Source organism: Leucobacter manosquensis (assembly GCF_018304845.1).
In the GTDB taxonomy this organism is placed as follows: Bacteria; Actinomycetota; Actinomycetes; order Actinomycetales; family Microbacteriaceae; genus Leucobacter; species Leucobacter alluvii.
The window spans coordinates 2,220,103-2,331,970 of sequence record NZ_JAFEVO010000001.1 but is presented as its reverse complement, the minus strand read 5'-3'; the positions used below and the strand labels follow the sequence as shown (position 1 = coordinate 2,331,970).

The following is a 111,868-nucleotide window of genomic DNA, read 5'->3' as shown; positions in this document are numbered from 1 at the left end:
GTGACGCCTTCGCGCTCGAGCACCGGTATGAGACGCTCCATCGCTCGGTAGAACGCGACCTCCGAGTCCTCCTCGCGCTCGGGCCGACCCGAGAACTCGGTGTTGACGATCGGCGCCTCGAGCTCGGCGGCGATCTCGATGTAGCGCGTCGTGTTGAAGACTGCGGCGTCGACCTGGTGCGGCTCTGGGCCTCCGAAGCGCTGCACCGGCAGCAGGGAGGTGATCGTCACCCCGGCGTCCCTTGCCCGCTTCTTCAGCTGTGCGATGAGGGCGCTGTCCATCTTGGGGTGGTGGAAGTGCCGCCCGAAATCTGGGCTGGGCGTCAGCTGCAGGTACTCGTATCCCAGCCGCGCGACGAGGTCGGGGAAGTCGAGCAGGTGCACCGAATCGTTGTACGGCGTGGGGTCGAGTGCGATGCGCACCATGGGGCCTCCTCAGTACTCAGTGTGTTGCTGCGCGCGGGCAGCGCGGGCTTCGGTCAGTGATTCGACATCGGTGAGCGGTATTCGTGCACATCGCTCCCACCGAAGCCGAATATCTCACGGCGGCAGTGGATCAGGCGTAGAACGCCGGGCGTTCCGGCGCCTCGACCGGCACCACACCGCCGTCGTGCATCGCGGTGACGCCCGCCTCGCACGAGAGCGCGACGAGGTAGCCGTCCCACGCGTTCGGTCCGTCGACGAGGTCGCCGCGGTGCACCGCATCGACCCAGCGCTGGATCTGCTCGTCGTACGCCGCGGCGAAACGCGTGGTGAACGACTCGTGCTCCTGCATGCTGAAGCGCCCGGCGCTCCAGCGCTGCAATCCTGCGGGCTGGCCGATGCGGGCGACGCCCTGCTCGAAGACGGCCTCGGTGGCGACCTGGTAGCCGAACTGCACGCTGACGCTCATCTCCACGTCGACGAGCACGCCGTTCTCGAGCTCCATGAGTACGAGGATCGGCTCGTGCAGGCGCTCCGGCGCGAGCGAGTTGCGGCGCGGGTGCTTCACCTCGACGCTCACGACGCGCGACCCCGCGAGCCACGGCACGACGTCGAACTCGTGCACGACCGAGTCGGTGATGAGCATGTCGTTCGTGTAGGTGTCGGGCACCGAGGGGTTGCGGTGCACGCCGCGCACCATCAGCAGTTCACCGCTCTCGCCCGAGGCGACCAGGTCGCGCAGCGCCTGGTACTCGGCATCGAAGCGGCGCATGAAGCCGACCTGGATGTGCGGCCGGTCGAGCTGCTGTTCGAGCTGCAGCACCTCCCAGGAGCTCGCGGAATCCTGGGTGAGCGGCTTCTCGCAGAGGATCGGCAGCTGCGCTGCCAGCGCCGGAGCGAGCACCGGCGCGTGGAACTGTCCGGGAACGGCGATGAGCACTGCGTCGAGCGCGTCGGCCGCGATAGCCTCCTCGACGCTCGCGAACACCTGCGCGCCGGGCGCGTGCTCAGCGGCCGCGGCCGCTCGGCCGGCGTCGGGCTCGACGACAGCCGAGACGCGAGCGCCGCTGATGCGGGCGGTGATGCGGGCGATGTGGTCGGCGCCCATCTTGCCGGCGCCGACGACGGCGACGCGGAGATCTTCAGTCATGGTCGATGGTTCCTTTCGATTCGAATCCGGGCCCGAGGGCGATCCCTGGACCGGCAGCGCGCGCCGCGATGCGACGCTCGAGCGCTACCTCCTGGCGAGGTGCGTGCAGGAGAAGATGTGCTCGCGCGTGCGCGTCGCGATGGGCAGCGGGCGGTCGACGTCGCAGCCGTACATGTCCTGCTCGACGATCGCGAAGATGTCGGCGTCGATCTTCGCGACGGCTTCGATCACCGGCGCGAGGTCGGGAATGCCGTTGGGGGGTTCGATCATGATGCCCTGGGTCACCGCTTCGGCGAAGGGGACGTCGTTCTTCAGCACATCGAAGAGCAGCGAGGGGTCGACCTGCTTGAGGTGCAGGTAGCCGATGCGCTCCGGCCGCTCCTCGATGAGCTTCACGTTGTCACCGCCGTAGTAGGCGAAGTGGCCGGTGTCGAGGCACAGGTTGGTGTACCGCTCGTCGGTCTCGTCGAGGAAGCGCAGCACCTCCCGCGTGGTGCCGATGTGGCTGTCGGCGTGGGAGTGGAACTGCTGCTTGACGCCGAACTCCTCGAGCAGGGCCTTGCCGAGTCGATCGTGTCCGGCGCCGAGCTTCGCCCACTGCTCGTCGGTGAGGGTGCGCGGCTCGAGCACTTGACTCGTGGCGTCGCTGCGCCAGAGGTCCGGGATCACGACGAGGTGCTCCGCGCCGAGCTTCGATGCGAGGCCAGCGACGTTCAGCGCCTGGTCCCAGGCCCGCTGCCACTCGTCGTCGCCCTTGTGGAAGCCGGTGAACACCGTGCCGGCCGAGAGCTTCAGCCCGCGCTTGCCGAGCTCGTCCTCGAGCTGGTGCGGGTCGGTGGGGAGGTAGCCGTACGGTCCGAGTTCGATCCACTCGTAGCCGGAGGCGACGACCTCGTCGAGGAAGCGCTCCCAGGGCACCTGACCGGGATCGTCGGGAAACCACACGCCCCAGGAGTCGGGGGCGGTGCCGATGCGCAGCCCGGCTTCGTTCGCTGCAGTCATGACCTGTCCTTCGTATTTCGCGGTGAGATTCGGGAGGGATCGGCGCTCAGCCGAGCAGCGGCTTCTGCGCGGCTGCCTGCTCCTCATAGGCGGCTCGCGCGCGCTGCGTCGACTCGAGCGTCGACACCTGCTGCACCGGCACGTCCCACCAGCCGGCGCCGTCGGGGGCGTAGACCAGCGGGTCGCTGTTGATGTGAATGAACGTCGCGCGATCCGACGCCTTCGCCTGAGCGATCGCCCGCTCCAGGTCGGAGATCGCGTCGCTCGTCGGTTCGACCTCGATGACGTCCATGCCGTAACTGCGGGCGTTCATCGCGAGGTCGACCGGCAGCACTCGCTCGCCCTGGAAGTTCTTCGCGGCGTCGTCGTACTCGCGGTACCAGGTGCCGAAGCGCTCGGAGCCGACCGTTTCGGAGAGGTGGCCGATCGAGGCGTAGCCGTGGTTCTGGATGAGGATCACGATGACCTTGATGCCCTCGGCGACCGCGGTCACGAGTTCGCTGTTCAGCATCAGATACGAGCCGTCGCCGACCATGATGATCACGTCGCGGTCGTCACCTGCAGCGGTCAACCCGCGCTTCGCGCCGATACCGCCCGCGATCTCGTAGCCCATGCACGAGTAGGCGTACTCGACGTGGTACCCGAGCGCGTCGCGCACGCGCCACAGCTTGTGCAGGTCGCCCGGCAGCGATCCCGCCGCCTGCACGACCACGTCCTCCGCAGCACTCGAGCGCTGCACCGCTCCGATGATCTCCGGCTGGCCGGGCAGCTCCCTGCCGGAGGGGGCGAACGCCTCGTCCACGAGGCCGTCCCACGCCGCCTTCTCCGCGGCGATGCGCTCGGCGTAGGCGGCGTCGACGCCGAGCTGCGCGGCAGAGCCCCCCTCGAGCGCTGCGAGCAGCTCGACGAGCGCCTCTCTGGCGTCGGCGATCACCGGGATCTGCGTGCCGTGCTTGTACGCGTCGAACGACGCCACGTTGATGTTGACGAAGCGCACGCCGGGGTGCTGGAACGCGGTGCGCGACGACGTTGTGAAATCGCTGTAGCGCGTGCCGATCCCGATGATGACATCGGCATCCGCAGCGAGGCGATTGGCCGCGAGGGTGCCGGTCGCCCCGACACCGCCCAGGTACTGCGGATGATCCCAGTCGAGCACGCCGCCGCCGGCCTGCGAGGAGCCGACGGGAATGCCGGTCGCCTCGACGAACGCGCGCAGCTGCTGCTCGGCGTCCGAGTACAGCACGCCTCCGCCCGCGACGATGAACGGGCGCTTCGCCCCGCGGATCGCCTCGAGCGCGACGGCGAACGCATCGCGCTCGGGGCGCGGACGGCGAATGCGCCACTCGCGCGGTTGCAGGAACTCCTCCGGAACATCGACGGCCTCCGCCTGCACGTCTTCGGGGAGCGCGATCGTCACGGCTCCGGTCTCGGCAGGATCGGTGAGCACGCGCATGGCGGCGAGCGCGATCGAGAACAGCTGCTCGGGGCGCTGCACGCGGTCGAAGAACTTGGAGACCGGGCGGAACGCGTCATTCACCGTCAGCCCGATGTCGTGCGGCTGCTCCAGCTGCTGCAGCACGGGGTCGGCCACGCGCGTCGCGAACGTGTCGCTCGGCAGCAGCAGCGCTGGGAGGCGGTTCGTCGTGGCGAGCGCCGCGCCCGTGAGCAGGTTCGTGGCGCCGGGGCCGACCGATGCAGCAGCGGCGTAGGTGCCGCGCCGACGGTGTATGCGGGCGTAGCCGACCGACTGGTGCACCATCGCCTGCTCGTTGCGAGCCTGGTAATAGGGCATGAGGTCGGGCTGCTCGACGTTGACCTGCTTGAGGGCCTGGCCGATCCCGGCGACATTGCCGTGCCCGAAGATGCCGAACGTTCCGGGAATGGTGCGCTCGCGGATCTCGGTTCCGTCGGCCGCGCGATCGACGGTCCACTGGTTCGCGAGGAACTCGATCAGTGCTTGACTCACGGTCATCCGTCGGGTCGTCATCGTGCCTGCTCCGTTTCGGTCACTGGGGTCTGCGGGGTGAAGGGAAGGCGCGCGTCGAGTTCCTGCCCCTCCCAGGTGTCGCGCACCCAGCCGTGCGCCGGGTCGTCGCTGATGAGCCAGGTGCGCTCTGGATCGGGGCCGGCCATCACGTTGAGGTAGTACATGTCGTACCCGGGGGCGGCGACGGCGGGCCCGTGGTAGCCGTGCGGCACGAGCGCGATGTCGCCGGTGCGCACCTGCGAGTCGATCTCGATGGGCCCGGCCGGTGAGGCGTACGTGCTGAACAGGCCGAACGCGCGCTCGGGATCGACGCCGGCGGGGGCGTCCTTCGTCGGCGCGACCTCGAAGTAGTAGATCTCCTCGAGCTCCGACTCGTGCCCCGGGATGTGCTCGTCGTGCTTGTGCGGCGGGTACGACGACCAGTTCTCGGCCGGAGTGATGACTTCGACGACGATGAACCGTGCCGCGTCGAGCGACTCCTTGCGGCCGAAGTTGTGCACCTGGCGGCTCGAAGCACCGGCGCCGCGCAGCTCGACCGGCACGTCCTCGACCGCCATGTAGCGGGAGGGGCGCACGAGGGCCGGGTCGTCCGCCGGCACCGGAGAGGTGGCGACGAGGAAGCGCGCTTCGCCCGATGGTGCCGAGGTCGCAGTGACCTCGGCCGTGGCGACCGCCGACAGGTAGAGCACGTCGGTCGGCCCGTCGAAGACGGAGGCGCGTCCGGCGAGATCGACCGTCGTCTCGGTGTCGGCATCGGCCCCGGCAGCAGTCGCGGCCGGCGCGCGGCCGTCTTCGCGGTATCGCACGGAGAACGCGCCGGAGAGGGGAACGATCAATCGTTCGACGCCGCTCCCCTCGAGGGCGATGGACGCACCCTCGGCGAGCCGGGCGACCCGCACACCCGTGTGCTCCCAGCCGGGGATGCGCTCGTCGACGACGGACTCCCACCCTCCTTCGGCGAGCTCGCCGCGCCGATGGAACCATCGGCCGGCCGGTGCCGTCTGCTGCGCGTCGTGCGTCATGTCGCCCCTCCTCCGGTGCGTTCGATCAGTCGTTCTGGGGGAACCCGAGGTTGATGCCGCCGTGCGTCGCGGGATCGAGCCAGCGACTGGTGATGGCCTTCTCACGGGTGAAGAACTCGAAGCCCTGCACGCCGTACGCCTTCGAGTCGCCGAAGAGCGACGCCTTCCACCCGCCGAAGGAGTGGTATGCGACCGGCACGGGGATCGGGACGTTGATGCCGATCATGCCGACCTGGATCTCGTGCTGGAAGCGGCGGGCCGCACCGCCGTCGTTCGTGAAGATCGCAGTGCCGTTGCCGAACGCGCCCGAGTTGATGAGCTCGACGCCCTCTTCGAACGTCTTGACGCGCACGATCTCGAGCACGGGCCCGAAGATCTCCTCGGTGTAGGCGCGCGACGTCGTCGGCAGGTGATCGATGAGCGTCGGCCCCACGAAGAACCCGTTCTCGTGCCCGTCGACCGAGAAGCCCCGGCCGTCGACGACGATGGTCGCCCCGTCCTGCTCGGCGATGTCGATGTAGCCGGTCACCTTGTCGCGATGCGCATCGGTGATGAGCGGCCCCATGTCGGGTTCGGGCGTCGATGCGCCGTTGCCGATCGAGAGGTTCGCGATGCGCTCGGTGATCTTCTCGATGAGCGCGTCGGCGACGGGCTCGACCGCGAGCACGACCGAGATCGCCATGCAGCGCTCGCCTGCGGCGCCGTATCCGGCGTTGATCGCCTGGTCGGCGACGAGGTCGAGGTCGGCATCGGGCAGCACCAGCATGTGGTTCTTCGCTCCGCCCAGAGCCTGTACGCGCTTGCCGTGCTTCGAGGCGGTCTCGTAGATGTACTGCGCGATCGGCGTCGATCCCACGAAGGAGATCGAGTGCACGCCCGGGTCGGTGAGCAGGCCGTCGACGGCGAGCTTGTCGCCGTTGAGCACGGTGAAGACGCCGTCGGGCAGGCCGGCCTCCTGCCAGAGCTCGGCGAGCCACAGGGCCGCAGAGGGATCCTTCTCGGAGGGCTTCACGATGACGGCGTTGCCCGCGGCGATCGCGACGGGGAAGAACCACATCGGCACCATGGCCGGGAAGTTGAAGGGCGCGATGATGCCCGCCACGCCGATCGGCTGCTTGATCGAATAGACGTCGATGCCGGTCGAGGCGTTCTCGGAGAACGCGCCCTTGATGAGGTGCGGGAATCCTGTGGCGAGTTCCACGACCTCCTGGCCGCGCAGGATCTCGCCCATGGCGTCCGAGACGACTTTGCCGTGCTCGCGCGTGATGATCTCGGCGAGCTCGCCCTTGCGGGCGTTCAGCAGCTCGCGGAACTTGAAGATGACGGTCTGGCGCTTCGCCATGGAGAATGCGCTCCAGGCTTCGAAGCCGCGGGTGGCCGAGGCGATCGCCGCGGCGATCTCCGCCTCGTCGGCGAGGGCGACGTGCGCCTGCACCTCGCCGGTCGCCGGGTTGAAGACGGGGGCGGTGCGGCCGCTCGTCGAGGCGCGACGTGCGCCGTCGATCCAGTGCGGGATCACGGGGAGGGAATCAGTGCTCATTGCGGGTGTCCTTCGTGTCGTTCGTGTGCGAGATCGATGCGAGACCGCGTATCGGCTGCGCCTCGCGAGGAGTTTCGGGGAGATCGCGGTGCACCAGCCGCGCGGCCGTGTCGACCGCGGCGGCGACGTCGCCGTCGTGCGGGTAGAGCAGCGTGCGGCCGACCGTGAGGCCGCGCACGCCGGGCAGGGCGAGGGCGCTCTCCCACGAGGCGAACGTCTCGTCGGGATCGCCGCCGTTGTCGCCGCCGAGCAGCAGCGTCGGCATCGTGGTGGCCTCCATGACGCGCTCCATCTCGGGGACCACCGGCAGCTTCATCCACGTGTAGGCGCTCGAATTGCCGAGCCCGGAGGCGACGGCCGTCGAGAGGATCACCGCGTCCGCCGAGAGATCGTTGATCACCTTTCCGCCGACGCGGCTGCTCATGAACGGCTCGAGCATGATCGGCAGCCCCGCGGCCGCGGCAGCGTCGACTGCGCGAGCGGTCGCCTGGAGCGTCGACGCGGTGCCGGCGTCGTTCAGGTCGACGCGGATGAGAGTCTTCGCGAAATCGAGGCCGTGCCTGACCATCGCGTCGATGTCGTAGGCCGTATACCGGTCGTCGAGCTCGAACGAGGCGCCGCGCAGCCCGCCCCGATTCATCGACCCGACGACGATCTTGTCGTCGAGCAGGCCGAGGGCTGCCAGATCGTCGATGATGTCGGGGGTCCCGAGCACGCCGTCGACGCCGGGGCGCGAGAGCGCCAGCGCCATCCGCTCGAGCAGATCGTAACGATTGGCCATGGCGGTGGCGTGACCGCCAACGGCGATCGCTCCGCGGGCCGGGTGATCCGCGGCCACGATGAAGAGCCTGCCATCACCGGCGATGACGTCGCGCCGGCGCCGTTCGGCGAGCGCGCGAGTGATGCCGGACGGGTCTGCGGCGCGCAGCTGGCGCAGACGGTCGAAGTCGAGTGCCACGATCAGGCCCCCTTCGCGAGCAGAGTTTCGACCTCTGCGGCGTCGGGCATCGCGGTCGAGCACTCGCGGCGCGTGGCCACGATCGCTCCTGCGACGTTGGCGAAGCGGAAGATACGCTCGAGGTCCCAGCCCTCGAGCAGCCCGTGGCAGAGCGCTCCGCCGAAGGCGTCGCCCGAGCCGAGGCCGTTGATCACGTCGACGAAGTGCGGGGGCACCTCCACGCGCTCCTCCCGGGTCTTCGCGAGTACGCCCTTGGGGCCCTGCTTCACGATCGCGAGTTGCAGACCGCGATCGAGCAGCGCGTCTGCGGCTCGGTCCGGCTCGGTCTCCCCCACCGCGACCTCGCACTCCTCGCGGTTTCCGACCGCGATCGTCGCGCGGCCGATCGCCGCCGCGACCTGCTCCGTGGCTTCGGCCGCGTCGCCCCAGAACATGGGGCGGTAGTCGAGGTCGAAGATCGTGTGCGCGGCGCCGTCTCGTGCTTCGAGGGCGGCGTGGTGCGTCGACCGGCTCGGCTCCTCGCTCAGTCCGGTGAGCGTGAACCACAGGATGCGCGCCTCGCGGACGGCCTCGAGGTCGAGATCCTCGACCGCGATCTGCAGATCGGGCGCCTTCGGCTTGCGATAGAAGTAGAGCGGGAAGTCGTCCGGCGGGAAGATCTCGCAGAAGGTGACCGGCGTGGGGTACTCGGGGTCGACGCGGACCTCGCGATTGTCGACCCCGAGTCGTTCGAGTTCGCGCAGCAGGTACGTGCCGAAGGGGTCGTCGCCGACGCGTGAGATCAGGGCACTCGCCCGGCCGTACTTCGCTGCGGCCACTGCGACATTCGCCGCGCTCCCGCCGAGGTACTTGCCGAAGCTGGTGACATCTTCGAGGCCGATCCCGTCTTGCAATGGGTAGATATCGACTCCGAGCCGACCCAGTGCCAGAACGTCATCCCGACGCCGCAGTTCCGACATTCGCTACTCGCCTTCTCGTAGTGACGCAGACGGGCCCCGTGCACCGCTGCATTTGTCCTAACAATAGCACGAAGCGGCGGGGCGCCACGTGCACACTCCGCTCGGGGGTAATGTTGTCATCACAAAGGGGTCGCTCGCGGCCCACCGCATTCGATCCGCGTGCCACCCCAGCGCCGAGGAGCACCGCACATGAGCATTGAACCCGTCTGGCCGAGCGAGCTCTTCACCGATCTCGACCGCAGCGGCCCCATCCCCCTGTACTTCCAGATCTCGAGCCGGCTCGAGCGCGCGATCCGCGACGGCATCATCCCAGCCGGCGCTCGCCTCGAGAACGAGATCGCGATCGGGCAGCATCTCGGCCTCTCACGCCCGACCGTGCGACGCGCGATCCAGGAGCTCGTCGACAAGGGCCTGCTCGTACGGCGCCGGGGCATCGGCACCCAGGTCGTGCAGGCCAGGGTGAGCCGACCGGTCGAGCTCACGAGCCTGCAGGAGGATCTCACCCGCGCGGGCCACCACCCGAGCACGCGGGTGCTCTCACTCGAGAAGATCCCCGCGGACGAGGAAGCGGCGGTGCGACTCCGCGTCGACGTCGGCACCGAGATCACGCGCATCCGCCGGCTGCGCAGCGCCGACGGCACCCCGATGGCGATCCTCGAGAACCTCCTGCCGCCCGAGTACGCCGACATCACGTTCGCAGACCTCGAGACGCACGGGCTCTACGAGATGCTGCGAGCGCGCGGCATCGCCATCAAGATCGCGAACCAGACGATCGGAGCGCGGCGCACCCACAGCGACGAGCACGAACTGCTCGACGTCGCGAAGGGCAGCCCCGTGCTCACGATGGATCGCGTCGCCTTCGACCAGGGCGGCAGTGTCATCGAGGCCGGGCACCACTGCTACCGGCCGGATCTGTACTCGTTCGAGACCACACTCGTCTCCCGGTAGCGCGCAGACGGTCCGGAGCCCGGCGCCAGACCCCGCTCGGCTCGCTCCTACCGAGCGATCACCTCGCGGTACACCTCGACGAGACGGTCGGCCGACGCCTGCCAGCTGCGCTGCAGCGCGTGCGCGCGTGCCGCATCCCCCATGCGCTTCAACCCGGGGCCGTCGGCGAGCATCTCGCGGATGGTCGACGCCCAGACCTCGGGGTCGTCGCCGGCGATCAGGACGCCCGTCGTCCCGGCGACGACGGCTTCGCGCAACCCGCCGGCGTCACGGGCGATCACGGGCACGCCCGATGCTGCCGCCTCGAGCGCGACGAGGCCGAATGTCTCGGTGTGCGACGGCACGAGCATGAGACTGGCCGACCGAATGCGCTCAGCCAGTTCGCGCCGTCGAAGCGCCCCCTCGAACGCCGTCGTACTGAGCATGCCGTGCGCGACGACCGACTCGTGCAGCGCGCGAGCGTAGTCATCACCGTCGGGAGGGGGCGCGCCGACGATGCGGAGCGTCGGACGCTCGGCGTGAGGGAGCTGCGCGATCGCCTCGATCGCGAGATCGAATCCCTTGAGGGGGTGCAGGCGGCCGACGAGGATCACCTCGGGCCTCCCCCCTCCGCGCAACCAGTCGCGCTGCTCCTCGCACTCCGCGGTGTCGCACGGTCGGAACAGGTCGGTGTCGACGCCGAGCGGCACCACGCGCACGCGATCCGGATCGCCTTCGAGCCTCGCGAGCACCGTGGCCCGTTCAGCCTCGCTCACCGCGATGATGAGGTCGGCCTCAGCGGCCAGCCTCGCTTCGCCGGCCAGGCGTCCGGGCGACTCCGGGCGCTCCCCATCACCGAACGGCGACTCGGGCGGCGCGGCGATCGAATGATAGCTCTGGAGCAGCGGAATGCCGCAGTCACGGGCGACCGGCAGTGCGGCGATGCCCGAGAACCAGTGCTCCGCATGCAGCACCTCGACCGGGTCAGCGGTGAGTTCGGTGTGCAGCAGGCGGCTGAAGTCTTCCATCACCTGCTCGTGCTCGCCCTTCGCCAGCAGGCGAGGCGCACCGGCGTCGAGCAGCAGCACGGTCAGGTTCGGCATGAGCTCGACGCGCGCCGGAGTTTCGGTGTCGCTGCGCCTCGTGAAGATGCGCACGCGGTGGCCGGCACGGGCGAGCGCCTCCGCCTGCGCGCGCACGACGACGTTCATTCCGCCGGCGTCCTTCGTGCCCGGCACATCGAGCGGCGAGGTGTGCAGCATGACGAAGCCGATCGAAAGTGCTGCGGGAGTCATGCTTCGAGCGTAGTGGCAGGATCGGTGCCTTCCGTCGCACGACCCCGTCGTCATCGGCCGCCCCTCGACGAAAGATACCCCAGGTGGGTATGCTCGAAGTATCCGATCGTGAAGGAGACCTGATGACCGAGCCGCACGAGAGCAGCGACGCCTGCGAGCCCGAGTTCAGCGCCGGGCACCCCGCACGTCCAGGAGAACACGCCGGCGCGCGCGGATCGCACGCGCACGATCACGGCCTGCAGGGCGCGACCTCCGGCACGGCGAAGCACCGGCGCAAGCTGGTGCTGGTGCTCGTGATCACGCTGACGGTCTTCGTCGTGCAGCTCATCGGCGCCTTCGTCTCGAACTCGCTCTCCCTCCTCGCCGACGCCGGCCACATGCTCACCGACGCCACCGGAGTCGCGATCGCGCTCATCGCGAGCCTCATCGCGGGCGTCGCGGCGACGTCGAAACGCACCTTCGGGTATCTGCGGATCGAGATCCTCGCCGCGCTCATCAACGGCATCGTGCTCGGAGTCATCGCGATCGTCATCCTCGTCCAAGCCATCGCTCGCTTCGGCACCGAGGTCGAGGTGCACTCCGTTCCGATGCTGGTCGCCGCCGTCATCGGAGCCATCGCCAACCTGATCTCCCTGCTCATTCTGCAATCGGGGCAGCGCGAAAGCCTCAATGTGCGCGGGGCGTACCTCGAAGTGCTCGGCGACCTGCTCGGCTCCGTCGCCGTCATCGTGGCCGGCACCATCATCCTGTTCACCGGCTGGAACGCGGTCGATCAGATCGCCTCGATCCTCATCGCCCTCCTCATCTTCCCCCGGGCGATCAGCCTGCTGCGCGACGTCGTCGATGTGCTGCTCGAGGCGTCGCCGAAGAACGTCGACGTCGACGCCGCCCGCGCCCACATGGAAGCGGTGCCCGGCGTCGAAGAGGTGCACGACGTGCACGCCTGGACCATCACCTCAGGCGTGCCCGCCTTCTCAGCCCACGTGACCGTAGCCGACGCCGCGTGGAGCGAACGCGGGTACCACGCGATCCTCGACGAGGTGCGCGCCTGTCTGCACGAGCATTTCGACACCGAGCACGTCACGCTCCAGTTGGAGCCGCGCAGCCACAAGACCGCGGGCGAGCGCGTGCACGCCTAGGGTCGGCCTCAGGACGTACTCCACCCGTGACGGGGCGCCTCCCGTTCGGCATAATGAGCGTGAGCTGTGTATCTGCACAGAATGCCTGAGAAAGTGAGTCGAAGATGACCGGTACCGTTCGCAACGCTGGGGCCGAGGCCCTCGCAACACTGCTGTTCGTCTTCTCGATCGTCGCCGCGATCAACAACGCGGGCGACTTCGCGCCCCTCGCCATCGGGTTCACTCTGATGGTGCTGATCTACGCCACCGGCCACCTCTCGGGCGCCCACCTGAACCCGGCGGTCTCGCTCGGCGCGCTCATCCGCGGTGCGCTGAGCGCAGGCGACTTCGTGGCCTACGTCATCGCTCAGCTCGTCGGCGGCGTGCTCGGCGCGCTGCTCGCCGGACTCATCTTCCCGGCAGCCGCAGCGGCGAAGGAGATCGAGGTCGGGCCGGCCTTCCTGGTCGAGGCGCTCTTCACCTTCATCCTCGTCTACGTCGTGCTCAACGTCGCGACGTCGAAGGACACCGAGGGCAACTCGTTCTACGGCCTCGCCATCGGTTCCGTCGTCGTCGTCGGAGCGTTCGCAGTCGGCCCGGTCTCGGGCGGCGGGTTCAATCCGGCGGTCGCTCTCGGCCTGGCCGTGCACGGCGACTTCGCATGGTCGAATCTGTGGCTCTACTTCGTCGCCCCGCTCGTCGGCGGCGCACTCGCCGCATTCGCCTTCCGCGCCTTCAACCGCCACGACCTCGCCGAGGTCGAGGCCTGAGCGGGGCCCGCTCCGCGGGCTCGCATCGCTGAGTTCCCGCATCGGTGAGAGATTCGGCGCCGCGCACCTGACCAGCGCCGCAGAGCTCATCCACTCAGTCGAGCAGCAGTGCGGGCTCCTCGAGCACCGAGGCGACGTCGGCAACGAATCGTGAGATCACATCGCCGTCGACGATGCGGTGATCGAACGATCCGCCGACGGTGGTCACCATGCGGGGGCGCACCTCTCCGTCGACCACCCACGGCTTCTGACGGATCGTGCCCATCGCCATGATGCCGCACTCACCGGGGTTGAGGATCGGCGTGCCGAAGTCCATGCCGAAGACGCCGATGTTGGTGATGGTGATGGTGCCTCGTGCCATGTCGCTCGGCTGCGTCCGCCCGTCGCGAGCGGTGATGGTCAGCTGCTCGATCGCACGCGCGAGGTCGAGCAGGCTGAGGTCTTGCGCGTCCTTGATGTTCGGCACGACGAGCCCGCGCGGCGTGGCCGCGGCGATCCCGAGGTTCACGAAGTTGTGACGAATGATCTCGGTGTCGGTGAAGGTGGCGTTCACCTCTGGGCTCCGGCGCACAGCCCAGAGCATCGCCTTCGCGAAGATCAGCAGCGGCGACACCTTGACGCCAGCGAAATCGGTCGAGCTCTTGAGCCGCTTCACGAACTCCATCGTGCGAGTGGCGTCGACGTCGGTGAACACGCTCACGTGCGGCGCCTCGAACGCGCTCGTCACCATCGCCTGCGCGGTCATCTTGCGAATGCCCTTGAGCGGGATGCGCTCCTCGCGCGCTTCCGCGACCTCCGGGGTCGACAGATTGCGGAAGAGACTGGCCTGCGACGCCTGACGAACCACATCGTCGCGCAGCACCTCCCCGGCGATCCCCGAACCGATGATCTGCGTCATATCGACGCCCAGGTCTTTCGCGAGTTTGCGGATCGGCGGTTTCGCGATCACCGGCGACGAGTCGGCGACGGGGATCACGGCGTGCGAGCCCTGCTGGGGCGTGCGCGTCGCACCCGCCTGCGCGGCGGCGGCGTCCGCCGATCCCTCGCTCACAGCTGCGCTCCGCACCAGCGGTTCTCCCCCGCGACGACGGCGCGACTTCACTGCGCCGCCGGTGCCGTAGCCGACGAGTACCGCTCCGGCCTCGCCGTTCTCGTGCGCCACACTCGCCGCGGTGTCGGCGACCACGTCGCGCGTCTCCTCGGTATCGACGGGGGCGGCAGTGGCCTGGGGATCCGCGGCGACGTAGTGCTGCCCACCGGCGGCCGGCGCGCCGTCGGCGTCCGCAGCATCGACGGTCACGCGCAGGATCGGCTGCCCGACCGGCACCGTGACGCCGACCTCGACGAGCACCTCAGACACGACCCCCGTGAACGGGGACGGCAGCTCGACGAGCGACTTCGCGGTCTCGATCTCGCAGATCACCTGGTTCAGCGCGACCGTATCGCCGGCCGCGACGTGCCACGTGACGATCTCGGCCTCGGTGAGCCCCTCGCCGACGTCGGGGAGTGGGAACGTCATCTCGCTCATGGAATCTCCTGCTGTCAGTTCGGGGGTCAGTAGTGCATCGTGCGGTCGACGGCTTCGAGCACCCGGTCCGCATCGGGGAGGAAGAGCGGTTCGATCGCCGCCGCGGGGAACGGGACGTCGTAGCCCGAGACGCGCAGCACTGGCGCCTGCAGCGAGTAGAAGGCGCGCTCGGCGACCGTCGCCGCGATTTCGCTGCCAACGCTCGCGTTGCCCGAGGCCTCCTGCGCCACGACGAGGCGACCCGTCTTGCGCACGGAGGCGAGCACGGGCTCGTAGTCGATGGGCGAAACGGTGCGCAGATCGATCACCTCGAGACTCGTGCCCTCCGACTGGGCGATCTCCGCGGCCTGCAGCAACGTCCTCACCATCGCGCCGAACCCGACGACCGTGCAGTCGGTGCCGGTGCGGGCCACGCGACTCTGGTGCAGACCGGAGGCGGGCGCACCGGGATCGACCTCGCCCTTGTGCCAGTACTTGGCCTTCGGCTCGAAGAAGAGCACCGGGTCATCGGAGGCGATCGCCTGCTGAATCATCCAGTAGGCGTCGTTCGCGGTCGACGGGGCCACGACGCGCAGGCCGGCGGTGTGCGCGAAGTACGCCTCCGGGCTCTCCTCGTGATGCTCGATCGAGTTGATGTGCCCGCCGTATGGCACACGGATCACGATGGGCATGTTGACGGTGCCGTCGTGCCGGGCGCGGATCTTCGCGAGCTGCGTGGTGATCTGGTTGAACGCGGGGAAGATGAATCCGTCGAACTGGATCTCGACCACGGGGCGGTACCCGCGCAGTGCCAGACCGATCGCGCTGCCGACGATGCCCGCTTCGGCGAGCGGCGTATCGAGCACGCGCGCTGAGCCGAAGTCGGCCTGCAGTCTGTCGGTGACGCGGAACACGCCCCCGAGCGGGCCGATGTCTTCGCCCATCAGCAGCACACGGTCGTTCTCGACCATCGCGGCGCGCAGCCCCTCGTTGATCGCCTTCGCGATCGGCAGGGTGGTGCGCTCCGTCAGCGTCTGCACCTCGGTCATTCGGCGCCCCCCTCGAACGACGATTCGTATTCGGCGAACCACGCGCGCTGCTCGTCGATGCGCGGATGCGGCTCGGCGTACACGTGGGCGAACATCGACTCCGGGTGCGGCGCGGGCAGGGTCAGAATCTGGTCGCGAACGGCCTTCGCCTGCTGGTCCGCGGTCTCGGCGACCTCGGCGAAGAACGCGTCATCCACTCCGAGCCCCCGCAGGTACGCCTCGAGGCGTGCGATCGGGTCGCGCAACTGCCACGACTCGAGCTCGCCCTCGGGGCGGTAGCGCGTGGGGTCGTCGGCGGTCGTGTGCGCGCCGATGCGGTACGTGAGCGCTTCAATGTACCCGGGTCCCGCGCCCTCGCGCGCGAGGCGCATGAAGCGCCGACCCACCGCGTAGGCTGCGAGCGGATCGTTCCCGTCGATCTGCACCGCGCGCAGACCGAAGCCGAGTGCGCGACGGTAGAGCGGCGTGCGCGACTGACGCGCCACCGGTACCGAGATCGCCCAGCCGTTGTTCTGCACGACGAACACCTCCGGCGTCTGGTAGCTCGCCGCGAAGATCATCGCCTCGTTGGGATCGCCCTGGCTGGAGGTGCCGTCGCCGTAGAAGACCATGGTCGCCTCGCCCGTTGGGGTGCCCGCCTCGCCCGCGTCGAGCGTCGTGCTGCCCGAGCGGCGCTTCGCGTCGAGCACCTGCGCGAGGGCGTGCCCGGTCGCGTGCTGCGTCTGCGAGCCGAGCACCAGGGTGTAGAGGTGCACGTTGCCGTTGGCCGGATCCGTGATGTCCCATCCGCCGTGCGTCACCCCGCGGAACTGCGCGGCGATGGAGAGTAGGTCGACGCCGCGCACCTGCGCGACGAGGTGCTCGCGGTAGGCGGGGAACACGTGATCCTGGGGCTCGGTGGCGCGCACGAGGCCGACCTGGCAGCCCTCCTGGCCGACGCTCGGCACCCAGAGTGCGAGCTGGCCCTGCCGTTGCAGGTGCGTGCACTCAGTGTCGAAGGCACGGGTGGACACCATGTCCCGGTACCACTGCTTGAAGTCGTCCACGCCGATGCCCTCGAGCTCGGCGGCGTACTCGGCTGCGGTGCCGGACGGCGCGTACCCGCCCTCCGCGTCCAAGAAGCGGATCGGCTCGGGATCGTCGCTGCGCAGCAGGCGCTCTGTGATCTGTTCGCTCATCTCGATTCAGTGTAATGAGTGCTGCTGCACCGGGCGGGATATACCGTCGATGTCATGCCGGGGCGCCTACCGCTGCGCGAGATGCTGCCGCACGATGTCGATGACGACCGGAACGCTCTCCGGTTCTCCGACCGAGACTCGCACGCCGACTCCCGCGAACGGGCGCACGAGCGTCCCGGCCTCTGAGAAGTCTGCGGCGAGCGCGAGCGCATCGGCGACTCCCCCGGGCACCTGACCCGTCTCGGGAATCCAGACGAAGTTCGCCTGCGCCTGCGGAATCGCGAGGCCCAGCTCGCGCAGCGCAGCGGCGAGCGCATCGCGTCGCTCGGCGAGTGCCGCCACGCGCTCGGCGTGCGCGGCTCGTGCCGCGGGGGTGAGCGAGGCTCGCGCAGCGCTTTCCGCGATTCCGGTGACCGAGAGCGGAATCGCCACGCTGGCCGCCGCAGCGAAGATCGCGGGATCGCCCACGCCGTACCCGATCCGGAGGCCGGCGAGGCCGTAGGCCTTCGAGAAGGTGCGCAGGACGACGAGGTTCGGGTGCTGCCGCAGCACCTCCTCGCCGCGCACCGCCTCGGGGTCGGTGACGAATTCGCGGTACGCCTCGTCGAGCACGACGAGGGTGTCGGCCGGCACTCGCGTCATGAACCGGTCGAAGTCGGCGCGGCGGATCGCGGGCCCGGTCGGGTTGTTCGGCGAGCACAGCAGCACGACTCGGGTGCGCTCGGTGATCGCGTCGGCCATCGCGTCGAGGTCGTGCTCGGCGGTGGGGGTCAGCGGCACACGGCTCGCAACGGCGCCCGAGGCGAGGCCGAGCGACGGGTACGCCTCGAAGCTCGGCCACGCGTGCAGGTACTCGTCGCCCGCGGCGGCGGCGGCGTGCACGAGCTGGAAGAGGATCGCGACAGAGCCCGCAGCCAGGTGCACGTGCGTTCCGTCGACGCCGAACTCCGCGCCGATCGTCTCTCGGAGCTCTGGCATCGCCACGGCGGCGTACCGGTTGATGTCGGAGCGCTGCGCGATCGCATCGAGCACACCGGGGAGCGGCTCGAACGGGTTCTCGTTGCTCGAGAGCTTGTAGCCCGGCTTCGTGGGCGTTGCGCCCTGGCGGTACGCCGGGACGGCGAGCACGTCCGCACGGAAACGGACGGGGGGCACGACGTTGTCACTCATGACAAGTGAGTCTAGTGACCAGGCCAGCATGTACTCGTTGAGCGCCCCCGGCGGTGCTCGATCGCTCTCTCGCGATGCACGCATCGGGTGAGAGAATGAAGCATGCGCACGATCCTCCGAGTCCTCGTCAACGCCTTCGCCCTCTGGCTCACCACGCTCATCGTCGGCGGCAGCGGCGACCACGGCGTCTGGATCGTGCCGATCAACACCGAGAGCTCGGGGTATCTCCTCACGCTCGTACTGGTCGCGCTCGTCTTCGGCCTCGTCAACGCGACGCTCGGCAAGGTCGTGCGTTTCGTCTCGATCCCCCTCTACATCCTCACGCTCGGCCTGTTCGGCCTGATCGTGAACGGCGTGCTCCTCGCCGTCGTCGCCTGGCTCTCCGATCTCGCCGGGTTCGGCCTGCGACTCGACGGGTTCTGGTGGGGCGTGCTCGCTGCACTGGTGCTGTCGATCCTCTCCGGAATCCTGAACGGACTGCTCGGGACCTCCCGCAAGAAGGATCGCTGAGCCCCGCCCCCGCGGGCGGCAACGGACCGGTGCGGCGCCCGGCGTGGGAGAATGGACGACGGACCGCGATCCCGAACTCCGAGAGGCTCACATGACCCCGCTCCCCACGCAGCCCATCAGCCCCCTCGACGGACGCTACCGCGCTGCGGTCGCCGAACTCGGCAACACCCTCTCCGAGGCGGGCCTCAACAAGGCGCGCGTGCACGTGGAGGTCGAGTGGCTCGTGTACCTCACGGAGCACTCGTTGCTCGGAGGCACCCCGATCGATCCCGAGCAGGTCGTCGCACTGCGCGCCTGGGCCGCCGAGTTCGGCCAGGCCGAGATCGACGAGCTCGCCGAGACCGAGCGCGTCACGCAGCACGACGTGAAGGCCGTCGAGTACCTCGTCCGCGCCCGGCTCGAGTCGCAGGGGCTCGGCCGCCTCGCCGAGCTGACGCACGTGTGCTGCACGAGCGAGGACATCAACAACCTCTCCTATGCGCTCACCGTGAAGCAGGCGATCGCCGATGTGTGGCGGCCGCGCTTCGAGACGGTCATCGCGGAGATCGCGCGCCAGGCCGAGCTGTACCGCGAGCTCCCCATGATGAGCCGCACCCATGGTCAGCCCGCCACCCCGACGACGCTCGGCAAGGAGCTCGCGGTCTTCGTGCACCGTCTGGAGCGTCAGCTCAACCAGATCGACGATGTCGAGTACCTCGGCAAGTTCTCGGGCGCGACCGGCACCTTCGCCGCTCACCTCGCCGCGGATCCCGAGACCGACTGGGCGCAGGTATCGCAGGAGTTCGTCGAGGGGCTCGGGCTCGATTGGAACCCGCTCACGACGCAGATCGAGTCGCACGACTGGCAGGCCGAGCTGTACACGCGCATCGCCCACGCCAACCGCATTCTGCACAATCTCGCGACGGATATCTGGAGCTACATCTCCATCGGCTACTTCCGCCAGATTCCGGTCGCCGGGGCGACGGGCTCGTCGACCATGCCGCACAAGGTGAACCCGATCCGCTTCGAGAACGCCGAGGCGAACCTCGAGCTCTCCAATGCGATCCTCGATTCGCTCGCCGCGACGCTCGTGACGAGCCGCTGGCAGCGCGACCTCACCGATTCTTCGGCGCAGCGCAACATCGGCGTCGGGCTCGGCCACTCGGTGCTCGCCCTCGACAACATCGTCAAGGGGCTCGGTCAGATCGACGCGGCGCCCGAGGTGCTCGCCGCCGATCTCGACGCCAACTGGGAGGTGCTCGGAGAAGCGATTCAGACCGTGATCCGCGCAGAGGTGACCGCTGGTCGGTCGACGATCAGCGATCCGTACGCGGCACTCAAGGAGCTCACGCGCGGCCGTCGCATCGGGCAGGCCGACCTCATCGGGTTCGTGGAAGGGCTCGAGATCGGCGATGCCGCGAAGCAGCGGTTGCTCGCGCTCACCCCGTCGACCTACATCGGCGACGCGGTGCGGCTCGTCGACTTCCTGCAGCGCTGAATCGGGGCCGCCGGAGCGCAGGATCGGCGGACGGCCCGGGAACGCACGGCCGCCCGCCGCGATCCCTCTGCACGGCCCGCCTCCCGCTGATTACGATGTGACTATGAGTTCAGAGCAGAACGTCGCACCGCCGGCGCACGGTGGAGCACCGACTCGCCGGCGCTTCTCGGTGACGACAGCGCTCGATCACTTCTTCTTCGTCTATGCGGGGGTCGCAGCGGTCTGGCTCGCCTGGCTCATCTTCACCGAGAGCTTCCACATCGGCTGGTTCGGCATCTTGTTCGGGGTGATCTTCTGGGCGACGCTGGCGTACCTCGCGCTGCCCCGCCTCCACCGCATTCTCACGACGATCTATGTGCCCGACTACTTCATCGGACGCACGAGAACGAGTGACGGCCTGCTCGGCGATCCCGTCAACCTCGCGGTTCGAGGCGGGGAGGCGGAGCTGCGCCGCGCACTCGAACGGGCCGGCTGGATCCCCGCCGACGCCGTCACCCTCTCCTCCTCGTGGCGGATCATCACGTCGACCGTCACGCGGCGCAGCTACGACCGCGCGCCCGTGAGCCCGCTCATGCTCTTCTCGCGCGTGCAGGACTTCGCGTACCAGCAGGAGGTCGCCGGGAATCCCGCCAAGCGGCATCACGTGCGGTTCTGGCGCACCCCCGACGGTTGGCTGCTCCCGGGCGGGGCGCGCGTGGACTGGCTCGCCGCGGGGACCTTCGATCGCGCCGTCGGGCTCTCACTGTTCACGCTGCAGGTCACGCACAAGATCGACGCCGATACGGACGTGGAGCGAGATCACATCATCGCTTCCGTTCGTGCATCGAACCCGGCGGTGGGGCTCGAGACCCTGCGCGACTTCGCCACCGGCTACCACTCGAGGAATGGGGGCGGCGACAGCATCCGCACCGATGGCGACCTGCCGATCCTCGAAGTCGGGTACCCCGAGCAGTACTCGGCGACCTCGTGATGCGCGATCCCGGCAAGCGCGCCGCCTCTGAGACGGTGAGCGCGCTCGCGAGCCCGTCCGCTCCGGCCCCGGTCTCCGCTCCCCGTCCGGCGTCGCTCACCGGCGGCGCCCTGCTGGTGCTGCTGCGCTGCGTCGGCGGCATCGTCTGGGTCGTCAGCGTCTTCGCCCAGTGGCCGTCGATCCAGCAGGACCTCGAACTCGACGGCGTCGCGCCCGCTGTTGCGCTCGGCGTGCTCGCCGCGTTCGAGGCGGTCTGGCTCGGCGCCCTCGCCCTCTTCGCGTGGCTGCTCTGGCGCGGCAGCAATCGTGCGCGAATGCTCGCGATGGGGTGGGCGGCCGTGAGCGTCACGGCTTCCGCAGTGAGCTACTTCGCCGCGGGCGCGGAGATCACCGTGCGGACGACGCTGCTGACGGTGTCGCTCGACATCCTGCTCATGCTCGCGCTCTCCAGCCGAGATGCGCGTGCCTGGACGCTCGGGCGACGCGACGCTCGCAGGGAGCGGCGTCGCTCCCGACACCGCACGAGCCCCTCGGCGTGAACCGGCGGATCAGTGCCAGTTGGGCTTGTCGTCCGGCCGCTGCAGGTCTTTCCGAGCGTCGATGTCTTCCTGACTCGGCTTGCCGCCCAGCCCGACGAGTGCCACCATCATGATCGAGACGATGAAGCCGATGCCCAGGAATACAGCTGCAAGGATCAGATCCCGTGTCGCCATCAGCACCACCAGTCCGGCGAACAGCCCGAGCACCACGGAGAAACCGATGAGCTCGAGCGGCTTCAGGCGGTCACGGCGCGACGGCGTCACGGGTTCCTGATTGGCGGGCTCGGGGGGCTGAGTCATGTCTGCTTTCCGGAGAATCGTGGTCGGTTATCGGTCGCCGGCGATGGCATCTCGAGACGCGCGCTCCTGGCGCGTGTCGAACGCGGAAATGCCGAGGAACACTCCAGCGAGCACGGCGTAAGCGCCGAGGAACCCGAGTACTGCGACCTGATCGTTGCGTACCAGCACGACGAGTAGGGCGAGGAGCATGCCGGTCGCGCCGAGGAAGATGGCGTCCTGCCGGCTTCCGGGGCGCACGGTGGTCCCGAGGAATTCGAGGATCGCGCTGACGACGGCCCACCCTGCGACGACCATCGCGAACGCGATGGCGGAGCCGGTGAACGCGAGGCCGACCGCGAGCGCGCACGAGGCGATGCCGAGCAGGAGCGGCAACGGATCGCCGCCGGCGGGCCGTCGTGACCACCACTCCACCAGGTGCGCGATGCCGATGGCGCCGATGGTGAGTGCGGCCATGCCACGGTCGAACGCGAGCTGCTCGTGCAGGGGCGCGGAGAAGGCGATTGCGATGCCTGAGATCAGGAGCACTGCGACTCGCACCAGCTTCACTGTGCGCGAGACGGGGGTTTCGGGAGTCGTCGATCCCGCAGTCGTCGAAACTACAGCAGGCATGACACCCCTTTCTCGGTCACGGTCCAGTCTACCCCGGCCTCGCTGGAGAGAATCCCGGCACCGCACGGCGCCGGATCGGTGCCGAGGCGCACGGCAGCGGTCGAGACCGAGGACTCGGCCGTCAGGAGTATCAGACCTGCGGCATGTCCTGGAAGCGGGAGTAGTGGCCCTGGAACGCGACGGTGACGGTGCCGGTCGGCCCGTTGCGCTGCTTGGCGAGGATGAAGTCGGCCTCGCCCGCGCGCGGGCTGTCGCGGTCTCCGACGGCCTCGCGGTGGAGGAGGATCACCATGTCGGCGTCCTGCTCCAGCGAACCCGACTCACGAAGGTCGCTGATGGCCGGCATCTTGTCGGCGCGCTGCTCTGAGGCACGGTTCAGCTGCGAGAGCGCGATCACGGGCACGTCGAGCTCCTTCGACAGGAGCTTGAGCGCCCGCGAGAACTCGGACACCTCCTGCTGACGGCTCTCCGATTTCTTCCCGCTGGAGAGCAGCTGCAGGTAGTCGATGACGACCATTCGCAGTCCGTGCTGCTGCTTCAACCGCCGACACTTCGCGCGGATCTCGACCAGGGTCAGGTTCGGGCTGTCGTCGATGTACAGGGGCGCCTCCGCCACCCGCGCCTGGGTCGCAGCGAGCTTCTGGAAATCGCGGTTGTCGAGCGCCCCTTTGCGCAGCGTCTGCATCGGAATGCTCGCCTCCGCGGCGAGCAGTCGCATGGCGATCTCGGCCCGCCCCATCTCGAGCGAGAAGAAGACTGTCGGCGCGTTGGCGTGCACCGATGCGTTCCGGGCGACGTCCATCGCGAGCGTCGACTTGCCCATCGCCGGTCGCGCGGCGATGATGATCATCTGCCCGCCGGCGAACCCGTTGGTCATGGCGTCCAGTTCGCTGAAGCCCGTCGGCACGCCGAGCATGCCGCCGGTGGCGCTGTTCGCCTTGTTGATCTCCTCGAGCGCCGCGTCGACGGCGAGGTGCAGCGGAACGTAGTCCTCTCCCTGACTCTCCCCCGTGACGCCGTAGATCTCCGACTGCGCCACGTTGACGAGATCGATCGCCTCGCCCTCGCCCGCATATCCCATCTGGACGATGCGGGTGCCGGCCTCCACCAGGCGCCTGAGCAGCGCCTTCTCCGCCACGATCTCGGCGTAGAAGCTCGCATTCGCGGCTGTCGGCACGATGCTCGTGAGCGTGTGCAGGTACTCCGCGCCGCCCGCGCGCTGGAGCTCGCCGCTCTTCGTCAACTCGTCGGTGACGGTGATCACATCGGTCGGCTCACCGCGCGAGTAGAGCGACAGCACCGCCTCGTAGATCACCTCGTGCTTCGGCACGTAGAGGTCGGGGCCCTTCAGCAGCCCCGTCACGTCCGCGACGGCGTCCTTGGAGAGCAGCATGCCGCCGAGCGCGCTCTGCTCTGCCAGCAGGTCGTACGGGGGCGTCCGCTCATGCCCCCGGGAATCGTCGTTGACGAACGGATCCGAAATGCCCAGGTGTGCGATTGACACGTGCAGACTTCCTCTCACAGCGATGGACTCGGTTACTGATCGATCAGACACCAGACCCCGGACATTCACGGTATGGCCCGCGCGGCTCCGATCAAAACAGCAGGATCAACAGGTGCACCAACCCTGTGGATAACTCGGTGAATAACTCACCGCGTCGCCCCACATCTTGTCCACACGCCTGGGGAGAACCTGTGGAGAGCTTGTGGAGCGAAAGAAGTTTGTAGCCTTTGATCGGGTGTTTTAGATATCCACAGGCAGAAAGTTATTCAAGTTTCAGGTACACGTTGAGGCTTCGTGAAACGCCCGACATGTGGAGAACTTGCGGTCGCGAGCCCCGGATTGATAGCGGTTCCGTGGCCCGAATCCCGTCGGGCGTTCACGACCTGTTCAACGAGCCGCCTCCCGGCGGACGGCGGCGCATTCGCGGCCGCCGTCGCCCGTCCGACGCCGCATACGGGAGCGCACACACGAACGGCGGGACGCCGACCCGGAGACCCGGGTCGGCGTCCCGCCGTCGCAAGTGCGCGGTGCTTATCGCTGCGCGATGACCTGCAGCGTCACCTTGGCGTCGACACCCTCGTGGAGGTGCACGATCGCCTGGTACTCACCCGTGGTCTTGATCGCGGGGAGCGTGATCTTGCGCTTGTCGATCTCGCCGATGCCGGCCTCGGAGACCGCAGCCGCCACAGCGGCCGGCTTCACGGAGCCGAAGAGACGTCCACCGTTGCCGGTCTTCGTCAGGAGGCGGATCTTGCCCTCCTGCAGCTTGGCCTTGAGTGCCTGAGCGTCTTCCACCGATGCGAGTGCGCGAGCCTCGCGTGCGGCGCGGAGCTGCGCAACCTGAGCCTCGCCACCGCGAGTCCAGTGCACCGCGTAGCCCTGGGGCACGAGGTAGTTGCGAGCGAAACCGGTCTTGACGTCGACGACGTCACCGGCTGAACCGAGGCCCTGGACCTCGTTCGTGAGGATTACCTTTGACATTTGCTCTACTCCTTACCGGCCGGAACCGGCGTAGGGGAGGAGAGCCATCTCGCGGGCGTTCTTCACGGCCTTCGCGATGAGTCGCTGCTCCTGAACGGACACACCGGTGATACGACGGGCGCGGATCTTTCCGCGCTCGGAGATGAACTTGCGGAGCGTTGCGACATCCTTGTAGTCGATGACGCCGACGGTCTGCTTCTTCGCGGGTGCGAGGGTCTTGGCGTTCTTACCGCGACCCGGCTTGCGGGCTGTGCCGCTGGACTTGCCTGCCATAATTGGTCTCTTTTCGTGATGCGTTCCGGCTGAGCCGGATCAAGAAGTTTAGAAGGGTTGCTCGTCGTCGAAACCGCCGCCGAAGCCGCCGCCCGACTCGCCCTGACCCGAATTGGTCCAGGGGTTGTCCTGCTGCTGCTGCTGCGGAGCTGCGGCTTGACCCCAGCTGCTCTGCCCTGCCGGCTGATTTCCACCGGCACTGCCGCCGCCGAAGCCGCCGACCTGACCACGTGCCTGGCCGCGCGCGACCTGAGCCGTGGCGAACCGGAGCGAGGGCCCGACCTCTTCGACCTCGAGGTCGAGAGAGGTGCGCTGCTGCCCCTGGTTGTCGGTGTAGCTGCGCTGGGTGAGACGGCCCTGCACGATGACGCGCATGCCCTTGGTGAGCGATGCCGCGATATTATCGGCGTACTCGCCGTATGCGCGGCATCCGAGCCACAACGGTTCGCCGTCCGACCAGTCGCCCGACTGGCGGTCGCGCACGCGAGGGGTCGAGGCGATCCGGAAGGTCACCCACGACTTTCCCGCCTGGCTGACGCGCGGCTCCGGGTCGGCAACGAGGTTACCGACGACTGTGATCAGCGGCTCACCGGCCATGAGCTACGCGCCGACCTTCGCGGCTGCGCGAGCGGCCTTGGCCTGGTCGCGCTTCGTCTGAGCTGCGCGCTGGGCGATGAGCTCGTCGGAGCGCAGCACCTTGGTGCGGAGCACGGCCTCGGAGAGACCCAGCTGACGATCGAGCTCAGCGGTGGCTTCGTGCGTCGCGGTGAAGTTCACCACGACGTAGATGCCTTCGGACTGCTTCTTGATCTCGTAGGCCAGACGACGCTTGCCCCAGATATCGGTGTTCTCGATTTCGCCGCCCGCATTGCGGATGACGCCGAGGAACTTCTCGATGCTGGGGGCCACGGTGCGCTCGTCGATACCCGGATCGAGGATCACCATCAGTTCGTACGGATGCATTATTGACCCACCTCCTTCGGACTTCACGGCCACAGGATTTCTGTGACAGGAGGGTGTTGATACATCGTGCCTCCGCGCAGCACAGAGTGCACTGAACGCAGACAACTTCAGAAGCTTAGCACCTTCGGCTCTCAGCGTCACGCCGCGGTCGACGTCGGCGCGATCCCGAAGTACTGCATCGTGTAGTCGTACCACGGGCCGACCATGACGACCGGCCTCCACCCGGTGTCGGTTCCACGACGGCGAGCCGCGTGCGAACCGATGCAGACGTACGCCACGCGGTCGACTCGCGACTCGTAGACGTGCACGTAGAGGTCGCCGAGGTTGTGCCACTGCGGCATCCCGAGCTGCTGCAGTGCGGCGAGTCGGCCTGAACGGAACTGCTGATAGACCCACTCGTTCCCGGCATCGTTCGAGTTCCACGTGCGCTCGAACACGCGTCTCACGGGGGCGCCCGTGAGACGTCGGAGCGAATCGGCGCTGCGATTGAACCACAGGCGGTGCCGGATCATGTAGGCACCCCCGATGCTCAGTGCGAGCACGAAGAGCAATCCGAAGGGGAGGAGGGCCAGCGTGAGCGCGCGGCTCGCGCCGACCATCGTCGAGCAGTCGGCACCGGGCGCGCACGTCACCTCTGACGCGGAAGCGGCGCGGAGGACGACGCCGACGACGATCGTCCCGAGCACGACGAAGCCGATGGACCAGGAGAGGTGGAACGCCGTTCTGCTCTGCCTGACATCGGGCAGCGTCAGCATCTGCTCGACCGGATCGAGATACCGGCTCATCACGGGCTCCGGGAGTCAGCGCGCGGCGGACGACGATCCGTGCGCCTCCGGCGCCGGTGTCAACCGCCGGAATGCTTCGACCGTGCCGATGGGCTCGCGCTGACCGCCGACGTGCACGATCTCGTCGCCGTCGACGGTGAGCTGCGTGGCGTACCCCCGCAGCGCGGCGACCTTGCGGGGGAGCCAGGGGGAGACGTCGTGCACTTCCACCGCCTCGCTCGCAGGCGCCGCCGGGTCGGTCTCGCTCGCGAACACATCGGAGACGATCGCCCAGAAGGGCACGTCGAGCGCGTGCGCGACGGCGCGCGCGAGTCGATGGGCCAGCACGTGATCGGGGTGGCCGTACCCGCCGCCGTCGTCATAGCTCACCACTGCCTGCGCATTCGACTGGTAGGCGGCGGCGAGCAGATCGTTCAGCGCCTCGACCGCAGGAGCCGACGTCAGCGCATCCGGACTCGCGTCGCGCGCGGCGGTCGCCCGGCCATCGGCACCCCACTCCATGCCGGAATCCTCGTAGATGACGGGGGGATAGCCGTCGGCGCGGGCGGGCTCGACTCCGAGAAACGCATGGCGATCCACGCCGAGCATGCCGAGCGCCGTTCTGAGTTCGTTCTGCCGCGCCACCGCCAGTCCGTGCGCTGCCACGAGTGCCTCCAGCGGACCGGCGACGACCTCGCCCTGCTCTCCGCGGGTGAGCGTCACGAGGAGCGGCTCCCGCCCCGCCTCGGCGAGCGCGGCGAGGGTTCCTCCGGTCGCGATGGTCTCGTCGTCGGGATGCGCGTGCACGAACAGCACGCGCGCTCGCCCGTCGAACCAGCTCGTCGGTGCACCCTCACTCACGTCACGGTCTCCCATTCACTCGCCACCCTGTTCTGCATACCATGCCCTGAGGCGCGCTTCAGCCGCCTCCGGGCCGATCGGTCCCTCATCGAGACGCAACTCGAGGAGATAGCGGTACGCCCGCCCGACGACAGGCCCCGGCGGGACGTCGAGGATCGCCATGATCTCCTCTCCGTCGAGTTCCGGCCGCACCGCCGCCAGCTCCTCCGCCTCCGCGAGCTCGGCGATCCGACGCTCGATGTCGTCGTACGCGTGGTCCAGCCGCTCCGCCTTGCGGCGGTTGCGCGTCGTCACATCGGCTCTGGTGAGGATGTGGAGCCGCTCGAGCTCATCTCCGGCATCGCGCACGTAGCGCCGCACCGCCGAATCCGTCCACGGCTGATCGCTGTATCCGAAGAAGCGCAGATGCAGCTCGACGAGTCTCGCCACGCGCTTCACGGTGTCGTTGTCGAATCGCAGCTCGCGCAATCGCTTCTTCACGAGCTTGGCCCCGACGACATCGTGGTGGTGGAAGGTCACACCCCCGCGTTCGAAGCGGCGCGTAGCCGGTTTGCCGACATCGTGCAGCAGCGAGGCGATGCGCAGCACGAGGTCTGGCGCCGCGGCCGCGTCGTCTTCTCCATCGCTCGCGCGCCGCTCGTGCTCGAGCTCGATCGCCTGCCGCAGCACCGTGAGACTGTGCTCGTAGACGTCCTTGTGCCGCCCGTGGTCGTCCTGCGTCGCGATGAGCGCCGTGAGCTCCGGCAGGAATCGCTCTGCAAGCCCCGTCTCGACCAGCAACCGAATGCCCGGAATCGGGTCGCGCGCGGAGAGGAGTTTCACGAATTCGTCGCGGATCCGCTCGGCGGAGATGATGTCGAGGCGTTCGGCGAGCTCCTCCATCGAATCCCGTGTCTCCGACGTGACCTCGAATCCCAGTTGCGCAGAGAAGCGCGCCGCGCGCAGCATGCGCAGCGGGTCGTCGGTGAACGACTCCTCAGGGGCGCCCGGCGTGCGGATCTTCCTCGCGAGCAGATCCTCGAGCCCGCCCGAGACGTCGACGAGCCGCAGGTCGGGGAGCATCAGTGCCAGGGCGTTGATCGTGAAATCGCGGCGCACGAGATCGCCCTCGATGGTCTTGCCGAAGCGCACCTCGGGCTTCCGCGAGTCATCGCGGTAGGTCTCGGCGCGGTAGGTGGTGATCTCGACGGTCTCACCGTGCACGCGCGCAGCGATCGTCCCGAAATCGCGACCGACGTCCCAGACGTTCGTCGAAACGGCGTCGAGCACCGCGCGCGTCTCATCGGGATGCGCCGACGTGGTGAAATCGAGGTCTGTCACGGCGCGGCCGAGCAGCGCGTCTCGCACCGGACCCCCCACGAGGGCGAATTCGTGGCCCCGATCGGCGAACGCCGTGGCGAGAACCGCGACCGGCGCTGAGTCGGCGATCGCGCGCAGAGCGTCCATGGATGCAGCGAGGGAGGGCATCCCTCTAGGGTACCCGGGTCGTCGTGAGGGATCCGGTCCCTAGACTTGACGCCATGCTCTCCGTACTCCGCCTGCACGTGCGCGCGTTCGGGCCGCGGACGCTCGCCGTCGCCGCACTGGTCGGCGCGCTGCTCGGGACGTCCGGCACGGCGACCGCAGCGACGACGGCGAGCGGTCCCGGTTCGCCGCGCACCGCAGTCGAGCACGTGTCGGGCACCCGCGCCGAGGCGACCTCGGACAAAGGCGCCGACCGTGCTGCAGGGGTCGACCTCGTCGTCTCGCCGCGAGAGCCGGTGATCGCAGCCGGCGACGGCGAGGTGCAGTTCGGGCTGCTGATCCGGAATTCGACCACCGCCGAACTCCCGGCCGGTACCGTCACGCTCGTCCTCGACGCTGATCGCCTGACCGACCTCGGAGACCTCGACGAGCCGATGCCCGCTTCGGCGACCCGCTTCGCAGAGGCGACAGTGGAGGCGACCGCGCCCGGTTCCGAGCAGACCGCGACAGTCACGGTCTCCCGCAGCGACCTGCCGATCGGCGCCGCGGCAGAGGCAGGGGCGTACCGCGTGGGGGCGACGTTGCAGTTCGCCGAAGACTCCGACCAGGGCTTCGCGGCGTTCGGCGCAGAGCCCGGCGAGGACGACTCGGCGGTCAGTCCCACCGTGTCGACCGCGACGCCGGTGATCTGGAGGGGAGCCGGGACGGACACCGTGCCGATGAGCGTCATCGTGCCGTTCGTGCTGCCCTCCGACATTCGCACGCTGCCCACGCGCGGTCAGCTCGAGGAGCTCGCGCCCATCTGGGACCGGCTGCTGACGGCGGCGCGCGCCCACGACGCGACGCTCGCAATCGACCCCCGACTCATCGCAGGCATTCGCGCCTACGGCGACGAGGCGCCGCGGAATGCTCAGTTGCTGCTCAGCCGCCTCGAGACGACTCCGCTCCCGTCGTTCCTCCTCCAGTTCGCCGACGCCGACCCCTCGGTGCAGGCGGCGCTCGGCTTCACGACGCTGCTGGAGCCCACGAACCTCGATTTCGTGAGCCGATTCGGCAGCTTCTCGGATACCCCCGACGCGACGGGTCCGGGCGCCGAGGAGAACGGTACCGCTGGGAGTGACGAAGGCGCCGACGCTCCCGACGCTCCCGACACCGACGGGGAAGCCGGATCAGCAGAACTGCCCCTTCCCACGCTCAGCGAGCTGCTCGACTGGCCGCAGCAGGAGACCGCTCACGTTTGGCCGGCCGAGGGCCGCGCCGATCCCGCTCTGCTCCCGCTGCTCGACCAGGAGGGAGTCGACTCCCTCGTGCTGAGCTCGGACGGAGCGGATCTCGACGGCGGGCCTCGCGCTCGCCTCGGGAGCGACAGCGTCACGGTCACGGATGCGGCACTCGACCGGGCGGCGCGCACGGCGCTGCACGCCGAGACCGAGACGGAGCGATCCGGGGGAGTGGCCCGCCTGGCGGCCGAGCTCGTCGTCGACGCCCAGGGCGGATCGGACGGGGTCGTACTGGCCCTCGATCGCGGAGCGACCGGTGACGCCTCCGAACCCGCCGCGCTGCTCGAACAACTCGAGGCGTTCGCGTGGACGACTCCGACGGCGATCGCCGACCAGCGCACGGGGACGGTCGAACTCCGCCCATCCGGCCCCTCTCAAGACCGACTCGAACTCCTGCGCTCGGCTTCGAATCGAGAGGGATCGGTGAACGAACTCGGTGCGGTGCTCACCCACCCCGAGTACCTCAGCGGGTACCAGCGCACGCGATTGCTGCAGCTCTTCTCGACGCCCTACGCCGCCGATGCCGACGGCTTCGCCCAGGTCGCCGCCGACTTCCGCAAACGCGACGCCGAATTGCTCAGCGGAGTGCAGGCGATCAGCACCGAGCACATCCAGCTCGTCGGCAGCTCTTCGCGGGTGCCGGTGCAGCTGCGGAACGCGCTTCCCTTCGATGCGGTGGTGACCGTCGACGTCGACCCCGCGTCCGCCGCGCTCTCGGTCCCGGAGCGCCGCTTCCGCGAGGTGGTCGTGCCCGCGGAGACCAGCGAACGTGTACTCGTACCGGTGAGCAGCCGTGTCTCCTCCGGCGAATCAGGCCTCGTCGTCAGCGTCTCGGCGGCCGACGGCAGCCCGACGGTGTTCACGGGTACGCTGCCGATCACGATCCGCAGCAGTATCGAGACGATCATCTTCTGGGCGCTGGGCGGGCTCGCGGTCATGCTGCTCGTCTTCGGCATCGTGCGCAGCGTGCGTCGCCGCCGGGGCCGGAGCGCACCGGCAACCGGGCCGGACGGCGACGGCGACGACATCGTCCCCGCGATGTAGGCGCCCTCAGGAGCCCAGGAATACTGCGCGCCTAGGATGGGTTGTATCACCCGAGCGGTCATCGCCGCGACTCAATCCCCAGGTGTGCAAGGAGCGTCATGCACCAGATCATCATCATCGGATCCGGCCCCGCCGGTTTCACTGCGGCAATCTACGCTGCGCGCGCCGGTCTCAAGCCTGTGCTGTTCGCGAGCGCCGTAGGCATCGGCGGTGAACTGATGAACACGACGGAAGTCGAGAACTTCCCCGGTTTCCCCGAGGGCGTGCAGGGCCCCGACCTCATGCAGAAGATGCAAGAGCAGGCTGAGCGCTTCGGCACCGAGGTCATCTACGACGACATCACCGAGGTGGACTTCTCCGGCGAGATGAAGCGAGTGACCGCCGGAGACGGATCGGTCCACGAGGCCCACACGGTGATCTACGCCACAGGTTCGGCGTACCGCAAGCTCGGTATCGCCGACGAGGACCGACTGTCCGGGCACGGCGTCTCCTGGTGCGCGACCTGCGACGGCTTCTTCTTCCGCGAGAAGACGATCGCGGTGGTCGGCGGCGGCGACTCGGCGATGGAGGAGGCGACCTTCCTCACCCGCTTCGCGGACAAGGTCTTCGTCATTCACCGCCGCGAGGAGCTCAAGGCGTCCAAGATCATGCAGCAGCGCGCGTTCGACAATCCGAAGATCGAGTTCGTCTGGAATTCCGAGGTCGCCGCGATCCAAGGCGAATCCGAGCTCACCGGCATCACGCTGCGCGACACGGTCGACGGCTCGGAGCGCGATCTCGCCCTCGACGGCCTGTTCATCGCAATCGGCAACGACCCGCGCACGCACCTCGTGCACGGCAAGCTCGACCTGACCGCTGACGGGACCATCGCCGTGGAAGGGCGCAGTTCTCGCACCTCTTCGCCTGGCGTGTTCGCGGCTGGAGACGTCATCGACCCGTCATACCGGCAGGCGATCACTGCAGCAGCCTCGGGCACCGTGGCCGCACTCGACGCCGAGCACTACCTCGCGGCTCGCGAGCAAGCCGAGCAGATCGCACTCGCGACTGTCTAACCGCAAGAAATCGTCAGAAGGAGTCACCATGTCACAAGCAATCACCGTCGACGAGCAGAGCTTCGAGCAGGCCGTTCTCCAGAGCGACGTCCCCGTACTCGTCGATTTCTGGGCAGAATGGTGCGGCCCGTGCCGCGCGGTCGCCCCCGTGCTCGATCAGATCGCCGCTGAGAACGAGGGCAAGATCATCATCGCGAAGCTGAACGTCGATGAGAACCCGAACCTGGCTGCGCAGTACCGCATCACGTCCATCCCGGCCATGAAGGTCTTCAAGGGCGGAGCCGAGGTTCGCGAAATCATCGGCGCGATGCCGAAGCCGATGATCGAGAAGCACCTCGACGGCATCATCTAAGCCGTGCAACCGGAGGTTCGCCTCCGTCACGCAGCACAGCGGCCGGCGATCGTCACTCGATCGCCGGCCGCTGTGCTGTCTGCAGGCGACACGCCTCACGCCGCCGGTGCCGCGCCCGGCGACACCGGCGACGTCGAGCAGGCGCGCTCAGGCCACTCCACGCAGGTGCGAGGTCAGGCGCCGAAGCCGGGGTCTCCGAGATCGGAGAGGATGCGCTTGAGGTCTGCGATCGTGGCGAAGTCGATGACGATCTGCCCCTTCTTCGCCCCGAGCTTGACGGCGACACGCGTGTCGAAGCGGTCGCCGAGTCGCTCGGCGATCTCGCCGAGCTGCGCCTGCACGCCTCCGGCTCGCGGTTTCGGTTTGTTCCGCTTCGGCAGCTCCGAGGCGGCAGCCTCAGCGGCACGCACCGACAGGCCCTCGTTCACCACCTTGTCGGCGAGGCGCTGCATGGCATCGACATCGCCGTCGAGCGAGAGGATCGCACGAGCGTGCCCCGCCGTGAGCACCCCGGCGGCTACTCGTGCCTGCACGGGCTCGGGGAGGCGCAGGAGACGAATCGTATTCGACACCTGCGGTCGTGATCGGCCGATGCGCTCCGCGAGCTGCTCCTGCGTGATCCCGAAATCGGCGAGCAGTTGCTGATACGCGGACGCTTCCTCCAGCGGATTGAGCTGGGCCCGGTGCAGGTTCTCGAGCAGCGCGTCGCGCAGCATGTGCTCATCGGCGGTACTCCGCACGATCGCGGGAATCGTCTCCAGCCCCGCGCGCTTCGACGCTCGCAAGCGACGCTCGCCCATGATCAACTCGTAGCGGGCGCCATCGGCCGGTTCGGGTTCGATCGCGCGCACCACGATGGGCTGGAACACGCCGAACTCCCGCACGCTGTGCGTCAATTCGTCGAGCGCCTGCTCGTCGAACTCGGTGCGCGGCTGCGCGCGGTTCGGAACGACGTCAGCGACATCGAGACGGGTCAGGCGAGCTCCCGGCACTTCCTGCAGCGGCGCCGTTTCCGCGGCAGGCGCTCCGTCCTCCTCCGTGGTGACGTTCGCATCGGCACCGGCTGCGCTCAGCCCGGCGCTCGACGGGAAGAAGACGTCGACGGGACGCTCTTCGCCCGACGACGACTGCGGAATGAGCGCGCCGATTCCGCGACCGAGACCGCCTCGTTTCTTGGTCGCCATGCGTTACGCCTTTCCTTCATGCTGTGTGCCGGCTGTCGCCGGGAGACTGCCACGGTCGCCGCGCTCGGCGATCTCAGCCGCGGCCTCGAGATATGCGAGCGCTCCGATCGAAGCTCCGTCATACGCGTGCACCGTTTGCCCGTAGCTGGGAGCCTCAGAGATGCGCACGGATCGCGGGACGATCGCGCTGAGCACCTGTTCGGGGAAGTGCGCACGCACTTCTCCGGCCACTTCCTGTGCGAGGTTCGTTCGGGCGTCGTACATCGTCAACAGAATCGTGGAGATGCGCAGGCCCGGATTCAAGTGCTTCTGGATGAGCTGGATGTTCCCGAGCAGCTGGCTCAAGCCCTCCAGCGCGTAGTACTCGGTCTGGATCGGGATGAGCACCTCGTCGGCTGCGACAAAGGCGTTGACCGTCAGAAGCCCGAGCGACGGCGGGCAATCGATGAAGACGTAGTGATACTTGCGCTCTGATTCCGCGAGGAAGGTCTGCAGCGCCGTGCGCAGCCGCTGCTCTCGCGCGACCAGCGACACGAGTTCGATCTCCGCGCCGGCGAGGTTGATGGTGGAGGGAACGCACCACAGATTCTCGTGATCTGAGGTCGGCTGCAGCGCGTCGGGGATCGTGTCATCGCCGAGGAGCACGTCGTAGATGCTCGTGATCTCGGGGCGATGGGGGACGCCGAGTGCCGTCGAAGCGTTTCCCTGCGGGTCCATATCGATGACCAGCACCGTCGCGCCGCGGCGGGCCAGGGCCGCGGCAAGATTGACGGTGGTCGTCGTCTTTCCGACGCCGCCCTTCTGGTTCGAGACCGTGATGATGCGCGTCTCAGCGGGGAGCGGTGACACCGTCTCCGCGAGTTTGCGCCGTCGCCGAATCTTGTCGACGAGATGGTCGCCGACCAGCGACTTCTCCGCTTCAGCCATGTCTCACGATTTTAGCCCGAAAGACGCGGGTCGTCTCCGCAAGCAGCTCCTGCGCGAACAAGTCCGCACCGAGCTCGACTACAGCCACGTCACGCACCCGGAACTTGCGGAGCACCTTCGCCGCGGCTTCGATCTCTGCATCGACAGCAGCGCCCTTCAGGAACAGCATCTCGCCCCCGTCGCGGAGCAACGGGACCGTCAGTGGGACGAGCTTGCGGAGCGCGGTCACAGCTCGAGCCGTGATCTGGTCGACCTCCCACGCATCGTGGAACTCCTCGGCGCGCCCTCGGCGCACTTCGGCGTTCTCCAATCCGAGTACCTCGATCTGCTCCTGCAGCCACGCGCATCGCCGCTCCATCGGCTCCACGAACAGGAAGTGAGCGTCCGGGCGCACGATCGCGAGAACCAGGCCGGGCATCCCGCCGCCGGTACCGATGTCGGCGACCTGAGCACCACTGCCGATGAGTGGGGCGAGCAGTGCGCTGTTGAGCACATGGCGTGTCCAGAGACGCGGCGCCTCAAGGGGACCGATGAGCCCGAGCTGCTCGCCGCGCGTGCCGAGGTCCGCGGTGAACGCGCGCAGCATCTCGATGCGGTCGCCGGCGAGCAGCGGTGCGGCGCCTGGTTCCTGCTCGATCACCTGCTCAGCGGGCATGGCGGTCCTTCCGGAGTTTCACGTGAAACAAGGGGGTGAGTTCATCCCCGGCTGATGACGAGACGGCGATCACGGCCTTCACCGCGGGACTCCGAGAAGTAACCGCGATCCGCGACATCGTCGTGCACCAGTTTGCGTTCGTAGGACGACATGGGCTCGAGCTCGACCTGCTCGCGGCCCGCGGCGATCTGCGCCACCGCCGAATCGACCATGCGCTTGAGTTCGGTGGCTCGCGCGTCCCGCGATCCCCCCACATCGACGATCAGGCGCGAGAAGCGCCCGGTCTTCGCCTGCACGGCGAGACGAGTGAGATCTTGCAGCGCCTGCACGGTATCAACCCCCGCGAGACGGTCGAGATCGACGTCCCCTCCGGTCACCGAGACGTACGCCCGGCCGTTCGCGACGTCGATATCGATGTCGCCGTCGAGATCCGCGATATCGAGAAGCCCCTCGATGTAGTCGGCAGCGAGGTCGCCGTCGGCCTCGAGTTCTTCGAGGCTGAGTTCAGCAGTCGAGGTGTCAGGTGCGGTGCGATCGTCGGTCGTCATCACTTGCCCTTCTTCTTCGAACGCTTGGCGCTGACCGGCTGCTGGCGCTGACCGGCCTTCGGGGGAGCGATCTCCTCGCCGCGAGCCTGCGCGCGCTTCTCGTCGTCGGTCAGCTTGCCCTTCGCCTTGAGGCGCTCCTGCCGCGCACGCCACGCATCACTGCCCGGGGTCGGCATGTTGCGGATCACGATGAACTGCTGAGCCATCGTCCAGAGGTTGGAGGTGAACCAGTACACGTTCAGCGCGAGCGGGAATGCAACGCCTGAGAAGAGGAACGCGAAGGGGATGATGTAGAGCAGGATGCGCTGCTGACGGTACATCGGCGAGTTCTTCGTCTCATCAGAGACGTTCTTCGACATGATCTGCAACTGCGTGAAGAACTGCGACCCGATCATCAGGATAACGTTGATGCCCAGGAGCACCACGACCGTCCAGTTGCCGGACTCCCAACCCTGCGTGAAGGTCATCTTCAGCGGAGCACCGAAGAGCTCAGCGGCATTGAAGTTCTTCGTCAGCTCCGCCGTCATGAAGCCGATGCCGGTGGTGTTATCGGATGCGTGACGGAGTACGTAGAAGAGCGAGAAGAAGACCGGCATCTGGATGAGGATCGGCAGGCACGAGGAGAACGGGTTGGTCCCGTGCTTCTTGTAGAGCGCCATCGTCTCCCGGCTCATCGCCTCTCGGGAGTACTGATCCTTCTTGCCCTTGTACTTGTCCTGGATCTTCTTCATCTCGGGCGCGAGATCCATCATGCGGCGCTGCGACTTGATCTGCCGCACCGTCACGGGGATCAGCGCCGAGCGGACCACGACCACGAGGCCGATGATCGAGAGCACCCACGTGAGGCCCGACTCGGGGTCCATGCCGATCCACGTGAAGGCCTGATGCCAGACCGCGAGCACGAGCTCGACGAGCCAGCGGAGCGGCCACAGGATTGTTTCGAAGAAGTCCACCGGGTTAAGCCTTTCGCTCGATGGGGCGGACGAAGCCGCGGGTGTTGGTCACGAAGTGGGAGTGCGCACGCGGCGGGACGTCATCGATGCCGCCGGCAGTGAAGGGATTGCAGCGCAGCAACCGCCACGCAGTGAGAACGGTTCCGACAATGAATCCGCGGATTTGATACGCCTCAACAGCGTATCTGGAACACGATGGATAATACCTGCACACTTCGCCATAGAGCGGTGAGACGACGCGGCGGTAGGCGTGCATGCAAGCGAGAGCGGCATTACGGGGTGCCAACCAGATTTCGGCTGCGACCCGGATCATGAGCGCGTCTCCGTCGACGCCTGCCGGCGCTCCACCCGATCGAGCGCGCGGTTGATCTCCCGCTCGAGCTCCGCGAACGGAGCATCCGCCGCGGCGGGGAGCGCACGAAAGACCACGTCGACACCCGTCGCCCCGTTCCGCAGGCGTTGCTCCACGATCGACTTCATTCGCCGACGCACCAGGTTCCTGGTCACCGCATTGCCCACAGCCTTGGAGATGATGAACCCGAATCGAGCGGCATCCTCCGGTGAACGCAAAACCGCGTGGGTGATGCAGAGTGCACCACCCACGCGGCGTCCGGCACGTACGGTCTGCCGGTAGTCCTCTCCCCGGGTGACTCGATTGCGCCGTGCAGGCATGATCGATCCCGGGGGAGTACGACGATTACGCGGTGAGCTTCGAGCGGCCCTTGCCGCGACGAGCTGCGACGATGGCGCGGCCCGCACGGGTGCGCATCCGGGCGCGGAAGCCGTGCACCTTGGCGCGGCGGCGGTTGTTGGGCTGGAAGGTACGCTTGCTCATAGTGAAAACTCCGTGACTTATGGAATAGATCCCCGCGCCTCTCGGGCGGCGAGGAAGTCGGATGTCGGCCACTCGTGTGCGTGCGGTTCCTCATGTGCTCGACACGTTCCGAGCGCACGGTAGCGCACTCGTCTCACACGAGCCACCCATACAAGGTCTTCACTCTACGCCTTCCGCACCATTCCGTCAAAGTTGGGGAGGCAGGATGGCCGCTGGGCACGTGGATCGAGATCGAGAAATGGCGCGTTCCCACATCGACTTGCCTGTGGACAAATCTGTGACTAACGTGGGCGCAAGCGTTTCCACACGGCTGCACTCCGCTGATTTCCCGCGAGATTGTGCCCGTCCCTCTGTGGATAAGCCTGGGTATAACAGGCATTCTTCATGATGAACAGCGAGCCGGGAGCGACGTGACTGAGGACGAACTGCAAGAAGTCTGGGATCGCGTCACCCAGGCGGTGATGAGCGATCCGGCCGTCGGCCCCGCCGTCGGCGCACAGCTCGCACTCGCTTTGCCGCGAGGCATCGCAGCCGGAACGCTCTATCTCGCCGTGCAACTCGACTTCACGCTCAAGCTGCTCGAGAACCGACTCCGTCCCGCGATCATGGCGGCGATCTCCCGCATTCCGGAGGCGCGGGAGATCGACAACTTCATCGTCATCGTCGACGAAGACGCCCACCCTGACATCGACCCCGAGCCCGCTGCCGAGACGCCGTCCTCATCCGAGCACGTGCGCGATTTCGACGGCGGCGGATTCGGCGGCTCACGATTCGACTCGCCCCGTCACGACACCCAGCGCCCCGTTGCAGAACCACGGCGTCGACACGGAGTCGACGATGCCCTCGACAGTCGGCTCAACGAGAAGTATCGATTCGACAGCTTCGTGATCGGGCAGTCCAACCGTTTCGCACATGCCGCTGCCGTCGCGGTCGCCGAAGCGCCGGCCCGCGCCTACAATCCATTGTTCATCTACGGCGATTCGGGTCTGGGCAAGACCCACCTGCTTCACGCCATCGGGCACTACGCGCGCGAGCTCTTCCCGGACGTACGCGTTCGCTATGTCAGTTCCGAGGATTTCACCAACGATTTCATCAACTCCATCGCGAACAATCAAGGAGCGGCGTTTCACGCGCGCTATCGAAGCGTCGACATCCTTCTCGTCGACGACATTCAATTCCTTGAAGACAAAGTGGAGACGCAGGAAGCCTTCTTCCACACGTTCAACACGCTGCACGACCACAACAAGCAAGTCGTCATCACGAGCGATGTGCAGCCGAAGCAGCTTCGGGGGTTCGAAGAGCGCATGCTCTCGCGATTCGAGTGGGGCCTGCTCACCGACATTCAGGTGCCCGATCTCGAGACGCGTATCGCGATCCTGCGCAAGAAGGCGGAGCGGGAGAATCTCGAGGTTGACTACAGCATCCTCGAATTCATCGCGAGCAAGTTCTCGTCGAACATCCGCGAACTCGAAGGCACCCTGATTCGGGTGACTGCATACGCGAGCCTGAATCAGCAGCGGATCGACATGCAGCTCGTGCACACGGTGCTCAAGGACCTCATCACGCTGGACGCCGATAACGAGGTACAGCCCTCCGACATCATCAGCAAGACGGCCGAGTACTTCGACCTCTCGGTCGACGACCTGTACGGTCCGACACGCGCGCAGCAGATCGCGACGTCGCGTCAGATCGCGATGTATCTCTGCCGCGAACTCACACCGCTCTCCCTTCCGAAGATCGGTCAGTTGTTCGGCGGCCGTGACCACACCACCGTCATGTACGCGCACAAGAAGATCTCCCAGCTCATCGCCGAACGGCGATCGATCTACAACCAGGTCACCGAACTGACCACGCGCATCAAACAGGGCAGTCGATAAAGAAGTTATCCACAGGCCGCTCGCCGAGTGTGGATAGTTGGGGAGAACTCGCCCGCGCCTGTGCATGGATCCGGGAAGCCTGTGAGGGAGACTCCTGTCACCGGGTTCCGCATGATTCCGCGGATCGCAATCCATCCACCGCGATTGCACAAGTCACAGACGTGTAGTTCCGTTACAAGAATTGATGTGCCGGGACTTATCCACAGAATCCACAGACGTTAACACTGTTAACACTTCTCATTCTTTTCAACGGGCACTCGATCACACACACGTGATCGGCGAAGAGACCCGTGAACGATGACACGAAGGTCGACCGGATGCTGAGGCTCGACGAGTGTGCAAAGATTGTCAGGCCGAGGAGAACGACGCGACCCAGAACGCGTGCGAAGGGAAGCCCGATGCGATTTACCGTCAATCGTGACGTATTCAGCGACGCTGTATCGTTCGCAGTGAAGTTGCTCCCTCCCCGCCCGACGCAGCCCCTCCTCAGCGGGGCGCTCATCGAAGCCGATGGCGATCAGCTCACGGTCTCGTCGTTCGATTACGAAGTCTCCGCGAGGACCTCGATCACAGCGGTTGTCGCGGAAGCAGGGCGCGCGCTGGTCTCGGGTCGATTGCTCGGCGAGATCGCCCAGCGCCTGCCGCACTCCGACGTTGAAGTCTCTCTGCTCGAGAGCCGCGTCGAGGTTCGCTGCGGCTCTGCGTCGTTCAGCCTTCCGGCGATGCCGGTCGAGGAGTACCCGCAGGTGCCGAGGGTTGATTCCGTCTCCGGGTCGATGCCGGCGGATGTCTTCTCGGAAGCCGTCTCGCAGGTGTCGCTCGCGGCATCGAAGGATGATGTGACACCGGTGATCACGGGCGTGCAGTTCGAGATCGATTCAAATTCAGTGACCCTCACCGCGACCGATCGGTACCGCGTCGCTACGCGAAGCATTGATTGGGAGCACCGTGACTCCGGCGATGCGCTGACTGCGCTGGTCCCATCGAAGATCGTTACCGAGGTCGGAAAGACCTTCTCGGGTGTCGGGGAGGTCCAGGTGAGCATCGTCAAGGATGCCGACCGGGAACTCATCGCCTTCACCGGTGGCACGAAGACGGTGACATCGCTGCTGATCAAGGGCAACTACCCGCCGGTTGGTCGTTTGTTCCCCGAGAGCATCGAGAATTACGCCGTGATCAGCACTTCGGAGCTCATTGAGGCCGTGGGCCGCGTCGGGTTGGTGCTCGAGCGGGAGGCGGCCCTTCGCTTCTCGTTCGCCGAGGGCACTGTGACGTTGGAAGCCGCTGGGACCGAGTCGGCGCAGGCCGTCGAGACGGTTGATGCGCACCTCGTCGGCGAGGAGATGGTGGTCTCGCTGAAGCCCCAGTTCCTGCTCGATGGCTTGCGTTCCACGCATTCCGAGTTCGCTCGGATCGGGTTTACTCGGACGGACAATCCCGGAAAGCCCGGTCCCGTCCTCATCACGAGTCAGCGCAGCAAGGACGACGCGGACGAGAAGAGTTTCCGCTACTTGCTGCAGCCGAACCTGCTCCTTCGGTAGGCCTGAGATGCGGGTGACGCATCTCTCGCTCGGCGACTTCCGCAACTACGCGTCTGCGGAGCTTCCACTCGCCGCTGGTCCGAATCTGCTCGTCGGCCAGAATGGTCAAGGAAAGACCAACCTCGTCGAAGCCATCGCCTACTTCGCGACGCTCCGCTCGCATCGAGTGACCGGCGATCAGGCGCTCATTCGCGCCGGCAGTGATTCGGCAGTTGCGCGAATGGGAGTGCGCTCGGGGGTGCGCGAGGTGCGCCTGGAGTTGCAGCTCAATCAGGGCCGCGCGAACCGGGCACAGGTGAACGGCAACTCGGTGCGCCCAAGGGAGATCACGCGGTGGTTCTCCGCGGTCGCTTTCGCACCAGAAGACCTCATTATCGTTCGTGGAGAGCCCTCAGGACGTCGGCGGTTTCTCGACGATGCGCTGCTCGCCCGCCATCCAGTCGCCTCAGCGGCCCTGGCAGACTACGAAAAGGTTGTCCGGCAGCGCACTTCACTGTTGAAATCCACCCGAAGCCGGGGGTCAACTGTCCCTTCAACGCTCTCGATATGGAATGATCAGCTCGTCGAGTACGGTGTGCAGATCATGATTGCTCGGCGAGAGCTCTTGCGCGACCTCGCTGGTCCGCTTCGTGATCACTATCACGCGCTCGTCGGTTCCGACCACGTTCCTCGGTTGGGTATGACGGAGAGCGTCGCCGCTTCGCTCAGCGAACGGGGCGTTTCACGTGAAACACCGAACGCGAGCGAGCTCCCCGACGTTTCACGTGAAACGCTCGCGCAGGAGTTCCACGAGGCGCTCCGGATGGTGCAAGCTCGTGAAATCGATCGCGGCGTGACGCTCGTGGGCCCGCATCGGGACGATCTCGTGCTCTCGCTCAATGGTCTCCCGGTAAAGGGGTACGCGAGCCATGGCGAATCGTGGTCGTTCGCACTGTCGCTGAAGCTGGGCCTCGCCGAGCTGTTGAGGGCTGAGTCGTCGGCCGGTGATCCTGTGATTATTCTCGATGACGTGTTCGCGGAGTTGGATGCGGGGCGGCGAGCCCGACTGATGTCTGCCGTGGGAGACTATGAACAGGTGATCGTCACCGCAGCGGTGGAATCGGATGTGCCCGATGACGTTTCTTGGCAGAGGATGCGTATCAGCGCAGGCACCGTGGCACCGATGGAGTGCGGTGACGACTCCGCAGTAGACGCGGCCGGGGCGGAAGGCGCCGCGCCCCCGGTGGTGCCGACGACCCCCGATCCAGAGACATCAGTGTCGCGGGCGGAGGCTCGCGATGACGGTTCGACCGAGGGGGACTCCGGTGGGTGAGTCGGGCGTCGAGTTCACGTCGGACGCCTATCTGCGAGCGAAATCCGTGTGGCGCGGGGTTCCGCAACGTCGTCGTTCCCGTCGAAACGGTTCAGAAGCCCCTGGTGGGAGTCCCTTCGGGTTCGGTCGCGATCCAAAAGCTCTCTCAGATGTCCTCGTCAATGTCGCGAGCGACATGGGATGGAGCGTTGAACTCGAGCAGGCTCGGTTGATCGGGGAATGGCCCGAGTTCGCCGGCGATGCAACCGCCGAGCACACCACGGTCGTGGGCATCAGCCACGGCGTCCTTCAGGTCCAGTGCGATTCGACGACCTGGGCGACCGAGCTCAGGCGGTTGCGGGGTGAGTTGCTCACGCGGCTCTTGCGAGATTATCCCGATTCGGAGATTCGGGATCTCCGATTCCTCGCGCCGGGCGCCCCGAGCTGGCGGCATGGCATGAGGTCCGTTCCAGGCCGGGGGCCGAGAGACACGTACGGCTGATAGCGGACGACCTGAGGTGCGCTCAGCGGGACCATCTGCTCAGCAATGACGATTCTCGGGGAGGTGACAGGACGAAGGGGGGACGATCCCCGGCGAATCATCGGTTTGCAAGGCCCGTAATGCCCCGTACAGCGCCTGAATCTTGGTAAGCTGGTGGGCGGAAGTACGCAGGGTTCAATCGCGCCCTGAGACGCCCAGATAAGGATCATTCTACGTATGAGTTCAGAGCAGGCGACCGCCACGGAAGATTACGGTGCCGGAGCGATCCAGGTACTCGAAGGGCTCGAAGCGGTTCGCAAGCGGCCTGGCATGTACATCGGCTCCACCGGACCTCGGGGTCTGCATCACCTGGTGTATGAAATCGTCGACAACTCCGTTGATGAGGCACTCGCAGGATATTGCGACTTCATCGATATCACCATTCTGGCGGATGGGGGAGTGCGCGTGGTCGATAACGGCCGCGGCATCCCGGTCGATCAGCATCCGACGGAGGGCCGCTCAACGGTCGAGGTGGTGCTCACCGTGTTGCACGCGGGCGGCAAATTCGGCGGCGGAGGCTACGCGGTGTCGGGCGGATTGCACGGCGTCGGTTCTTCGGTCGTCAACGCTCTCTCGAAGCGGTTCGATGTCGCGGTGCAGCGCCAAGGTTTCACGTGGAACATGTCGTTCACCGACAGCGTCCCGGACGCGCCGCTCGCTCAGGGCGAGGTGAGCACGGAGACCGGCACGACGATCACCTTCTGGCCGAGCGAAGACATCTTCGAGACCGTCGAGTTCGACTACCAGACGCTCCGCACTCGCTTCCAGCAGATGGCGTTCCTGAACAAGGGTCTGCGCATCGCCCTCACCGATCTGCGCGAGCAGGATCCGATCGAGAATGCAGAGGGGGAGATGGTCGCACCGCCCGCCCCGCATGACGAGTTCATGTACGAGAACGGTATCCAGGACTACGTGCAGCATCTGAACGCGGCGAAGCGCTCCGACCTCGTCAACGAGGAGATCATCTCCTTCGAGGCCGAAGACACCGACCGCAAGATCGCAGCAGAGGTCGCGATGCAGTGGACGACCTCGTACAGCGAAAGCGTGCACACCTACGCCAATACGATCAACACCCACGAGGGCGGCACCCACGAAGAAGGCTTCCGCGCAGCGTTGACCACGCTGGTGAACCGGTATGCGCGTGAGAAGAACATTCTTCGTGAGAAGGACGAAAACCTCTCGGGCGACGACGTGCGAGAAGGCCTGACAGCAGTGATCTCGGTGAAGCTCGGCGAGCCTCAGTTCGAGGGACAGACGAAGACGAAGCTTGGAAACACCGAGGCGAAGGCCTTCGTGCAGAAAGTTGTGGGAGACCAGCTCGGAGACTGGTTCGAGCGGAACCCCGGCCCTGCGAAAGACATCATTCGCAAGTCCATTCAGGCGGCCTCGGCCCGACTCGCGGCTCGCAAGGCCCGCGAGACCGCACGTCGCAAGGGTCTGCTCGAGTCGGGCGGAATGCCCGGCAAGCTTTCGGACTGCTCGAGCAAGGATCCTACGATCTCCGAGATCTTCATCGTCGAGGGCGACTCGGCAGGTGGTTCTGCGAAGACGGGGCGCAATCCGCATACCCAGGCGATCCTGCCGCTCCGCGGAAAAATCTTGAACGTCGAGAAGGCCAGGCTTGACCGAGCGCTCAATAACGCTGAGGTCCAGGCGATGATCACGGCCTTCGGCGCTGGCATCGGTGAGGACTTCACGCCGGAGAAGGCTCGGTATCACAAGATCGTGCTCATGGCGGATGCGGATGTGGATGGACAGCACATCACGACCCTGCTCCTGACGCTCCTCTTCCGGTACATGCGACCCCTGATCGACCTCGGCTACGTTTATCTCGCACAGCCGCCGCTGTACCGCATCAAGTGGTCGAATGCTGAAGACGAATACGTCTACAGCGATGCAGAACGCGATTCGCGGCTCGCCATCGGCGCCGAACAGGGACGGCGGCTCATGAAGGAGAGCGGTGTCCAGCGCTACAAGGGCCTGGGCGAGATGAACCACGAAGAACTGTGGGAGACCACGATGAACCCCGAGACCCGCACCCTGCTGCAGGTCACCATGGATGACGCGGCGATCGCCGACGAGATCTTCGCAACCCTCATGGGCGAAGACGTCGAAGCGCGTCGTACCTTCATCCAGCAGAACGCGAAGGACGTGCGCTTCCTTGACATCTGAGAACGAGACCCCAGAAACAGAGTCCGACGTCACCCTGGCGGCGGACCACGCCGTCCACGGGCGGATCGATCAAGTCGATCTGCAGCTCGAGATGCAGCGCTCCTACCTCGACTACGCGATGAGCGTCATCGTCGGACGAGCGCTTCCCGATGTGCGCGACGGCCTGAAGCCCGTGCACCGGCGTGTCATCTACACGATGTACGACGGCGGCTACCGACCCGACAAGGCATTCTCGAAGTGCACCCGTGTCATCGGCGACGTGATGGGCCAGTTCCATCCTCACGGCGACAGCGCCGTGTACGACTCACTCGTGCGTCTGGTGCAGCCATGGACGCTTCGCTATCCACTGGCGCTCGGACAGGGCAACTTCGGATCTCCCGGAAACGACGGCGCCGCTGCGCACCGTTACACCGAAACGAAGATGTCGCCGCTCGCCATGGAGATGGTGCGGGACATCGACGAGGACACCGTCGACTTCCAAGACAACTACGACGGGCGCACGCAAGAGCCGACCGTGCTCACGGCGCGCTTCCCGAATCTGCTCGTCAACGGGTCAGTCGGCATCGCGGTCGGCATGGCCACCAACATTCCGCCTCACAACCTGAGGGAAGTCTCAGAAGCCGCGATCTGGCACCTCGAGCATCCGGAGGCGACTCGCGAAGAGCTGCTGGAAGCGCTCATGGAGCGAGTGCACGGGCCTGATTTCCCGACGGGGGCTCAGATTCTGGGCTCCAAGGGCATACGCGAGGCCTATCGCACCGGGCGCGGGTCGATCACGATGCGGGCGGTCGTCAACATCGAGGAGATCCAGGGCCGCACCTGTCTCGTCGTGACGGAGCTCCCGTACCAGGTGAACCCCGACAACCTCGCCGTGAAGATCGCCGACCTGGTCAAGGAGAACAAGGTTCAGGGCATCGCGGACATCCGCGATGAATCGAGCGGTCGGACCGGCCAGCGACTTGTCGTGGTGCTGAAGCGCGACGCGATCGCCAAGGTTGTGCTGAACAACCTCTACAAGCACACGCAGCTGCAGGAGAACTTCGGCGCGAACATGCTCGCGATCGTCGACGGCATCCCGCGGACGCTCGCGCTCGACGGCTTCATCTCCGCCTGGGCGAAGCACCAGATCGAAGTCATCGTTCGCCGCACGGCGTACCGCCTGAAGAAGGCCGAGGCCGAGGCCCACATCCAGCGCGGCTACTTGAAAGCGCTCGACGCCCTGGATGCGGTGATCGCCCTCATTCGGCGTTCGCCCACGGTCGACGAGGCCCGCGAAGGTCTCATGACGCTCCTCGACGTCGACCAGATCCAAGCTGACGCGATCCTCGGTCTGCAATTGCGCCGCCTCGCTGCGCTTGAGCGGCAGAAGATCCTCGATCTCGCAGCGAAACTGGAAGCGCAGATCGCCGAGTACGAGAAGATCCTGGCCTCTCCCTCGGAGCAGCGTGGAATCGTCGTGCAGGAGCTCGGCGAGATCGTCACGAAGTTCGGCGACGATCGGCGCACCGCGATCCTGCACGGGTTCGACGGCGACATGTCCATGGAAGACCTCATCCCCGAGGAAGAAATGGTCGTCACCGTGACCCGCGGGGGATACGTCAAGCGAACCCGAATCGATAACTACCGTTCGCAGCACCGGGGCGGGAAGGGCGTCAAGGGCGCTCAACTGCGCGCTGACGACATCGTCGAGCACTTCTTCGTGACGACGACGCACCATTGGCTCCTGTTCTTCACAAACACGGGGCGCGTGTATCGAGCGAAGACGTACGAAATTCCTGAGGCCGGTCGTGATTCGAAGGGCCAGCACCTCGCGAACCTTCTCGCGCTCGCTCCCGACGAGCAGGTCACGCAGATTCTGGACGTGCGCGACTTCGCCGCAGCGGGGTATCTCGTACTCGCCACTCGGGACGGATTGGTCAAGAAGACCGCGCTGACGGAGTACGACACGAACCGCACGGGCGGCATCATCGCGATCAAGTTGCGCGACGGAGACGAACTGGTCTCGGCGCTCATCGCCGAGGCGAGCGACGACGTACTGCTCGTTTCGCGCCACGGTATGTCGGTGCGCTTCACCGCGTCTGACCAGGCTCTTCGGCCTATGGGGCGCTCGACCAGCGGCGTTCGCGGGATGAACTTCAGGGAGGGCGACGCGCTTCTCGGGGCGTCTCGCATCGATGGGAGCGGCGGATACGTCTTCGTCGTGACCGAGGGCGGTTACGCCAAGCGGACCGCTGTCGACGAGTACCGCGTGCAGCAGCGCGGCGGGTACGGCATCAAGGTCGCGAAGCTCGACGAGAACCGCGGCGTGTTGATCGGGTCTCTGATCGTCGACGAGACCGACGAGGTGCTCGCGGTGCTCGCAAGTGGTAAGGTCGTGCGCTCAGGCGTTGCAGAAGTGCCCGCCAAGGGCAGGAACACCATGGGCGTCGTCTTTGCACGATTCCCAGAGCAGGACCGTATTATTGGCATCGCGCGCAATCCGGAGCGTGGGCTCGACGACGATGAGTCCGAGGCCCCCGGGCCCGAGAACGCGGAAAACGAGGAAGACCTGAATGAGTAACACTGTCGCCGACAAGCTGGCCAAGAAGACCCGTAAGAAGGCGCCGGCGAAGCAGGTTCGCCTCAAGCTCGTGTACGTCGACTTCTGGTCTGCGGTGAAGTTTTCGTTCCTCGTGGCGGTGTGCTTCGCGATCGTGAGCGTCGTCGCGACGATCCTGATCTACACCGTGCTGCTGCAGACCGGTGTCTTCGCGCAGGTGGACCAGCTCTTCATGGACATCGTGGGAGAAGACAACAGCCTGATGAAGATCATCGGGTTCCCGCAGGTGCTCGGCTTCGCCGTCGTCGTCGGGATCCTGAACGTCATCGTCGGCACTGCGCTCGGCGCTGTCGGATCGCTCGTCTACAACTTGCTCGTACGGGTTCTGGGCGGTTTCCAGCTCGGTTTCACGAGCAACTGACTCGAGGCCCGGGCCCGAAACGGCCCGGGCCACGCCCGGTATACGAGCCCGATTTCGGATTTGTCTCGGCTTCGGGTAGAGTCATTGCTTGGTCGAGGGGCTATAGCTCAGGTGGTTAGAGCGCTTCACTGATAATGAAGAGGTCCCAGGTTCAAGTCCTGGTAGCCCCACCACAACCACACGAAAGTCCCGCTGAATTCAGCGGGACTTTCGTGGTTTACGGGATCATTCCCGTGGCCGTTGTTCGTCCCCGAACTCATGACGCCGTCAACGAACCCGCTGGTACGCGGCTCGGCTCGTTTTGCACTTCAGTGCAGATGTCTGTAAAGTAGAGCGAGTTGTTCCGGTCTCGTACGGGAACGGTGAGCGGAGGTTCTCGACCTCCCTCGGGTCCTTAACTCAGTTGGTAGAGTGCCTGCTTTGCAAGCAGGATGTCGGGAGTTCGATTCTCCCAGGATCCACCATCAAGCCCCTGTCGTTCACGACGGGGGCTTTTTCGTTTCACGTGGAACGTCGCCAGGGGCATGTGGGCGACATCGCAGCGATGCTCAAACCGCCGGCAGATTCATGCGGGGTGCGAGGCCCCGAGGGCTGCGCCGCCGCTGCGAAGTAGGGAAAACCCGAAGCGCGTTCTCCGGGTCCCACGCTCACCGACGACCCGGGGGAGCACCTACCGTAGAGACATGATCACTCCTCAAGATTCAGAGGCAGCCACGACGCCGCTGCCTCCGCTCTCCAGCGCTGACGCCGGCGCCGTCCCCGGAGGGCCGCAGGGATCGGCGCCCGGCCCGGGTGCGACCGCGCCATCGTCGGGAGCGCCGGGCATCCCGGCGGCGGCGGCGGCGAGTGCTGCCGCAGGCCAGAAGTCGAAGCGGTCGGCACCGCCCGAGGTGAAGACGTCCTCCATCCCCAAGCCGCCGCTCAACCTCCTGCTGACGCTGCTGCATCTCGCAGCACTCGGCGTCGTGGGGTTCACGATCACCGCCGTGCTGCTGGCGCTCATGGGCACCGGCATCGGAATGCTCGTCATCGGAGTCGGTCTCGTGCTGCTCGCAGCGCTGGTCTATGCGCTGTACGGCATCGCCTGGTTCGAGACCTTCCGGGTCGGCGGGCTCTACGGACTGCACGTCTCGGCTCCGCAGTGGCAGCAGCGTCGTGCGCCAGGTTTCAAGGGCTGGTTCACTTCGATGGTGCGGCAGGCGGTGGACGGGCGCATGTGGCGCGCGGTCGCGAACTTCGCCATCGCGAGCGCTCTCGGTGCCGCGATGCTGGGCCTCGTCCAGGGCTTCGTGCAGGCGTTCGTCTCGGTCTTCCGCACGTTCAACGTCTGGTGGCAGCCGGGCATCATCGGCATGCTCCTCTGCGCAGCAGGCATCGTCGGTCTCGCACTGCTGCACCGGCTCATCTCCGTCGCGATCATCGGATCGACCGCGACTGAGGCCGAGCTCACGGAGACCGCACGCCTGTCGGCGCGTCAGCGCGAAGGCGCGGTGCGCGCAGCGGACGTCGAGCGCACCCGTATCGAACGCGATCTGCACGACGGGGTGCAGCCCCGGCTCGTCTCGGTGGGCATGACCCTCGGACTCGCTCAGGAGAAGATCGATACCGATCCGCAGGCGGCGAAGCTGCTCGTCGCCGAGGCGCACACCTCGACGAAGGCGGCGATCACGGAATTGCGGCAGCTCGCCCGGGGCATCTACGCCTCGGTGCTCGACGACCGCGGGCTGGACGCGGCGCTCTCGGCGCTCGCTGCACGCTCCCACATCCCCGTGCACCTCGACGTGCGGTTGACCGACCGCTGCAGCCGCGACGCGGAAGCCGCCGTGTACTTCGCCATCGCTGAGTCGCTGACGAACGCGGCGAAGCACTCCCGCGCCAGCGAAGCCCGCGTGGTGGTGCGCATGCGCGAGGACGGCCCGACGCAGGCGCCCCAGCTGTGGGCTCGAGTGGAGGACAACGGCATCGGGGGAGCCCGGGTCACGCCCGGAGGCGGCCTCGACGGGATCATGAACCGGGTGCTCGCCGCGGGCGGGACGACCCGGCTCGACAGCCCGAACGGCGGCCCGACGACCCTGGAGGTGAGCGTCCCATGCGCATCCTGATCTGCGAGGACTCCGTGCTGCTGCGGGAGGGCCTGGTTCGTCTGCTCGAACACGGCGGGCACACCGTCGTGGCGGCACTGCCCGAAGCCAGCGGTCTCCTCGAAGCGGTGGAGGCCAATGATCCCGAGTTGTGCATTCTGGATGTGCGCCTCCCGCCGACGTTCACCGACGAGGGCATCCTCGCCGCGCTGGAGCTGCGTCGCCTCCGCCCCGGACTCCCGGTGCTGGTGCTCTCCCAGTACGTGGAAGAGCGCTACGCGAGCGAACTGATCGCGGCGCAGGGCGGAGCCTTCGGATACCTGCTGAAGGACCGTGTGGCCGACGTGGGCGAGTTCATCGAGTCGGTGCGACGCATCGCAGGAGGAGCCACAGTGCTCGACCCCGAGGTCGTGGCTCAGCTCCTGACGCGCAGGTCTCGAGACGACCGGATGCGAGCGCTCACCGAGCGGGAGCGCACGGTGCTCGCGGCACTCGCCGAGGGCCGATCGAACCAGGCGATCGCCGCTCTGCTCTTCCTCTCCGAGGCGAGCGTCGAGAAGCACATCACGGCGATCTTCCAGAAGTTGCAGCTCGAGCCAGACGGCGGAGGCAATCGTCGGGTGCTCGCCGCCATCGCCCACTTCGAGAGCATCGGATCCTCCTCAACCGTGGCATCCGACGCCGATCGACCTTCCCAGTACCCACAGACCGGAGCTTCAGCATGAACACCCCCACAGACGCGCACCAGCACCCGTCGCAGCCGGAGGGGCCCTCCGCACAGCATCACGGGCAGCAGCCCTCCGCACCGAGCCCCACCGGGGCTTCGGGCAAGCAGTCCCCGACGTCCCGCGCCATCCTCGTGGTCACCGCGGCTGTCGGCGGCGTGGCGCTCCTGGCGGTCGGTGTCTCGGCGGCCTACGCCGCCATCGCGCCGCAGCGCTTCGACGGGATCGAGGCGATCGTCGGCGACGCGAACGCCGAGAACGGATTCGACGATGCAGACGATGCTGCAGTGCCCGCCGTGGGCGACGGCTCCGGAACGCAGACGTATTTCGCGAACGTCGACGACGTGCAGTCGCTCGACCTGGATATCGCGGCAGCCGGCTTCGAACTCGCATTCGGCGACGTCACCGAGGCTGAACTCGTCACGAGTGGCGACCGGGCCGAGGAATGGGTGGTGAGCGTCGAGGAGGGGGAGTTGAGCGTCGAGACCCCGGCCAGGGCGTTGACTGCTGGGTGCCTCTTCAACTGCGGGGCGGGCGGACTCGGCAACGCGACGGCCACACTGACCCTTCCCGAGTCGATGAGCGAGAGTGGCAGGCTCGATGCGGAGATCAGCGTCGAAGGGGGAGCGGTGCGTGGAGCCGGATCCTTCCGCTCGCTCGACCTCGGACTCGAGGCGGGCGAAATCCGTCTCGAAGGCAGCGCGCAGCGCCTCGCGGTCGACGTCGAGGCCGGGAAGGCCGAGCTGGACTTCGCGGATGTCGTCACCGCAGAGGTCGGGGTCGAAGCCGGCTCGGCGCGCCTGTCGCTGACGGGCGAGGCTCCGGATCGCGTGTCCGTCGATGCGAGTGCCGGCAGCGCCGCCCTCGACCTGCCGGAAGCGGACTACCGCGTCGACGCGAAAACCGAACTCGGTGAACTCGACGATCGCCTGTCGAAGAGCGACGATTCGGCAGCCGCAGACGCGGCGCACGTGATCACGGTCCGCGCCGAAGCTGCGAAGGTGACGCTGCAGTGAGGTGAGCTCGTGCACACCGCGACGTCAGGGTGTGCACGGTGACGACCTTCCGCCCCGCCGCGGCCCATGCGACCCGTACACTTGGCGCATGGACCACGGCGGGGTTTCTGCGCGACACGGCCGATCGGCGAGGCCGAGCGCAGCGGCCCGCGATCCGGCACCCGCCGGGCCGCACACGGATCGTTCGGCGACGACGCTCCCGGCTGAAGCACCTCAACCGACGGTGGTCGAGACTCGCGAGCCGCTGAGCTGGAGGCCCGACATACTCGGCCCTGGCTTCGAGGCGGCCGAACTCGATCTCGGAGCGGATGACGAGGGGCCGCTGGTCGCGACCCTCGTCAGGTGCCTGCCAGACGACCGGTCACTGCTCGATCGCGTGCTGCATCGCACTCGGGTGCTGGAGGACGTCGACGTGCTCTACGTGCACGGGTGGTCCGACTACTTCTTCCAACGTACGATGGCCCGCTTCTGGACGGACCGGGGCGCCCGGTTCTACGCGCTCGATCTGCGCAAGTACGGTCGGAGTCTGCGCGATGGACAGACGCCGGGCTACATCGAGAACCTCGACGAGTACGACCTCGAGATCGGCATGGCTCTCGATGCGCTGGGGCATCCCGAGCGCGGGTCCGACGAGACGCAGCGTGGCCCGGGCTCGGAGCGCAAGCTGATGCTCTTCGGCCATTCCACCGGTGGGCTGGTGTTGAGCCTCTGGGCGTCGCGGCATTCGGGGCGCGCTGACGGGCTCGTGCTCAACAGCCCGTGGCTCGAGTTCCAGTTGACCGGAGCCGGGCGGCAGATGCTGGCACCACTGCTCGATCTGGGGGCCCGATTCAACCTTCGCGACTCGGCGCCCCAGTTCGACGCCGGGCTGTACACGCGCGCGCAGCGCGAGGTGGGCCCCGCCGATGAGCTGGACTTGATCGACGAGCGGTGGCGACCGACGCGGAGCCATGCGGTGCTGACGGTCTGGTTGCGCGCGATCCTGGCCGGCCATGCGCGCGTGAGCCGAGGCCTCGGCATCGAAGCCCCGATGATGATGCTGCTGTCGGCGCGGTCGGCCTTGCCGTTGAAGTGGGACCCGAGTCTCACGAGCGCCGACACCGTGCTCGAGGTCGACGAGATCGCCAAGGCATCCCTACGACTGGGCGCATCGCTCACCATCGAACGGCTCGACGGCGCCCTGCACGACGTCTTCCTCTCCCGAGACGCCGTGCGCGCGGAGGCCTATCAGCGGCTCGACCGCTGGCTCGTCGGCTGGGCTGCGGCGCGCGGTCAGCGGTCGCGGCGCCCGACCGACTAGGCTCGGATCATGGATCTTCGGGTGGCCGCCTACGCGGTGGTTGAGCGGCGTGGCAAGATCCTGCTCACACACTGGCGACGGGGTCACTTGCACGGGTGGACGCTGCCAGGCGGCGGCATCGAGAACGGCGAGGATCCACGGGACACCGTCGTGCGCGAGGTTGCCGAGGAGACCGGGCTCGAGGCGCGCGTCGGCAAACTGCTCGGCGTCGACTCGCGCGTGATGATTCGGGAGGAAGTGCCCGCCGGGGACAATCCGGAGCTGCACACCATTCGCATCGTCTACCGCGCCACCGTCGTGGATGGGCCGTTGCGGAACGAGGTGGACGGATCTTCGGACGAGGCGCGCTGGGTCGCTCTTCGCGATCTCAAATCGCTGCGCACGCTCTCCCTCGTGCAGACGGGGCTGCGGATGGCCGGCCTCAACCGGCGGCCATCGGGAAAGCCCGGAAAGGGCGCGAACCGCCAGAACCGAGCAGCCAAACCGCGGAAGTAAGCGCTGGCGACCGAGCGATTCTCTCCTGACGCTGCCGAGTTCCGGCGTCCCTGATGCTGGCGTGAGAATCAGCCGACGTTCTCCGGTGAAACGACGGATGGCGCCCGGGCTCGTGTGCCAGGACGCCATCCACCGCATCGGAATCAGTTCTCGGGTGCGACCCAGAGCTCATCGTCCGTGCGGAATGCCTGCCAGAGTGCGTACCCGACGCCCGCCGCGGCGACCACGCCGAGACCCAGTGCGATCACGCCGCCAGCGCTCTTCTTCGGCTTGAGATACCCCGAGCGCTCGCCGAATCCGCGAACCTTCTTCGCGGCCTTCGGGTTGTCGATCTCGTCGAGCGCCTGAATGGTGCGCGCAAGGGCGCTCGCGACGAACGGCGTCGTGGCCCGACGCACGGTGTCCGCTGCCCGCCGCGCCGATGCGACTCCGCGATCGACGGTCGGACGGACTGCCTCGATGGCGCCGTCCACGCGCGGCATCAGGTGCTCATCGCTCAGTCGACGAGCCTGCCCGCCGGCCTGACCGAGCACCTCCCCGGCGTGTCCCAGTACGACCCGCTGCTGATCGAGCAGCTCCTGGGCGTTCTTCCGCAGCTTCCGGAGTTCGCGGCGGCGCTTACGTGAGAGATTCATTCGTATCCTCCTTGCTCGACGAGGCAATCCTTTGGCCATATCACCCGTAGCCTCCACGCTACACCGAACCCGCCCGGCGGCGGCGGCCGGATCCCCGGAAACCGCGCGTTGTCAGGGTTTCCCAGGCTCCGAAGGGCCTTGACAGCACTTTCTTCACACGCCCCCCGGCCTACACTGGTCGCATGACGATTCACTCCTCTGTAGCCACCATCCACACGAACCACGGCGACATCGTGGTCAACCTGTTCGGAGATCACGCTCCGAAAACCGTGAAGAACTTCGTCGATCTCGCCGAGAAGGGGTTCTACGACGGCGTGATCTTCCACCGCATCATCCCGAACTTCATGATCCAGGGCGGCGACCCCACCGGCACCGGCACCGGCGGCCCCGGCTATACCTTCGACGATGAGATCCACCCCGAGCTGGGCTTCACTGAGCCGTACCAGCTCGCCATGGCGAACGCGGGAAAGCGTCCCGACATGACCGGTCGCCTCGCGGGCACCAACGGCTCGCAGTTCTTCATCACGACCACGGCTCCTGATTGGCTCAACGGCAAGCACACCATCTTCGGCGTCGTCGCCGACGATGCGTCGAAGGCCGTCGTCGATGCGATCTCGAGCGTGCAGACCGGCGCTCAGGACCGTCCGGTCGACGACGTCGTGATCTCCGGCGTCGATATCGCCGCGGCATAGGGAAGAGTTCAGGTGACGAACGGGTCGGGGCCGGCGTTCGGCGAACGGGTCGAGCCCGGCCCCGACGACGTCTGTTACCGGCATCCGGGCGTGCGGAGCTTCGCGCTCTGCCAGCGGTGCGGTCGAACGATCTGCGGAGACTGCCAGGTCACCTCTGCGGTCGGCGTGCTCTGTCCGGAGTGCACGAAGGAGATGCGCGCGCCGGCGACGAAACGCGCAGCTCGATCCACCCGGGTGGCCGGCCGCAGAATCGCGGCGATGGATGCCCCGGTGACGTACGGTGTCATGCTGCTCTGCGCAGTGGTCTTCGTCGCGCAGTGGCTGAGCGCGACCTTCGGCGGGAACGAGGTCACCGCGGCGCTCTGGTACGCGCCGCTGTATTCGATGCCAGGCGTGTTCGAGCCCTGGCGCATGCTGACCGTGATGTTCACGCATTCGACGGGCTTCATCTTCCACATCCTGTTCAACCTCTACGCACTCTGGTTGTTCGGGCGCAATCTCGAACAGGCCATCGGGCGAGGGGCGTTCGCCGTGCTGTACGTGTTCGCGGGCATCGGCGGATCGCTCGGCGTGATGATGTGGGCGTACTTCGACCCGCAGTCTCTCGTGTATCCGACGGTGGGCGCATCGGGCGCCATCTTCGGAGTTCTCGCTGCCACGTTGGTCACGATGCGCGCAGCCCGCGTCAATGTGACGTCGCTCGCGGTGCTCATCGCGATCAACTTCGCCATCGGGTTGATCCCGGGCGCGCAGATCTCATGGCAGGCCCATCTCGGCGGCATGGTCGTGGGTGCCGCTGCGATGTGGGTGATCCTCGCCACGCGCGGTGTGCGGCGCAGAAAGCAGCGCGTCGCTGGCCTCGTCGCGCTCGGAGCCGTGCTCGTGCTCGCATCGGGAGCGTACTTCGTCGTCGCCCCAGCTGCGAACCTCGTCGCCTGAGACGCCCCCAGAACTGACTGAGGCCCGGCATCTGCCGGGCCTCAGTCAGTTATCCACAGGTTCATCCCCACCTGGGGAGGAATTACACCCGTGTGATTCGGAAAATGACGACGTTACTTCCACCACGGCGTCATGAGGAAGCCCACGAGCACGAGGCCGAAGCCGATGAAGATGTTGGCCTGACCGAACGCGGGGACGGGGAGCTGGAGCCCTGCGCTGGTGATGTAGTAGAGCACGATCCACACGAGACCGAGCAGCATGAAGCCGAACATGACCGGCTTGAACCAGACGGGATTCGGAGCATCTTTCCGTGCGGCCGCTAGGTCCGCACGATTCTGCGCAACCTCGGCCGAGTTTCGCTTACTAACATTCTTTCCAGGTGCTGCCATGGGTGACAGTCTACCCGGAACCTGGCTCACGCCCAGTGAGCGGGCTTTAGAATGTGGGGGTGAGCGAGACAGTCGAGAGAGGCCGCCGGCGCCGTCGCGCCAGGTTGAGCCCGTTGACCGTGATCGGCGAATTGCTGCTGGTCGGGGGTCTCGCCGTCATGGGCTACATCGTCTGGCAGCCCTGGCACACCGGCGTCGGTGTCACAGCCAAGCAGACTGATCTTTCGGCTGAAGACTCTGCCCGATGGGACAGCGAAGCAGCGTCGGCACCGTTCGACGGAGTCGTTCCGGTCACGGCTCGCCCCGCGGAAGCCGAAGTATTCGCGGTATTGCGCGTGCCGTCTTTCGGTACCACCTACGCGAACCGTGTGGCGGAGACCACTGACTGGGACACCGTCCTGAATTTGGACGACAAGGGCATCGGCCATTACGAGATGACGCAGATGCCGGGCGAACCTGGCAATGTCGCGCTCGCGGGCCACCGTTCCGGGCCGCTCATCAACTCGTTCCGCGAGGTGATGAATCTGCGCGTCGGCGATCCGCTGTTCGTTGAGACCGCGGACGGTTGGTACACCTACCGGTTCCGGTCGATCGAGTACGTGCTGCCGGATGAGACCGACGTACTGAACCCGTTCCCCCGTCTCGAGGGAACCCCGGGCGACGATCAGATTCTGACGCTGACCACGTGCCACCCGAAGATGGCCGGGAGCGACGAGCGCGCGATCGCCTACTCCGTGTACGAAGGATTCCAGCCTCGCTCTGACGGCCCGCCGCAGGAGCTTCTGGAACTCAATCCGACGATGGGTGCAACGCAGGCCCTCAGAGGGGATCAGGAATAGTGTTCTCGATGCTCTGGCGTTTCTTCCCCGGCCCGGCATGGCTCCGGGTCATCGTGCTGCTGCTCGTTGCGGCGGCCATCGTGTACGCGCTCATCGCGTACGTCTACCCCTGGGTCGCCACGCAGATGCCTGGCGAGGAAGTGACGGTCAACACGTGAGCAAGATCCTGGTCATCGACAACTACGACAGTTTCGTCTACACGCTGAACGGGTACCTGCAGCAGCTCGGCGCTGAGACGCATGTGCTGCGCAACGACGAGGTCACCCGCGGAGGCCTTGAAGCCCTCGTCTCCGAGTACGACGGCGTGCTGATCTCCCCGGGCCCGGGGACGCCGACGGACGCCGGTGTCTCCATCGCCATGGTCGACGTTGCGTTCCGCACCGGCGTGCCGCTGCTCGGCGTGTGCTTGGGCCATCAGGCCATCGCTGAAGCGCTCGGAGCCACCGTCACTCACGCGGAAGAGCTGATGCACGGCAAGGTCTCGCGCGTCATCCACACTGACGATCCGTTCTTCGACGGCGTGGCTCGTGAGTTCGATGCGACGCGGTACCACTCGCTCGCGGTGGTGCGCGACACGGTGCCCGACAGCCTGGTGATCACCGCGGAGACTGCGAGCGGGATCGTCATGGCGGTGCGTCACCGCGAGCTCCCGATCTACGGCGTGCAGTACCATCCGGAATCGGTACTCACCGAGGGCGGGTACCAGCAGCTGGGCAACTGGCTCGCAGTCGTCGGCGTCCCGAACGCGGCGGAAGTCGCGCGCACCCTGTCGCCGCTGCTGATCGACTGACTCCGCGGCCACCGCGTGCGCGGGGCACTGCGGGGACTGCGGCGGACGACCGCCACGTTCACCCGCAGGTCAGCCCGCGCAGTACTTCAGGGTGAGAGCGGAACGCTGCGCCTGGGACCCGACGATCGACTGCTCGATGATCGGATACCCCTCGACGGTGGGGCATGACGGGTCGGGCGTGTAGGTCACGTTCAGACCGAGGCTCTCCACCATCGACTTCGCGACCTGCATCGGCTGCGCCACGACCTCCGGCACCTGCACGTTGCCGCTCGACACCACCATCTCGACGCCGGAGCCCGACTCGAGCTCCGTACCCGGCTCAGGCGTCACGCTGAGCACGCGACCCGCAGCCTCGGTGGGGTCGTCTTGCTTCGACACGATGCCGACGGTGAGGCCGAGATCTTCCAGCTTCTGCCGATAGTCGTCTTCGGACATGCGGCCGACCGACGGAACCTTCGCGGTCTCCGGCCCGGTAGAGATGTAGATCGTGATGCTGTCGCCGGAGGTCAGCACTGAGCCGGCCTCCGGCTCGGTGGAGATGATGTGGTCGTTGGCGATCGTCTCGCTCGTCTGCTCCACGCTGATGGTCGTGAGCTCGAGATCGCGCAGTCGGTCGAGCGCTTCGCCGCGCGGCATGTCGATGAGATCGGGCACCTCGCGCGAGGAATCGGGGAGGAACTCCTGCGGCGCCAGGGTGACCAGCCAGAAGACGACGGCGACGATCACAGCGCCGATGGTGAGAATCGCGGCCCAGGTCCACATGACCGGCGGGCGGCTCTGCGTGCGTGTCGCGCCGCCCCCCTCGGAGAGCTGGCGGAGCGCGAGATCGGACTCGGACACCTCCTCGCCGCCGGAGAACAGCACCGTGTCCTGCTGCTGCACGGCGAGCTTCGGCATGCGCCCCTCAGCCGCTTCACGGAGAGCCTCACGGAACTCGGACGCCGACTGGAAGCGCTTGGCGCGGTCCTTCGCGAGACCGTAGAGTACGACGCGGTCGAGTTCGGGCGTCACCTCTGGTTCGCGATCGCTCGGCGGCTTGGGGCGTTCGCTCACATGCTGGTACGCGACCGCGACTGCGGTGTCGCCGCGGAACGGCACGTCGCCCGTGAGCAGTTCGTAGAGCATGACCGCGGTCGAGTAGAGATCGGTGCGAGCATCGATCGATTCGCCCTTGGCCTGCTCGGGCGAGAAGTACGCTGCCGTGCCGAGAATCGCCGTCGTCTCCTGCAAGGTCGACGACGTGTCGGAGACGGCGCGGGCGATGCCGAAGTCCATCACCTTCACCTGACCACTCTTCGTGATCATGATGTTCGCGGGCTTGATATCGCGGTGGACGATGCCGGCGCGATGAGAATACTCGAGCGCCGTCAGCACCGAATCCACGACACGGCACGCCTCTGACTGCGACAGCCGACCCTTGGCCTCGAGCTGACGGAGGTTGGTGCCCTCGACGTACTCCATGACGATGAACGGCAGGCGCTTCGGGCCATCGGCCGTCTGAATCAGGTCGTCACCGGCGTCGAAGACGCGGACCACCGTGGGGTGGGCCATGCGCGACGCGGACTGGGCCTCTTGACGGAAGCGCGAGCGGAATTGCGCGTCTCCCGCGAGGTCGGCCTTCATCACCTTGATGGCGACTTGACGGCCCAGCTTCGTGTCGGTGCCCCGATACACGGTCGCCATGCCACCCTGGCCGACGAACTCCCCGATCGCGTACCGGCCGGCGAGAATTCGCTGTTCGCCGACATCGGTCGTTTCGGGCATGTTCACCTCTTCCGTGGTCATGGATTATCGTCCTCAGTTTATCTCGATGCGAACCGGGATTTCGCCGTGTGGCCGAGCTGTTACCCTTCGTCGTCGCCGTTCGCCCCCGAATTCGGGTTGCCGTTCGGGTTGCCCGAACCGTTCGACCCGGAGTTCGAGCCGGTGGTCGGAGCCTTCTCGGGTGCTTCGAGGGTGATCGCGAGGTCGGGCGAGGCCGGCGAAACCCGCTCCGCGCCGTTGCCCTGGCACGAGACCGTGTAATTCACCGTGATGGCGCCGTCACTCGCGCCTTCCTCGAGCTCATCAGCGACGAGATTCGCGGTCGTGCCGGAGATGCTGGCGAGCGAGGCGCCGGTGGGAACGACGTTGTAGTTCGTGACCTGCATCCCGGTGGGGCAGACGTACGTCGGCAGCGAGACGGTGAATGACGCGCCCGACTTGACGGAGCTCGGGCCGGTCGGTGCGCCCGGGGCGGGTGCCTCGCCGTAGGCGACGTTGTAGGTCAGGGTGATCGGCTCGTCGAGCGGCACGCTGCTGCCGGTCGGGTTGACCGAGGTCACCAGGTTGACCTGATCATCGGGGGCCTGATTGCCGGGGGCGGTCGTCACGTTGGTGAAGCCGAGTCCCTGCAGGTACCCGACGGCCTCCTCGACGTTCCGCCCGACGACTTCGTCGCCGTTCACGACGCCCGTGGTGGGCTCGGGAGGAGTGGTCGTCTTCGTGGGAGTGGAGGTGCGCTTCGGCGTCGAGGTCGTCGGCTGCTGGTTGGCGTCGTCGTTGCCGTTCAACAGGGCGATCGCCGTGCCGCCGCCGATGAGCAGCAGCAGCACGAGCAGGGTGATCAGCGGCCAGGTCCAGGGGCTCCGCTTCTTCTTCTTCGGTTCTTCCTCGACCGGGGCCTCGTCGTCCGCGATATCGGCGCCCGCAACGGCGCCCGCCATGGCCGTGGTGCGCGGCAGCGCCGTGGTCGCCGCATCGTTCGAGGCGGTCTGCGGCAGCGCCATGGTCGCGGGCTGGCTATCGCCGAGCACCTGCGGAACGTAGCTCGCGGCTAGCTGCACGTCGCCGCGGTGCAGTGCGGTCGCGGCCTGCGCCAGCTTCGCGGCCGTCATCGGCCGACCTGCCGCATCCTTCGCGAGGCAGGCGTACACGAGGTTGCGCACCGGCTCGGGAATGTCGTTCGGCAGGTCGGGCGGCGTGTCGTTGATCTGCGCCATCGCGATGGCCACCTGCGATTCCCCGGTGAAGGGTCGCTTGCCGGCGAGGCACTCGTACGCGACGACGCCGAGCGAGTAGATATCGGTCGCCGCGGTCGCCGTGTGCCCGCTGGCCTGCTCCGGCGCGAGGTACTGCACGGTGCCCATGACCTGACCGGTCGCAGTGAGCGGTACCTGGTCGGCGATGCGCGCGATCCCGAAATCGGTGATCTTCACGCGCCCCTCAGGCGTGATGAGCAGGTTGCCCGGCTTGATGTCGCGGTGCACCAGGCCGGCGTCGTGGGCTGCCTGCAGCGATGTCGCGGTCTGCGCGACGATGCCGAGCACGCGGTTGGCGGGGAGGCGCCCCTCGCGATCGATGATCGCAGAGAGCGGTTCGCCCGGGACGAGCTCCATCACGATGTACGCGGAGCCCTGCTCCTCGCCGTAATCGAACACGTTGGCGATGCCTTCGTGGTTCACGAGAGCGGCGTGACGGGCCTCGGCTCGGAAGCGCTCGAGGAAGCCCGGATCCCCCATGTACTCGTCTTTGAGGATCTTGATGGCGACGGTGCGGCCGATAATGCTGTCGGTCGCCTTCCACACTTCACCCATGCCACCGACGGCGATCCTCGAGCTGAGCTCGTAGCGTCCGCCGAATGTGATCCCTGCCGCTGGCCTCATTCGCTCAACACCGCTTCCATTACTCGTTTTCCAACAGCCGTGGGGAGATCGAACGAGCCCCCCTCATTTCCGAAGTTCGCGCCGCCGCCGTCGGCGACCACAACGGCTACCGCGACCTCCGGGTCCTCTACCGGTGCGAAACCAGTGAACCACAGCGTGAAGGGAAGATCATTCCCATCTGCGTCCGTGCCGTTCTCCGCGGTACCGGTCTTGCCCGCGACGCGCACGCCGTCGATGCCCGCGTTCTGCGCGAGACCCTCCGGCGTGTTCACACCGCGCTCCATCATGCCCGCGACCGCATCCGCCGTCTTCTTCGAGACCGGCTGACTGAACTCCTCGGGCGCGTACTCCTTCTCGACCTTCAGATCAGGCGTGATCACCTTGTCGACGAGGTACGGCTTCATGACCGTTCCGCCGTTGGCGATGCCCGCCGAGACCATCGCGATCTGCAGCGGCGTCGCACGCACATCCTGCTGACCGATCGAGGAGAGGGCGACCTGCGCCTTGCTCTCCGGCACCGGCGACTGGCTCGGCGTCACCGGAGTCGGAATCGCGATCTCCTGCTCGAACCCGAACTTCGCGGCCATCTCCGGCACGGCGTTGTCATCCATCTTCGTCGTCATCTCGGCGATCGGGATGTTGCACGAGAGCACGATCGCCTGATCGAGCGTCGCCTTCTCACCGGGGCCGCAGGTGCTGCGGGAGGCGTTCTGCAGCACGGAGGTCGACTGGGGCAGCGTCCACTGCGCGGGGTTGTCGAACTCCGTCGACGGCGTCGCCTCCCCGGCTTCGATCGCGGCGGCGGCCGAGATCAGCTTGTACACCGAGCCCGGGTGGTAGAGGTCGCCGGCGATGGCGCGGTTCTGGAGCGGCTGCGCGGGGTCATCGTTGAGCTGGCGGTAGTTCGTGATGATGTCGGCGTCGTTGTTGCTCGACAGCGCGTTGGGATCGAACCCTGGGGTCGAGGTGAGCGCGAGAATCCTGCCGGACTTCGGCTCGACGGCCACGACGGCGCCCTCGAACCCGTTCTCGGTCATCGCCGCATACGCCGCTTCCTGAGCCGCGGGGTCGATCGTGGTCTCCACCGAGCTGCCCTGCGGCTCGACGCCGTTCAGGGTGTTCATGATGCGCGTGAAGAACTGCGCGTTGCCGCTTCCCGAGAGGTCCTGGTTCATCGCGGACTCCAGGCCCGTCATGCCCTGGGTGCGCGAGAAGTAGCCGGTGAGCGGCGCGTACATCGGCCCGTTCGCGTACTGGCGCACGTACTGGAAATCGTCGTCGGTCGGCGTCGAGTAAGCGACCGGATCGCCATCGACGAGGATCGCGCCGCGCTCCACCTTGTAGCTGTTCATGAGCGCGCGCGAGTTCAACGAGTTGGCGCGCAGGTCGTCGGCCTGCACGAACTGGATCATCGTGACCGAGAAGAAGAGCACGATGAACATGCCGAAGACGGCGCGGGTAATGATCTTGAGGGGCTTGTTCATGCGCGGATCACCAGCTTCGGTCGATTGCGTACCGAGTTCGAGAGCAGGATCAGCAGAGCGATGATGATCCAGTTGGAGACCAGCGACGAGCCGCCGGCCGCGAGGAACGGCGCCGTGAGACCCGTCAGCGGGATCACGCGTGTGACACCGCCGACGACGATGAAGACCTGGAACGCGATGGTGAACGCGAGCCCGGCGGCCAGCAGCTTGCCGAAGTCGTCGTGCCCGGCGAAGCCGATCCGGAGCCCGCGGCCGACCAGCAGCAGGTAGGCCGCGAGAATCACGAAGATTCCGATCAGACCCAGCTCTTCACCGAGGCTCGGGATGATGTAGTCGCTGAATGAGAGCGGCGTCACCCACGGGTAGCCCTGTCCCAGTCCGGTGCCGGTCATGCCGCCGTTCGCCATTCCGAAGAGCCCCTGCACCATCTGGTAGCTCGCACCGTTGGGGTCGGCGAACGGGTCGAGCCAGTTCGCGAAGCGGTTGCCGACGTAGCTCAGCGTCTGGCTCGCGATGAGCCCTCCGGCCAGGAAGAGGCCGAGCCCGAGAATGATCCAGCCGATCCTGCCCGTCGCCAGGTACAGCATCGACAGGAACAGGCCGAAGTAGAGCAGCGAGGTGCCGAGGTCCCGCTGGAAGACCAGCACGGACATCGCGGCGAGCCAGAAGACGATGAGCGGCCCGAGGTCGCGGGCGCGCGGGAAGCGGATGCCGAGGATCTTCTTCCCGGCCATCGCGAGCGAGTCGCGGCTGCGCACGAGATAGCCCGCGAAGAAGATGGCGAGCAGGATCTTGGCGATCTCGCCCGGCTGGAAGGAGAACCCTCCGATGTTGATCCAGACCCGTGCGCCGTTGATGGTCTGCCCGATGCCCGGGAGCATCGGCAGGAGCAGGAGCACGACGGCCGCGAGGCCCGTGAGGTAGGTGTAGCGGAACAGCACCATGTGGTTGCGGATCACCCACAGCACGATGATCGCAGCGATGACCGCGATGGTCGACCACAGCAGCTGGCGCACGGGATCGGCTGCTTCCTCGTCGAACGAGATGCGGTAGATCATCGCGATGCCCACCATGTTCAGCATCGCCGCGATCGGCATGATGAGCGGGTCGGCATCGGGAGCGATGCGGCGGATCGTCAGGTGCAGGCCCACCAGTGCGACGGCGAAGGCGATGCCCATCGGCAACAGTCTCGTGGACGGCTCACCACCCACGGTGAGGTCGATGATGACGATCGCGCCGACGCCGATGGCAATCGCGAAGAGGAGCAGCGAGAGCTCGAGCGCCTGCAGCTTGCGCGGCGCGCGCAACGCCGTGATGCGCTGCAGCACGGTCTCGCTGGTGCGGGTCTTCTCGAAGGTGCGGGCTTCCGCGCCGCCCGAGGACTGGGCGTCACTCATCCGTATCCCCCAATCGCAGCACGATATCGCGGGCTTCCTCCAGCGAACCAGCCGTGAGCGTGCGCTTCACCTGGCGCTGCTCGAGGCCGTCGAGGTCTTCGAGAGGTATCTCGGTGTCCTCGGCGACCGAGTAGAGCGAGAGCGCGCCGATGTTCTGCTGCACGCCCTGGTAGATGATCACCGTCTCGTCGTTCGTGCCGACGAAGTAGCGGGTCTGCGTCCACTGATACCCGACGAGCAGGGCGCCGCCGATCGCGACGAGCACGGCGACCGCGCCGAATGCCCAGAGCAGACGGCGACGCCGGTTGCGGCGCTTGGTCTCTGCGATGAGCTCGGCGAGATACTCGTCGACGCGCGACTCGAAGTGGCTCTCCTCGACGACCGGGGCCTTGCGAACCGCGCGCTTGCGGCTCAAGAGGCGATTGCGCGCCGTGGAGGTGGTGCCGTCCATCGCCGCTTCAGTGGTGGCTGCCGAACCTGCGAAGCGCCGGCCCTCCTGCTTCAGCTCGAGCGTGTCACCGGGATCGACCGCGGGAGCGGCGACGGTCTCGACGAGAACCACGGTGACGTTGTCGGGGGCGCCGTGCGAGAGGCTCTTGTCGATGAGGGCGTCGACGCCGCCCTGCAGAGTCGAACGACGCCGCAGGATCTTCTCGATGTCGACGTCGTCGACGTACCCGCACAGGCCGTCGGAGCACAGCAGCCAGACATCGCCCGGCTGCGTGTCGACCACCTGCGTGTCGACCTGCGGCGATGAATCCACGTCGCCGAGCACGCGCATCAGCACCGAGCGGCGAGGATGGATCTTCGCCTCCTCCTCGGTGATCTTGCCGCTGTCGACGAGGCGCTGCACGAAGGTGTGATCCTTCGTGATCTGCTGGAGCGCGTCGTCGCGCAGCAGGTACAGGCGGGAATCGCCGATGTGGCCGATGGCCAGCTGATCCTCGACGGGAATGAACCCCGTGAAGGTCGTTCCCATACCCGCCAGCTCGGGGCGGTCGCGCACGGTGGAGCGGAGCTTCGTATTCGTGTCGAGGATCGCCGTGCGCAGCACATTGGTCATCGCCTCCGGGCTGCCCATCGGCGGCACATCGAGCTCTGCCATGGCTTTCGCCGCGATCGCGGAGGCGACGTCACCGCCCGCGTGACCGCCCATGCCGTCGGCGACGAGGTAGATGTAGTCTCCGGCGAAGGCGGAATCCTGGTTGTTCGACCGCACCATGCCCACATGGGAGCCGATGGCGCTCGTGTACGCGACCGTCACGCTCAGGGCCTCAGCTCGAACGTGGTCGTGCCGATGGTGACGGGCATGAACGGGGGAACCGGCACGGACTTCGTGACGCGGGCGCCATCGAGGCGAGTGCCGTTCGTGGAGTCGAGATCGGTGAGGATCCACTCACCGCCCGTGCGTGCGAGGCGCGCGTGATAGGTGGACGTGTACTCGTCGACGATGACGAGGGTCGAATCGCTGCTGCGCCCGATGGTGACCAGGTCGTCGTCGAGCACGATGGAGGTTCCGGAGGCGACGCCCGACGTGATGACGAGATGCTGCGGAGCTCCCGCGCCCCCGGCGGAGGGCAGAGCACCGCCGCTCGGCGTGATCGCGGGCGGGGCCGCTGCCGCCTGAGGGGCGGCCGGCGCGGGGGAGTGCGTCGGGGAGGAGACCGGCGTCATCGCCTGCACCGATGGGCCGGATGCCGACCCGTCGCCCTTCATGCGTCGCACCGGGGCGCCGAACAAGTCGCTGCGCAGGGCGTAGACGATCGCGAATATGAAGATCCACAGCACCAGCAGGAAGCCGATGCGGAGGATCAGGAGGGTGAGTTCGCTCACAGGCCTCTCCAGAAGTCTTCATCGATGCCCGGGGCCGCGTCTTGCGCGGGCTTCGGGCTCGAGGTGCGTGGGGCGCTGCGGTCGGCGCCTCGGTCGGGTGAGTCTGAAATTCGAGGGGCCGCGCCCGCGCTCGGCGGCGCACTGGGGAAGTCAGCGGCGGGAACCGGGCGGGGCTGAGGCGGCTCCTGCCGGGCGGCCGGATTCACCCGCGTCGGGGCGGCGGGCGCCGGACGCTGCGGTGTCTGAGCTTCGCGGCCGGGAACCAGCTGGAACTGGAGACCCGTCTGACCGATGGTGATGACGGTGCCGGGGGAGAGCGCCGCCTCGCGGAAACGCTGCCCGTTGATCTTCGACCCGTTCGTCGATCCGAGGTCGCGTGCGATGCCCGCCGTGCCATCCCAGATCAGCTCCAGGTGCTTGCGCGACGCGGCGTTGTCTGAGATGCGGATGCCGCAGTCGCTGCCCCGCCCGACGGTCGTGGTGCCGCGGCTCAGCTCATGGCGGGTGCCGTCGACGTCGATGGCGGCGACCCAGTCGACCGCGCCCTCGACGCGCGACGCATCGACCTCGAGCACGCCGACCGTGATCGAACTGTCGCTGCGGATCTCGACATCTGGCTCGCCGAGCAGCTGATAGCTCTGCCGCTTCGCATGCTTCGTGATGACCCCGCGCAATTCCTGCCCGAGCGTGCTGCCCAGCTGGTACAGCCGGTCGGCGTCTTTCTCGGAGACGCGCACGACGAAGCGGTTGGGGGCGAGCACGCGGTCGCGGTCGACGACGACCGCGCCGATGTCGAGCTCGCGCTTCAGAGCCGACGCGATCTCGACCGGCTGCACTCCTGAGCGGAACGTGCGCGCGAACGCGCCGTTGACGGCTCGCTCGAGCCCGCGCTCGACGCTATCCAGAATGCCCACGTGCCGTCTCGTCCCTTCGTCTGCCCGGGCGACGCCCGCGGCGGTTTGGTTTAGTTTAGCCCGCTTTGGTGAGACGGGCTTCGGCTGCTAAGCTAGGGGAGTTGTCTGAGTGGAAGCGCTCAGGAAACGTCTCGCGCGAGTGGCGGAATGGCAGACGCGCTGGCTTCAGGTGCCAGTGCCCGCAAGGGCGTGGGGGTTCAAGTCCCCCCTCGCGCACGAGAAGGTCTTTCAGTACAGGGAAGGCTTCAGATTATTTTCTGATGAGCAGGGCCCGGAATCGGTAACGGTTTCGGGCCCTGCTGCGTTTCTGGCAGTCGGAGGCAATCGACGTCAGTTCTTGTCGGCCGTGGTCGCCGGGGCGGCGGAGGCGTCGTGCGTGAGCGCGACGATCATGCGGGGAGCGATGACGCCGTGGAAGACGACACTGCCCAGTACGACGACGATGGTCAGGTAGAGCGCCAGATTTGCGTAGTCTTCTCGCAGCGCATTGAATGCGAGGAGCCCGAATACGACCGAAGCCGTACCGCGAGGCCCGGCAAGGCCGATGGCCGTGCGCTCCCTCCACCGAAGTGCGCTTCCCCACAGCGCTGCATGCACCGGGACCACTCTCAAGACGGTCAGTGCCAGAACGCCCAGTGCGATGAGCACCCAGTTCACACCCGTCTCCGCAGCAAGGATGATCACGGCGCCGAACACGAACCACACGCCGAGCGATGAGAGAAAGCCGAGGTCGTCGACAGCAGACATCTCGGCGTGGTCGAGGCTCGAATCGGATCGGCGGTGCTCGAGGCGGCCCGACCGGAACGCGATGCCGGCGACGAACGCCGCCACGAAGCCGTTTCCGTTGAACTGGATCGCGAGCACGTACACCAGAAGCGGGATCATCACGATCCCGATGCGCAGGGACTGCGCGGTGAGCCAGTTCTTCCGGTGGGCCACCTGCATCATGACGCCGGTCGCACCCCCCACGATCGCACCGACGAGCACCGCGATGAGCGAGGCCCAGAGAGCGCTCTCGAGAGCCGGACCGATTCCTTGGGCTTCCTGACCTTCTGCGACTGCCAAAGCGAAGATGAAGAGCGGGGAAACGAGGCCGTCGTTGTACCCGCTCTCGACATTGAGGCTGTGCCGCACTCGAGACGGGATGCGCGTGTCGCGAAGCATCCCGGCTGAGGCCGCGAAATCTGTGGGCGTGATGATGCAGGCGAGAACGAGGATCACCGCCCAGGGAGTTCCCGGGAGGAGCAGCATGCAGGCGAGCGACGTGAGGATGAGGGCGCCCGGGAGTCCGATGGAGAGGAGACGGGCGACGATGCGGCCCTCTCCGCCGAGGAAGCCACGTCGTACCTCGGTCGCATCGACGAATAGGAGAACGGCGAGGACGATCTCGACGACCTTCTCCGCCACATCCGTGTCGAGATGCTCGCCGAGATCCTCTCCGAACAGCAGGCCGGAAAGCGCGCCGAGGACGATCACCGCAAGCGGGCCGGCGATGCGAAGCCGCTCGAGTACGCGACTGAACAGCGACCACACGACGATGACGGCCAGCCCGCTCACGATCAATGCATGCACGCCCTGCATGCTACTTGCAGGAAGCCAGCAGGAGGCGAACCCACGGATCAGGCGGACGCCGAGTAGCGTGGCTGGGAGACCGGACATTCCGAAGCGACGGGGGTGGCGATGATTCCGATGTGGCTGCAGGCCCTCTGGTGGGGGTTCGTGGGCGGCGCTGCGCTGATCCTCGGAGCGTTCGTCGCCTGGCGGTGGCGCATACCGCCGAAGGTCGTGTCGACGATCATGGCGTTCGGCGCCGGCGTGCTGATCTCGGCCCTGGCGTTCGAACTGGTCGACGAGGCTGCCGACGGGGGAGGCCTCGTGCCCACCGTCTCGGGGTTTCTCGTCGGTGCGGTGATCTTCGTCGCGTCGAACGCGCTGCTCGCGCGCCGCGGGGCGCGGCACCGGAAGCGGTCGAACGGGCTTCAGTCGAGCGAGACGCAGCAGCCGGGGAGCGGCACCGCGATCGCAGTGGGGGCGCTGCTCGACGGCATCCCCGAATCCCTCGTACTCGGCCTCGGCCTCGTCGCATCGGGCGCGGTCAGCCCGGCGATGCTCGTCGCCGTCTTCATCTCGAATGTGCCCGAGGGGCTCTCGAGCAGTGCCGGCATGAAGCGGGCCGGCCGCAGTGCAGCATACGTGTTCGGCGTGTGGACCACGATCGCGGTGCTGTCGGGCGTCGCCGCGGCGGCCGGGTTCCTGCTGCTCGACGGTGCACCCGCCGCCCTGATCGCGTTCATCACGGCGCTCGCCGCCGGCGCGATCCTGGCGATGCTCTCCGACACGATGATCCCTGAAGCGTTCGAGGACGACCACATGCTGACCGGCCTCACCACCGCCCTGGGGTTCGCCGTGGCGTTCAGCGTGCACTCGCTCGGAGGCTGAAGCGACCGCTTCGTCGCGCGACCTCGCGGAACAACTTCGTGCTTGCGGTGAGCAGTGCAACGGGAGTTTACTGGGCGCAGGGGGGACTCGACTCAGGGGAGGCCTCGATGTTCGAAGTCGATATGGAAGGGGTGCGTCAGCGCGCGTTCACGGGCTCGCTTCCGGGCCAGGGGCGCGTCGATGAGCTGCTGCACGAGGCGCACGCACGGTATGCGGCGCTCCAGGACGGGGTCGTCGCCGACTACATTCCGGTGCTCGCGAGAGCCGATCCCGATCGCTTCGGACTCTCCCTCATCGGGGTGGACGGCGCGACGTACGAGGCGGGTGCCGCTGACGACGCCTTCACCATCCAGTCGATCTCGAAGGCGTTCGTCTTCGCCCTGGTCTGCGAGGAGATCGGTCACCGGGCGGTGCACGAGCGCGTCGGCGTGAACAACACCGGCCTCCCGTTCAACTCGGTGATGGCGCTCGAACTGAACCTGGGCAGCCCGATGAACCCCATGGTCAACGCCGGAGCGATCGCGACGACGGCGATGATGCCGGCAGCGTCGCACGATGCGCGGTGGGAGGCGATCCGAAGCGGACTCTCGCGCTTCGCCGGTCGGGAGCTCGCCGTCGACACCGAGGTCTACGAGTCGGAGATGCGGACGAATACGCGGAACCGGGCGATCGCGCGGCTCCTCGAGGGCTACGGGAGGCTCGAGCGGGACCCCGCCGCCATCGTCGACATGTACACGCGCCAGTGCGCGCTGGTGGTGACCGCTCATGACCTCGCGGTGATGGGCGCCACCCTGGCCGACGGCGGAGTGAATCCGATCACGGGCGTGCGCGTGGTGGCGGAGGAAGTCGCGCGGGATACCCTCACCGTGCTCGCCTCGTGCGGCATGTACGAGCGATCGGGCGAGTGGCTCTTCGAGATCGGCCTCCCGGCGAAATCGGGGGTCTCCGGCGGCATCGTCGCGATCTCGCCGGGAAAGGGCGCCCTCGGCTCGTTCTCGCCGCCGCTCGACCCGGCGGGCAACAGCGTGCGGGGGCAGCGGGCGTGCGCGTTCCTCTCGCGCGCGCTCGGCCTCAACCTTTTCGCGAGCAGGGTGTCACGAATGGAGACCGCAGGATGAGTAATTCGCAGCAGCTGAAGAACGGCGCGGCGGTCGACGAGCGCCGCTCGTGGACGCCGATGATCGGTCTCTTCCTCGCCCAGGTGCTGATGTCGTTCAACGTCGCAGCGCTTCCGATCTCGCTCGGCGGGTTCGTCGAGGATTTCGGCGTGCCGCCGACGACGGCGAGCACCACGATCGTCGTCTACGGGCTGGCGGTCGCCGCCCTGGTGATGACGGGGGCGAAGCTGGGCCAACGCGTCGGATGGGTGCTCATCTTCCGCATCGTCGTGGTGGCGTTCGCCGGTTCGTCGCTGCTCATGATCTTCGCGCCGACCATCGGGTGGGCGATCGCGGGGCAGGTGCTCGCCGGCGCCTCCGCCGCGATCATCGTGCCGTCGCTCGTGGCGCTCATCGCCGAGAACTATCGCGGCGATCAGCAGGCGACGGCGGTGGGTTCGCTGGGCTCCGCTCGCGCCTTCTCCGGCGTGAGCGCCTTCCTGATCGGCGGTACGCTCGGAACGCTGGTCGGGTGGCGCCCGGTGTTCCTGATCACGCTGGCTCTGGCCGTCGCCGTGTTCGCCCTGAGCTTCGGTCTGCGCTCCGATCGGGGCAATCGCGCCGTGCGCATCGACCTCATCGCCTCGGTGCTGATCGGTGCGGCGATCGTGATGCTGACGCTCGGCTTCAACAACCTCAACGGGTGGGGGGTGCTGGCGGCGCGCGACACGGCGCCGTTCTCGATTCTCGGGCTCTCTCCGGCGCCCGTGCTCGTCGTGCTGGGCGTGATCTTCGGGCAGCTGTTCTTCATGTGGACGAGGCGTCGCACCCGCAGGGGGAAGACGCCGCTCGTCGACCTCAGCGTGCTCGACCGGCCCGAGGAGCGCGCGGCGATCTACGCGATGTTCATCATCGTGCTCATGGAGGCGGCAGTGAACTTCACGCTGCCGACCTATATCCAGGTGGTGCAGGGGCGAACGCCGTTCGACACCTCGCTCGCGATGATGCCCTTCAACTTGACGGTATTCATCACGGCGACCCTCATCGTGCGCTTCTACACCCGGTTCACACCGCGCACGATCGCGTTGTTCTCCTTTGCGCTGACCACCGTCGCCCTCGTGTGGCTCGCCTTCGTCGTCACGAACAACTGGGAGACGATTCCGACGATTCTCGGCCTCATCGTCTTCGGGATCGGCCAGGGCGCGCTCGTCACGCTCGTGTTCAACGTGCTCGTCACGTCGGTGCCGAAAGAACTGGCCGGAGATGTCGGCTCGATCCGCGGTACGACGCAGAATCTGGCGTCGGCGGTGGGCACGGCGGTGATGGGCGCGGTGCTGGTGACACTGCTCACGACGGGGGTGGCGCAGGCGGTCGAGGATCACCCGGAGCTTCCCGCTGAGCTCGTCGAGCAGGTGGATCTCGACTCGGTCAACTTCGTTGGGAACGACGAGTTGCGCGACGTGCTGGCTTCGACGACGGCGACGCCCGCGCAGATCGACGCTGCGGTCGCGTTGAACGAGGATCAGCGTCTGCGCACGCTGAAGCTCGGCTTCCTCATTCTCGCGGGGATCAGTGCGGTCGCCGCGCTCCCGGCGTCGCGTCTGCCGAATTACAAGCCCGACGAGATTCCGGATCCCGAGACCGAGTAGCGCTGCACGTCGATCGGTGTGCGGCTCGGCTCACCAGGGGCTGGGCGCGTAGTCCTTCAAGAAGCAGCCGTAGAGATCCTCGCCCGCCTCGCCGCGAACGATCGGATCGTAGACGCGCGCTGCGCCGTCGACCAGGTCGAGCGGGGCGTGGAAGCCCTCCTCGGCGAGGCGGACCTTCGTGAAGTGCGGGCGCTCGTCGGTGATCCAGCCGGTGTCGACGGCGGTCATGAGAATGCCGTCGGTCTGGAACATCTCCTCCGCGCTCGTGCGCGTCAGCATGTTGAGGGCGGCCTTCGCCATGTTGGTGTGCGGGTGCCCTGGTCCCTTGTAACGGCGCGAGAACTGCCCTTCCATCGCCGACACGTTCACCACGTACGTGCGCCGTGCTGCAGCTGCGACCATCGACGCGCGCAGGCGGCTGATCAGCAGGAAGGGCGCGGTCGTATTGCAGAGCTGCACCTCGAGCATCTCGAGCGGATCGACCTGCTGCACGTGCTGCACCCAGCTGTTCACATGGCTGACGTCGGGCACGAGGCCGCCGGCATCGATCGCTGATCCGTCAGCGTGCTTCGCGAGCGACGAGGCGCCAGCCGACAGCGCGAGCGCGCTGAGCTCATCTCCGGTGAGCTGCTGCGAGAGCCCCTCTGCGATCGTGCCGACGAGGCCTCGCGGGCCCTCGGCAGCGTGCACCTCTCCATCGACCGACGCCTCGAGTGCGCGCGGGTGCAGCTGCGCGGACTTGCCGAGTACTCGCATCTCGGGCAGCGGCCCCTCGGGCAGCGGCTCCGACTCGGCCTCGGCGAGCAGCGAGTACGATCCGGGTGAGCGTCGCACCGTCTGCGCCGCGTTGTTGATGAGGATGTCGAGCGGGCCCTGCGCCGCGACCGAGTCGGCGAGCGCGATGACCTGAGCCGGGTCGCGCAGGTCGATGCCGACGACCTGCAATCGATGGAGCCAGTCGGCGGAATCGGGGAGCGAGGCGAACCTGCGCGCGGCATCGCGGGGGAAGCGCGTGGTGATGGTGGTGTGGGCGCCGTCGCGCAGGAGGCGGAGCGCGATGTGCATGCCGATCTTCGCTCGCCCGCCGGTGAGCAGCGCGCGCTTGCCCGAGAGGTCGGCGCTCGCGGTGCGCTTCGCGTGGCTGAAGCGCGCGCACTCGGGGCAGAGCTGGTGGTAGAACGCATCAACGCGGGTGTAGGGCTGCTTGCAGATGTAGCAGTTGCGCGGCTTGATCAACTCGCCCGCGATCGGCGACTCGCTGCTCGACGAGAGCGGGAGGCCCCGGGTCTCATCGTCGATGCGATCGGGGGCCCCGGTCGCCGTCGCGGCGATCACGGCGCGGTCGGCGGCGGCGACCGTTTCACGATTCTGACGTCTCCGCTGGTCCTTCACCGATTTGAACATGGTGGAGGTGGCGCGGCGCACTGCGAGGAAATCCGGGTGATCGGCCGGGAGCTCGTGCACCGCGCCGATCACGCGCAGCGCGGTCGCGAGCTCCTGCGGATCGACGCCGAGCTCGGCGGAGGAGTCTGCCGAATCGGTCGTGGGTTCTGTCACCGGGTCAATGTTACGGCACGTGAGACGGCCCAGAACTGAACATGAGTAATGGTCATCAACGCGCATTGAAGGCCTGATTCTGAGCAATTTTCCCGAAAAGTGATACAGTCGTTCAGAAATCTCGAGCGTCATGGGCGCTCGGTACTCGCACCGGAACAAAGGAGTTTCTCGTGTCACCAGATCTGCACCCCTCCCCAACGCACGACGTCGGGGACGGCGCCCTCGCCAAGGGAAAACTCGGCACCCTCGACATCGTCTTCTTCGTCGTCTCGGCAGCGGCTCCGCTCACCGTCGCGGTGAGCTCGGCTCCGCTCGCGTTCCTCGTCGGCGGGATCGGGGCGCCGGGCGCGATGCTGGCGAGCGGCGTGGTGCTGATCCTCTTCGCGATCGGCTTCACCGCGATGTCGCGATACGTGCGCAACACCGGCGCCTTCTACGCCTATGCCGCGGCGGGGCTCGGCAAACCGATCGGCGTCGGTGTCGCCTTCATCACGATCGTCTCGTACGCCTTCCTGTGCATCTGCTTCTACGCGCTGCTGGGCTTCTTCGCGCAACTCACCTTCGCGCACCTGTTGGGCCTCGACGTCCACTGGGGCGTGTGGTCGATCGCATCCGTGCTCGCGGTCGGCGCGCTCGGCTACCGCCGGATCGACGTCGGCGCCAAAGTGCTCGCCGTGCTCCTCACCGCCGAGATCGCCATTCTCCTCGTGATCTCGCTCGCCGCCATCGTGCAGAACGGGGCGAACATCGGAGCTGCGACCGCCGCTTCGTTCGACCCCCGGAACGTGCTCTTCGCCTCGGGCGCGAGTGCGCTCTTCGTCTTCGGCTTCGGAGCGTTTCTCGGGTTCGAAGGCACCGTGATCTACGCGGAGGAGGCGAAACAGCCGAGACGAACCGTACCGCGGGCGACGTACGTTGCGATCGCCTTCCTCGCCGTGTTCTACGCGTTCACCTTCTGGTCGCTCACCGTCGCATTCGGCGTCGACGGCATCATCGAACTCGCGCAGTCGGAGAACTTCGAGGAGATGATGTTCCTCGCCGGCGAGAGCGCGCTCGGCGCCTGGGCGGGCGTGACCGTCGAAGTGCTCATCGTGACGAGCTTCTTCGCCTGCACGCTCGCATTCCACAACGCCTGCTCGCGCTACCTCTTCTCCCTCGGCCGCGAACGACTCCTGCCCGCGATGTTCGCCCGCACGCATCCCCGTATGCGCTCGCCGTACGTCGCGAGCAGCGTGCTCACCGCGATCAGCCTCGCTGCGATCCTCGCGGCCGCACTGACAGGAGCCGACCCGTTCCTCGGCATCGGGCTCTGGACCTACGCGATCGGCGTGGCCGGCCTCGTCTTCTCGCAGGGAATCGCCGCGGTCTCCGTCGTCGGGTTCTTCTGGAAGGACCGTCGCGGGCACGGCGTTTGGGAAGTAGTCGTCGCGCCGATCCTCGGGGCCGTCGGCCTGCTCGCCGCCTTCCTCGTCATCGCCACGCACTTCGACCTCGTCTCCGGCGTCGAAGGCCCGATCAACGGGCTCATGCTCGCCTGCGTGCCCCTGGTGTTCATCTCGGGCGTCGTCGTCGCTATCGTGATGAGACGGCGTTCGCCGGAGAAGTACGCGGCGCTCACCCAGTCGGTCAGCGTAGTGCCCCCAGCAGAAACGGAGTCCGACTGATGGCAGCAGCGAAGACCGCGCAGCGACGCCGCGATCTGCTCGAGGCGACGTCGCGCATCATCAGCGAGCGCGGACTGTCGGGCGTCAGCGTGCGCGCGGTCGCCGAACGCGCGCAGGTGAGCGCCGGGAGCGTGCTCTACCACTTCGAGAGCTTCGACCAGCTCGTCGAAGCCGCCGTGCGCGGGGCGATCAGAGAGTTCATCGACACCCGCCGCTCCGTCGCCGAGGGGCACCGCGACCCGATCGATCGCCTGCGTGCGACCATCCACGCGGGCATTCCCGAGCGCATCAGCGACGACTTGCGCGTCGTCTACGAGGCCTCGGCGGTCGTCCGCGAGCAGCCGCGCTTTCGGCTGGACATCGCGCTGCTCCTCGAACGGCAGGTCGCGCTCTACACCTCGATCATCGATGTCGGTGTCGCGCTCGGCGCATTCTCACCGCGCATGGAGGTCCCGGCGATCGCAGCCAATCTCGTCGCACTCGAGGACGCATACGACCTGTACCTGCTCGATCCCGACAATTGGCAGCGCGAGACGTACCTCGGCAACACCCTGCAGTTCGCCGAGATCGCGCTCGGCTGCCGGCTCTCGGGCGAACCACCCACCGCCTCCACCGCTGCGCCTGCCGCTGCGCCCACCGCGGCCACCGACCCCGAGGAGACCGAATGACGACATCCGCCGAACCGCGCCGTGCGCGCGACCTGGGCGTGCCCCTCGATGGCGAGCCCGGGCGCTGGAACGCGATCACCGACGTGCCCGGTGTGACGGTCGGGTACACGACCCTCGTCGCCGACGACCCGGCGGTCACGCGCACAGGAGTCACCGCCATCCTGCCGCGCGGCGCCGATCTGGCCGCGGCGCCGTGCGCCGCAGGCGTCGCCGTGCTCAACGGGAACGGCGAACTCACGGGTCGCAGTTGGATCGAGGAGGCCGGCCAGCTGCAGACGCCGATCGCGATCACGAACTCCCATGCCGTCGGCGCGGTGCATCAGGGCGTCGATCAGTGGCTGGCTCAGCATCAGCCGGCCGTTGCCGCGCAGTGGATGCTCCCCGTCGTCGGCGAGACGTGGGACGGGTACCTGAACCCGATCAACGCCGGGAGCGTGCGGCCAGAGCACGCGCATGCCGCCCTCGATGCGGCGGCCTCCGGAGCGATCGCAGAGGGCAACGTCGGCGGGGGCACCGGGATGAACTGCTACGGATTCAAGGGCGGAACCGGCACGGCATCCCGGCTCGTGCCCGCGGGCGAGCGCACCTGGACGGTGGGGGTGCTGCTGCAGGCGAATTTCGGATCGCGACGCGAACTCCGCGTCGTGGGCCGGCCGCTGGGGCGCGATTCTGAGGCTCCGTGCCCGATGGAGACGAGCGGGTGGTTCGAGGGCGAGGTCGCGGCCGCCGGCGGCACCGCTCGCGGGTCGGCGGTGCCGGGAGCCGGGAGCGTGATCGTCGTCGTTGCGACCGACGCCCCGCTGCTGCCCGACCAGTGCCGCGCACTCGCGCGCCGCGTCCCCCTCGGCCTCGCGCGCACGGGCACCACGGGAAGCCACTTCTCCGGCGACATCTTCCTCGCATTCTCGACGGCGAACAGCGGCGGGCTGGGCTCCCGGATGGGCACTCCGGCCGGAACCGTTGAATCGATCGAGCACGTCAGCTGGGGCGCGATCGACGGGCTCTACACGGCGGTCGTCGAGGCGACGGAGGAAGCCGTGCTCAACGCGCTCGTCGCTGCTCGCGACATGGTCGGCCGCGACGGCCACGCCAGCTTCGCACTGCCGCACGACGAGGTGCGCGACGCGTTCGCGTCGGCGAGCTGATGCCGCAGTCCTGGCCGCGACCCGCGCAGATGCGCAGACTGAGCGCGCTCGCCGCCGGCTGCCTCGCGACCGTGCTGCTCGGCGGGTGCGCCGGCACGCAGAGCGATGCGCCAGGGGCCTCCCAGCCGAGCCGAGAGGTGATCGCGAGCGGGCTCGAGGCGCCGTGGGCGATCGCCTTCATCGCCTCGACGCCGATCGTGAGCGAACGCGACAGCGGTCGGATCCTCGCGCTCGACCCTGCCGGAGCGACGAGCGAGCTCGCAACGATCGCCGGGGTCGGCGCGGGCGGGGAGGGCGGTCTGCTCGGGCTCGCGGCGAACGAGCGCGCGCTCTACGCATACGTGACCGTGGGCGACGAGAACCGCATCCTGCGTTTCGCGCTGCTTGACGGCGATGACGGGCCTGCGCTCGACGATCCCGACGTCGTGCTCGACGGGATTCCGGCAGCAGGCACCCACAACGGGGGCCGACTCGCCTTCGGCCCCGACGGCATGCTCTACGCGACGACCGGCGACGCCGGTGTTCCCAGTGCTGCGCAGGATCCCGAGTCGCTCGCCGGGAAGATCCTTCGGATGGAGCCCGACGGCACGCTTCCCGCCGACAATCCCGTTGCGGGGTCGCCGGTCTGGAGCCTCGGGCACCGCAACCCCCAGGGCATCGCCTGGGCCCCGGACGGCACGATGCTGGCTTCGGAGTTCGGGCAGAACACCTGGGACGAGCTCAACGTGATCGAACCCGGAGGGAACTACGGGTGGCCAGAGGTCGAGGGTGCAGCGGAAGATCCCGAGTTCGTCGATCCCGTGCAGCAGTGGCAGCCCGCCGACGCGAGTCCGAGCGGCATCGCGGTGCACGACGGGAGCGTGTGGATCGCGAATCTGCGGGGCGAGTCCATCCGCGAGGTGCCCCTGAATGATCTGACGGCGTCGAAGCTGCACGATGCCGGCGCGCTCGGGCGGATGCGCGATGTGGTGGTCGCGCCGTCGGGCGAGCTCTGGGCCGTGACGAACAACACCGACGGTCGAGGCGCTCCGCGCGATGGGGACGATCGCATCGTCGTACTGCAGTGACCTACGCGGGATTTGGGGCGGCTGGGGCGACTGCGGCGTCTGCGGCGACGGCGGGATCTAGGGCGACTGCGGGGTCGCGCGGCACATCGCGCAGCAGGGCGCCGAGCAGGCGGATCCCGCCGCGGAGCGTCTCGGTGTCAGCGCTGAAATGCCCGAACCACGTGCCGATGATCGTGGTGTGCACCAGCGTGACGAGTGCCGCGAACCCGCCCGGGAGCTGCGCATCCGCGCCGTCGCGCCAGGGCTCCAGCAGCTGCACGGCCTGCGCCCGAATCTGTTCGTGATTCGCATCGGCCAGTCCCGTTCCGCCCCGGCGCACAGAATGCGCGAGGATCTCGAACATCGCGAGGTGGTCTTCGAGCGGCATCTCGATGGTCCGATCGAACAGCCACCCGATCTGCGCACCGAGATCGAATCCCGAGCCAGGGGTGCCGAGACCGGCATCCGTCGCGTGCTGCACGTGAGCGGCCACGGCGTCGAGGAGGGCCTCCTTGCTGGCGAACCAGTAGTGCACGCTCCCCAGCGGTGTTCCAGCCACTTCGGCGACTCGGCGAGTGGTGACCCCCGCGAGGCCGTGCTGAGCGATGACGCTGATGGTCGCCTCGATGAGCGTGCGGCGCGTGTCGTTGGTGCGCCTGTGCGATTCTCGGTTCACCGGGTCAGTGTACGTACTTTCTGACGCGTTTCGAGGAGCGCACGCAGGTGATCGCGCACGAATCGGGCCCACGAGGGGCGGGGTGCTCCTGAATCGACAATGGAAACGCCGCCCTGTTGCTGAATCCCGCTCAGTCCACGCCGACCCGCCTGGCCTCCGATACCGCTCGCGCGGCTCCCCTGACGTCGGGCGCACCGTGCCCGGGGAGGAGCAGTGCGGCCCGCGTGCGCGCCAGGTCGTCGAGCGAACGGAAACCGAGATCGGCGTCCGCGGTCGCAGCCCGTGCGACCGTCCGCGGGCCGCGCTTCCCCGTGTAGGGGTCGTACGTGACGAGCGCGTCGCCCGTGAACAGCACGTCGACGGGTGCGCCCCCCTGCGAGCTCGAGTACCGCAGTGCGCAGTGCCCGAACGTGTGGCCGGGGCTGAACACGGAAGTGAAGCGACCCAGTGCGCCCGAACTCCCCGAGAGATCACCATCCGCGTCGACCCCGCGCACGCCCAGGGCGCCGGCCCCCACCATGCGGGCGAGCCCCGGGAGGGACGCCGGATACCGCAGCGGATACTTCAGCCGGACCGACTCGTGCGCGTACCGGTAGGGACGCCGCAGCAGGGGCGCGTCGGCGTCGTGCACCAGGACGGGAACCCCATGCTCGCGCTGCAGGGTGCGGCAGAGCCCGACGTGATCGAAGTGCGCGTGCGTCAGCAGGACCGCCGTGAGATCGCCGGGGCGGTGCTCGAATCGGGTGACAGCCTTCCGCACGAGGCTCCAGCTGCCCGGCAGGCCGGCATCGACCAGCACCGGCCCATCTGCGGCGTCCACGAGGTAGCAGTTGACATTGGCCCGCGTGATCATCGCGATGTCGTCGGTGACGAGGCGTACGCCGTCGCGCGGCGGCACCATCCCGGCCTCACCCACGGCGTCGTCCTCGAGTGAGCAGGGAGACGACGACGGCGGCCCAGACGACCCACGGGCCTGCCACGATGATGGGGTCGAGCCAGGCGTGCCGAAGATCGACGCGACCCCGCCCGAGGCGCGAGCGGACCGGGCGGCGGCGGGACTCGCTGAGCACGCCGGTCTGCGTGACCGGATTGTCGGGTCGCGCAGAGGCGAAGGAGCGCAGGTGCGCTGCGACGGCATCGACGCGGTCCCCGAGCACGAGCAGGAGCCAGCGGGTGTTCTTCCCCTCTCCGAACCGGCGATACGCCAGCCGGCGGATGACGCCCGACGCGCCGTGCAACGGCTGCGCGGTGCCGAACACCGGGGGCAGCATCTCATGCTCGATCGACCGCTCGCGGTCGCCGCGCTCGCGCTGGCGGTCGGGGAAGTCCCAGTGCGCACCGGTGGGCTCCGGTGCGGCGGTCTCCATGGGCCAGGAGGGGCGGAGCGCGGTATCGAGATCGGCTCCCCAGCCGGGGATGCGAGCTCGCAGCGCCTCCGACGAGGGTGCGCGGTTCGGGTGATCGGCGCGATAGGGCATGGCTTACTCCGTTCCGGGGATGATCGCGGGCTTGATGCAGTCGTCGAGCTTCGAGGAGAACATGTGATAGCCCTCGCCGATGTGCTCGAGGGGGAGTCGGTGCGTGAGCAATTCGCCAGGGCGCACATCGCCGTTCCGGATGTGCTCGAGCAGGCGCGGCCACTGCCGTTTCACCGGCGCCTGGTTCGCTCGGATGGTCACTCCCTTGTTCATCGCGTCTCCGAAGCGGATGGCGGACGGGAGCGGACCGTACGCGCCGAGCACGGCGACGCGGCCGCCCTTGCGCACCGAGTCGATCGCCCAGTTGAGCGCAACGGGGGAGCCCCCCTGCAACTTGAGCTTCGCGGAGGTGATGTGCTGCAGTGCGCTGCCGTCCGCCTCGGCGCCGACCGCGTCGATGACGACGTCGGCCCCGAGCCCGTCGGTGAGTCGCTTCATCTCGACGACCAGGTCGCGATGCTCGCCGATTGCGACGGTTTCGGCGAAGGCGAACGTGCGTGCCTTCTCGAGCCGGTAGTCGAGGTGGTCGACCACGATGACGCGACCCGCCCCCATGAACCACGCGGAGCGAGCGGCCGCCAGCCCGACGGGGCCGGCTCCGAGCACGACGACGGTCTCGCGTTCTGCGATCTCGCCGAGCTGCGCGCCGAAGTAGCCGGTCGAGAACGCGTCGGTCAGCATCAGGGCGTCGTCCTCGTCCAGCCAGTCGGGCATGATCATGGGTCCCACATCGGCGAACGGGACGCGCACGAGTTCGGCCTGGCCGCCGTCGTAGCCGCCGGCGGAGTGCGAGTACCCGTAGATGCCGCCGATCGCGGTCGCATTCGGGTTCACGTTGTGGCAGTTCGACAGCAGACCGCGGGAGCAGAAGTAGCAGGAGCCGCACGAGATGTTGAACGGCACCATGACGCGATCGCCGCGCGAGAGGTGACGCACCGATGACCCCACCTCCTCGACGACCCCGACGATCTCGTGGCCGAAGGTGTGACCGATCCGCGTATCTGGGATCAGTCCGTGGTACAGGTGCAGGTCGGACCCGCAGATCGCGGCCCGGGTCACGCGGACGATGGCATCGTTGGGGTGCTCGATTCTCGGTTCGGGCTTGTTCTCGACCCGCACCTTGTACGGCCCCCGATAGGTCATTGCTCTCACGTCATGCCTCCGCTCTCGTGTCGTTCCTGCACCTTCCACCTTGAAAGGTCGCCGCGTAAAGGGTGAGTGCCTTGCCAGTGCGAGTCGCGTGTAGTAGATCGTCGAAGTCGCGGCAGAGCTGATGCGCGGAACCCGGCACGCGCCGGCGTGCCGCGGCGCGGTGGTTTTCGACACGCATACCGATGGGCCGTATTCGTGGTCGCGGCGGCTATCTTGGAACCGATTCGGCTGTTCGAGCCGAGGCAGGGATACCGAGGGGGCGCCGTTGGCACCACACATCGAGGGAGCTGGCACGAAGCAGCAGCGCGGCATCGAGACGCGTATGGCGCTGCTCGAAGCATCAGGGCGGGTCTTCTCGAGGCTCTCCTACGATCAGGCCAAGCTCAAAGACATCTCCGATGAGGCCGGAGCGAGTCAGGGGTCCATCTACTTTCACTTCGGCAACAAGTACGACATCGCGGAGGCCGTGCTCGCGGTGCAGCAGGAACGCATGCGCGCCGCACTCGATGAGGAGCTCGCGGTCGGCCGCAACGGCTTCGACACGGTCATCGTCATGCTCCGGCGTCTCGCGGATCTCATGGCAACGGACCGACTCGTGCAGGCGGGCCTGCAGCTCGTCGACTCCCTGCCGGAGGCGCTCCGCGATCACGGTCACAACTCGTACGTCACCTGGCAGGGCAATGGCACGATGCTGATCGAACAGGGCATTCGCGACGGATCGATCACCTCGACCGAGTCGCCGCGATTGCTCGCCGAGATCATCAACGAGCTGTACGTCGGAGCGCAGATGATGGCGGGCATGGCGGATCGCTGGGGGTCCCTGCCCGACCGCGTCGACCGCTTCCTGCCCTTCGTGAAGCTGCTCCTCCGGCCGGAGCCCGAGCGCTGAGCCCGCGGCGTCAGCCGGAGAGGCAGGCCCCGGTCGATACCGGCGCCGTCGCCGTCTCGAGCGTCGCGAGCACGGGGAGCAGTTCGGCGAGGGTCATCGCGTAGCCCACACTCGCCCGCTCCGTGTCTCTCGCGAAGACGACTCCCGCGACGCCGCCCTCCGCGGTCAGGAGGGGGCCTCCCGAATTGCCGGGCCGCACATCGGCCGAGAGCACGTGGATCGAGCGCGGCGTCGACGACGTGCCGTAGATGTCCGCGATCGGAGCGTCGCGCGTCGCGAGCACTCCGGCGCCGACCGTCGTGAACGGGCCGCCGTACGGGTAGCCCTGCACCGCACCTCCGCTTCCCGGCACGAGCGAATCGTCGAGGGGAAGCGGGCTGGCGTCGACGTCCGCAGCGATCACTGCGAGATCGTCGATCGGATCGAAGTACAGGACCCGGCCGTCGCGCGCCGGTTCGCCCGGCAGCTCCACGAGCGGGGTCTCGATGCCGGCGACGACGTGGGCGTTCGTGACAATGCGATCCTCGGCGACGACGAAGCCGGTGCCCGTCGGCATCGTGCCGCACCCGTATGCGAGACCCGAGATGCGTGCGACCGAGGCGGCCGAGGCGGCGAGTGCTGGGTCGTCGGTGTCGACGGTCGCCGCGGGGGTTTCCGTGCTGAGGTCTGAGTCGAGCAGTGCATCGACCGTCGGGATCACGGTGTCGCCGAGCACCGCCGCGTGCAAGCGGGCGGCAGCGTCGGTGAGCGGTTTCGGCGTCCACTGCTGCAGCGTGCGCAGCACCGTCGAGGATGCGACCGCTGATGAGACGCCCGGCACGCCCGATGCTGTGATGGCGGCGCCGATGAGGGCCACTGCGGTGACCGAGGCGACGAGGCCGAGCGCCCCGCCGAGCAGGCGTTCGATCGCGCGCAGCTTGAGCCGGTCTGCACCGCGGCGCAGGAAGGAGCCGATCACGGAGCCGAGCCAGGCGCCGAGGGCGAGCAGCAGAATCGCCGAACCGATCACCGCGGTGCTGCGCCAGCCGTTCTCGGGCAGTTCGCGGGCGATGATCGGCAGCAACCAGGGCGAGACCGCCGCGCCCGCGACGAGACCGGCGAGCGCACCGACCACGGAGAAGAATCCCGAGCGCACACCGGCGAGCGTGGAGACGATGAGCACGACCACGATGATGATGTCGACGATCGGCAGCACCCGGCCTCGTTCCTCTTCACGCTCGGGCCGCCTGCCCGTTGCTTCTCAGGAACTGTACTGACACGGCCTGGGAGCGCTCCGCAGAATCGCTGAGCACTCCCCGCGGGCTCTCGGTGAGAGATCGCGCTTCGGTGAGACGCCATCAGGGTTTCCAGCCTCACCGAAGCCGGTCCGCTGACCGAGTCCTGTCTGTTCACCGACGGAAGCCGTGACACCGCCCGACTCGGGGGTCATGGAGAGCAGGATCACCGGGGCCGACAGCACGATCGCGCCGATGAGCCGGTGGCGCAGCGAGGTGCGTGCAGTCGGCTGGGTCTACCCGCGGGCCGCAGCACGTACCTGGCGCGGCTCAGGCGAGTTGCGCGGTGTACCCGGCTTCGTCGACGGCCGCGAGTACGGCAGCGGTGTCGACCGGGTCTCCTGCGGTCGTGACGCTGAGCTGACCGGAGGCCGCGCTCACCGAGATGCCGGTGACTCCAGCGATCTCGCCGACTTCCGATCGCACTGCGCGCTCGCAGTGATCGCAGGTCATTCCGGTGACGGTGAATGCAGTCGTAGCCATGCGTATGCTCCTTCGAGGTGAGGGACGGAGTGCTCCTTCGCGTCGACAGTATACCCTGTGGGGGTATGCTGCAAGGGCGTCAGGAGTCCATCCGGAGCGCGCGGCGGCCCGCCGAGAGCCGGACGCGGCTCAGCGACCAGACCAGCGCGCCGCTCGCGAGCAGCGCGATCAGCAGCCCCAGGATCGTGCCGACGAGCGCTCCCCCGCCGCGCTCCGGGAGGAGAAACCCGTACGGCACCCACCCGTCGGTCGCGCCGCGCACCAGTACGACCCCGATCCACGCGAGCGGATACGGCAGCACCAGCCATAACCGGCGCCACGGGAGCGGCGGGCGATCGCCGACGCCGATCCAGTCGAGCAGGAGGAGCGCCGGGAACACGATGTGCAGCACGGCGCTGACCCACGGAGGCGCCGCACCGGTGCCGGGTACGAGTGCGTTGTAGATCACGCCGACGACGAGCATGCACGCGACGGCGACCCCGCGCGCCGTCGCGGCCCAGCGCGGTGCTGGGCGCTTCCGCGCTCCGCTGCTTCCGAGTGCGATGAGCAGGATGGCGGAGAGCAGGCTCGTGAGGTTCGTGAAGTAGCCGAAGAAATCGAATGGGTTCATGCCACCGACGCCCTGCAGGTACGTGGTGCAGAGAATGACGATGACGATCGCGCCGACGGCGATGCGCGCCCAGGCGACGGTCACGGGTGCCCGGCTCATCGCCTCGGCCATTCCCAGCGCGGCACGTCGAGCAGACCCTGGCCCGCGACTTCCGTGCCGTCCCCGTCGGAGACGAGTTCGATGGCGGAACCCGCGTCTTCGAGCGCCCGGCGCAATACGCTCGAGTGGGTGACGACGACGACCTGCGTGCGGTTCGCCGCGGTCGCGATCAGCGAGGCGAGCGCCGGGATCAGGCTTTCGTGGAGTGATGCCTCCGGCTCGTTGACGACGATCAGCGGCGGCGGATCGGCCGGCAGCAGCGCCGCGCAGAGCAGCAGGTATCGCAGGGTGCCGTCGGAGAGCTCCGCCGTCGAGAGCGGCCGGAGGAGGCCCGGCTGACTGAGCATGAGGCGGAACACGCCGCTGACGACGTCGATCGAGACGCGCGACCCCGGAAACGCGTCGGAGACGGCATCGGTCAGATCGTGATCCTGCGCCGCCTCGATCGCGGTCGCCCAGACCGCGGCCAGATCGGCGCCGTCATCGCTGAGCCACCGCGTGCGCGTGCCGACCTGCGGCGCGCGGGCCGGGGCGTCGCGGTCGGTGCGGAAGTGATCGTAGAAGCGCCATTGCGCCATGCGATGCCGCAGGCGGAGCGTGTCGGGCAGTGCGGTCGCGTCCTCGAGATCGAGCAGCACGCTCTGCCCGGGGCCGAGGGTCTGCTGCAGCACGCGCCATCCGTCGTCTCGCACGCGCACCGCCGCACGCGTGCGATCGACGATGACGGATGCCGGCCGGGCGAACGGCCCGACGAAGACCTGCTCCCGCTTCACCTCCGGGTCCTGCGTGAAGAAGCTGCGGCCCCGGTCGAGCTGCGGCAGGCCGAGATCGGTGAGGTAGCCGAACTCATCCGACCCGAAACCCAGCCTGAGGGAGACCGGGCGCCCCGGGGAGGCGCCCTTGATCGGACCCGATGCGCGACGCGACACCTCTGGACCCGCCCAGAGCACGCTCGCGAGCCCGCCTTCCCGGGCGATCGACCCCACGATGCGACCCTCGCCGGCTGCCGCGAGCAGACGCAGCGCCCGATACAGATTGGACTTGCCGGTGCCGTTCGCTCCCGAGACGATCGTGAGCCGGTCGAGTGGCACGATCAGGTCGACGAGCGATCGGTACCCCGAGACCGCGAATGTGGTGAGCATGGCTGCATTCTTGCAGCGGCCCCCGACAATCGCCGCTACGCCGCCGCGATGAGGGCGAGCGCCGTATCGATGGCCGCGGTCGCACTGCTCCGGTCGATGCGAGCGAGCGCAAGTGCCGCCACCACCTGGCCGGTGCAGGCGTCGGCGAGGCGATCCGCCGCACCCGGGTCGAGGCGGGGGAGCCGGGCGGTGATGCCGCGCTTGAGGGCTGCGCGCAGTTCGTCGCGGTACGCCGAGACCGATGCGGCGACCGCCGCGTCTTCGCCGATCGGAGCGCCGGCCGTGTTGATGAGCATGCACCCGCTGCGCGCGGCGAGCGACGCGGGATCCGCGAAGGCGTCGCGCAGTCCCGCCAGGTAGCCGATGACGGCATCGGGTGAGACCGGCGCTGCCGTCAACGGCTTCAGGCGGGGGCGGATGACGTCGTCGAGGTACTGCTCCACGGCAGCGTCGAAGAGTCCGCGCTTCGAGCCGAAACTGTTGTAGATGCTCGAGCGCCGCAGCCCGGTGGCCCGTTCGAGGTCGGCGATCCCGGCGCCCTCGTAGCCGGTCGTCCAGAAGACGTCCATCGCGGCGCGCACGACTGCGTCGCGGTCGAAGGAAGCTGTACGTGCCATGAGTGCGCCTTTCAGGACTGATCGTTCCAGTATATATTGGAACGACTGTTCCATATAGCCCGGTTCGTTCCGAGCCGGCATCCGAGGGCGCAGGATCGCCCGCACACTCTGGAGGTTCCACGTGACCGCACCCGTCAGCACACAGATTCAGCTCGTCTCCCGCCCGAGCGGTTGGCCAACGCACGACGACTTCCGCACCGTGCAGGTCGAACTCGGCGAACTGCAGCCGGGCGAGGTGCGCGTGCGCAACGCGTTCGTGTCGGTCGATCCCTACATGCGCGGCCGCATGAACGACGCACGCAGCTACGTCGCGCCGTACGCGCTCGGCGAGCAGATCCAGGGCGGCGCCATCGGCCGAGTCGTGGCCTCCGCCTCTGACGAGGTGCCAGAGGGCGCGGTCGTGCTTCACCAGCATGGGTGGTCGGACCTGGTGCAGGCAGACGCAGCGACGTTCCGCGTCGTCCCGGAGATCGATGGGGTGCCGCTCTCATTGCGCCTCCACATCATGGGGATGACGGGCCTCACGGCGTACGTTGGTCTCACCGCCATCGCCGGCCTGCGCGAAGGCGAGACCGTCTTCATCTCGGGCGCCGCGGGAGCGGTCGGCACAGCGGCGGGCCAGATCGCGAAGCTCCTCGGAGCGGCGCGGGTGATCGGCTCGGCGGGATCCGCTGAGAAGGTGGCGCTGCTCACCGAGAAGTACGGATACGACGCGGCCTTCAACTACAAGGACGGCGACGTGCGCGGCCAACTCGCCGCCGCAGCTCCCGACGGCATCGACGTCTTCTTCGACAACGTGGGGGGCGACCACCTCGAGGCGGCGCTCGATGCGTTCAACGACGACGGCCGCGCGGCGCTCTGCGGCGCGATCGCCGAGTACAACACCTCGGAGACCACCCCGGGGCCCGACAACATGGCGAATCTCATCACGCGCGCCCTGAAGCTCGAGGGCTTCACCGTCGGCAAGCATCTGCAGCACGCGCCCGAGTTCCAGCAGCGGATGGGCGAATGGTTCGCCGCCGGGGAGATCGCGTACGACGAGACGATCGTCGACGGCATCGACCACACCGTCGACGCGTTCCTCGACATGATGCGCGGCGCGAACGTGGGCAAGATGCTCGTGCGCGTGTAAGGCGGCGAGATCCGCCGCGGGCATCTCTCCGAGCGAGCGATCAGCTCGAAAGCGCAGTTGATGCTCGCCGCTCAGTGCGAACGGTGCCGGATCGCGCTCTCGCGTCCGTCCCCATCCGCCGTCCGCAGACGACGCAGCGCCCGGACCCCATCCTCGGGGCCCGGGCGCTGCGTGTCACTGCGAACAACAATGTGCCCGCCTCTCCTGTGCGAGCGACGGACACATTGGCCTTGCGGGCGATCGAGCCGCGACTGCGCTGGCTCTCACGCCGGGATTACTGCACCGGCGAGATTACTTGGCCGGGGGCATCAGAACGGTGTCGACCAGGTACACGGTCGCGTTCGCGGTCTGGACTCCGCCGCAGATGATGTTCGAGTCGTTGACCATCATCTCGTCACCCGAGCCGGTCACCTCGAGGTCAGCGCCCTGCACAGTGGTGTGCATGCCTGCGATGTCAGCCGGCTCGATCTGGCCGGGCACCACGTGGTAGGTGAGGATGCTGCTGAGCAGGTCGCTATCGGTCTTCAGCGTATCGATGGTGCCGGCGTCGATCTTCGCGAAGGCGTCATCCACCGGTGCGAACACGGTGAACTCGTCGCCGTTCAGGGTGTCGACGAGGTCGACGTCAGGGTTCAGCTGACCGCTGACCGCCGAGACGAGCGTCTTCAGCATCGGGTTGTTGGATGCCGCGACTGCGACCGGATCCTGCGACATGCCCTGGATCGAGCCGTCGCCCTCTGGCACTGCTTCAGCGTATGCCGCGCAGCCGGGGCCGACCAGGTTCGCTGCCGGATCCATGGCGTCCGACGACTCCGCCGGCTCCTCCATGGGGGTCTCTTCCATCTGCTCCGTGGTCTGGTCTTCGGCGGCTTCGTCCGACGCTCCCATGGAGCAGCCGGTGAGCATTGCGGCGCCGACAAGCGTCATTGCGAACGCGGCGCCGAGGGTCTTCTTCTTGGTGAACATGGTTCCTCCTCGAGATGAGATCCGCAGATTTCCGCGGCTTGTAAACGTCTTCGGAGCCCTTCCGCGGTCGGATGGGAAATTGATCGAAAAAGTTTTCCGGGGCCTTCGCGGTGTCGTGGCAGTGCGCGGGAGCGCGGGAGCGTCGGAGCGCGGGAGCGCGGGAGCGTCGGAGCGCGGGAGCGTGCGTGCCCTCGCGCGCGCCCGCGCGCGAACAAGAACTGCTGGCCCGGCATCCGCAGTGGGGCCCGCACGAGACCCGAGCTCTCCTGGCCTCAGACCCATCCGATCGGCGCTCCGCTCCGAAGTACCTCGCAATAGGAAGGCCTCTCATGGACATCGTGCTTATCGGTCTGCTCGGCGGACTCATCACCGGCATCTCGCCGTGCATTCTCCCGGTACTGCCGGTCATCTTCCTGACGGCCGGCGCGCAGCCGGCCGCGCCGGGGAAGGCGCCGGAGGTCATTCCGGCGAAGCGCAGCCGCCCGTTCTGGATCATCGCGGGGCTCGTGCTGAGCTTCTCCGTGGTGACGCTGCTCGGATCGGTGCTGCTCGGGCTGTTGAACATTCCGCAGAGCGCGATCCGCTGGGCCGGCGTCGCCGTTCTGCTGATCATCGGCGTCGGCATGCTCTTCCCCGGGTTCGAGCAGCTGCTCGAGAAGCCGTTCCAGCGGCTGCCCCGCCGCAAGGTCGGCGAGGGAGGCAACGGGTTCGGCATGGGTCTCGCGCTCGGAACGGTATTCGTGCCGTGCGCCGGCCCCGTGCTCGCTGCGATCATCGTGGCGGGTGCGACCGGCCAGATCGGCATCGAGACCGTCCTGCTCACCTTCTCCTTCGCGATCGGCGTCGCGCTGCCGCTGCTCGTCTTCGCGCTCGCCGGCAGCAAGGTCGCCCAGCGCATCCGCGGCTTCCGCAAACGCGAGCGCACGCTGCGCATCGTCGGCGGCGTCGCCCTGATCGCCCTCGCCGTCGGGCTCGCGTTCAACGTGCCGCAGGCGCTGCAGCGTCTGCTGCCCGATTACACGGCCGGCATCCAGAAGGATCTGGCCGAGAGCGACGCCGGCAAGAGCGCCCTGAACCTGGGCGGTCTCGTCACCGACGAGAACCGCGATCTCGACAAGTGCGCGAACGACGCCGACGAGCTCGCGTCGTGCGGCAAGGCGCCCTCGATCAAGGGCATCGACACCTGGTTGAACACGGAGGGCGGCGAGGCGCTCGATCTCGACGAGTTGAAGGGCGAGGTCGTGCTCATCGACTTCTGGGCTTACTCCTGCATCAACTGCCAGCGCTCGATCCCGCACGTGGTCGCCTGGGATGAGGCGTACGGCGACAAGGGACTGAAGGTGATCGGCGTCCACTCGCCCGAGTACGCATTCGAGAAGGAGCAGTCGAACGTCGAGGCCGGCATCAAGGATTTCGGCATCGAGTACGCGGTCGCCATGGACAACAATCTCTCGACCTGGACGAATTACCGCAACCGCTACTGGCCCGCCCACTACCTGATCGATGCGGAGGGCACGGTGCGACACATCTCGTTCGGCGAGGGCAACTACGAGACCACCGAGAAGCTCATGCGAGAACTGCTCGAGGATGCGAATCCCGACGAGGAGCTGCCCGCTGAGACCAACATCTCGGATGCGACGCCGGAGGTCGGCAGCACCAGCCCTGAGACGTTCCTCGGCTCGTCCAAGGACCGCAACTTCGCGGGCCCCGGCGACTACCGGGCCGGTGAGGGCGAGTACGAGTTCCCGAAGGATCAGAAGCAGGACACGTTCGCGCTCGACGGCAAGTGGACGATCGAGACGCAGTATGTGACTCCGACCGACGATTCGGAGGCGAACATCCGCCTCGACTACCGCGGCCAGGAGGTGCGAGCCGTCATCGCGGGCAGCGGCACGATCGAGGTCGCGGTCGAGGGTGGTGGCACCCGATCCATCGAGATCGACGGAACGCCGCGCTCCTACCGAGTGGTGGAGGCGGATGATCCGGCCGAGGGCACGCTCGATGTGCAGGTTCCCCAGGGCGTGCAGGTCTACTCGTTCACCTTCGGGTAGGCCCCGATCGCATAACGGATTTGGACTCGAGGCACGAGACGAAGGCAGAGCGGAGGTGAATGAGGCATGCTGAGTGTGATGGTCATTGACGGGGTGGAAATACCGGAGGACGGCGCGAGCGTCGATCCGGCGGATAGGGCGCTCGCACGCGCCGCGGTGGGAGACCAGCGCGCCTTCGCCGAGCTGTACGATCTGCTCTCGGCCCGAGTGTTCGGTCTGATCCTCAGGGTCCTGGTCGACCGGTCGCAGAGCGAGGAGGTACTGCAGGAGGTCTTCCTCGAAGCGTGGCAGACCGCGGATTCGTTCAATCCGGAACGGGGCCGAGCTCGCACGTGGCTCCTCACGATCGCCCACCGGCGAGCAGTGGATCGTGTCCGCGCCTCGCAGGCGTCCCGTCGCAGGGACCTCGCCGCCGGTACGCGCGACTTGGCCGAAGCGCAGCCGGCAGTCGATGAGGAGGTGGAGCTCATGATCGACGGCACGCGTGCCGTGCACGGCCTCAGCGAACTCCCCGAGCCTCAGCGCCGCGCGATCGTGCTCGCCTACTTCGGCGGGTACAGCCAGAGCGAGATCGCCGTGCTCCTCGGAGCGCCGCTCGGCACCATCAAATCAAGAATTCGAGACGGTTTGACCCGTCTCAGGAAAGAAATGGAGGCGACGCGATGAACGAGCAACAGTTCCGCGAGCTCTCCGCTGCCCGCGCCCTGCATGCGCTCTCCCCGGAAGAGGAGCAGAGCTTCTCGGAGGCGCTGGCAGCTCATCCAGAATGGCTCGAGGTCGTCGACGAGGATCGCGAGACGGTCGCGGCCATCGCCGTTTCGACGCCCGAGGTCGCGCCGCCCGCTGGAGCCCGCGCCGCGATCCTCGATCTGATCGCGCGCTCGCCGCAGTTCGAGGCCGGTCACGAGCCCGAGCCCCGCGCGGAGGCGACTCCGACGCCTCGACCGACGCCCGCCCGCCCGGGCGATCTGGTGCCGGAGCTGATCGAGGAGCCGGATGATCCGGAGCTGGCGTTCAAGCGTTCGCGCCGCAAGGCGGCCTGGTTCGGGCTCGCGGCGTCGGTCGCGGTGCTGCTCGCGATCGCGCTCGCGCTGCCGATGGGTGGAATCGTGGCCCCGCAGGATCCCGTTTCGGTCGCCCTGCAGCAGGTCGAGTCGGCGCCCGACTCGCAGTCGACGACGGTCAGCGTCGGATCGGCGGAAGCGACGCTGCACTGGTCGGACTCCACGCAGCAGGCCGTGTTCATGACGGACGGCATGGAGGCGGCGCCCGAGAATCACGATTACGAGGTGTGGCTCGTACGCGGCGATCAGCCGATCTCGCTCGGCGTCATGCATGCCGACGCGAACGGCGGCGCTGCGGTGCTCGCCGAGGGGTTCACGCCCGGCGATGCGCTCGCGGTGACGGTCGAGGATCGCGGCGGGTCGCCCACGGGCGCCCCGACCACCGATCCGATCGTGGTGGTCGCTTCGGCCTGAGCCGGCCGCGGGCGCGCAGACACATGCCCACCGAAAGCGCGTTTCGTGCGCTCTCCTCACAGGGACAGAGCACGAAACGCGCTTTCGTCGCAGAAGTCCCCGCGATCCACTCGGATCGCGGGGACTTCGCGGTGGTTACAGCGCGTGCGCGGTGTCTTCGACCTCGCCCACGAGTTCCTCGACGATGTCCTCCAAGAAGAGCACACCGGTGAAGCCGCCCGCCTCTGAGCCGACGCGAGCGATGTGCGCACCGCGCTCGCGCAACAGCTCGAGTGCGTCCTCGACCTCGGCGCCCGCCGCCACGGTGGGCAGGTCGCGCGCGCGGCTCGAAGGAATCGGGGCGCCGATCTCCGCCGCGGAGGAGAGGTCGAGGATGTCCTTGAGATGCAGGTAGCGCTCGGGCTGACCGTCAGCGGAGTGCAGCACGTAGCGCGAGTAGCCGTGCTCGGACACCGCCTGCTGCACCTGGCGCGGGGTCGCATCGAGGGGCAGTCGCACGAGGGCGTCGAGCGGCACCTCGACATCGGAGACGTGCTTCTCGGTGAACTCGAACGCGGCGGAGATCGTCCCGCTCGTATCCTCCAGGGTTCCCTCCCGGGTCGACTGCTCGACGATGCTCGCGACCTGGTCGATGGTGAACGCGGTGTTCGCCTCGTCTCTCGGCTGCACGCCGCAGAGGCGGAGGAAGCCGTTGGCGATCCAGTTGAGCGACCGGATCACTGGCCCGACCACCTTGGACACGAAGACCAGCGGCGGGGCGAGCAGGAGCGAAGCGCGATCCGGCACCGAGAACGCGAGGTTCTTCGGCACCATCTCGCCGAAGACGACGTGCAAGAACGTGACGAGCAGCAGCGCGACGATGAACGCCGTGACGGATACGGCTTCCGCGGTGAGCCCCGTCCACGCGAGCAGCGGGATCTCGAGCAGGTGGTGGATCGCCGGCTCCGAGACGTTCAGAATGACGAGCGAGCAGACGGTGATGCCCAGCTGGCTCGTCGCCAGCATGAGGGTGGCGTGCTCCATGGCCCAGAGCGTCGTCTTGGCGGCCTTGCTGCCCGCTGCGGCGCGCGGTTCGATCTGCGACCGCCGAGCGGAGATGACGGCGAATTCGGCGCCGACGAAGAACGCGTTCACCACGAGGAGCACGACGAGCCAGATGAGCCCGGGAAGATACTCGTTCATCGTTCGACTCCCTGGCGTCGGCTCTGCTGATCGGTCTGGCCAGGCTGCGCGGGCTGGCGGCCCTGCTCGAAGGCGTCCATCACCTTGGTGCGCGTATTGAACGCTGGGTCGCTCTCGCGATCGGATGTGGCGTACCGCAACCGCGTGATGCGCGAGCCGTCGAACTCCTCGACGCGCAGCGTGCCGTTGGCCAGCGCGAGCTCCTCGCCGAGATCGGGGATGCGCTCCAGGGTTTCGAGTACGTACCCGGCGATGGTCTCGTACTCTTCGCTCTCCGGCACGCGGATCGCGAGCCGGTCCCAGAGCTCGTCGGGGCGCAGCGAGGCGGGGAAGAAGATCTCATCGCCGCTCACCACGACGTCTTCGAGGAGTGCGTCGTGTTCGTCGCGCACCTCTCCGAGCAGCTCCTCGACGAGGTCTTCGAGCGTCACGACCCCTGCGGTGCCTCCGTGCTCGTCGACGACGACCGCCATCTGGTAGCTGCGCTGCCGCAGCACCTCGAGCAGCGAGGCCACTCCCGCGGCTTCCGGGACGCGAACGGGCTCTGACATGAACTCTGACACGGAGGTGTAGTCGCGGCGATCGAAGTCGACCGCGTAGGCCGACTTCACGTGCACGATGCCCACGATGTCGTCGACGCTCTCATCGAACACCGGGTACCGGGAGTGGCCGGTCTCGACGCTGCGCGCGACGACTTCGGCCGCGGACGCGGTGCGGGGCAGCATCTCGGCGACGACGCGGGGCGTCATCACGTCTTCTGCCGTGCGGGATGAGAAGGAGAGGGTGCGGTGCAGCATGGTGGCTTCGTCGTGGTCGAGGGATCCCTCGAGCGCCGAGCGGCGCACGAGGAAGCTCAGCTCTTCAGCGGTGCGCGCCCCAGAGAGCTCCTCCTTCGGCTCGATGCCCATCGAGCGGATCAGCCGGTTGGCGGTGCCGTTGAGCAGTGCGACCACGGGGCGGAAGATGAAGGTGAACGCGATCTGCAGCGGGATGACGACCTTTGAGGTCGCAAGCGGCACCGCGAGTGCGAAGTTCTTCGGAATCAGCTCGCCGAAGATCATCGAGAACAGTGTGGCGAGCGTGATCGCGACGACCGCGCCGACGCCGACGACGCCCGCCTCTGGCACCCCCGCGTTCATGAGCGGACCGCGCAGCAGCGCGCTGATCGCCGGCTCGAAGGTGTACCCGGCGAGCAGCGTCGTGAGCGTGATCCCGAGCTGCGCCGCCGAGAGGTGGGTCGACGTGATCTTGAGCGCCGAGATGGTGGGCCCGAGTCGCCGTTCGCCGCGCGTGCGGCGCTGCTCGAGCTCCGGCCGGTCCAGGTTCACGAGTGCGAACTCGGACGCCACGAAGACGCCCGTGCCGAGCGTCAAGAGGACCCCCGCGAGGAGGCCCCAGATTTCCCCTGTCATCGCTCACCCCCAACATGCGCTGAGAGGGTGAGCTTCGTACTATGACCGGGTCTGTCGTCCATGAGTACTGAAACTAGCGGTGGCAGCCGTGAAAGTGCCGTGACTGCAGGACGCTGAACTGCGCAGGATCATGCCGCTTTCGGCGGGTTGCCGCGATCCGGGGCCACGGCTAGCGCGAGCGCGCAGAATGCGAAACCCCCTGATGCCGTCTCGGCGCCCGCCCGTAGTCTCGGCCCATGTCAGGATACGAAACGACCTTTGATGCCCATGACGAATCCTTGATCGCCGCTCCCAGGGCGCTGCTTATCAACTGCACGCTGAAGCCGTCGCCCCAGCCCTCGAGCGGTGACGTGCTCGGCGGGCAGGTGCTGCAGCAGTTGCAGGAGCACGGGGTGCAGGGCTCGTCGATCCGCGCGGTGGATCACCGGATCCTCCCCGGCGTCGAGAACGACATGGGTGAGGGTGACGCCTGGCCCGAGATCAGGGAGGCGGTGCTGCAGGCCGACGTGCTCGTGTTCGTGACGCCGACGTGGCTGGGGCAGCACTCGAGCGTCGCGCAGCGCGTGCTCGAGCGGCTCGACGCCGAGATCTCCGCGACCGACGCATCTGGTCGTCCCACCCTCTTCGGGAAGGTCGCGATTCCCGTCGTCGTCGGCAACGAGGACGGCGCGCACCACATCTGCGGCATTCTCGCGCAGGCGCTCGGCGACACCGGCTTCACGATTCCGGCGCAGTCCTCGGTCTACTGGAACGGTCAGGCGATGGGCGGCACGGATTACCGCGAGCTCGACGAGACGCCGGAGGCGGTGGCGACGACCATCCGCACAGCGGCGGCCAATGCCGCGCATCTCGCGGAACTGCTGCGGGGCGAGCCCTACCCCGTGTGAGTCGTCGCGTCGTCGTGCTGCATCGCGGAGCGGCGGGCGCGCTGAGCGCGGATCGCGATGTTCCAGCGCTTCGCGTTGAGCGCGGTGACGACGGCGGCGACAACGCCGGGAACGGCGATCGTCATGATCAGGATGAGGGCCTGGGGTTCCATGGTTCGAGCCTAAGCAGGTTCGCGGCGCACCGCCTCCCCCGAGAGGATGACTCCCGGCGAGGTTCGCCGCGCACGCATTCCCGAGGGGCGTGGGTACAGTGGGACGCGGAGCCGCGTGATCTCATGCGGATCCTGGCGCGTCGACGCGCCGCCCTATCTGGAGGAAAGATAACCATGTCCAAGTACCGGGTGCAGAATCCTGCCACGGGTGAGGTTCTCGAGACGTTCGAGGCCGCGACCGATGCGCAGATCGAGGAGGCGCTCGCGGGCGCCGACGCCGTATACCGGGAATGGCGGGAGCGGAGCGTGCAAGAGCGCGCCGCTGTCGTCAAACGGGTCGCCGAGTTGTTCATCGAGCGCAAGGACGAGCTCGCTCGTCTGATCGCGCTGGAGATGGGCAAGTCGATCGCCGAATCGATCGACGAGGTGGAGTTCGCGGCCCAGATCATCGACTACTACGCGGTGCACGGTCCGAGCCTGATCACCGATTACGAGATCCCGAGCACGATTCCGGGGAAGGCGTACATCGAGCACCTGCCGGTGGGCGCGCTCCTCGGCGTGATGCCGTGGAATTTCCCGTACTACCAGGTGGCGCGCTTCGCAGCGCCGAACCTGGTGCTCGGCAACACGATCCTGCTCAAGCACGCCGACGTCTGCGCGCGTTCGGCGCTGACGATCCAGGAGATCATGGAAGAGGCCGGCGTTCCCGTCGGCGGATACCAGAACGTGTTCGCCTCGCACGATCAGATCGCGACGATCATCGCCGACCCGCGGGTGCAGGGAGTGTCGCTCACGGGCTCCGAGCGCGCTGGAGCGATCATCGGCGCGCAGGCCGGATCGCATCTGAAGAAGGCGGTGCTCGAGCTCGGCGGCATCGACGCGATGGTCGTGCTCGACTCCGACGATGTGGCCGATGTTGCGAAGCAGGCGTGGGATTTCCGCGTCTACAACGCCGGCCAGGTGTGCAACTCGAACAAGCGCCTCATCGTGATGGACGACATCTACGATGAGTTCGTCGCTGAGCTCGTGAGACTCGCCGAGGGCCTGGAGCCGGGCGACCAGCTCGATCTCCAGGAGGGCCAGTACGTGCCGCTCTCGTCGCGCACAGCTGCGGAGACCGTCGACGCGCAGGTGCAGAAGGCCGTCTCCGAGGGGGCGCGGCTGCTCGCGGGTGGCACGCTCTCCGAGGGGCCGAGCGCGTACTACTCGCCAGCGGTCCTGGTCGACGTGCCGCGGGATTCCGAGTCGTACGGCGAGGAGATCTTCGGGCCGGTCGCCACGGTGTACCGGGTGTCGAGCGACGAGGAGGCGCTCGAGCTCGCGAACGACTGCGCGCTGGGGCTGGGCGGGTCGGTGTTCTCGACCGACGAAGCCCGCGCCACTCGGGTCGCCTCGCGACTCGAGACCGGCATGAGTCACGTGAACATCATCGCCGCGGAGTCGGCTGAGATTCCGTTCGGCGGTGTGAAGCGCTCGGGCTTCGGCCGTGAGATGGGTCCGATCGGCATCGGGGAGTTCGCGAACAAGCGACTCTTCTTCGTCGCCGAGTAGCGCTCTCGTCGCGGTGCTGCGAGCGGGTCGGGGGATGCGCCTCCGGCTCGCTCGCATGCGCGGGGTGCAGACTGGGATGCATGCGCATCCGCACCGAGTTCGAAGCCGCTTGCCCGCCTGACGTCGCCTGGCGCGCGCTCCACGACCCGAGCGTCGCGGCCGAGCTGTACGCGCCGTTCCTCGTCATGCAGCCCGAACGCGCGTTTCCGGAAGCGCTGACCACTGGCACCGAGACGCGCGCGCGGCTGCGCGTCTTCGGCGCGCTGCCGGTCGGCGCCCAGTTGATCCGGATCACCGATCTTCCCTCGACCGCGGGCGCCGACTGGCCCCGCACGATGCGCGATCACGGTCGTCCGCTCACGGGACCGCTCGCACTGCTCGCGGAGTGGCGGCACGAGATGACGATCTCGCGATCCCGCGCCTCGGAGCACCGTGCGGTCTGGACGGATGAGCTGCACATCGGCGGCGCGCTCGCACCTCTCTTCCGGCCGGTGCTCGCCCTGATGTGGCGCTGGCGTGGGCGCAAGCTGCGCCGCCTCGCCCGGAACTGGCAGTAGACGCCCACGCGAACGGGAGGGACGGGGAATGGCCAACGTGCGCATCGGCGGCGTCGACCTGTACGAAGAGGTCACGGGCACGGGCGAGCCCGTCGTGATGCTCCACGGCGGCTTCTGCTCGCTCGAGTCGCTAGCCCCGATCGCGGGCGCGCTCGCCGCATCGCGCCGCGTGCACGCCTACGAGCGGCCCGGGCACGGTCGTTCCGCGGATATCGCCGGGGGCTACTCCTACGAGAGCGGGGTCGCCGATGCGCTCGCCTATCTCGACGCGCACGATCTCGCCGACGCCCACATCGTCGGATACAGCGACGGAGCGATCATCGGGCTGCTCCTCGCAATGCAGCATCCGGAACGAGTGCGCACGCTGACCGCGATCAGTGCGAACCTCGACCCTTCGGCCTACGACCGAGACCCGGCGGTGAACGGGCCGATCCTGCCGGCACTGCCGCCGGCCGGCCGCGCGGTGCACAGCCCCGAAGCGCAGGATCGCGTGAGCCCCGAGCGCGAAGCCTTCGAGCGCCTGTCGCCCGATGGCGCCGCTCACGCCGACGCCGTCTGGGAGAAGTGCATGCGACTCTGGACGACCGAGCCGCACATCGACCCGACCGACCTCGCGCGGGCCACCTCGCCGGTGCTGGTGCTCGCCGGCGACCGCGACACGGTGCGACCGCTCCACTCGCTGCGCATCGCCGCGGCGCTGCCGAACGCGCGCCTCGGCCTCATCCCAGGCACGACGCACGGTCTCGTCGCGGAGAAGCCGGCATTCGTCGCGGCGCTCATCGAGGACTTCCTCGGCGAGGCCGTCACCGGCTGAGCGGGGTGCGCCCCCGCCTCAGGCCGAGCGCCGCAGCAGCCACACGAAGTATGGGGCGCCGATGAGTGCGAGCATCAGCCCGGCGGGCAGCTGGGCGGGCGAGATGAGGGTGCGCCCGAGGGTGTCGGCCACGCAGACCAGCAGGCCGCCGAGCAGCATGGATACGGGAATGATGCGCGTATGCCTGGCGCCGACGATGGCGCGCGCCAGGTGCGGGGCGACGAGTCCGACGAAGCCGATGACGCCGACCGCCACCACGCTGACCGCCGCGAGTGCGGCTGCGATGGCGAGCAGCGAGAAGCGCGTCTTCTCGAGCCCGATGCCGAGAATGCGCGGGGTGTCCTCGTCGATGGCGAGCAGGTCGAGGTGGCGGCGCAGCCCGATGAGGATCGGCAGGGCGATCACCAGCGCGATCGCGACGGGCAGCACGTCCGGGAGCGACCGCCCGTAGGTGGTGCCGGAGAGCCACGTCAGGATGCGCGGGGCGTTCCAGGGGTCGGCGCGCAGCAGCAGGAACGTGGTGAGCGCGGTCAGGCCGTACCCGCAGCCGATGCCGATGAGCACGAAGCGATCGGGCAGCATGCCGCCGCGCCAGGAGAGCACTGCGATGAGCGCGAACGTGGCGAGGCCGAAGGCGAGGGCGAGCACCACGAGCAGCGGTCGCCCGCCCCCGTTGGTCACGGCGATCACGGCGCCGAGCCCGGCACCCGCCGTGATTCCCAGCAGTCCGGGCTCCGCGAGCGGGTTGCGCACGGTCGACTGCACGACGCAGCCGGAGAGCGCGAGCGCCGCGCCCGCAAGCAGCGCAGCGGCCACGCGCGGAACGCGTTCGTCGATGGCGCGCGTGACCAGGTCGGGAGCGGCTCCCTGCAACCAGAGTGCGAGGTCGCCCGTGCGCAGCCACAGGCTGCCCGCGAGGAGCCCGACGATCGCGGCGGCGACGAGGAGCACCCCGGCGATGGCGATGACGACGCCGAGACGGCGGCGGGAGCGCCCGGGGGCTTTCGCCTGGGGCGGGTTCCGCACGCCCCCCGCGTCTCGCATGCGGAGCGCGAGCACCACGATGACCACGGCGCCGAGCAGCGCGGTCGGAATTCCTGTGGGCACAGATGTCGCACCCTCCGCGCCGAGGATCGCGCGGAGCCCGGCATCGGCGAGGAGGATGAGGAGCGCGCCGAGCAGGCCGGAGACCGGGATGAGCAGCACGTGCCGTGCGAGGGGCCGCACCTTCGCGGCGATGAGCCGGGCGAGCACGGGTGCTCCGAGTCCGACGAAGGCGATGGGCCCCGCCAGCATGACGGCGGTGCTCGTGAGCAGCACGGCGCAGGTCACCGAGATGAGTCGGGTGGCGCGAATCGGCACCCCGACCGCGGAGGCGGTGTCGTCGCCGAGGCCGAGCACGTCGAGTCGGCGTGCGAGCAGCAGCGCCACCGCGAGCACGACGACGATGAGGGGGATGGCGCGCAACGAGGCGTCGATGTTGAGCTGCGCCAGAGATCCGCTGCCCCAGGCGAAGAGGCCGGTGGTGTTCTCCTTGAACAGGATCAGCAGCATCGCGGTGCCGGCATCGAGCGCCATCGCGAGCGCAGAACCGGCGAGGATCAGTCTGGTTGTGCCGGTACCAGCGGTACTTCCGGCGAGGGTGAGCACGAGCGCGGCTGCCGCGAGACCGCCGACGAAGGCGACGCCGCCAGACGCCCACATGGGCAGCGACAGCCCGAAGGCCGCGACTGCTGTGAGCGCGAAGTACGAACCCGCGGTCACCGCGAGCGTGTCGGGAGAGGCGAGCTGGTTGCGCGTGATCGATTGCAGCAGCGCGCCTGCGACTCCGAGCGCGACTCCGACGGCGATGCCGGCCGCGAGACGCGGCAGCCGGGAACCGGTGAGCACGTCGCCCACCGGGACGCCGTTCACCGATTCTCGGGCGCCGCCCGCGTATCGCATGAGGTCCCAGACCCCGACGCCCGAGGTTCCCTGGGTGATGTGCCAGGCGCCGACGGCAACGACGCCGACCGCCAGGGCGACGAGCACCGCGACACCGCTCGCTCCGCCGCGCAGGCCCAGATTCCGCAGGCCGGGTCCCTGCGGCCTCGGGCCCTGGGACCCAGTGGTGCCGGCATCCGGAGCCGCGGGTCCTCGCGGCCCCGCGGTCACGGGAGCGGTGCTTGTCGCCATCGCGTTCCTGTGTCCGCTACTTCTCGAGGATCGCGTCGACGAATGCGTCGACGGCCTGCTGGCCCGAGAGCGGACCGCCCGCACCCCAGACCCCGGAGGGGAATGCCCGCGCACGGCCCTCCTCGACGGCGGGGAGCGAGTTCCAGATCGCGCTCTTCTCGAGCTCGTCGGTGTAACCGCCCTCCTCCGTGTAGAAGAGGTTCGCATCGCCGACGGCCGTCAGGCCTTCCAGATCGGTCTGCGCGAGGCCGTAGGCGGGATCCACCCCGCCGTTGCCGTACGCCTGGTCGATGTCGTCCGACCATGCCGGGGTGAGGCCGAGCTCTTCGCCGAAGGCGGTGAACAGCGCGCCCTCGCCGTAGGGGCGGATCACGAGGTTGCTGCCCTCGATCCAGCCGTCGAAGTAGACGAAGTCGGTCGTGGGCAGGTCGGCGGTGGCGACCTCCTCCTTCGCGTCGGCGAGGTGCTGGTCGAAATCGGCGAGTACCGCCTCGGCGCGCTCGGTGCGGCCCGTGGCCTCGGCGATGAGCGTGAACACGTTCTTCATGTTCCCGATCGGGTCTTTCGTGTCGGCTCCGACCGTCACGAGAACGGGCACATCGCTCTCCTGCTCGAGCGTCTGCACGATATCGGCGTCGGCCTCGAAGGCCTCGACGATGATGAGGTCGGGCTTCGCGCCGTAGAGCGCATCCAGGTCGGGCTCGCCTCGGGTGCCCAGGTCGACCACGTCCTCGGGAAGCTTCTCCGCGCTCACCCACGTGGCGTACCCCTCGGGGTCGGAGACCGCGACGGGCGCGACGCAGAGCGTCATCGCGTCTTCGGCCTGCTGCCATTCGAGCACCGCGATGCGCTCGGCCGGTGCGTCGAGCTGCACGGTGCGGCCGACGCCGTCGGTGATCTCGATCGGACCGGTCGACGTCGTGGTCGGGTCGTTCTGGCAGGCCTCTGATGTCGCCTGAGGCGCGTCGTCGGCGCCTCCCTCGACAGAGGTCGTGCCGCAGCCGGCTGCGGTGAACGCGACGGCGGTGACGACCGCGGCCGCGGCTGCGGTGCGAAGAGTACGGATCATGCGGGGTTCCTCTCGGAGGGGGTGGCTGGAGTGAATGAGACGTGGGGGATGCCGGCAGGGCTTCCGGCGCTGGGCGATCGTGGCGCGTGCCTGCTGATCGGGTCGACGCGCACGCGACCGGTCAGTTCGTCGACGTCGACCTCGACGGGGATGCCGTAGACCTCGCTGAGGTGCTCAGCGGTGAGCACGTCGGCCGGGGCACCCGAAGCGCGGACGCGCCCGTGATCCATCAGGATCAGGTGGTCGGCGACGCGCGCGGCGTGGTCGAGATCGTGGAGCACGATGCCGACGGCGACACCGGTCTCTTCGACGAGATCGCGCACGAGGTCGAGTGTTTCGATCTGATAGCGCAGGTCGAGGTGGTTGGTGGGTTCGTCGAGGAGCACCGCGCCGGTCTCCTGCGCGACGCATGCCGCGAGCCACACGCGCTGCATCTCGCCGCCCGAGAGTTCGCCGACCGGGCGGGTGGCCATGTCGCGCACGCCCGTGGCACCGAGCGCATGATCGATCGCCCGTCGATCTGACTCGGTGAGGCCGGCGAAGCGGCGACGGTGCGGATGGCGGCCGAAGGCGACGACTTCACCGACGGTCAGTCCCTGCGGAGCTGGGCGCGACTGCGAGAAGAGGGTCACCTCGTGGGCGAACTCGCGGGCGGTGAGCAGCGAGACGGGGCGGGCGTCTGAGGTCCCGGCGGCCCTGATCGTCACCGCGCCGCTGGGCGCCGGGTGGAGACGGGCGAGCGCGCGCAGCAGTGTGGACTTGCCGCTGCCGTTCGGCCCGACGAGGGCGGTCGCGCATCCGGGCCGCAGCGTGATCGACACGTCGCGCACCACGTCGGTCTTGCCGTACGCGAGATCGAGATGCTCGCCGCGCAGGGTCACGGGCTCGCGCGACGAAGATGCTGAACTGGCTGATGGCATGCGGTGGATCCTGAATCGAAAGGGGCGGGGACGAGGCGACTCCGACTCGGTCGCTCGTGCAACTTAGGACAGCCTTGCTTACATCAGACTAGTTGCGGGCGGTCCGCCTCTGCAATTTCCATGCAAACTCTGAACGCGCGGATCACCGCCCTGAACGCGTGAGTGCGCGCCGACGCTGGCGAGCATCGACGGGGTGCGCGAGAATCGACCCGTGGACGGTCTGATGCTGCAGGAGCGAGCCGCGGCGCGCACGAACGAACTGCCGGGGGCTGCTCTCGAGCACCCGTTCGGCCCCGAGTTCGACGTCTACAAGGTGTGCGGCAGGGTCTTCATGCTGGTGTCCGATCTGCGTGAGACGCCCATCGTGACGCTCAAGGCCGCCCCCGCCGACGCGACGGCGCTGCGCGAGGCCTACGCTGAGATCAATCCGGGCTACCACATGAACAAGAAGCACTGGATCACCCTCACGGGGGGAGGGGCACTCGAACCCGAGATGCTCGACGATCTGGTGACCGAGTCGTACCTGCTCGTGGTCGAGAAGCTGCCCCAGCGCCTGCGTCCGGTCGACCCGGCGACGTTCGGCCGCCGCGTGGAGAGCATCGCGGGTGACTCCGCTGAGCCGGCCCCGGACCCGGACGAGTCGCGAGGCCGGCCCTGATCGGTGCGATCTCAGCGCGTGGTGCGGCGAGCGGCGCGTGCGCCCAGCACGAGGACCCCGGCGAGCGCGAGGGAGGCCGCGAGCCCGGCCAACGGTGCGGTGTCGGCCCCCGTCGCGGCCAGTTCAGGAGAACCGGCCGTCTGCGCAGCAGCACGCGCCGGGGCACCCGTCGACGCACCCGGTTCAACCGCACCCGCCTCGCTGGCACCGTCGACGCCGCCGTCTGCGGCTCCGGTGGCCGTCCCCGCGCCGTCTGCGGCTCCCTCGGCACCGGTGTCGGCATCGGCTCCAGCCGCGGCTTCGACGACCGTCGCGGTCACGGAGAACGGCAGCGGCACCTTCTCGGAGTCCATCGCTGCACCGGTGGTCAACCACCAGGGCTGCAGTTGCGGATCGAGCCACTGCACGAAGTCTGCGGGGTAGGAGTCCGGGTAGGTGCGTCCGTTGAGTTCGAGCGCGCGCCCGGTGAAGTCAGGGGTTGCGGTCAGTGAGAGTCGGTCTCCCTCACGCGTGATCACCGCGTCGGAGAACGTCGCGAGAGCGACTCGTCGATAGCCGTCGCTCGCGAGTTCGCCGGTCACCTTCCACGCCGCATCGAAGGTCAGCGTTCCCGTGCCGTCGGCGGCGATCTGCAGGCGGGGGTTGCCCAGGGTGGTGCTCACCTCGGGCGCGAGGCCCGGGTAATGCTGCACGAAGATGCCGTCGTTCCAGACGATGTCGGCCGCGCCGCTCACGGTGTCGTACCAGCCCGATCCGTCGGCGAACCCGAACTCCGCGTTCTCATGCGTGGTGGCTCCGAGCGGTCTCGGTGACCAGGCCAGCATGTACTCGTTGAGCGCCCACGCCAGGCCGCCGTCACTCGTCTCCGACGCGCCGGCGGGTGCCGGGCTCGGCGCTGGCGCCTCCGGCCCCTCCCACGGGGCCTGCTCGGCCGGGGGCTCTTCGGTGTCGCCCTGACCGGGAGTCTCCTCGCGGATCACCGGGGCCACCAGGTCGCCCGTTCGAACGAGCTCGCTCAGCCGGTCGGAGTACGGGTGGCTGATGTAGGCCCGCGTGCCATCGGCATTCACGTCGAGCCCCCATGTATCGGCATTCCCGGCGCCGGTGCCGGCGGTCACTCCGGCAGCGGTGAAATCGACGGCCGTCTGCGCGGTCCAGGTATCCGGGCTGATGACGGAGACGGTGTTCGAGAATCCGTCTGTCGTGAAGACCTCGTGCGTCGTCGGATTGACGGTTATCTCGTAGACGTTCTCACCCACCTCGATGGGCGTGCCGACGAAGCGGCCGTCTGCGACGCGAAGGCTCACCACCTTCGTGCGGTCCCACGAGTCGGTGAGCGTCGGCGACACGGCGATATGCAATTCGCCGAGGCCCTCATCCATCGCCAGCGCCGCGGCGCGGCCCCCCACCGGCTCCCCCTCGACAGCGAGAGCGGAGACGGGGAAGGCGAGCGAATCGACCCAGGTGCCGGTGATGGTGCTGTAGCCGGTGATCACCTTGGCGCGCCCCTCGGCGATCCAGATCATGTGGTTCGTCGAGTCGTAGACCGCGTCCTTGATCAGGGGGTAGCGCTCGGTGCTGATCGCGATCGGCGCGGAGACGGCGCCCGTTGCCACGTCGACACGGGTGAGGGCGCTCGAGTCGTAGACGTAGAGCATTCCGGTGTCGCGATCCTCGACCACGCCGCTCGGGAAGGCGGGCACCCCTCCGATCTCGCGCACCTCGTGGTCGGCCGACTCGAGGTCGACGATGCTGATGGTGCCCGATCGGTTGTGCAGCACGTAGAGGCTGGCGCCGTCGGCGCTCAGCACGATGTCCGTTGGCTCTGCCTGCGGCAGGTTGATGCTCTCGGCGGCAGGAGATCCGGTCTGCATGTCGAACCACGCGATCCGGCTGAGCGGTCCTTCCGCGGAACTGCCGTCGACGGTCACGTAGACGCGCTGGCGGGCGTCGTCGACTACTGCGGTGCGGCTCACCTCGCCGACGCTGTGCGTGCCGGCGATGGCGAACTGCGAGCTCGCGGCCCGGGCCGGTTGCGGAATGAGGATGAGCGCGAGGCCGACGAGGAGCAGCGCGGCGAGCGCGACTGAGAGGAGGCGCAGAGGGTGTGCTGGAGCGGATCGCATAAGAAGTCGGTCTCCCTGAAACGGTGGTGTGGACAGACCACCCATCATATGAAACTTAGGATACCCTACACAACATCCGATCAATTTCAGCGCGTTGCCCGCCTTCGGTTCGTCAGCGGCGGGGAAGCCGCGGCGCGCGCGGCACCCAGCAACCCACGTCGCGCTCATAGGCCTCGAACTCCGAGCCGAAGCGCGCGCGCAGATCGGACTCCTCATGCGGTCGGATCAGCCAGTTCCACACGATTGAGCCTGCGAGCGCGTAGAGGACGACGAGCCACGATCCGAGCATGCACCCCACCCCGACGCCCTGCACCACGCCCGCGAGCGCCATCGGATTTCGCACCCACCGATAGGGCCCGGCGATGACGAGACGCCGCGCCGACGCAGACGGAAGCGGTGTGCCCTCACCTCGGGTCGACATGGTCAGCGCCGACCAGATGCCGAGCGCACTTCCGGCCGCGAAACACGCACCGCCGGCGACCGCTGCGAGCAGCGGAAACGCGATCCTCACCCCCCAGCGCGCCTCGATCACGGCGATGACGAGGGGCAACACCCCGAGGAAGCACCCCCAGAACACGACGATCTGGCGCCCGGTCCGGGCGACGTATCCGCCGCTCGTCGCGTGATCCGCCTCACGGAACGCGAACGGACCGACGAGCAGCTCGTCGCTCGGAAGGCGCCCGTACCGATCGAGTGCTCCGGCGCCGATGCTGCCGAACGCAGCCGCCGCCATCGCGATGGCGCCCCACCCGCCGAGTCCCGTCACAGTCGCGTACGTGGCCATGCCGAGGGCGACGAGCAGCGTCCAGGGGACGGCGACCCAGACTGCCGACCGCACGCCGGCCGCGACGAGCGCCGAAGCGCCGACGAAGAGCGGGATGTCGAACACCGCGATGGTCTCAGCGTCGAGGCCGCCGAGCGTCGCCTGCCGCACTCCAGGGACGGTGAACACGCCGACCCACCACAGCGCGCCGGCGCCTGCCTGCATCCCGAAGTACCAGCGAGCCATCGCGCGCGCGAACATGCTCCGAGTCTACGAGGCGGGCGCGATACCGCGTCTGCAGCAGCGCGCCGCGCAGGCAGGCGGTCGCCCGTCACGCCCGCAACACCGCGGAGATCCGATCTGCGAAGGGATCTGCGAGCATCTCGGCGTAGGCCCAGCTGACATGGTGCGAATCGCGAAAGGCGAGTACCCCGCCGATCACCGGCGGGCACGAATCCTCGACGATGAAGTACTCGCTCATGTCGACGAGGTCGACGACCGGCGTCGCGTCTGCGGTTCGGCTGCGAGGCGTCGCCGTGGAGAGCGACTCCGCGGCGTCGGCGAGAGGGTCGGCGCCCAGCGCCTCGGCCATCGGCACCGCGCACGCGTCGGCCGCCGTCGTGCCGTGGCCGGATACGCACTGCAGCACGCGCTCGGCCATCTGAGGGGTGTCGCGGATCGCGAGGACCCGCTGCACGGAAGGGGGCAGCTCCCGCCACCGCTCGGCGTATCCGCGCTCCGCCGCCGCTCGCCAGTCACCACTTCCGGAGACCATCCGATTCGTCGACTTCGCCGCCGTCATCACCGTGCCGATCGACGGATCGTCGACGAGGCGCTGCAGGACCGCATCGTTCCAGGCCGCGCAGTCGGAGCGCAGCGCCACGTTCTCGGCCTCGGGCGAACTCGCGAAATCGCGCTCGGCGGCGGTGAACGGGCACGACGCCTTCGCCATCACGATCACGCGCCACCGCTGCTGCTCGGCCCGGTGCACGAGCGCCGGGAGCCACTGCTCCGCGTGCGAATCGCCCACGAGGGCGATCGTGTGCGTTGCGCGTGCGGCGTCCGCTCCGTATTCGCACGGCTCGACCGCGGTTCCCGCTCGCGGGCTGAGACACCGCTCGGGGGAGACCGCCGCGAGTGCCGGCTCGGGAATCGGCAACTGCTCGGGCAGCGCTTCGCACCCCGACTGCGGATCGAGAGCGGATACGCCGAGGCACGGATCGGGATCTTCCAGCACCACGGCCACCCGATCCCGCTCCGCTTCCACCTGCTGATCGGCCGGGTGCACGCCGACGAGCGCGCCGGCGAGCAGCACCACCATGCCGGCGCTGGTGATCGCAAGCGCACGAGCATCGGGCCAGTCGCGGGAGAGCTCCGCACGGAACGGGTCCTCGACCCAGACCTTCGAACCCCACGCCAGCAGAATCGTCGCACCGATCACCGCCATCGCGCCGAGCACGCCGGCGCTCCTCCCGAGTGCGAACGGCAGCAGCACGATGAGCGGGAAGTGCCAGAGGTACGCGCCGTACGAGATGTCGCCCAGCCACTGCATGGAGGGCGCGCCGAGCCAGCGCGTCGGAGCGGCTGCCCCGGCGGGCTCCTGCGCCGCGATGATGAGCAGGGTGGCGATCACCGGGAGCAGCGCGGCCGCGCCGGGAAACGGGGTGGCATCCGTGAACCAGAGGGCCGCCGCGGCGATGCCGGCGAGCCCCGCCCACGCCGCTGCGCTGCGCACCCGCACCGGCAGACGGTCGAGGATCGCGCGGCGCGATGTCGCCGCCCAGGCCAGCAGGCCGCCTGCCGCGAACTCCCACGCCCGGGTGGTCGTCACGAAATACGCCTGCGCCGGGGCGGCGGAAGTGAGCACGATCGAGGTGATGAGCGAGGCGACGCAGACGCACGCGATGAGCCCCGCGAAGACGAGACGGAAGCGGAGCCGCGTGACACGCGCTGCGACCGCGACGGCGAGTACGGCGACGAGCGGCCACACGATGTAGAACTGCTCTTCCACGGAGAGCGACCAGTAGTGCTGCACGGGGGAGACCTGGGATTCCGCCGCCATGTAATCGACCGACTGCGCCGCCAGCACCCAGTTCTGCACGTATCCCGCCGACGCGGCCACCTGCGCGAGGAACTCGGGAAGGTAGCCGCGAGGTGCGAAGCACCAGACCGAGACCAGTGTGACGGCGAGCACGAGGAGCGCGGCCGGCAGCAGTCGCCTGGCGCGGCGCGCCCAGAAGCGCACGAGATCGACGGTGCCCGAGGTCTCGGCCTCGCGGAGCAGCTGACCCGTGATGAGGAACCCGGAGATCACGAAGAACACATCGACGCCGATGTACCCGCCCGGAAGGGCTTCGGGGGAGAGGTGGTAGAGCAGCACGAGGGCCACGGCGATGGCGCGCAGGCCCTGAATGTCGCGACGCACGCGGTGCTCCGATCGAGGCGGTGCGCCGAACGCCGCCCCCGATGCGCCGCCCGCGCCGCCGCTCGCGCCGCCACGCTCGCCTCCGGGGGCCGCTACCGCTGCCGGTACCGGCGCCGCTGCCGCTTGCGCGGGCGTCGAACGGGACATTGCATCGCCTTCGCTTCACCTGTGAGCTCGTCCAGACAGGCTATGCAACGATTCGGCCACGATTCAAGGCCTTGCGCGACTCAGACCAGCCCCATCTGGCGCGCCCTGGCGAGGGCCTCCGTGCGGCTCGAGACCTTGAGCTTCTTGTAGATGCTGCGCGTCTGCGTCTTGATCGTGTTGGAGGACACGTGGAGGTCGCCCGCGATGTCGTCGATGGATCCGCCCCTCGCGAGTTCGATCAGCACCAGCGCTTCGCGCTTCGACAGCTCTTCGAGCACGACCTCGTCGCCCGCGAAGGGGCTGCCCGGGGGAACGCGCCAGATATCGAGCGGCACGAGCGTCCTGATGATGGCCATCTCGCCCGACGGGATCCAGAGGAGCGGCAGTCGATTGTCGAGCCGGTCGAGTGCGAGGAACGCCTGCGTGGCGAGGGATGTCGCGCACTCCGCATTGCCCTGCCGTGCATACGCCGCCGTGCGGAGCAACTGCTGCTGCACGGCTTGCGCCGGAAACGGGCCGCTGTCGTTCGCGCTCGAATCGTGGGCGTCGCGCTCGAGCGCGTCGAGATGGGTGAGAGCGTCGATCGGCTGCGATGCGAGGATCGCGAGTCGTGCGCGCGCCAGACGAGACGAGGCGCCGATCCCGGGGTGCGCGAGGGCTGCTCGTGCCCCGACGAGATCTCCGGTCGCGAGCAGGAACTCGCCGCGGAGCGTCTGCAGCTCTTCGGCCCACCCGGCGCTGAGCGGCAGATGCTCGCGCGCGGCGAGCGCCCCGTCGAGCTCTTGATATCCGAGCGCTGCCTGATCCGCGACCAGCCGCGCGATTCCGCGCGTCCAGACGATCGCCGGCCACAGCTCCGACTCGTCGAGGTGCGTCTCGGTCGATCGCAGCGCCTCGAACGCCTCGTCGTGTCGCCCGAGGCTCGACGCCCGCAGCGCTCTGGCGAGGTGCCAGCCGATGCTGTGCGGGGAGTCCCACCAGTCGGCCCGCGAGGCGTCGACGGCGGCGAGTTCGCGTTTGGCCGCCCGCAGGTCGCCCATGCGCGCGTGCGCGAAGGCGAGCATCGAATGCTGGTGAGTTCGACGGGCCGGGTGCGCATCGTCGGCCAGCCCCTCGGCGAGTGCGAGTGCGCGAGGAATGCGGGCTGCGAGGAGTTCGGTGAGGACGACCTGCAAGCGGGCGGCGTGCATTCCCGACCGCCAACTCGGGGAGCCGAGTCCGCTCTGCCGTAAGAACTGCTCTCCAGCCTCAGCCGCTGCTTCGTAGGAGCGGCTCACGCGCAGCCCGGCGAACCGGGCGAGCTGCAGCAGGCGGCCCGCAGCCCCGCCCGCCTCCGCCACTCGATGCTCGAGCGTCGGCATGCCCAGCTCGAGCAGCTGCCGCATGCGCGGCGTCGGCACCAGGGAGTCCTCGCTCAGGGCGACGGCGATCATGATCGGGATCGTGCCCTCGCGCTGCTGCCGCTCCGCTGAGATGCCCTCCGTCACCGCGACGAGTTCGCGCGAGCGCTTCAGGTTGATCTCCGAGTAGTTGCGCACGAAGTGGGGGAAGATGGCGCGATCCATGTTTCCGTCGATGAGGAGTTCGAGGATGTCGATCGGATCGGCGTGCTCGTACAGGTGCTCGAATGCGAGTCGGCGCACCTCGGCGATGCGCTCCTGCGGGAGCTCGGTGAGCGCTCGAGGACGCAGGGCGCCCGCGATGAGCGTGTGCAGCCGAAACGCCGCGCGACCGTGCCGAGATTCCACGCGGCCGTATCCGAGCGCGTCGAGGCGCTCGAGATTCGCCCAGGCGTTGGCTCCCCCCAGTCGATCCGCGAACGATCGGTCGATCTCCGGCACCAGTGCGGCCATCAGGGCGAGCGTGCGGTCTTCGGGAGCCGGGAACTGCGGAGCGAAGTCGGCGAGCGCACCCTCGATGCCGTATTGCACCTCGTCGGGAGTGGGACGGCGCGCACCGTCTCGCGACAGGCTCGTCATGACGGACAATGCGAGGCGCACCGCAAGCGGGTGGCCCCGAGTCGACCGTCGCAGTGCGGCGAGCTCGGGCGTCGACGGCTGATAG

107 protein-coding genes and 3 tRNA genes (2 of these 110 running past the window's edge) are annotated in these 111,868 nt (G+C 67.8%); 47 read left to right on the top strand and 63 right to left on the bottom strand.

Features of this window, described 5'->3' with window-relative positions; translation table 11 throughout:
• The 8 genes from JSQ98_RS10900 to iolC form a co-directional block, all read right to left on the bottom strand.
• Positions 1–425 carry the beginning of a sugar phosphate isomerase/epimerase family protein gene (locus JSQ98_RS10900; protein ID WP_211649681.1) on the bottom strand. 448 nt of this gene lie to the left of the window's left edge, so only the first 425 of its 873 coding nucleotides appear in the window; its start codon is at positions 423–425; the stop codon falls past the left edge of the window.
• 130 nt (positions 426–555) lie between these two features.
• Positions 556–1,572: a Gfo/Idh/MocA family protein gene (locus JSQ98_RS10895; RefSeq protein ID WP_090145849.1), complete on the bottom strand. Its 1,017-nt coding sequence runs from the start codon at positions 1,570–1,572 to the stop codon at positions 556–558.
• Between the two features lie 84 nt (positions 1,573–1,656).
• A complete protein-coding gene (locus JSQ98_RS10890; protein ID WP_211649680.1) occupies positions 1,657–2,574 on the bottom strand; it encodes a sugar phosphate isomerase/epimerase family protein in 918 nt (305 codons plus the stop codon).
• 46 nt (positions 2,575–2,620) lie between these two features.
• The gene (iolD, locus tag JSQ98_RS10885; protein ID WP_211649679.1) at positions 2,621–4,561 is read right to left on the bottom strand and encodes a 3D-(3,5/4)-trihydroxycyclohexane-1,2-dione acylhydrolase (decyclizing); all 1,941 of its coding nucleotides are present in this window, start codon (positions 4,559–4,561) and stop codon (positions 2,621–2,623) included.
• Positions 4,558–5,583: a 5-deoxy-glucuronate isomerase gene (gene iolB, locus JSQ98_RS10880; RefSeq protein ID WP_211649678.1), complete on the bottom strand. Its 1,026-nt coding sequence runs from the start codon at positions 5,581–5,583 to the stop codon at positions 4,558–4,560. The genes iolD and iolB overlap by 4 nt, the downstream gene beginning before the upstream one ends.
• Before the next feature lie 25 nt (positions 5,584–5,608).
• Complete coding sequence (locus JSQ98_RS10875; protein WP_211649677.1) at positions 5,609–7,123, bottom strand: CoA-acylating methylmalonate-semialdehyde dehydrogenase; 1,515 nt, start codon at positions 7,121–7,123, stop codon at positions 5,609–5,611.
• Complete coding sequence (locus JSQ98_RS10870) at positions 7,113–8,081, bottom strand: class I fructose-bisphosphate aldolase (protein ID WP_346728780.1); 969 nt, start codon at positions 8,079–8,081, stop codon at positions 7,113–7,115. Before JSQ98_RS10870 ends, JSQ98_RS10875 begins: the two co-directional genes overlap by 11 nt.
• A gap of 2 nt (positions 8,082–8,083) precedes the next feature.
• Positions 8,084–9,040, bottom strand: coding sequence for a 5-dehydro-2-deoxygluconokinase (gene iolC / locus JSQ98_RS10865; protein WP_090145838.1), 957 nt, complete (start codon positions 9,038–9,040; stop codon positions 8,084–8,086).
• 189 nt (positions 9,041–9,229) lie between these two features.
• Between iolC and JSQ98_RS10860 the strand changes: the two genes are divergently transcribed.
• Positions 9,230–9,988, top strand: a complete 759-nt coding sequence (locus JSQ98_RS10860; RefSeq protein ID WP_090145836.1) for a GntR family transcriptional regulator — start codon at positions 9,230–9,232, stop codon at positions 9,986–9,988.
• Between the two features lie 47 nt (positions 9,989–10,035).
• Here JSQ98_RS10860 and JSQ98_RS10855 read toward each other — a convergent pair whose 3' ends face one another.
• Entirely contained in the window at positions 10,036–11,262 is a 1,227-nt protein-coding gene (locus tag JSQ98_RS10855; RefSeq protein ID WP_211649675.1) for a glycosyltransferase, read from the bottom strand.
• Between the two features lie 122 nt (positions 11,263–11,384).
• Here JSQ98_RS10855 and JSQ98_RS10850 point away from each other — a divergent pair, with 122 nt between their 5' ends.
• Positions 11,385–12,401 (top strand): cation diffusion facilitator family transporter, encoded by a 1,017-nt coding sequence (locus tag JSQ98_RS10850; RefSeq protein WP_211649674.1) that lies wholly within the window; start codon positions 11,385–11,387, stop codon positions 12,399–12,401.
• A 104-nt stretch (positions 12,402–12,505) separates the two neighbouring features.
• Complete coding sequence (locus JSQ98_RS10845) at positions 12,506–13,150, top strand: MIP/aquaporin family protein (RefSeq protein ID WP_211649673.1); 645 nt, start codon at positions 12,506–12,508, stop codon at positions 13,148–13,150.
• A gap of 94 nt (positions 13,151–13,244) precedes the next feature.
• Here the strand turns inward: JSQ98_RS10845 and JSQ98_RS10840 are convergent, their stop codons facing one another.
• From JSQ98_RS10840 to JSQ98_RS10825, 4 genes are all read right to left on the bottom strand, one after another.
• On the bottom strand, positions 13,245–14,678 hold the full coding sequence (locus JSQ98_RS10840; protein WP_211649672.1) for a dihydrolipoamide acetyltransferase family protein: 1,434 nt from the start codon (positions 14,676–14,678) through the stop codon (positions 13,245–13,247).
• A 26-nt stretch (positions 14,679–14,704) separates the two neighbouring features.
• On the bottom strand, positions 14,705–15,706 hold the full coding sequence (locus JSQ98_RS10835; RefSeq protein WP_211649671.1) for an alpha-ketoacid dehydrogenase subunit beta: 1,002 nt from the start codon (positions 15,704–15,706) through the stop codon (positions 14,705–14,707).
• On the bottom strand, positions 15,703–16,884 hold the full coding sequence (locus JSQ98_RS10830; RefSeq protein WP_211649670.1) for a thiamine pyrophosphate-dependent enzyme: 1,182 nt from the start codon (positions 16,882–16,884) through the stop codon (positions 15,703–15,705). Before JSQ98_RS10830 ends, JSQ98_RS10835 begins: the two co-directional genes overlap by 4 nt.
• Positions 16,885–16,950: 66 nt before the next feature.
• Positions 16,951–18,054 (bottom strand): histidinol-phosphate transaminase, encoded by a 1,104-nt coding sequence (locus JSQ98_RS10825; protein ID WP_211649669.1) that lies wholly within the window; start codon positions 18,052–18,054, stop codon positions 16,951–16,953.
• A 102-nt stretch (positions 18,055–18,156) separates the two neighbouring features.
• On the opposite strand from JSQ98_RS10825, the gene JSQ98_RS10820 reads away from it, so the two are divergent.
• From JSQ98_RS10820 to JSQ98_RS10805, 4 genes are all read left to right on the top strand, one after another.
• The gene (locus JSQ98_RS10820; RefSeq protein WP_200330749.1) at positions 18,157–18,564 is read left to right on the top strand and encodes a phage holin family protein; all 408 of its coding nucleotides are present in this window, start codon (positions 18,157–18,159) and stop codon (positions 18,562–18,564) included.
• 91 nt (positions 18,565–18,655) lie between these two features.
• Positions 18,656–20,041, top strand: a complete 1,386-nt coding sequence (gene purB, locus JSQ98_RS10815) for an adenylosuccinate lyase (protein ID WP_211649667.1) — start codon at positions 18,656–18,658, stop codon at positions 20,039–20,041.
• 103 nt (positions 20,042–20,144) lie between these two features.
• Positions 20,145–21,011, top strand: coding sequence for an LssY C-terminal domain-containing protein (locus JSQ98_RS10810; protein WP_211649665.1), 867 nt, complete (start codon positions 20,145–20,147; stop codon positions 21,009–21,011).
• Positions 21,008–21,550, top strand: a complete 543-nt coding sequence (locus JSQ98_RS10805) for a hypothetical protein (RefSeq protein WP_200330753.1) — start codon at positions 21,008–21,010, stop codon at positions 21,548–21,550. The genes JSQ98_RS10810 and JSQ98_RS10805 overlap by 4 nt, the downstream gene beginning before the upstream one ends.
• A gap of 9 nt (positions 21,551–21,559) precedes the next feature.
• On the opposite strand, the gene JSQ98_RS10800 is transcribed toward JSQ98_RS10805, so the two are convergent.
• From JSQ98_RS10800 to JSQ98_RS10755, 10 genes are all read right to left on the bottom strand, one after another.
• On the bottom strand, positions 21,560–21,850 hold the full coding sequence (locus JSQ98_RS10800; protein ID WP_090145817.1) for a hypothetical protein: 291 nt from the start codon (positions 21,848–21,850) through the stop codon (positions 21,560–21,562).
• 27 nt (positions 21,851–21,877) lie between these two features.
• On the bottom strand, positions 21,878–22,459 hold the full coding sequence (locus JSQ98_RS10795; protein ID WP_211649663.1) for a hypothetical protein: 582 nt from the start codon (positions 22,457–22,459) through the stop codon (positions 21,878–21,880).
• 130 nt (positions 22,460–22,589) lie between these two features.
• Positions 22,590–23,963, bottom strand: coding sequence for a replicative DNA helicase (gene dnaB / locus JSQ98_RS10790; RefSeq protein ID WP_090145812.1), 1,374 nt, complete (start codon positions 23,961–23,963; stop codon positions 22,590–22,592).
• A 531-nt stretch (positions 23,964–24,494) separates the two neighbouring features.
• Positions 24,495–24,944 carry a 50S ribosomal protein L9 gene (rplI, locus tag JSQ98_RS10785; protein WP_090145809.1) on the bottom strand — a complete coding sequence of 150 codons (450 nt, stop codon included), beginning with the start codon at positions 24,942–24,944 and terminating at the stop codon, positions 24,495–24,497.
• Positions 24,945–24,956: 12 nt separating this feature from the next.
• Positions 24,957–25,217, bottom strand: coding sequence for a 30S ribosomal protein S18 (gene rpsR, locus JSQ98_RS10780; protein ID WP_010155628.1), 261 nt, complete (start codon positions 25,215–25,217; stop codon positions 24,957–24,959).
• Positions 25,218–25,265: 48 nt separating this feature from the next.
• The gene (gene ssb / locus JSQ98_RS10775) at positions 25,266–25,814 is read right to left on the bottom strand and encodes a single-stranded DNA-binding protein (RefSeq protein WP_211649661.1); all 549 of its coding nucleotides are present in this window, start codon (positions 25,812–25,814) and stop codon (positions 25,266–25,268) included.
• Between the two features lie 3 nt (positions 25,815–25,817).
• Positions 25,818–26,180 carry a 30S ribosomal protein S6 gene (gene rpsF / locus JSQ98_RS10770; protein WP_090145806.1) on the bottom strand — a complete coding sequence of 121 codons (363 nt, stop codon included), beginning with the start codon at positions 26,178–26,180 and terminating at the stop codon, positions 25,818–25,820.
• Positions 26,181–26,317: 137 nt separating this feature from the next.
• Positions 26,318–26,965, bottom strand: coding sequence for a hypothetical protein (locus JSQ98_RS10765; protein ID WP_211649659.1), 648 nt, complete (start codon positions 26,963–26,965; stop codon positions 26,318–26,320).
• A gap of 15 nt (positions 26,966–26,980) precedes the next feature.
• A complete protein-coding gene (locus tag JSQ98_RS10760; RefSeq protein ID WP_346728779.1) occupies positions 26,981–27,805 on the bottom strand; it encodes a PIG-L deacetylase family protein in 825 nt (274 codons plus the stop codon).
• A gap of 15 nt (positions 27,806–27,820) precedes the next feature.
• Positions 27,821–29,272: a CCA tRNA nucleotidyltransferase gene (locus JSQ98_RS10755; protein ID WP_211649654.1), complete on the bottom strand. Its 1,452-nt coding sequence runs from the start codon at positions 29,270–29,272 to the stop codon at positions 27,821–27,823.
• Between the two features lie 53 nt (positions 29,273–29,325).
• Here JSQ98_RS10755 and JSQ98_RS10750 point away from each other — a divergent pair, with 53 nt between their 5' ends.
• The 3 genes from JSQ98_RS10750 (at position 29,326) to trxA (ending at position 32,997) form a co-directional block, all read left to right on the top strand.
• Positions 29,326–31,593 carry a DUF6049 family protein gene (locus JSQ98_RS10750; protein ID WP_211649653.1) on the top strand — a complete coding sequence of 756 codons (2,268 nt, stop codon included), beginning with the start codon at positions 29,326–29,328 and terminating at the stop codon, positions 31,591–31,593.
• Positions 31,594–31,691: 98 nt separating this feature from the next.
• On the top strand, positions 31,692–32,645 hold the full coding sequence (trxB, locus tag JSQ98_RS10745; protein WP_200330769.1) for a thioredoxin-disulfide reductase: 954 nt from the start codon (positions 31,692–31,694) through the stop codon (positions 32,643–32,645).
• 28 nt (positions 32,646–32,673) lie between these two features.
• Positions 32,674–32,997, top strand: a complete 324-nt coding sequence (gene trxA, locus JSQ98_RS10740; protein ID WP_090145796.1) for a thioredoxin — start codon at positions 32,674–32,676, stop codon at positions 32,995–32,997.
• Between the two features lie 173 nt (positions 32,998–33,170).
• Here the strand turns inward: trxA and JSQ98_RS10735 are convergent, their stop codons facing one another.
• From JSQ98_RS10735 to rpmH, 8 genes are read right to left on the bottom strand one after another with little or no spacing between them, the layout of a single operon-like run.
• Positions 33,171–34,181 carry a ParB/RepB/Spo0J family partition protein gene (locus JSQ98_RS10735; protein ID WP_211649652.1) on the bottom strand — a complete coding sequence of 337 codons (1,011 nt, stop codon included), beginning with the start codon at positions 34,179–34,181 and terminating at the stop codon, positions 33,171–33,173.
• Positions 34,182–34,184: 3 nt separating this feature from the next.
• The gene (locus JSQ98_RS10730) at positions 34,185–35,108 is read right to left on the bottom strand and encodes a ParA family protein (protein ID WP_090145794.1); all 924 of its coding nucleotides are present in this window, start codon (positions 35,106–35,108) and stop codon (positions 34,185–34,187) included.
• Positions 35,101–35,763 carry a 16S rRNA (guanine(527)-N(7))-methyltransferase RsmG gene (gene rsmG / locus JSQ98_RS10725; protein ID WP_211649651.1) on the bottom strand — a complete coding sequence of 221 codons (663 nt, stop codon included), beginning with the start codon at positions 35,761–35,763 and terminating at the stop codon, positions 35,101–35,103. The genes JSQ98_RS10730 and rsmG overlap by 8 nt, the downstream gene beginning before the upstream one ends.
• Positions 35,764–35,804: 41 nt before the next feature.
• Positions 35,805–36,311 (bottom strand): Jag family protein, encoded by a 507-nt coding sequence (locus JSQ98_RS10720; RefSeq protein ID WP_211649650.1) that lies wholly within the window; start codon positions 36,309–36,311, stop codon positions 35,805–35,807.
• Positions 36,311–37,264 (bottom strand): membrane protein insertase YidC, encoded by a 954-nt coding sequence (gene yidC / locus JSQ98_RS10715; protein WP_090145791.1) that lies wholly within the window; start codon positions 37,262–37,264, stop codon positions 36,311–36,313. Before yidC ends, JSQ98_RS10720 begins: the two co-directional genes overlap by 1 nt.
• Positions 37,265–37,268: 4 nt before the next feature.
• Entirely contained in the window at positions 37,269–37,577 is a 309-nt protein-coding gene (gene yidD / locus JSQ98_RS10710; RefSeq protein ID WP_176698239.1) for a membrane protein insertion efficiency factor YidD, read from the bottom strand.
• Positions 37,574–37,936 carry a ribonuclease P protein component gene (gene rnpA / locus JSQ98_RS10705; RefSeq protein ID WP_200330775.1) on the bottom strand — a complete coding sequence of 121 codons (363 nt, stop codon included), beginning with the start codon at positions 37,934–37,936 and terminating at the stop codon, positions 37,574–37,576. Before rnpA ends, yidD begins: the two co-directional genes overlap by 4 nt.
• A gap of 25 nt (positions 37,937–37,961) precedes the next feature.
• Complete coding sequence (gene rpmH / locus JSQ98_RS10700; RefSeq protein ID WP_010155609.1) at positions 37,962–38,099, bottom strand: 50S ribosomal protein L34; 138 nt, start codon at positions 38,097–38,099, stop codon at positions 37,962–37,964.
• 410 nt (positions 38,100–38,509) lie between these two features.
• On the opposite strand from rpmH, the gene dnaA reads away from it, so the two are divergent.
• The 14 genes from dnaA (at position 38,510) to JSQ98_RS10630 (ending at position 54,098) form a co-directional block, all read left to right on the top strand.
• Positions 38,510–39,976, top strand: a complete 1,467-nt coding sequence (gene dnaA, locus JSQ98_RS10695; protein WP_200330777.1) for a chromosomal replication initiator protein DnaA — start codon at positions 38,510–38,512, stop codon at positions 39,974–39,976.
• A 398-nt stretch (positions 39,977–40,374) separates the two neighbouring features.
• Positions 40,375–41,517 carry a DNA polymerase III subunit beta gene (dnaN, locus tag JSQ98_RS10690; RefSeq protein WP_211649649.1) on the top strand — a complete coding sequence of 381 codons (1,143 nt, stop codon included), beginning with the start codon at positions 40,375–40,377 and terminating at the stop codon, positions 41,515–41,517.
• A 7-nt stretch (positions 41,518–41,524) separates the two neighbouring features.
• Positions 41,525–42,829 (top strand): DNA replication/repair protein RecF, encoded by a 1,305-nt coding sequence (gene recF, locus JSQ98_RS10685; RefSeq protein WP_211649647.1) that lies wholly within the window; start codon positions 41,525–41,527, stop codon positions 42,827–42,829.
• Complete coding sequence (locus JSQ98_RS15425; protein WP_211649645.1) at positions 42,795–43,310, top strand: DciA family protein; 516 nt, start codon at positions 42,795–42,797, stop codon at positions 43,308–43,310. Before recF ends, JSQ98_RS15425 begins: the two co-directional genes overlap by 35 nt.
• A 216-nt stretch (positions 43,311–43,526) precedes the next feature.
• Positions 43,527–45,521: a DNA topoisomerase (ATP-hydrolyzing) subunit B gene (gyrB, locus tag JSQ98_RS10675; protein WP_211649643.1), complete on the top strand. Its 1,995-nt coding sequence runs from the start codon at positions 43,527–43,529 to the stop codon at positions 45,519–45,521.
• The gene (gene gyrA, locus JSQ98_RS10670) at positions 45,511–48,081 is read left to right on the top strand and encodes a DNA gyrase subunit A (protein WP_370567926.1); all 2,571 of its coding nucleotides are present in this window, start codon (positions 45,511–45,513) and stop codon (positions 48,079–48,081) included. Before gyrB ends, gyrA begins: the two co-directional genes overlap by 11 nt.
• Positions 48,074–48,481, top strand: a complete 408-nt coding sequence (locus tag JSQ98_RS10665) for a DUF3566 domain-containing protein (RefSeq protein ID WP_090145778.1) — start codon at positions 48,074–48,076, stop codon at positions 48,479–48,481. The genes gyrA and JSQ98_RS10665 overlap by 8 nt, the downstream gene beginning before the upstream one ends.
• A gap of 96 nt (positions 48,482–48,577) precedes the next feature.
• Positions 48,578–48,654: transfer RNA gene (locus JSQ98_RS10660), tRNA-Ile, on the top strand.
• Between the two features lie 215 nt (positions 48,655–48,869).
• Positions 48,870–48,945 (top strand) — tRNA-Ala (locus JSQ98_RS10655).
• Positions 48,946–49,164: 219 nt separating this feature from the next.
• A complete protein-coding gene (locus tag JSQ98_RS10650; protein ID WP_249290811.1) occupies positions 49,165–50,583 on the top strand; it encodes a sensor histidine kinase in 1,419 nt (472 codons plus the stop codon).
• Entirely contained in the window at positions 50,571–51,287 is a 717-nt protein-coding gene (locus tag JSQ98_RS10645; protein ID WP_200330783.1) for a response regulator transcription factor, read from the top strand. Before JSQ98_RS10650 ends, JSQ98_RS10645 begins: the two co-directional genes overlap by 13 nt.
• Positions 51,284–52,303: a hypothetical protein gene (locus tag JSQ98_RS10640; RefSeq protein ID WP_211649642.1), complete on the top strand. Its 1,020-nt coding sequence runs from the start codon at positions 51,284–51,286 to the stop codon at positions 52,301–52,303. The genes JSQ98_RS10645 and JSQ98_RS10640 overlap by 4 nt, the downstream gene beginning before the upstream one ends.
• An 88-nt stretch (positions 52,304–52,391) precedes the next feature.
• A complete protein-coding gene (locus JSQ98_RS10635; RefSeq protein ID WP_211649641.1) occupies positions 52,392–53,603 on the top strand; it encodes an alpha/beta hydrolase in 1,212 nt (403 codons plus the stop codon).
• Between the two features lie 9 nt (positions 53,604–53,612).
• A complete protein-coding gene (locus JSQ98_RS10630; RefSeq protein ID WP_090145770.1) occupies positions 53,613–54,098 on the top strand; it encodes an NUDIX hydrolase in 486 nt (161 codons plus the stop codon).
• Between the two features lie 143 nt (positions 54,099–54,241).
• Here JSQ98_RS10630 and JSQ98_RS10625 read toward each other — a convergent pair whose 3' ends face one another.
• Positions 54,242–54,733, bottom strand: a complete 492-nt coding sequence (locus JSQ98_RS10625) for a DNA/RNA helicase (protein WP_090145767.1) — start codon at positions 54,731–54,733, stop codon at positions 54,242–54,244.
• A 182-nt stretch (positions 54,734–54,915) separates the two neighbouring features.
• On the opposite strand from JSQ98_RS10625, the gene JSQ98_RS10620 reads away from it, so the two are divergent.
• Positions 54,916–55,425 carry a peptidylprolyl isomerase gene (locus JSQ98_RS10620; RefSeq protein ID WP_090145765.1) on the top strand — a complete coding sequence of 170 codons (510 nt, stop codon included), beginning with the start codon at positions 54,916–54,918 and terminating at the stop codon, positions 55,423–55,425.
• 74 nt (positions 55,426–55,499) lie between these two features.
• Here the strand turns inward: JSQ98_RS10620 and JSQ98_RS15095 are convergent, their stop codons facing one another.
• A complete protein-coding gene (locus JSQ98_RS15095; protein WP_249291228.1) occupies positions 55,500–55,712 on the bottom strand; it encodes a hypothetical protein in 213 nt (70 codons plus the stop codon).
• Between JSQ98_RS15095 and JSQ98_RS10615 the strand changes: the two genes are divergently transcribed.
• The gene (locus JSQ98_RS10615) at positions 55,696–56,364 is read left to right on the top strand and encodes a rhomboid family intramembrane serine protease (protein WP_346728778.1); all 669 of its coding nucleotides are present in this window, start codon (positions 55,696–55,698) and stop codon (positions 56,362–56,364) included. The two genes, JSQ98_RS15095 and JSQ98_RS10615, sit on opposite strands and share 17 nt — an antisense overlap.
• Before the next feature lie 113 nt (positions 56,365–56,477).
• Here the strand turns inward: JSQ98_RS10615 and JSQ98_RS10610 are convergent, their stop codons facing one another.
• Positions 56,478–56,753 carry a cell division protein CrgA gene (locus JSQ98_RS10610; protein WP_090145760.1) on the bottom strand — a complete coding sequence of 92 codons (276 nt, stop codon included), beginning with the start codon at positions 56,751–56,753 and terminating at the stop codon, positions 56,478–56,480.
• A gap of 59 nt (positions 56,754–56,812) precedes the next feature.
• On the opposite strand from JSQ98_RS10610, the gene JSQ98_RS10605 reads away from it, so the two are divergent.
• From JSQ98_RS10605 to JSQ98_RS10595, 3 genes are read left to right on the top strand one after another with little or no spacing between them, the layout of a single operon-like run.
• Positions 56,813–57,592 carry a class E sortase gene (locus JSQ98_RS10605; protein ID WP_346728777.1) on the top strand — a complete coding sequence of 260 codons (780 nt, stop codon included), beginning with the start codon at positions 56,813–56,815 and terminating at the stop codon, positions 57,590–57,592.
• A gap of 8 nt (positions 57,593–57,600) precedes the next feature.
• Positions 57,601–57,750: a hypothetical protein gene (locus JSQ98_RS10600; RefSeq protein ID WP_200331145.1), complete on the top strand. Its 150-nt coding sequence runs from the start codon at positions 57,601–57,603 to the stop codon at positions 57,748–57,750.
• The gene (locus tag JSQ98_RS10595) at positions 57,747–58,382 is read left to right on the top strand and encodes an anthranilate synthase component II (protein WP_211649639.1); all 636 of its coding nucleotides are present in this window, start codon (positions 57,747–57,749) and stop codon (positions 58,380–58,382) included. Before JSQ98_RS10600 ends, JSQ98_RS10595 begins: the two co-directional genes overlap by 4 nt.
• 69 nt (positions 58,383–58,451) lie before the next feature.
• On the opposite strand, the gene pknB is transcribed toward JSQ98_RS10595, so the two are convergent.
• From pknB to JSQ98_RS10560, 7 genes are read right to left on the bottom strand one after another with little or no spacing between them, the layout of a single operon-like run.
• Positions 58,452–60,167: a Stk1 family PASTA domain-containing Ser/Thr kinase gene (gene pknB / locus JSQ98_RS10590; RefSeq protein ID WP_090145756.1), complete on the bottom strand. Its 1,716-nt coding sequence runs from the start codon at positions 60,165–60,167 to the stop codon at positions 58,452–58,454.
• A gap of 59 nt (positions 60,168–60,226) precedes the next feature.
• Positions 60,227–62,026 carry a protein kinase domain-containing protein gene (locus JSQ98_RS10585; protein ID WP_211649638.1) on the bottom strand — a complete coding sequence of 600 codons (1,800 nt, stop codon included), beginning with the start codon at positions 62,024–62,026 and terminating at the stop codon, positions 60,227–60,229.
• The gene (locus JSQ98_RS10580) at positions 62,023–63,510 is read right to left on the bottom strand and encodes a penicillin-binding transpeptidase domain-containing protein (protein WP_211649637.1); all 1,488 of its coding nucleotides are present in this window, start codon (positions 63,508–63,510) and stop codon (positions 62,023–62,025) included. Before JSQ98_RS10580 ends, JSQ98_RS10585 begins: the two co-directional genes overlap by 4 nt.
• A complete protein-coding gene (locus JSQ98_RS10575; protein ID WP_211649635.1) occupies positions 63,507–64,907 on the bottom strand; it encodes an FtsW/RodA/SpoVE family cell cycle protein in 1,401 nt (466 codons plus the stop codon). The genes JSQ98_RS10580 and JSQ98_RS10575 overlap by 4 nt, the downstream gene beginning before the upstream one ends.
• A complete protein-coding gene (locus JSQ98_RS10570) occupies positions 64,900–66,171 on the bottom strand; it encodes a protein phosphatase 2C domain-containing protein (RefSeq protein WP_090145750.1) in 1,272 nt (423 codons plus the stop codon). The genes JSQ98_RS10575 and JSQ98_RS10570 overlap by 8 nt, the downstream gene beginning before the upstream one ends.
• A 2-nt stretch (positions 66,172–66,173) precedes the next feature.
• Positions 66,174–66,740, bottom strand: coding sequence for an FHA domain-containing protein FhaB/FipA (locus JSQ98_RS10565; protein ID WP_211649633.1), 567 nt, complete (start codon positions 66,738–66,740; stop codon positions 66,174–66,176).
• Positions 66,737–67,654: an FhaA domain-containing protein gene (locus JSQ98_RS10560; protein ID WP_346728776.1), complete on the bottom strand. Its 918-nt coding sequence runs from the start codon at positions 67,652–67,654 to the stop codon at positions 66,737–66,739. The genes JSQ98_RS10565 and JSQ98_RS10560 overlap by 4 nt, the downstream gene beginning before the upstream one ends.
• A gap of 133 nt (positions 67,655–67,787) precedes the next feature.
• Between JSQ98_RS10560 and JSQ98_RS10555 the strand changes: the two genes are divergently transcribed.
• Positions 67,788–67,870, top strand: a tRNA-Leu gene (locus tag JSQ98_RS10555).
• Positions 67,871–67,984: 114 nt separating this feature from the next.
• Here JSQ98_RS10555 and JSQ98_RS10550 read toward each other — a convergent pair.
• Entirely contained in the window at positions 67,985–69,226 is a 1,242-nt protein-coding gene (locus JSQ98_RS10550) for a cation:proton antiporter (RefSeq protein WP_211649632.1), read from the bottom strand.
• 111 nt (positions 69,227–69,337) lie between these two features.
• On the opposite strand from JSQ98_RS10550, the gene JSQ98_RS10545 reads away from it, so the two are divergent.
• The 3 genes from JSQ98_RS10545 to JSQ98_RS10535 all read left to right on the top strand — a co-directional run bounded on the left by JSQ98_RS10545 (position 69,338) and on the right by JSQ98_RS10535 (position 72,839).
• A complete protein-coding gene (locus tag JSQ98_RS10545) occupies positions 69,338–70,093 on the top strand; it encodes a ZIP family metal transporter (RefSeq protein WP_200331127.1) in 756 nt (251 codons plus the stop codon).
• Positions 70,094–70,200: 107 nt separating this feature from the next.
• Positions 70,201–71,211, top strand: a complete 1,011-nt coding sequence (glsA, locus tag JSQ98_RS10540) for a glutaminase A (RefSeq protein WP_211649631.1) — start codon at positions 70,201–70,203, stop codon at positions 71,209–71,211.
• On the top strand, positions 71,208–72,839 hold the full coding sequence (locus tag JSQ98_RS10535; RefSeq protein ID WP_211649630.1) for an MFS transporter: 1,632 nt from the start codon (positions 71,208–71,210) through the stop codon (positions 72,837–72,839). The genes glsA and JSQ98_RS10535 overlap by 4 nt, the downstream gene beginning before the upstream one ends.
• A 30-nt stretch (positions 72,840–72,869) precedes the next feature.
• Here JSQ98_RS10535 and JSQ98_RS10530 read toward each other — a convergent pair whose 3' ends face one another.
• Positions 72,870–74,462, bottom strand: a complete 1,593-nt coding sequence (locus JSQ98_RS10530) for an SDR family NAD(P)-dependent oxidoreductase (protein ID WP_211649629.1) — start codon at positions 74,460–74,462, stop codon at positions 72,870–72,872.
• Between the two features lie 104 nt (positions 74,463–74,566).
• Between JSQ98_RS10530 and JSQ98_RS10525 the strand changes: the two genes are divergently transcribed.
• The 4 genes from JSQ98_RS10525 to JSQ98_RS10510 are packed head-to-tail and all read left to right on the top strand — an operon-like array spanning position 74,567 to position 78,940.
• A complete protein-coding gene (locus JSQ98_RS10525) occupies positions 74,567–76,060 on the top strand; it encodes an APC family permease (protein ID WP_211649628.1) in 1,494 nt (497 codons plus the stop codon).
• The gene (locus JSQ98_RS10520) at positions 76,060–76,728 is read left to right on the top strand and encodes a TetR/AcrR family transcriptional regulator (protein WP_211649627.1); all 669 of its coding nucleotides are present in this window, start codon (positions 76,060–76,062) and stop codon (positions 76,726–76,728) included. Before JSQ98_RS10525 ends, JSQ98_RS10520 begins: the two co-directional genes overlap by 1 nt.
• A complete protein-coding gene (locus JSQ98_RS10515) occupies positions 76,725–77,873 on the top strand; it encodes a DmpA family aminopeptidase (RefSeq protein ID WP_211649625.1) in 1,149 nt (382 codons plus the stop codon). Before JSQ98_RS10520 ends, JSQ98_RS10515 begins: the two co-directional genes overlap by 4 nt.
• The gene (locus JSQ98_RS10510; RefSeq protein WP_211649623.1) at positions 77,873–78,940 is read left to right on the top strand and encodes a PQQ-dependent sugar dehydrogenase; all 1,068 of its coding nucleotides are present in this window, start codon (positions 77,873–77,875) and stop codon (positions 78,938–78,940) included. Before JSQ98_RS10515 ends, JSQ98_RS10510 begins: the two co-directional genes overlap by 1 nt.
• Position 78,941: 1 nt before the next feature.
• Here the strand turns inward: JSQ98_RS10510 and JSQ98_RS10505 are convergent, their stop codons facing one another.
• The 4 genes from JSQ98_RS10505 to JSQ98_RS10490 form a co-directional block, all read right to left on the bottom strand.
• Complete coding sequence (locus JSQ98_RS10505) at positions 78,942–79,595, bottom strand: TetR/AcrR family transcriptional regulator (protein ID WP_211649622.1); 654 nt, start codon at positions 79,593–79,595, stop codon at positions 78,942–78,944.
• Positions 79,596–79,725: 130 nt separating this feature from the next.
• Positions 79,726–80,511 (bottom strand): MBL fold metallo-hydrolase, encoded by a 786-nt coding sequence (locus JSQ98_RS10500; RefSeq protein WP_346728774.1) that lies wholly within the window; start codon positions 80,509–80,511, stop codon positions 79,726–79,728.
• Complete coding sequence (locus JSQ98_RS10495; protein WP_211649621.1) at positions 80,504–81,073, bottom strand: hypothetical protein; 570 nt, start codon at positions 81,071–81,073, stop codon at positions 80,504–80,506. Before JSQ98_RS10495 ends, JSQ98_RS10500 begins: the two co-directional genes overlap by 8 nt.
• 3 nt (positions 81,074–81,076) lie before the next feature.
• On the bottom strand, positions 81,077–82,225 hold the full coding sequence (locus JSQ98_RS10490) for a zinc-dependent alcohol dehydrogenase (RefSeq protein ID WP_211649620.1): 1,149 nt from the start codon (positions 82,223–82,225) through the stop codon (positions 81,077–81,079).
• Between the two features lie 265 nt (positions 82,226–82,490).
• Between JSQ98_RS10490 and JSQ98_RS10485 the strand changes: the two genes are divergently transcribed.
• Positions 82,491–83,114 carry a TetR/AcrR family transcriptional regulator gene (locus JSQ98_RS10485; protein WP_211649619.1) on the top strand — a complete coding sequence of 208 codons (624 nt, stop codon included), beginning with the start codon at positions 82,491–82,493 and terminating at the stop codon, positions 83,112–83,114.
• Between the two features lie 10 nt (positions 83,115–83,124).
• Here the strand turns inward: JSQ98_RS10485 and JSQ98_RS10480 are convergent, their stop codons facing one another.
• The 5 genes from JSQ98_RS10480 to JSQ98_RS10460 form a co-directional block, all read right to left on the bottom strand.
• On the bottom strand, positions 83,125–84,309 hold the full coding sequence (locus tag JSQ98_RS10480) for a MarP family serine protease (RefSeq protein WP_346728773.1): 1,185 nt from the start codon (positions 84,307–84,309) through the stop codon (positions 83,125–83,127).
• Between the two features lie 349 nt (positions 84,310–84,658).
• On the bottom strand, positions 84,659–84,871 hold the full coding sequence (locus tag JSQ98_RS10475; RefSeq protein WP_090145687.1) for a heavy-metal-associated domain-containing protein: 213 nt from the start codon (positions 84,869–84,871) through the stop codon (positions 84,659–84,661).
• Between the two features lie 79 nt (positions 84,872–84,950).
• Positions 84,951–85,580 carry a Pr6Pr family membrane protein gene (locus JSQ98_RS10470; protein ID WP_249290810.1) on the bottom strand — a complete coding sequence of 210 codons (630 nt, stop codon included), beginning with the start codon at positions 85,578–85,580 and terminating at the stop codon, positions 84,951–84,953.
• A complete protein-coding gene (locus JSQ98_RS10465) occupies positions 85,577–86,722 on the bottom strand; it encodes an AAA family ATPase (RefSeq protein WP_211649615.1) in 1,146 nt (381 codons plus the stop codon). The genes JSQ98_RS10470 and JSQ98_RS10465 overlap by 4 nt, the downstream gene beginning before the upstream one ends.
• 35 nt (positions 86,723–86,757) lie before the next feature.
• Positions 86,758–87,339: a TetR/AcrR family transcriptional regulator gene (locus JSQ98_RS10460; RefSeq protein WP_211649613.1), complete on the bottom strand. Its 582-nt coding sequence runs from the start codon at positions 87,337–87,339 to the stop codon at positions 86,758–86,760.
• A 121-nt stretch (positions 87,340–87,460) separates the two neighbouring features.
• Between JSQ98_RS10460 and JSQ98_RS10455 the strand changes: the two genes are divergently transcribed.
• Positions 87,461–88,471 (top strand): NADP-dependent oxidoreductase, encoded by a 1,011-nt coding sequence (locus JSQ98_RS10455; RefSeq protein WP_211649611.1) that lies wholly within the window; start codon positions 87,461–87,463, stop codon positions 88,469–88,471.
• Between the two features lie 291 nt (positions 88,472–88,762).
• On the opposite strand, the gene JSQ98_RS10450 is transcribed toward JSQ98_RS10455, so the two are convergent.
• The gene (locus JSQ98_RS10450; protein WP_090145672.1) at positions 88,763–89,437 is read right to left on the bottom strand and encodes a fasciclin domain-containing protein; all 675 of its coding nucleotides are present in this window, start codon (positions 89,435–89,437) and stop codon (positions 88,763–88,765) included.
• A gap of 329 nt (positions 89,438–89,766) precedes the next feature.
• Between JSQ98_RS10450 and JSQ98_RS10445 the strand changes: the two genes are divergently transcribed.
• The 3 genes from JSQ98_RS10445 to JSQ98_RS10435 all read left to right on the top strand — a co-directional run bounded on the left by JSQ98_RS10445 (position 89,767) and on the right by JSQ98_RS10435 (position 92,966).
• Positions 89,767–91,488: a cytochrome c biogenesis protein CcdA gene (locus JSQ98_RS10445; protein WP_090145670.1), complete on the top strand. Its 1,722-nt coding sequence runs from the start codon at positions 89,767–89,769 to the stop codon at positions 91,486–91,488.
• A gap of 66 nt (positions 91,489–91,554) precedes the next feature.
• Positions 91,555–92,154 (top strand): ECF RNA polymerase sigma factor SigK, encoded by a 600-nt coding sequence (sigK, locus tag JSQ98_RS10440; RefSeq protein ID WP_249290809.1) that lies wholly within the window; start codon positions 91,555–91,557, stop codon positions 92,152–92,154.
• Complete coding sequence (locus JSQ98_RS10435; RefSeq protein WP_200330835.1) at positions 92,151–92,966, top strand: anti-sigma factor; 816 nt, start codon at positions 92,151–92,153, stop codon at positions 92,964–92,966. Before sigK ends, JSQ98_RS10435 begins: the two co-directional genes overlap by 4 nt.
• 135 nt (positions 92,967–93,101) lie before the next feature.
• Here JSQ98_RS10435 and JSQ98_RS10430 read toward each other — a convergent pair whose 3' ends face one another.
• Both JSQ98_RS10430 and JSQ98_RS10425 read right to left on the bottom strand, forming a co-directional pair.
• On the bottom strand, positions 93,102–94,148 hold the full coding sequence (locus JSQ98_RS10430) for a hemolysin family protein (RefSeq protein WP_211649609.1): 1,047 nt from the start codon (positions 94,146–94,148) through the stop codon (positions 93,102–93,104).
• Positions 94,145–95,560 carry a hemolysin family protein gene (locus JSQ98_RS10425; protein WP_249290808.1) on the bottom strand — a complete coding sequence of 472 codons (1,416 nt, stop codon included), beginning with the start codon at positions 95,558–95,560 and terminating at the stop codon, positions 94,145–94,147. The genes JSQ98_RS10430 and JSQ98_RS10425 overlap by 4 nt, the downstream gene beginning before the upstream one ends.
• Positions 95,561–95,796: 236 nt before the next feature.
• Here JSQ98_RS10425 and JSQ98_RS10420 point away from each other — a divergent pair, with 236 nt between their 5' ends.
• Positions 95,797–96,447 carry a flavodoxin family protein gene (locus JSQ98_RS10420; protein WP_090145662.1) on the top strand — a complete coding sequence of 217 codons (651 nt, stop codon included), beginning with the start codon at positions 95,797–95,799 and terminating at the stop codon, positions 96,445–96,447.
• Here the strand turns inward: JSQ98_RS10420 and JSQ98_RS10415 are convergent.
• Positions 96,435–96,599, bottom strand: coding sequence for a hypothetical protein (locus JSQ98_RS10415; RefSeq protein WP_211649607.1), 165 nt, complete (start codon positions 96,597–96,599; stop codon positions 96,435–96,437). The genes JSQ98_RS10420 and JSQ98_RS10415 overlap by 13 nt on opposite strands.
• A 174-nt stretch (positions 96,600–96,773) precedes the next feature.
• On the opposite strand from JSQ98_RS10415, the gene JSQ98_RS10410 reads away from it, so the two are divergent.
• The 3 genes from JSQ98_RS10410 (at position 96,774) to JSQ98_RS10400 (ending at position 99,521) form a co-directional block, all read left to right on the top strand.
• A complete protein-coding gene (locus JSQ98_RS10410) occupies positions 96,774–98,150 on the top strand; it encodes an NAD-dependent succinate-semialdehyde dehydrogenase (RefSeq protein WP_090145660.1) in 1,377 nt (458 codons plus the stop codon).
• Positions 98,151–98,230: 80 nt separating this feature from the next.
• Positions 98,231–98,707, top strand: a complete 477-nt coding sequence (locus JSQ98_RS10405) for a hypothetical protein (RefSeq protein ID WP_211649606.1) — start codon at positions 98,231–98,233, stop codon at positions 98,705–98,707.
• Positions 98,708–98,735: 28 nt separating this feature from the next.
• Positions 98,736–99,521 (top strand): alpha/beta fold hydrolase, encoded by a 786-nt coding sequence (locus tag JSQ98_RS10400; RefSeq protein ID WP_211649605.1) that lies wholly within the window; start codon positions 98,736–98,738, stop codon positions 99,519–99,521.
• 18 nt (positions 99,522–99,539) lie between these two features.
• On the opposite strand, the gene JSQ98_RS10395 is transcribed toward JSQ98_RS10400, so the two are convergent.
• The 3 genes from JSQ98_RS10395 to JSQ98_RS10385 are packed head-to-tail and all read right to left on the bottom strand — an operon-like array spanning position 99,540 to position 103,685.
• The gene (locus tag JSQ98_RS10395; RefSeq protein WP_211649604.1) at positions 99,540–101,696 is read right to left on the bottom strand and encodes an iron ABC transporter permease; all 2,157 of its coding nucleotides are present in this window, start codon (positions 101,694–101,696) and stop codon (positions 99,540–99,542) included.
• Positions 101,697–101,712: 16 nt separating this feature from the next.
• On the bottom strand, positions 101,713–102,765 hold the full coding sequence (locus JSQ98_RS10390) for an iron-siderophore ABC transporter substrate-binding protein (protein ID WP_211649603.1): 1,053 nt from the start codon (positions 102,763–102,765) through the stop codon (positions 101,713–101,715).
• Positions 102,762–103,685: an ABC transporter ATP-binding protein gene (locus tag JSQ98_RS10385; RefSeq protein WP_211649602.1), complete on the bottom strand. Its 924-nt coding sequence runs from the start codon at positions 103,683–103,685 to the stop codon at positions 102,762–102,764. The genes JSQ98_RS10390 and JSQ98_RS10385 overlap by 4 nt, the downstream gene beginning before the upstream one ends.
• Positions 103,686–103,896: 211 nt before the next feature.
• Here JSQ98_RS10385 and JSQ98_RS10380 point away from each other — a divergent pair, with 211 nt between their 5' ends.
• The gene (locus JSQ98_RS10380) at positions 103,897–104,343 is read left to right on the top strand and encodes an MmcQ/YjbR family DNA-binding protein (protein ID WP_211649601.1); all 447 of its coding nucleotides are present in this window, start codon (positions 103,897–103,899) and stop codon (positions 104,341–104,343) included.
• Between the two features lie 11 nt (positions 104,344–104,354).
• On the opposite strand, the gene JSQ98_RS10375 is transcribed toward JSQ98_RS10380, so the two are convergent.
• The 4 genes from JSQ98_RS10375 to JSQ98_RS15420 all read right to left on the bottom strand — a co-directional run.
• The gene (locus JSQ98_RS10375; protein ID WP_211649599.1) at positions 104,355–106,469 is read right to left on the bottom strand and encodes a YncE family protein; all 2,115 of its coding nucleotides are present in this window, start codon (positions 106,467–106,469) and stop codon (positions 104,355–104,357) included.
• A 112-nt stretch (positions 106,470–106,581) separates the two neighbouring features.
• Entirely contained in the window at positions 106,582–107,493 is a 912-nt protein-coding gene (locus JSQ98_RS10370; protein ID WP_249290807.1) for a methyltransferase family protein, read from the bottom strand.
• Between the two features lie 70 nt (positions 107,494–107,563).
• Positions 107,564–109,804, bottom strand: a complete 2,241-nt coding sequence (locus JSQ98_RS10365; protein ID WP_211649597.1) for an acyltransferase family protein — start codon at positions 109,802–109,804, stop codon at positions 107,564–107,566.
• Positions 109,805–109,884: 80 nt separating this feature from the next.
• Positions 109,885–111,868, bottom strand: the 3' portion of a protein-coding gene (locus JSQ98_RS15420; protein ID WP_211649595.1) for a helix-turn-helix transcriptional regulator. 593 nt of this gene lie beyond the right edge of the window; 1,984 of the gene's 2,577 nt are visible here — the last part of the coding sequence; the start codon falls outside the window, past its right edge; it ends in the stop codon at positions 109,885–109,887.

Bases quoted from the DNA above. Each gene is read 5' to 3' on its own strand.
- JSQ98_RS10895 (WP_090145849.1), bottom strand. From the start codon at position 1,572: ATGACTGAAGATCTCCGCGTCGCCGTCGTCGGCGCCGGCAAGATGGGC.
- JSQ98_RS10890 (WP_211649680.1), bottom strand. From the start codon at position 2,574: ATGACTGCAGCGAACGAAGCCGGGCTGCGCATCGGCACCGCCCCCGAC.
- iolD (WP_211649679.1), bottom strand. From the start codon at position 4,561: ATGACGACCCGACGGATGACCGTGAGTCAAGCACTGATCGAGTTCCTC.
- iolB (WP_211649678.1), bottom strand. From the start codon at position 5,583: ATGACGCACGACGCGCAGCAGACGGCACCGGCCGGCCGATGGTTCCAT.
- JSQ98_RS10875 (WP_211649677.1), bottom strand. From the start codon at position 7,123: ATGAGCACTGATTCCCTCCCCGTGATCCCGCACTGGATCGACGGCGCA.
- iolC (WP_090145838.1), bottom strand. From the start codon at position 9,040: ATGTCGGAACTGCGGCGTCGGGATGACGTTCTGGCACTGGGTCGGCTC.
- JSQ98_RS10860 (WP_090145836.1), top strand. From the start codon at position 9,230: ATGAGCATTGAACCCGTCTGGCCGAGCGAGCTCTTCACCGATCTCGAC.
- JSQ98_RS10855 (WP_211649675.1), bottom strand. From the start codon at position 11,262: ATGACTCCCGCAGCACTTTCGATCGGCTTCGTCATGCTGCACACCTCG.
- JSQ98_RS10850 (WP_211649674.1), top strand. From the start codon at position 11,385: ATGACCGAGCCGCACGAGAGCAGCGACGCCTGCGAGCCCGAGTTCAGC.
- JSQ98_RS10845 (WP_211649673.1), top strand. From the start codon at position 12,506: ATGACCGGTACCGTTCGCAACGCTGGGGCCGAGGCCCTCGCAACACTG.
- JSQ98_RS10840 (WP_211649672.1), bottom strand. From the start codon at position 14,678: ATGAGCGAGATGACGTTCCCACTCCCCGACGTCGGCGAGGGGCTCACC.
- JSQ98_RS10835 (WP_211649671.1), bottom strand. From the start codon at position 15,706: ATGACCGAGGTGCAGACGCTGACGGAGCGCACCACCCTGCCGATCGCG.
- JSQ98_RS10830 (WP_211649670.1), bottom strand. From the start codon at position 16,884: ATGAGCGAACAGATCACAGAGCGCCTGCTGCGCAGCGACGATCCCGAG.
- JSQ98_RS10825 (WP_211649669.1), bottom strand. From the start codon at position 18,054: ATGAGTGACAACGTCGTGCCCCCCGTCCGTTTCCGTGCGGACGTGCTC.
- JSQ98_RS10820 (WP_200330749.1), top strand. From the start codon at position 18,157: ATGCGCACGATCCTCCGAGTCCTCGTCAACGCCTTCGCCCTCTGGCTC.
- purB (WP_211649667.1), top strand. From the start codon at position 18,656: ATGACCCCGCTCCCCACGCAGCCCATCAGCCCCCTCGACGGACGCTAC.
- JSQ98_RS10810 (WP_211649665.1), top strand. From the start codon at position 20,145: ATGAGTTCAGAGCAGAACGTCGCACCGCCGGCGCACGGTGGAGCACCG.
- JSQ98_RS10800 (WP_090145817.1), bottom strand. From the start codon at position 21,850: ATGACTCAGCCCCCCGAGCCCGCCAATCAGGAACCCGTGACGCCGTCG.
- JSQ98_RS10795 (WP_211649663.1), bottom strand. From the start codon at position 22,459: ATGCCTGCTGTAGTTTCGACGACTGCGGGATCGACGACTCCCGAAACC.
- rplI (WP_090145809.1), bottom strand. From the start codon at position 24,944: ATGTCAAAGGTAATCCTCACGAACGAGGTCCAGGGCCTCGGTTCAGCC.
- rpsR (WP_010155628.1), bottom strand. From the start codon at position 25,217: ATGGCAGGCAAGTCCAGCGGCACAGCCCGCAAGCCGGGTCGCGGTAAG.
- ssb (WP_211649661.1), bottom strand. From the start codon at position 25,814: ATGGCCGGTGAGCCGCTGATCACAGTCGTCGGTAACCTCGTTGCCGAC.
- rpsF (WP_090145806.1), bottom strand. From the start codon at position 26,180: ATGCATCCGTACGAACTGATGGTGATCCTCGATCCGGGTATCGACGAG.
- JSQ98_RS10765 (WP_211649659.1), bottom strand. From the start codon at position 26,965: ATGAGCCGGTATCTCGATCCGGTCGAGCAGATGCTGACGCTGCCCGAT.
- JSQ98_RS10755 (WP_211649654.1), bottom strand. From the start codon at position 29,272: ATGCCCTCCCTCGCTGCATCCATGGACGCTCTGCGCGCGATCGCCGAC.
- JSQ98_RS10750 (WP_211649653.1), top strand. From the start codon at position 29,326: ATGCTCTCCGTACTCCGCCTGCACGTGCGCGCGTTCGGGCCGCGGACG.
- trxB (WP_200330769.1), top strand. From the start codon at position 31,692: ATGCACCAGATCATCATCATCGGATCCGGCCCCGCCGGTTTCACTGCG.
- trxA (WP_090145796.1), top strand. From the start codon at position 32,674: ATGTCACAAGCAATCACCGTCGACGAGCAGAGCTTCGAGCAGGCCGTT.
- JSQ98_RS10735 (WP_211649652.1), bottom strand. From the start codon at position 34,181: ATGGCGACCAAGAAACGAGGCGGTCTCGGTCGCGGAATCGGCGCGCTC.
- JSQ98_RS10730 (WP_090145794.1), bottom strand. From the start codon at position 35,108: ATGGCTGAAGCGGAGAAGTCGCTGGTCGGCGACCATCTCGTCGACAAG.
- rsmG (WP_211649651.1), bottom strand. From the start codon at position 35,763: ATGCCCGCTGAGCAGGTGATCGAGCAGGAACCAGGCGCCGCACCGCTG.
- JSQ98_RS10720 (WP_211649650.1), bottom strand. From the start codon at position 36,311: ATGACGACCGACGATCGCACCGCACCTGACACCTCGACTGCTGAACTC.
- yidD (WP_176698239.1), bottom strand. From the start codon at position 37,577: ATGATCCGGGTCGCAGCCGAAATCTGGTTGGCACCCCGTAATGCCGCT.
- rnpA (WP_200330775.1), bottom strand. From the start codon at position 37,936: ATGCCTGCACGGCGCAATCGAGTCACCCGGGGAGAGGACTACCGGCAG.
- rpmH (WP_010155609.1), bottom strand. From the start codon at position 38,099: ATGAGCAAGCGTACCTTCCAGCCCAACAACCGCCGCCGCGCCAAGGTG.
- dnaN (WP_211649649.1), top strand. From the start codon at position 40,375: ATGCGATTTACCGTCAATCGTGACGTATTCAGCGACGCTGTATCGTTC.
- recF (WP_211649647.1), top strand. From the start codon at position 41,525: ATGCGGGTGACGCATCTCTCGCTCGGCGACTTCCGCAACTACGCGTCT.
- JSQ98_RS15425 (WP_211649645.1), top strand. From the start codon at position 42,795: ATGACGGTTCGACCGAGGGGGACTCCGGTGGGTGAGTCGGGCGTCGAG.
- gyrB (WP_211649643.1), top strand. From the start codon at position 43,527: ATGAGTTCAGAGCAGGCGACCGCCACGGAAGATTACGGTGCCGGAGCG.
- JSQ98_RS10665 (WP_090145778.1), top strand. From the start codon at position 48,074: ATGAGTAACACTGTCGCCGACAAGCTGGCCAAGAAGACCCGTAAGAAG.
- JSQ98_RS10650 (WP_249290811.1), top strand. From the start codon at position 49,165: ATGATCACTCCTCAAGATTCAGAGGCAGCCACGACGCCGCTGCCTCCG.
- JSQ98_RS10645 (WP_200330783.1), top strand. From the start codon at position 50,571: ATGCGCATCCTGATCTGCGAGGACTCCGTGCTGCTGCGGGAGGGCCTG.
- JSQ98_RS10640 (WP_211649642.1), top strand. From the start codon at position 51,284: ATGAACACCCCCACAGACGCGCACCAGCACCCGTCGCAGCCGGAGGGG.
- JSQ98_RS10635 (WP_211649641.1), top strand. From the start codon at position 52,392: ATGGACCACGGCGGGGTTTCTGCGCGACACGGCCGATCGGCGAGGCCG.
- JSQ98_RS10630 (WP_090145770.1), top strand. From the start codon at position 53,613: ATGGATCTTCGGGTGGCCGCCTACGCGGTGGTTGAGCGGCGTGGCAAG.
- JSQ98_RS10625 (WP_090145767.1), bottom strand. From the start codon at position 54,733: ATGAATCTCTCACGTAAGCGCCGCCGCGAACTCCGGAAGCTGCGGAAG.
- JSQ98_RS10620 (WP_090145765.1), top strand. From the start codon at position 54,916: ATGACGATTCACTCCTCTGTAGCCACCATCCACACGAACCACGGCGAC.
- JSQ98_RS15095 (WP_249291228.1), bottom strand. From the start codon at position 55,712: ATGACACCGTACGTCACCGGGGCATCCATCGCCGCGATTCTGCGGCCG.
- JSQ98_RS10610 (WP_090145760.1), bottom strand. From the start codon at position 56,753: ATGGCAGCACCTGGAAAGAATGTTAGTAAGCGAAACTCGGCCGAGGTT.
- JSQ98_RS10600 (WP_200331145.1), top strand. From the start codon at position 57,601: ATGCTCTGGCGTTTCTTCCCCGGCCCGGCATGGCTCCGGGTCATCGTG.
- pknB (WP_090145756.1), bottom strand. From the start codon at position 60,167: ATGACCACGGAAGAGGTGAACATGCCCGAAACGACCGATGTCGGCGAA.
- JSQ98_RS10585 (WP_211649638.1), bottom strand. From the start codon at position 62,026: ATGAGGCCAGCGGCAGGGATCACATTCGGCGGACGCTACGAGCTCAGC.
- JSQ98_RS10580 (WP_211649637.1), bottom strand. From the start codon at position 63,510: ATGAACAAGCCCCTCAAGATCATTACCCGCGCCGTCTTCGGCATGTTC.
- JSQ98_RS10575 (WP_211649635.1), bottom strand. From the start codon at position 64,907: ATGAGTGACGCCCAGTCCTCGGGCGGCGCGGAAGCCCGCACCTTCGAG.
- glsA (WP_211649631.1), top strand. From the start codon at position 70,201: ATGTTCGAAGTCGATATGGAAGGGGTGCGTCAGCGCGCGTTCACGGGC.
- JSQ98_RS10535 (WP_211649630.1), top strand. From the start codon at position 71,208: ATGAGTAATTCGCAGCAGCTGAAGAACGGCGCGGCGGTCGACGAGCGC.
- JSQ98_RS10530 (WP_211649629.1), bottom strand. From the start codon at position 74,462: ATGCGCGTTGATGACCATTACTCATGTTCAGTTCTGGGCCGTCTCACG.
- JSQ98_RS10520 (WP_211649627.1), top strand. From the start codon at position 76,060: ATGGCAGCAGCGAAGACCGCGCAGCGACGCCGCGATCTGCTCGAGGCG.
- JSQ98_RS10515 (WP_211649625.1), top strand. From the start codon at position 76,725: ATGACGACATCCGCCGAACCGCGCCGTGCGCGCGACCTGGGCGTGCCC.
- JSQ98_RS10510 (WP_211649623.1), top strand. From the start codon at position 77,873: ATGCCGCAGTCCTGGCCGCGACCCGCGCAGATGCGCAGACTGAGCGCG.
- JSQ98_RS10495 (WP_211649621.1), bottom strand. From the start codon at position 81,073: ATGCCCTATCGCGCCGATCACCCGAACCGCGCACCCTCGTCGGAGGCG.
- JSQ98_RS10475 (WP_090145687.1), bottom strand. From the start codon at position 84,871: ATGGCTACGACTGCATTCACCGTCACCGGAATGACCTGCGATCACTGC.
- JSQ98_RS10470 (WP_249290810.1), bottom strand. From the start codon at position 85,580: ATGAGCCGGGCACCCGTGACCGTCGCCTGGGCGCGCATCGCCGTCGGC.
- JSQ98_RS10465 (WP_211649615.1), bottom strand. From the start codon at position 86,722: ATGCTCACCACATTCGCGGTCTCGGGGTACCGATCGCTCGTCGACCTG.
- JSQ98_RS10460 (WP_211649613.1), bottom strand. From the start codon at position 87,339: ATGGCACGTACAGCTTCCTTCGACCGCGACGCAGTCGTGCGCGCCGCG.
- JSQ98_RS10450 (WP_090145672.1), bottom strand. From the start codon at position 89,437: ATGTTCACCAAGAAGAAGACCCTCGGCGCCGCGTTCGCAATGACGCTT.
- JSQ98_RS10445 (WP_090145670.1), top strand. From the start codon at position 89,767: ATGGACATCGTGCTTATCGGTCTGCTCGGCGGACTCATCACCGGCATC.
- sigK (WP_249290809.1), top strand. From the start codon at position 91,555: ATGCTGAGTGTGATGGTCATTGACGGGGTGGAAATACCGGAGGACGGC.
- JSQ98_RS10435 (WP_200330835.1), top strand. From the start codon at position 92,151: ATGAACGAGCAACAGTTCCGCGAGCTCTCCGCTGCCCGCGCCCTGCAT.
- JSQ98_RS10430 (WP_211649609.1), bottom strand. From the start codon at position 94,148: ATGAACGAGTATCTTCCCGGGCTCATCTGGCTCGTCGTGCTCCTCGTG.
- JSQ98_RS10425 (WP_249290808.1), bottom strand. From the start codon at position 95,560: ATGACAGGGGAAATCTGGGGCCTCCTCGCGGGGGTCCTCTTGACGCTC.
- JSQ98_RS10420 (WP_090145662.1), top strand. From the start codon at position 95,797: ATGTCAGGATACGAAACGACCTTTGATGCCCATGACGAATCCTTGATC.
- JSQ98_RS10415 (WP_211649607.1), bottom strand. From the start codon at position 96,599: ATGGAACCCCAGGCCCTCATCCTGATCATGACGATCGCCGTTCCCGGC.
- JSQ98_RS10410 (WP_090145660.1), top strand. From the start codon at position 96,774: ATGTCCAAGTACCGGGTGCAGAATCCTGCCACGGGTGAGGTTCTCGAG.
- JSQ98_RS10405 (WP_211649606.1), top strand. From the start codon at position 98,231: ATGCGCATCCGCACCGAGTTCGAAGCCGCTTGCCCGCCTGACGTCGCC.
- JSQ98_RS10400 (WP_211649605.1), top strand. From the start codon at position 98,736: ATGGCCAACGTGCGCATCGGCGGCGTCGACCTGTACGAAGAGGTCACG.
- JSQ98_RS10395 (WP_211649604.1), bottom strand. From the start codon at position 101,696: ATGGCGACAAGCACCGCTCCCGTGACCGCGGGGCCGCGAGGACCCGCG.
- JSQ98_RS10390 (WP_211649603.1), bottom strand. From the start codon at position 102,765: ATGATCCGTACTCTTCGCACCGCAGCCGCGGCCGCGGTCGTCACCGCC.
- JSQ98_RS10385 (WP_211649602.1), bottom strand. From the start codon at position 103,685: ATGCCATCAGCCAGTTCAGCATCTTCGTCGCGCGAGCCCGTGACCCTG.
- JSQ98_RS10375 (WP_211649599.1), bottom strand. From the start codon at position 106,469: ATGCGATCCGCTCCAGCACACCCTCTGCGCCTCCTCTCAGTCGCGCTC.
- JSQ98_RS10370 (WP_249290807.1), bottom strand. From the start codon at position 107,493: ATGTTCGCGCGCGCGATGGCTCGCTGGTACTTCGGGATGCAGGCAGGC.
- JSQ98_RS10365 (WP_211649597.1), bottom strand. From the start codon at position 109,804: ATGTCCCGTTCGACGCCCGCGCAAGCGGCAGCGGCGCCGGTACCGGCA.